Source organism: Collinsella sp. HCP28S3_G2, from assembly GCF_052065125.1.
In the GTDB taxonomy this organism is placed as follows: Bacteria; Actinomycetota; Coriobacteriia; order Coriobacteriales; family Coriobacteriaceae; genus Collinsella.
On the sequence record NZ_JBQHUO010000006.1, the window covers coordinates 1 to 113079 of the forward strand.

Genomic DNA, 113079 nt, shown 5'->3' on the forward strand with positions numbered 1-113079 from the left:
CACGAGGCGAAGGCAGGTTAAACTGAAGGGGCTGACCCCGGAGGAGTTCCGGAACCAGCCCCTTGCGGCGTAGTTCTTATTTAAGCCGTCCAAGTTTTGGGGTGCAGTTCAACACGGGACGGCCGCCGCTTGCGTTTTATCAAATGGTGCAATGGGGTCAGGTTCACATGCACCAAGTTGGTGCAAAGCAACCTGTCCCCATGCAACAAGGGGTTGACTAGAGCTCGCAGGCGACCTTGTAGCCATCGCCGATGGCGTCGCGAATGTTGCCGCACTTGTTGGCATCGCCCAGCACGTGAGTGGTAACGCCGGCTGCCGCCAGGTCGTCGGCCAGCTTGGTATTGGGACGATAGCCCATAGCAAGCACCAGCGTATCGGCACCGGCGATGGTGTGGACCTCGCCGTCCTTCTCGTAGCTGATAGTGTCCTCGGTAATCTCGGTCACCTTGGCCTCGGTCAGCACGTGAACGCCCTTTGAGAGCATGCGCGTGATGAGCACCGCGCGACCGGCACCACCCTCGTTGGCGGCGAGCGTCTTGGTCATCTCGATGACGGTGACGTCGCGGTTGGCCGGCGACAGGTCGTTGACCAACGGGGCCAGGTAATCGGCCGTCTCGCAGCCAACGGTGCCGCCGCCCACGATGACGATCTTCTTGCCCGGGAAAGCCTTGCCGCCCAACAGGTCGTCAGCCGTCATAACCTGCTTAAAGCCCTGCATGAAGGCCGGGGCGATAGGCTCGGCGCCATAGGCCAGGACGACCTCGTAGTCGGCGTAGTCACGCTGAATGTCCTCGGCAGTAAGCTCGGTGCCAAAGACGCACTTTACGCCGGCCTCGGCCAGGCGACGGTACTGATACTTGATCACGCGGGTGAGTTCCTGCTTTGCCGGCGGAACGGCTGCGATGCGCATCTCGCCGCCCGGCTCGTCCTGCTTATCCACGAGCACCACGTTATGACCGCGTTTGGCGGCAATGTAGGCTGCCTCCATGCCCGCGGGACCGGCGCCCACAACCAGTACGTTCTTGGCCTCGGCGGCAGGCTCGTAGCCTGCCTCGTCGCGCTCAACATCGGGGTTGACGGTGCAGGAGATGCGCTTGCCAAACATAATGCCGTTCAGGCAACGCAGGCAACCGATGCAGGGACGGATCTCGTCGGCGTTGCCAGCGGCTGCCTTGTTGCAGAACTCGGCATCGCACAGATTGGCGCGGCCCATCATACAGATGTCGGCAGCGCCGTCCTCAATCAGCTCCTCGGCGATCCAGGCCTCGTTAATGCGTCCGACGGTGGCGACGGGAATGTTGACGTGCTTTTTGATCTCGCGCGAGCAGGCGGCATGCGAGGCCTGCTGCGTACCGGCGGCGGGAATCGCGGAGCCGCGCTTGATGGTGGTACCGCCCGACACGTGAATCATGTCGACGCCGGCCTTCTCCAGGCGACGCGAGACGTAGATCATGTCGTTGAGGGTCAGGCCGCCATCGGTGTACTCATCGCCCGAGATGCGGACGTCGATGATAAAGTCCTTGCCGCAGCGCTCGCGAATCTCGGCGATGACCTCGAGCAGGAAGCGCATGCGGGCGTCGAGCGAGCCGCCGTACTCGTCGGTACGCTTGTTGTAGAGCGGGGTCAAAAAGCCGCCGAGCATGCCGTGGGCATGTGCCGCGTGGACCTCGACGCCATCGACACCGGCCTTCTGCATACGCACGGCAGCGTCACCAAACTGATGCGTGAGCTCGTGAATCTCATCGACCGTGATAGGACGCGGTGCCTCGCGGGCATAGGACGGGCCCACAAAGGACGGAGCGATCAGGCGCGGCGTGCCCGGAATGTTAAAGGCCATGTAGGCGGGGTGGAAGAGCTGCGGCATGATCTTACAGCCATACTCGTGGACGGCTGCGGCGAGCTTTTCCCAGCCGGGGATAAACGTGTCGTCGTAGCAGCACATGTCACCCGGCAGATAGGTATAGGTGGGCTCAACCGTCACGACCTCGGTAATGATGAGGCCAACGCCGCCCTTGGCACGGGCACGGTAATGATCGACCAAGTCGTCGGTCACATAGCCGTGATCGGCCAAGTTGGTGGACACCGGCGGCATAAAGACGCGGTTCTTAACCTCGGTCGTACCGACCTTGATCGGGCTAAAGAGCATCGGGTAGGCACAGGACTCCATACAGGGTTCCTTTCGTTTGAGCCGCTCGGCGGCAGTTGCTAACACACCTATCGTATCAGCAACTGCCGTATCCGCAGTCATACATGCCCAAGCGCCGTTCGGCTAATGAATACCGCGGCCCAAGTCTTCGGCGATTTTGTCCACGCCCTTAAGTGCGGCGCACGTCTTTTTGTTGGAGCAATGCCCTGTGCAAACGCCACCCTGAGCACAGTCGGCGCAGGTGCCCTTGCGATAGATGCGCACGCATACCGCGACAAACGCAATACCGATAACAGCCAGAACAACAATATCGATAGGTGCCATAGCAAGCCTCCTCTAGTTAACCTCCACTTACTTTACCCCATTTCCACCTGCCAAAAAGGGACAGGTTTATTTTGGTCGGTTTTATCTGCGGAAACGCCACATCTCCCCCACCACCAAAAAGCCCGAGTGTCGCTGGGACACCCGGGCTCGTGGAAAGGGGCTAATCCTTATTCGGACTTAAGCGGAAACTGCGGCGGAAGCAGTGTTGGTCTCGTCCTCGTCGGTCCATGCATGCGCAGGGATAGGACGGAAGATCTGGAAGAGCATCGCAACCAGCAGAACGATGGCCACAATCGTCCAGATACCAAACTGTCCCAACACAAACAGGTTGTAGAACTGGTTGATGAACAGGCCGATCACCCAAGCGAAGGCGCACTCGTAACCGATGGCAATCGCAGTCCATTTGCCCGAGTCCATCTGGTTGCGGATAGTGCCCATGGCGGCAAAGCACGGGGCGCACAGCAGGTTGAAGGCACCGAAGGCAACGCAAGCGCCCATGGTGGGGAACATGCCGGCAAACGCAGTCCACAGGCTCGGGTCGGTCTCGGCGGCGTCGGCAACCGACAGCAGCGAGCCGGCGGTGGCGACGACGTTCTCCTTGGCGACAAGGCCAGAGACAGTCAGCGCGGTGGCCTGCCAGGTGCTAAAGCCGAGCGGGGCGAAGATCCAAGCGACCAGGTTGCCGAGCATGGCAAGCACGGAGTAATCCATGAACTCCTCGGGGATGCCGTCCATTGCAGGCAGGAAGCCAAAGGAACCGTTGTAGCTTCCAAAGTTGGAGAGGAACCAAACCACGACGGTGGATGCGAAGATGACCGTGCCGGCCTTCTTGATAAAGGCCCAGCAGCGCTCCCACACGTGCAGTGCCCAAGAGCGGATCGCCGGGAAGTGGTAGGCAGGAAGCTCCATAACGAACGGCGTCGGGCGGCCGGCGAAGAGCTTGGTCTTCTTGAGCATAAGGCCCGAGGCGATGACGGCGAAGACGCCCAGGAAGTAGAAGAGCGGGCTGATCCACGCCGCGGTGGTGGAAGAATCACCGATGATGGAACCCATGAGCAGGGCGATGATCGGCAGCTTAGCGCCACAGGGAATAAACGTGGTGGTCATGACCGTCATGCGGCGGTCCTTCTCGTTCTCGATGGTCTTGGTGGCCATGACGCCGGGGACGCCGCAGCCCGAGGAAACGAGCATGGGGATGAACGACTTACCGGACAGGCCAAAGCGGCGGAACACGCGGTCCATGATGAAGGCAACGCGAGCCATATAGCCGCAGTCCTCCAGGAAGGACAGCATCACAAAGAGCAGGAACATCTGCGGGACGAAGCCGAAGATAGCGCCCAAACCGCCGACGATGCCGTCACAAACCAGCGAATCGACCAGGCCGCCGTCCTCGGTGCCACCCGCCACAAGGGCGTCGTGCACCACGGTGGTGATACCCGGGACATAGGGGCCGTACTGCGCCGGGTCAACCGAGTCGGCATCGTCGCCCGCAGCCTCGACGGCTGCATCGTAGGCGTCGCGGCCCTGACCGAGCACATACCAACCGTCGGTACCGAAGAGCTGGTCGTTGGTGAAGTCGGTCACCGTGCCACCTAAGGTGGAAACGGCGATGTAGTACACGCAGAACATGATGACCACAAAGATCGGCAGGCCCAGGATACGGTTGGTAACCACACGGTCGATCTTCTCGGAGGTGCTCATCTTGGCCGGAGCCTTGGTGAGGCACTCGTCGATGATGTGCGCGATGACGCCATAGCGCTCACCGGTGATGATGGACTCGGCGTCGTCATCACAGTCCTGCTCGCACTGGGCGACCAGCTCTTCCACGCGAGCGGCCTTCTCCTTGGTGAGGTTGATGAGCTTGCAGGCGTCCGCATCACGCTCGAACAGCTTGACGGCGTAATAGCGACGCTTGTTGGCGGGAACGCTCGCCGGAAGGTTGTTCTCGATGTGGTCCAGAACGTCCTCGATGGAGGAATCGAACTTGTGCTCCGACACCTGGCCCTTGGAAGCAGCGGACTTCTTAACCTGCTCGAACAGCTCCTTAATACCCTTGTTCTTAAGGGCCGAAATCATCATGACCGGACAGCCGAGCTTCTTGGAGAGCTTGTCCGTGTCGATCTTGTCGCCGTTCTTCTCGACCAAGTCGGCCATGTTAAGGGCAACGACCACGGGTAGGCCGATCTCGATAACCTGAAGCGCCAGGTACAGGTTGCGCTCGAGGTTGGTGGCGTCGACCACCTGAACGACGACATCGGGCTCGCCGCTCATGAGGTAATCGCGTGAGCATTGCTCCTCGGGGCTGTAGGGGGAAAGCGAGTAGATGCCGGGGAGGTCCGTGATGGTAACGTTCTTGTCGCTTAGGAGCTTGGCCTCCTTTTTCTCAACCGTGACGCCGGGCCAGTTGCCAACGTAGCCGTTGGCGCCGGTGATCAGGTTGAAAAGCGTGGTCTTGCCGCAGTTGGGGTTACCCGCCAGCGCGACATGGATCTGAGAATCCGCCATTCAATCCTTCTTCCTTGTGAGCCCGCATTGCTTTCTCCGCGCAGGCTGGATAATGTGCTTCAAAGTTGCTGCATTAAGTTAGAAACGTCTAACTTAATCTGCAGAAATATACGCCGTGGGCCCTTACTGGACCTCGACGACGGCCGCCTCCTCCTTGCGGATGGAAAGCTCGTAGCCGCGCACGTTGATCTCGACCGGATCACCGAGCGGTGCAACCTTCACGACCTTGAACGAAGTGCCCTTGATGAGCCCCAGGTCCATAAGGTGGCGGCGAAGTGCGCCCTCACCGTGAAGCTTGACGATGGTAGAGCTCTCGCCCACCTTAACGTCACCCAACGTCTTCATCCTCTTATCCCCCTTTCGGTTTTTATGAAATGCTGCAGATTAACCGACGGTCATGATGTGCATGGCAACCTTGGAATCGATGCCAAAGCGTGAGCCCAGCACCGTGACGATGATATTGGCGCCACTCGAGCTCACCACGTGGATCTCGCTGCCCTCGACAAAGCCGAGGTCCTTGAGACGGTGCTTTATGTCCTCATTGCCCTTTACACGAGACACGTGCACGGTTTCGCCCGCCTTTACCATAGAAAGCGGCATGGCCGGCATCTGCGGTCCGCAAGACATGAGTGAGCTCCTAACATCGGTTCGTCCTCAACATCGACGCGATAAAAGTTAACCGCGCCTATGTTCGAACTAGTAAACTAACACGTGGTTAACTTTTTGGAAAGAATCTCTATTCAGTTTTCGAAAAAGTTTCCCATATTAAACAAAGACACCGCAAAGACGGTCTCTTTGCGGTGCCTTGTCATACCAATGTATGCAACAGAGGGGACTCTCCTTTTTCACATTGTTACGCTTAGAGCGAGAGGTTTCTGATCGACGTGACGCAGGAGGCCTCATCCACGCCCGAAACATGAAAGACGACGCTCTCGCCGCACTCACCATAGAGGGCCATGAGTCCCATGATATCGCGGCCATCCGTGTGGCGATCGCCGATGCTGACCGACACGTCACTACGATGCTTGGCGATAATGTCATAGAGAAGCGCAACCGGGCGGGCATGTAGTCCCAACGGATCTTTAATCGTCTTTGTAAACTCGACCATGTCCCCTCCCGCAGCATCGCACATTTGGCCGGCCAAACCCAGCCACGTGGTAGTTATTGTAGCGTTAGATGCTTGTCGAGAGCGGGACGGAAACCACATCCCACTTCGAGTGTCAACGATGGGACACAGTTTCCGCCAGAAGGCTCAACCGGAAACTGTGCCCCATTATTTTGCCGAATTCTGGGCCGCGCTTTCCCAGAGGACCCCCTTTGGGAAAGCGCGGCCCATTCTGGACGCAGATTCCGGGACGCACTTTCCGCGACGTCCGGTCACCCTATGCCCTCGCAACGCCCGCGCATAAAAAACGAGGGAAGGCACGCGTCCTTCCCTCGTTAGAGACAATATGTAGCCGCTCGCCTACATCAAGCGCAGGCTGACGTCCTTGAGCTGGGCGCCGGAAACGGCACTCGGGGCGCCCGACATAAGGTCGGAGCCGCTGGCCGTCTTGGGGAACGCCATGACGTCGCGGATAGAATCGGAGCCGGTAAGCAGCATGCACACGCGGTCCAGACCCAGGGCAAAACCGCCCATCGGGGGCGCACCAAACTTGAGCGCCTCCATGAGGAAGCCAAACTGCGACTCGGCGCGCTCCTCGGTAAAGCCCAGGAGCTTGAGCATGGACATCTGCATCTCGGCGTTATGGATGCGCATGCCACCGCCGCCGGCCTCAAAACCGTCCATGACAAAGTCGTAGGTGCAGGAACCGGCAGCCAACGGGTCGGCCTCGATCTTGGCGATGTCGGTCTCGGTCGGCAGAGTGAACGGCTGGTGCTCGGCTGCATAGGCCTTGCGGTCCTCATCCCAGTGGAACAGCGGGAAGTTGACGACCCACAGGAAGTCGTGCCCCTCGCGTTTGATCTCGAGTGCGTTGGCCATGTGAGAGCGCATGCCGCCCAGGATCTCGTCAGAGAGCAGGCGCGGGCCGGCGGCGAACATCACGAGGTCGCCAGGCTCGACGTTCATGCGCTCGCGCAGAGCCGCCATCTCCTCGTCCGAGAAGAACTTGACGATGGGGCTGTTGATGGAGCCGTCCTCGCGGAAAGCGATCCAGGCCAGACCCTTGGCGCCAAACGTGGAGGCCACGCCGGCGAGCTTATCGATCTTGGCACGTGCCCAGGCACCGGCACCCTTGGCGTTGATGGCCTTGACGACAGAGCCCTCCTCGTTTGCGGCAGTCGCAAAGACCTTGAACTTGGAGTTAGCAAAGATGTCGGTCAGATCGACCAGATGCATGCCATAGCGGGTATCGGGCTTGTCGGAGCCATAGGTGTCCATGGCCTCCCAGTAGTCCATGCGACGCAGCGGCGTGGGCATCTCGACACCCATGCGACCGAAAGCATCGGCCAGGACCTCTTCGAGTGCGCTCATGACGTCGTTCTGGTCCACGAAGGACATCTCGATATCGACCTGGGTGAACTCGGGCTGACGGTCGGCACGCAAGTCCTCGTCGCGGAAGCACTTGGCAACCTGGTAGTAGCGCTCGACGCCACCGACCATGAGCAGCTGCTTTAGGAGCTGCGGGGACTGCGGCAGGGCGTAGAAGTTGCCCGGCTGAATACGGCTGGGAACGATGAAGTCGCGGGCGCCCTCGGGCGTAGACTTGAACAGGGAGGGCGTCTCGACCTCCATGAACTCACGGTTGTGAAGCGCCTCGCGAATGGCAAAGGTGAAGTCGGAGCGCAGCTTGAGGTTGGCCATCATCTCGGGACGACGGAGGTCCAGATAGCGATAGCGCAGACGGGTGTCCTCGCTGGTCTCGATGCCGTCCTCGATCTGGAACGGCGGAGTAACGGAGGTGTTGAGCACCTCGGCGTGGTCGGTCAGGACCTCGATCTCGCCGGTCGCGAGCTTGGCGTTGGTGGTTTCCTCGCCACGGGCGCGCACGACGCCGTGAATCTTGATGGGCCACTCGGGACGCATGGTCTCGGCGATCTTAAAGGCATCGCCGTCGGAGTGCTCGGGGTCGAAGGTAAGCTGCGTGATGCCCTCGCGGTCGCGAAGGTCGCAGAAAATAAGGCCGCCGTGGTCGCGGCGACGGCTCACCCAACCGGTGAGGGTGACCTCTTCGCCCACGTTCTCGCGGCGAAGCTCGCCGCAGGTATGGGTGTGCATGGAATGCTCGTCGATGGGACGGGTCTGGCTCATACCAGTGATCCTCCTTTATGGATCTGTGCCGCCCCGTGTCGTTCCGGGCGGCGTCGTACAGATTTGCCCAGCCTGCGTAAACCGCGCAGCCGGACATGGCGTTCTATCTTATCGCACCCGCGCCGATGTACCGCGAAAAAGTGGCTCCCGCTCAAAGACTTGACGGAGACGAAACAATTGGCGCACCGCACTGCCCGCCCGCGCTTGTCACGTGCGACAATGTGCCTACAATACAACCGCACTCGGAAAGGCCCACCATGACTTCACGCCTCATCGTTATGGATATCGATTCCACGCTCATCAACCAGGAGGTCATCGACCTGTTGGGCGAGGAGGCAGGCGTGGGCGGGCAAGTTGCGCGGATCACCGAACGCGCCATGCGCGGTGAGCTCGACTTTAAGCAGGCGCTCGAGGAGCGCGTGGGCCTGCTTGCCGGCCTGGACGAGAGCGTTTTCGAGCGCACCTTTGAGCGCGTGACGTTTACCCCCGGCGCACTGGAGCTTGTGCGCTCGGCGCACAGCAAGGGCTGGAAGGTCGGCGTGGTAAGCGGCGGCTTCCACGAGGTCGCCGACAAGATCGTAGCTGCCGCGGGCATCGATTTTTGCCTGGCCAACCGCCTGGAGGTCGTAGACGGCAAGCTCACGGGCAAGCTGGCGGCAGACATTGTGACCAAGGAATCCAAGCTCATCCAGCTACTGGATTGGGCTGTTGAGTGCGGTGTCGATATGGCCCATACCGTGGCGATCGGCGACGGCGCCAACGACATCCCCATGATTCAGGCCGCGGGCACGGGCATCGCATTTTGCGCCAAGCCCAAGACGCGCGAAGCCGCCCCGTTTGCCATCGACGAGCGCAACCTGATGCTCGCCATGGATATCATCCTGCGTGACTAGCCGATCCATCTAACAACAGAATCAAATCCCCTATATCTAGTTTCCGAACAATTTTGTCTTAGTGTTCGGAAACATACCCTTTGAGTGCTAGACTTTGCGCCGTCGAAGGGAAGATATATGGATAAGCGAGATCTTGAGCAGTTACTGAGCGATGTTGCCGGCGGATCAGTCACCCCCGCCGACGCCCTTACGCGCATCCAAACGGCGCCAACCGCCGATCTGGGTTTTGCGCAGCTCGATCTTTCGCGCGGGGTGCGCCAGGGGGCCGGTGAGGTTGTCTACGGCGCCGGCAAAACCGCCGAGCAGATTGCAGCCATTATCAAAGCGCTGCGCGATGCCGGTCAGGAGCGCACCCTGGTTACGCGCCTGGATGCCGAAAAAGCAGCCCGTACCTCGGAGCTCCTCGACAACGGTATCGACCTGGGATATGTCCCGGACGCCCAGCTCGCCCTCGTGGGCGGCAAGCCCTCCCCTACCGGTAACGGACGCATCGTTGTCGCCTGCGCCGGCACGAGCGACTTGCCCGTCGCCGAGGAAGCCGCGTTGACGGCCGAGTTCTACGGCAACGAGGTCGACCGCCTCTACGACGTAGGCGTCGCCGGCCTGCACCGCTTGCTCGCGCATGCCGAGGAACTTGCCCAGGCACAGGTGGTCATCGCCATCGCCGGCATGGAGGGCGCGCTGGCGAGCGTTATCGGCGGTCTGGTAAGCTGTCCGGTCATCGCCGTTCCCACCAGCGTGGGCTACGGCGCGAGCTTTGGTGGCGTAGCCGCGCTGCTCGCCATGCTCAACTCCTGCGCCAGCGGCGTTTCGGTCGTCAATATCGACAATGGCTTTGGTGCCGCCTACCAGGCAAGTCTTATCAATCATCTGAGCGCCGGAACACCCTGCGCCCGTTAAGGAGCATTCCATGTCCAACCATCAGCATACGCTTATCATCGACGGCACCTCGGGCATCAGCGGCGATATGACCGTCGCGGCCCTGCTCGACCTGGGCGCCAGCGAGGAGCACCTGCGCGAACAGCTCGCCACACTTCCGGTCGGCGGCTTTGAGGTTGCCGTTACACGTGCAAACAAGCATGGCATCGACGCCTGCGACTTTGACGTTCAGCTGGCAGAGGAGCTCGAGAACCACGACCACGACATGGCCTGGCTCTTTGGCAACGAAGCAGCTGCCGAGCACACGCACGAGCATGAGCACCACCATCATGATCATGGCGAACACGAACACGAGCACCGCCACGAGCATGACCATGAGGCTCACGGCCATGGCCACGAGGACCATCACCACGCCCACCACCATCACCACCGTTCTTTGGCGGACGTCACCGCCATCATCGACGGCTCACAGCTAAGCGATGGTGCCAAGCGTCGCGCGCTCGCCATCTTTACCGCGCTCGCCGCCGCCGAGGCCAAAGCCCACGGCAAAACGCCCGACACCGTCATGTTCCACGAGGTGGGCGCCATCGACTCCATCGTTGACATTTGCTCGGTCGCCATCTGCCTCGACGACCTGGGCATTGAGGATGTTGTGGTCGAGTCGCTCTCCGAGGGCCACGGAACCATCCGCTGCGCCCACGGCCTCATGCCCATTCCCGTCCCCGCTGTCGTCAACCTGTGCCAGGCAGGCAATATCGCCCTCACGCCTGCACCGGTCGCCGGCGAGCTCGTGACGCCAACGGGCGCCGCCATCGTCACCGCGCTGCGCACGTCCGACCAACTGCCCTCACGCTACCACATCGAAGCCGTCGGCTACGGCGCCGGCAAACGCCCCTACGAGGGTTGCTCCGGCACGCTCCGCTGTCTGCTCGTTCACGCGGACGCATAGCCATGGATGCCCGCAAGGCAAAAAGCCGCGCTACCATCGTTGCGGCGTTCTCCGAGCTCCTGCGCGAAGAGGACTACGGCAAGATTACCGTCGGCGACATCATCGCTCGCGCCCATGTAGGTCGGGCAACGTTCTACGGCCTCTTTAAGAGCAAAGATGACCTGCTCGCTGAGTTCGTGTGCGATATCTGCACCCATGCCCTCGACGATGACGGTACACCCCTCAATGACCCGCTCGTACAGGTCGAGCATATCCTCAACAACCTCTGGGATCGTCGTCAGGGCGTACGCGCCCTCGTAGCCGGCGCCGGCTCGCGCGTCTTCGCCGACTGTCTCCGCAAGACCATCATGTCGCGCGCAGCCGAAACCGTCCCTGTCGACCCCGCAGGCCCCGCCAGCACCATGGATCGCAACTTCCTCCTCCACCACATAGCCTCAAGCTTCGTAGCCACCGTCCAATGGTGGGCCTGGCACAACTTTCAAGCAGATAAGGCCGACGTAGCCAAAGACTACCTCTCAGCCATAAAACCCCTCTTCACCTAAGTAAGAGGCTCATCCCAAAGCATCGCCCCAACCCAAGGCGCCACGCATCCCAACGTGTCACTCGCACTTCAACGCCCCCCCCAACAGCGACAAGCCCCTCCCATCCAAATTCAGATATATATGTTGGGTTGCTTGTACGAATGCAACAAAGACCCCGCAGCTGTCCGCATGGGGTAACTTCCCAGCGCATTCCGCAGGACGAAAGAACCCCCGCCGCACGAAGTGCGCAGCGGGGGTTCTTTCATGTCCGAGGACGCGCTGGGAAGTTACCCCATGCGGCCAGCGGACAACTATGTGGCCTTGGACTAGAACATGCCCAAGAAACCGTGCACAAACAGCGCGGCCAGAGCGGCACCGATATACGGAGCGATGCCAGGAACGAGCAGGCCGTACTTCCAGTTGTTGTCAGCCTTGTTCTTGATCGGCAGCACCTGATAGGCCATGCGAGGACCAAGGTCGCGTGCCTGGTTCATGGCGAAGCCGGTGATGCCACCCATGCCCATGCCAACGGCCCAAACGATCAGGCCGACGCAGATAGCGAGCATCAGAACGTTCTCGCCGGCGCGGCTAGCGACAGCAAGGATGGCGCTGATGAACACAAAGGTGCAGATAGCCTCACAGAAGAAGTTGCGGGCATAGTTCGTGCCCTCGGTGGTGGGGTTGGTCGAGAAGATGTTGCGCTGGGCAATGGGGTCGACGACGCCCTCGGAAGCCTTGAACTCATCGGTATACATAAACCAAGCGATTACGGCGCCCACAAAGCCGCCGAGCATATCGGCAATCATGAAGGGGATGCAGCTGCTCCACGGCACCAGACCGACGATGCACTGGGCAAGCACCATAGCCGGGTTCATGCACACGGCGCCGCCAAAGACAAACAGGCAGACCGAGATGCCAAAAGACCAGGTGGTGATGGCAAACATGTGGCCGGAGCCCTGATACTTGGTGCCCTTAAGCACGGTATCGCAGTGTACGCCCACGCCAAAGATGATCATGAGGGCCGTTGCGCCGAATTCGCAGAGGAGTTTGGTAAGCATAAAACCTTATCTTTCTTGTCGGTTACAAACGATTCGTTTAGGCCGCGCGCTAGTGCTGAGCGACGACAACGCCCAGGCCATCGGGAATGACGGCTACCTTGGCATCGGCACCCTTCATTTCAAAGGCGAGCTTGAGCGCCTCCTCGAGGGTGTTGACCGGCGTCATATGCATATCCTTGAGCATCTGGTGATCGCACAGGTCGGTGACCATGATCACAGGGTGATGCGCCAAGATGCGGGCAAAAATCTGGCTCGTCCACTGGTCGGGCAGGGTCTCGTCCTTAGGACGGTCGATGCAGGCGCGCTCAAACTCTGCCGGATCGTTGTCGGCGATGTTGTGATAGAAGCCCTCGCCACCGTGACCATCGGCGCAACCGGCGACATCGATGATCACGCCGCCCTCGGGAAGTGTGGCCTCGGCAGCGCACATGCCCTTCACGGCCTGATAGACGTTCTGATCGAGCGGATAGCCACCGTTGGTGGTGATGGCAATCTCGCACTCGACGGGCTCAACGCCGGCAAGACTCTTCACGAACTCGCAGCCGGCCTCGTGCGCCTTGTGAATGTCGCCGGCAAAGGAGCCGATGACCTCGTGCTTGCCGTTGAGCACCACGTTGAGCACAAAGGCAAGGTGAGCCATCTCGGCAGCGGCAAACATGTCCTCGCTCACGTGGTTGTGGCACAGGTTGCCGGCGCGCGAATGGGAATCGTTCACAAACTGGCCGTTGTGGTTGTACATGATGGTCTTGTAGCTGGCGATGCCGGGCAGCACGGACTTGCGGCTGCCAGAAAAACCGGCAAAGAAGTGCGGCTCAATGAAGCCCTCGGCAAGCAGTAGATCGCAATCGGCGGCAATCTTGTTGATGATGCACTCGCCACCAGAAGGCAGGGTGCCAATCTTTTCCATCATGCTGTCGTCGGTCGCGACGTGCATGACAATTTCCTCGTTGGCAACGATCTCCTCGCCATACTTGTTGACGAGTTCCTCGTGCGTCGATGGACGATGCATACCCGTAGCAACCAGAATGCGAACGCGCGCCTCAGGCGCAGCGGAGTGGATGTGATGCAGCAGAATAGGCATCGTCACACGCGAGGGAACGGGGCGCGTATGGTCGGAGCTAATGATGACAATATCCTTCTTGCCAGCGCAAAGCTCCTCGAGCGAAGGCGATCCATAAGGGTTGGCAAGCGACTCCTCTACCAGCTCTTCCTGCGATTTTGCAGTCTTAAACTCGTTTTGGTGACCTTCCATCACACCCGCGAAGTTCTTATCCTCGAGCTCCAGATGCAATGTCTTGTGGTCAAACGGCAGTTCACATTCAAACAATGACGAGCGCCCTCTTCCTTTCAGCTGACACACTAGATAAACCGTTGGAAGGATACGCCGCTCACCGAAAAACGCCACCGTCCACCGAGTCGTTAACACAACGTTCATATTTGACCCACAACAAAACGGCCGCGATCCCAAGAGGGACCGCGGCCTCCTGTCAAAGAAGCTATGGGCAGGGTGGATTACGCAGCGCCGAGGCAAACATCAATCCTGTGGCATGCGCGTGTAAGCTATCTTGCATAAAAAGGTCAATATACTGCATAGAATGACGCATTGGGTTTCGAACCGCAACATGGTAGCCCCCTCCGGAGCGTGCATTTTTGCGAATATTCAGCATCGCAAGATAAGATTTTGGTGTCAAAAGTCTTTCAAAAGGTAGATCGTCCTCATGACTCGTCCCATCTGGATAACATGCGGCGAGAAACCAGCCATATATGAGCATCGCCAAGGCCCAATTGTCTTGCAAAATCATCAACAAAGGCAGCGAGGGCCGGCTATGGCCTTATGCATCGATCTTTGGCTGCTGAAAACTCCGTTTTTTGCACGTCGCCCCAGGCACCACCCTCACCCAGCGGCCTTCCGCCGAAGCTGGACATCGCAGGGCCCGCCATCAGTTTACTTTTAGGCACACTCCGCAGGACGCAAGAAGCCCTCGCCGCACGAAGTGCGCAGCGAGGGCTTCTTGCATGTCCGAGGACGTGCCTAAAAGTAAACATATGGCAGGCCCGGACGACTACAGGGCTATCGATTACCCCGTGTTCTGCAGACCTGCCGAGACGCCGGTCACAGTCGAAAGAATCAGGCTCATGTACTCTGCCTTCTTCTCCTCGGCCATCTCGTCCTGGTTCATACGCACCTCGCGAAGGGCGCGGACCTGGGCGATGGACAGGGCGTCGACGTAGGGGTTACGCACGCGAACGGCACAGCCGAGCACGCGACGACGCTGCAGCGGCCACTCGTCACCGACGATGGCAAGGACCCACTTACGGGTGAGTTGCATCTCGGTAAAGACCTTCTTGGACAGATCATCGCGGTCGCCCAGATGCAGATACATCTTGGCAATGCGCTGATCGGTCTTAGCAATCGACATCTCGATGTTATCGATAAAGGTGCGGAAGAACGGCCACTCCTGGTAGGCAGCCTTGAGCTGGTCAAGATCGCCCAGCTGCTCGCAGGCGGTGCCCAGGCCGTACCAAGCGGCCAGGTTAATGCGTGCCTGGCTCCAGCTGAAAATCCACGGAATGGTACGCAGGTCGTCGAGCGACTTGGCACCCAAGCCGCGCTTGGCGGGACGCGAGCCAATCGGCAGCAGACCGACCTCGGTCAGCGGCGTCACAGTCGAGAACCACGGTGCAAAGTCCTCGGTGTTCAGCAGGTCCAGATAGCGCTCGTGGCTTGCGGCGTTGAGTTTCTCGGCCATATCCCAGAACTTCTGCGTGGTCTCGGTGTTGGTCTTCTCGACGCTCGGGGCCGACTGCAAAAGCGTTGCGGCGGCAACGGACTCAACATGGCGCTGAGCCAGCGTGCGGTTGCCGTAACGGGCAAAGATGACCTCACCCTGCTCGGTGAGCTTAAAGAAGCAGTTGACCGAACCCTTGGGCTGCGCCAGTACGGCCTTGTTGGCCGGGCCGCCACCACGGCCCACGGCGCCGCCGCGACCGTGCATGAGCACCAGGTCGATATCGTTCTTCTCGGCCCACTTGGCGATGCGCTCCTGCGCGGAGTGCAGCGCAAGCATGGCCGTGGTAGGACCGGCATCCTTGGAGGAGTCGGAGTAGCCCAGCATAACCTCCATGCGGCGGTTGGTCTGGGCAAGACGCTTCTGCACCACGGGCAGCGTAAGCATCTGGTCGAGCACGTCGACGCAGCCCTCGAGGTCCTCGAGCTGCTCGAACAGCGGGATCACGTCGAGCTCGGGAACGTCCTCCTCGTGTGCGAAGGACAGGTGGGCCAGCTCAAAGACGTCGGCCACATGCTGGGCACTCTTGGTAAACGAGATGATGTAGCGGTGTGCCATCTTCTTACCGTAGCGCTTTTGGATGGAGCCGATAGCGCGGAAGGTGTCGATGACCTCGCGCGTCATGGGCTGCAGGTCGCCATGGATACCGTTTTCGTGGATATCCTTGAGGGCGCGGGCATGCACCACGGAGTGCTGACGGAACTCCATCTCGACCATATGGAAGCCGAAGGACTCGACCTGCCAGATGATGGTCTGCACCGGGCCGTAGGCGGCACGGACGGCACCGCAGGCAGCCAGCGAACGCTGAACGACGCGCAGGTCATCCAGGAACTCGTCGGCGCTGTGATACATGGTGTCGGTGATACGGCGTACGGTGGCGTTCAGACGGTCGGCCATGACGAGCATGACGGCGCGATGCGGCTCGTGCTCGGAGATAATCTCGGCGCGGGCCGTGTAATGGGCACTCATCTCGACCTGATGGTTCCACAGGTTGATAAGCTCGGCAGACGGCTTGCTGTAGGTGGCCTCGAGCGTGAGGTTGCGGCCGATGCGGCGGCACTTGTCCTCGAGCTTGAGCACCATGTGGGTGAAGTACTTGGCGGCGACCTCACGGCTCACCTTGGCGGTAACGTTGGGGTTACCGTCGCGGTCGGAACCGATCCAGCTGCCGGGATGGAAGAACGCCGGGCACAGCGGCGGCACGGTACCGGCCTTGTCACCCAGCACCCAGTCGTCAAAGCGACGATAGATGACGGGGATGACGTCGAACAGCGTGTTATCGAAGATGTCGATGATGGTATCGGCTTCCTCGACCGGCGTGGGCTTCTTGAGCGCGATGGGGCTCGTACGCACCAGGGCGTCGATCTCCTGCAGCATATGGCGCTCGTTCTCCACCAGGTCGGAGCCGCCCAGACGCGGACGCTCCTCCAGCAGGTTAGAGATACGGCGAATCTTGCCCTCGACGGCCTTGCGACGGGCCTCGGTGGGATGCGCGGTAAAGACGGGATGGAACTCAAGCTTGCCGAGCAGCTCGTTGGCGCCCTCGACACCCATCTCATCCACCAGCTGGTGATAGGCGACGGTGAGTTCGTTGGCGGGATCGACCTCGGTATCGGTCGATGCGCCGGCCTCACGCTCGCGCAGCTGCTTCACACGGTAGTTCTCCTCCGACAGGTTTGCCAGATGGAAGAAGCTCGTAAAGGCGCGGACGATAACCTGCTGCTTATCGAGCGGTAGGCTGTCGATCAAATCGACGACCTCGCGAAACGCCACAGCAGTGGGCTCGTCGGCGGTGGGCACGCCCTGCTCGTCGACGGCCTCGTCGGCGGCACGGCTACCGGGGTTGCCGGCATTGGCCACGATCTCGGCCGACAGAATCTTGTCGAACAGGTCCGCGATCTCGGGATCATACTCGCTAAGCACACGGCGCTCCAGGCGCAGGAACAGCGCAAGGTTGTCGCGCAGCTCCTCGGGAATCTCAATCTCGGCGAGACGCTCCCTGGACTCGGCATTCGAGCCGATTCGGTTAACGAGGCGGTTGACCACGGCAGCGACGCGCGCCGCGGCTTCGGGTACAGACTGGTTGCTCAGGTTCTCAGCCACGTTTCCTCCCATTCCTCCTTCTATGCACGTAACATGCGGTATTCATTATAGGCACTTGAGAAATACTTTCGACATTGATTGCGCTTTACCACACAAAAGTATTTTCTGCATTGCAAGGCTTTTTGCCCCAAATGGTCGTATTTCTCGGTGGACGGCATATGCAAACGGGGACATTCCGCATAAAAGCGAAACACCCCCGTAACAATCGTTCGCCGCGAGCGGGACGCGTTAGCGGACCCGCAGCTCAAAATGATGCCCTACAGGCGCTCTCGAACCGCCTCGACAACGTTGGCCAGATCGACCAGCACCTCGTCATGGCTCTGCATGTCGCGCACCTTGACCTTGCCGGCGGCAAGCTCGTCGCCGCCCAAGACCAAAATGAGCTTGGCGCCCACCTTGTCGGCCTGCTTAAACTGAGCCTTGAGCGAACGACCCTGATAGTCTGCCTCGGTCACGATGCCTGCGGCGCGAAGCTTCTGCGTAATGGCAAAAACGTTCTGACGCAGTTCCTTGCCGGCGTTGGCAACGTAGACACACGGAGCCTCATCGGCGCCCAGGTCGCTGCCAAAGGCCTGCAGGGCCAGCAGGGCGCGCTCAAAACCGACGGCGAAGCCGACACCGGCCGTGGGCTTGCCGCCCTCGAGCTCGACCAGGCCGTCGTAGCGGCCGCCGCCACCGATGGAGCCGACGCCGGCGCCGGGGGCCTCGACCTCAAAGACGGTACGGGTGTAGTAGTCCAGGCCGCGCACCAGGGTGGGATCCTCGACATACTCGATGCCGGCGGCATCCAGATAGCGCTTGACCTGCTCGTAGTGCTCGCGGCACTCGTCGCACAGGTTGTCGCCCATCAGCGGGGCCTCGGCCATGATCTCGCGGCAATGGTCGTTCTTGCAGTCGAAGGCGCGCAGCGGGTTGAGCTCGGCGCGCTCGCGGCACTCATCGCACATCTCGTCGGCGTGATCGAGAATGAACTGCTTGACCTGCTCGCGATAGGCCGGACGGCACTGGGCATCACCCATCGAGTTAATGAGCAGACGGAGCTTGGAAAGATCGAAGCCCAGACGCTTGTAGAACTCCATGAGCATAATGATGCACTCGGCGTCCGCAGCCGGATCGGGAGCACCGAGCCACTCGATGCCCACCTGATGGAACTGACGCAGGCGGCCCTTCTGGGGGCGCTCGCCGCGGAACATGGCCTCGGCATAGTAGGCCTTAAACGGCGTGGAGCCCTGGGGCACCAGGTTGTTCTCCACGACGGCGCGCACCACGCCGGCAGTGCCCTCGGGACGAAGCGCCAAGCGCTGTTTGGGCTTGAGCTTGGCATCGGTGCCCTCGGTAAAGACACGCTCCAGATTGGCGCCGCTAAACACGCGGAACATCTCCTTGCGCACGACATCGGTCGACTGGCCGATGCCGTGGACAAACACGTCCACCTGCTCGATCGCGGGCGTCTCGATGGGCTTAAAGCCAAACGGCTCGAACACGCCGGCAGCGATCCGCTGCATCTTTTGCCAGGCGCGCATCTCGGCGCCGATAAGGTCGCGGGTTCCCTCCGCCTTCTGTGCCTGCATGGGCAAACACCTTTCTTTTAGTATCGCGTCATAGGTAGTGGTCATTATACGGCACAAAAACAAAACGCGGCGACGCGTCTGACCGAACGAGGGTATGGGGGCTCGTTCGGCCAGACGTGCCGCCGCTGCAGCCGATCCGCTTTCCTCCGCCCCCCCTCGAATCACACAATCTGTTGGGGACAGAGGAAAACGGATCATTTTGTATGCCCGTGGCCGCCTTGGAAACCGAATGATGGTACGAGCATCCATTCGGCTTCCAAGGCGGCCACGGACAGAACACGGGGCGAACAGAAAAGAGCGACGGACGTCTACTCCCCCGCCACGCTCGCACGCAGCTTAGCGGCGATGGGCTCGGATGCCAGCAGGAATACGAACATGACCACAGAACACACCAGGCACACGATCCAGGTGCTCGCAAAGGAGCCCGTGGCATCGAACAGCACGCCCGAGACAATGGCACCCACGGTGCCGCCGACCATCTCGAGCGAGGTAATGGTGCCCGTGACCTTGCCCAGATCGGCCATGCCAAACTGCTTGGACGCGGCGATAGTGGGCGTGATGGTGCCCATGCACGTTCCGACACCAAAGCTCACGGCAGCCACGATGGGACCAAGATCGGTCGCGGGGAAGCACAGGGCGACGCAGGCGATAATGCACGCAACGGATCCCAACACGTTGCCAAAACGTAGGCCAAAGCGATCGTAAATGACGCCGAGCGAAATCTTGGCGATAACGACGGTGACCATATAGGCCGAAAGCACAGTGCCCGCCCACACGGGGTCGTGACCGCCCGTGACGATCTTGGCGCCGTTGACGGTAACGCTCGTCATGTTGGTGACCTGGTTGGGCAAGATGGCACCGTTAACGAGGCCCATAAAGAGAAAGGCGACGACAAGCAGCCAAAACGCCGGGCTCTTCTTGATGCGAGACCAACCGACGTTAACCTCGGGAGCCGTGTGCTCGTCCTTGTCGCCAGCTGTCGAGACGGACGGATCGCCCGGGTTCTCGCCGAGCGGCTTAAGGCCTATCTCAGAAGGCTTGGTGCGGAAGGAATAGGCCGTGATGGGCAGCGCCGCCACCATGCAGATGGCCGCGAGCACCAGGAAGGCGGAACGCCAGCCAACGCTCACGATAAGCGAGCTCACGGTGGGAGAAAGAACAGCGCCTCCAAAGCCCGAGCCCGAAAGTGCTATGGAAATCGCAAGACCTCGCTTGGCCGTAAACCAGTTGGCGGTAACAAGACTAATGAGCAGGCGGGTCGAGGCGACGGCAAAGCAGCCCGAGACGGCAAAGAGCACGTAGACCTGCCACAACTCACCGACAAAGCTCATCCCGGCAAGAACGGCAGAGGTGGCGATAACGGTAAGGGAACCCAAGATGCGACCGCTCACTTTGTCGGCAACATGGCCAATGACAAGCGAGCCGACAACGCTCACCACGGTTGAGATGGCGTTGGAGATGTTGTACTGAGCAAGGGAAATGCCCAAGTCGCTCACGATAAGCGGCTGAAACAGGCTCATGCAGTTAACGAAAATCGTGTAACACGTGGCCATGATGACAAAGCCGGAGGCCACGACGAGCCAGCCGGGGAAGAATTTATGCTGCTGGGACATGGATTACTCCTTGTGGTCGGCGATATAGCCCAGGGCGACCGCCGCATAAGCCGCGGCGCCGAGCGGCAACTCGGCATCGCTAAAGCGTGCCTTGGGATGGTGCTGGGCAAAGTGCTCGTCCGTATCGGTCACAGCCGCACCGAACGTAAAGTACGCGCTCGGTATCTCGCTCGAGATAAGCGCAAAGTCCTCGCTCGCCATGGCATGGAACAGAGGCAGGAAGGCGGCCTTGGGCAACGTCGCACCCACATAGCCAAGCGAAGCCTGGGTCATATCGTCATCGAGCACGAGCGGGGGAACATCCGAGAGCGTCTCGATAGTCGCCGGCGTACGATAAGTCGTGGCAACGCCTTTGACCACCTCCGCGATGCGGGTCTTGAGGTGCTCCATGAGCTCAACGTCAAAGCCGCGCAATGTTCCCTCGAGCACGCAGGTGTCGGGAATCACATTGGCCGCTTGGCCACCGGCAAACTTACCCACGGTGAGCGCGACCTCCTTGGCCGCCGGCACCTCGCGAGCGATAAGCTCCTGGAGCGCCAGGTGCACATGCACGCCTGCCGTGATGGGGTCGATGCAGATCTCGGGACTCGAACCGTGGCCGCCCTTGCCCTGCAGCGTGATGCGGAAACCGTACACACCCGAAAGCGCCGGGCTGCCGTAGAGCACCAGACCAAGCGGCGACTGGCTGTTGACATGCATGGCAAAAGCCGCCTGAGGACGCGGGTTCTCGAGCAAGCCGTCGGCGATGGCAGCACGTGCCCCCTCAAAGGTCTCCTCGCCCGGCTGGAACAACAGCTTGACGGTGGCATTGGCGTCGACAAGCGCAGCCTCGCGAGCCTTGAGCAGGCGCGCCGCACCAAGCAGCGCCGTCGCGTGCATATCATGACCGCAAGCATGCATGCAGCCATTGGTAGATGCAAAGGGCTCGCCGGATTCCTCGACAACGGGCAGGGCATCCATGTCGCCGCGCAGCATAACGACCGTACCGGCCTGTTCGTCCGTACAGACGCCATTGCCCTGGGCCGCGGCGGCACCGGCACCGACAAGGCCCACAACGCAGGAACCATCGACGAGCGTGGAAAATGGGATGTCCATCTCGTTCAGGCGCGCTTGGATATACGCAGAGGTCTGTGGGAGGTCGTTACCGAGTTTGGGCATCCGATGCAGATCGTGACGCCATGCGGCAAGCTCATCGGCAAAAGCCTGAGCCTCTTTGACCAGACCGTCGCCAATGGCGGCTTGCGCCGCCGCTGAGGTCTGAAGCGCTGGTTGTGGTTGGAAATCGGACAGAGCTGGTGCCATAGATGCCCTCCAGTAAAGTTTTAGCAGCAAGCACTTTCATACTCTAAAGTGCAAGGCACAACTTTAAAGGCGACGCATAAAAAACGCCGCCCCAGAGGGACGGCGCAACAGATTGTTTACAAACGCGCTCGCGGCTTTTTACGCAAAAAGTCAAAGTGCGTCTCGCTCAAGATAATCGACAGGAAGATGAGCGCAAAGCCGGCAAGCAAACGCGAGGTGAGCACCTCCCCCATCAGCAGCACCGAGAACAGCACGCCCGATGGCGACTCCATCGAAAGCAGTAGTGAGCCCGTCGAGGCCGGGACATGCGCCAAACCCACGTTTTGGATGAGCAAACCCACGCATGTGCAGCCCACCGAGAGAAATGCCATCACGCCAATAAAGCTCGGCGTCCACACGGATAAAGGCGCCTGGGTCTCGAACGGCAGCGAAGAGATCAGGCACAGCACACCGTTGCCCGCAAACATCCAAAACGTGATGACGTTGATGTCCATCTTGCGACCGTACTTAGCGGCCACCGCCATCTGGATGGCAAAGAAGACCGCGCCGCCCAGCGTAATAACATCGCCGACATTGAACTCGACGCTATCAAGCGCCACCAAGCCAATGCCCGCCAGACACAGCAACGCGGCACCCAAGTTGTAACGGGTAAGTTTTTCGCCGCTTAGGACATAGCTCGCAAACGGAACCAAGATGCAGTACGTGCCCGTCAAAAACGCGCTTTTGCCTGCCGTGGTCTGCGCCAGGCCAATCGTCTGCAAACCGTAGGCACCCCACATGAGCGCGCCCATGCCAAGTCCAACAATCAGATTTCGAGCGTTGAAATGGGCAACAATGCGCTTGTGGAAGACGGCAAGCATGACCAGCGACGCCGGAAGAAAGCGAATGTAGAGCAGCTCGAACACCGGAATGGTATCGAGCGCGTCCTTCATGGTGGTAAAGGAATAGCCCCAGATGACCGCTATCGAAAGCAGCAATACCTTCCAGAACAGCGGCGAGCGCGCACCGGCACCGCGAGAGGCGCCGCCGGCACCCAGGTCTTCGCGGGCTACAGGGCTATCGGGCATATTATCGATTTCAATAACGGCATGATGGGCCATAGGGCATCCTCGCGCTCGGTCTGGGCGTGGTGTCCGCACGCGCGCGACCGCATGCCGCCTCATGGTCAAATAAAAACGGGACGCGCCGGACCCCCGGCACGCCCCGCAACTGTAGCAACAATCAAGCAGCCCACGCAATTCAGCCCACTAAAGCGTTTTGTTCCGCCGTTCTACCCACCGGCGGACCGGCCGACGCTGCGCGAGCCGCATTCACGCCAATCTGACGTTCAATTTCAAGGGCGCGACCAGAAGGTCAGCGCCCTTTCATTTCACGTCACCTTGGCGCAAATGCGGCTCGCTCGCTGGCATTAGTGCTACATCAGCGTTAACGTTGCCGCACTAAATTAGCTTTGTCGACTCCAGCTTTTCGATAATCCAGTCGTTGGCTTTGATGACCGGACGACGGAAGACCACACCCAGGGCCAGCGACGGAATCAGATAGCTCGCCAGAATACCCAGCTCAACCCAGTACTCCATATGGTAGGCGCCAGCCATGGCGGCATGCATGGCATTGATGCCATGGGTAAACGGCAGGAACGGATAGATCGCCTGGAACACGGGGCCGGTCATCTCGATGGGGAATGTACCGCCCGAACCACCGACCTGCATGACCAACAGCACGACAGCGAGCGCCTTGCCGATATCGCCAAACGAAACCGTAAGCGTGTAGACGATATTGGAGAACACGAGACTCGCGATCCAGCCCGCCAACACAAACTGCAGCGGGTTGTCGCACTGGATTCCAAAGAACAAGATATCGCCGGCGCACACGAGCGTCGCCTGCAGCAAGGCCAAGCCGCCAAAGAACAAGTAGCGGCCCAAATAGATCTCGTGCAGGCGTACGGGGATGAGCTCGTTGATAAGCTCATCGTCGACCGAGACCTTCATCATGGCTGCCAGCACAATCGAACCCACCCACAGCGACAGAATCGTATAGAACGGCGCCATGGCCGAACCGTAGTTGCGGATCGGATAGACCGGCTTGCGGTCGAGCGCGACGGGGCCGGAAAGCGACACGGCCAAACCCTCGGGATCGTTGCCGATCATCGTCTTAATCGTCGCAAGATCATCCGACATCAAGGCACCGTCGAGCTCGTCCTTAAACGCGCCGATCTTGTCCGACGCCTCGCCCAGCTGATCGGAAACCTTGTTGACCAGCTTTGCAGCCTTGGAGAGGCCCTTTGCCAGCGAACCGGATGCATCGGTCAGGCCGTCTACGGCGCTATCCAAATCGCCCGAGATACCATCGAGCGAGTCTAGAATGCCCGAGACGGTCTTCTTGAGCTCCTTGGCCTTAACCGAGAACGTGGAATCGTAATCGGATTTGGCGCCCGCAATGCCGGCCTTGGCATCGGCGATGGCCTGATCGACCTCGGCACGCGTGCTGTTGACCTCTGCCATGCTGTCAGAAAGGGACTTAGCAGTTGCCGTCAGGTCCTTGGCGTTGTTGCGATACTCCACCGCGATCCTGCCCAGCGATGTTGCTACAGACTTAAGGCTCTCCTGGAGCTTTTCGTCACTGACCTGCTCGGCAAAGCCGCGGAGCTGGTCGGCCGTGGCGTCGATATCGTCGGCACGTGTATTGAGCGCCGCCGCGGCATCGTTGAGCTGGGACACCGTAAGGTCCACATGCTGGTTTGCGGTGTCGAACGCCTTCGCGAGCTCGGCAGACACATTGTCGAACGAGCCCGCGCTTCCGTCAATCGCCGCGTCAACGGCATCGTTGGCGGCCTTGAGCGCTTCCTTGGAATCATTGATGCCGCTCTTGGCGTGTTCCATCAACTGCTTGGTCGACTCATCGACGGTACCCGTCTGCTGGAGCATACCGCTCGCCGACGTCAGCGAATCGGACGTGGAGCTCAAAATGCCCGCAAGCGACGTTGCGCTGGCCTGAACGCCCTGCAGGTCCTGGACCGAATCGCCGAGCGTCGAGGACAGGTTGGCGATAAAGTTGCTGACCTGGTCGGTGCTCATGTAATCGAGCAGGCTGGACACCGTCTTAAGACCGATGCTCGTAATGGTCTCGGTAAAAGTTTCGTTAACCTGGCTTTGAACGGCGTTCGAACCCTTCTCGGTCACGATCTGCGCGATGGCGTTGGCCTTCTGGTTCTCGTAAAACTCGATATCGGCGTGCTTCACCTCAGTCGAGAAAAGCGTCATCATGTCGGCGCTAAACGTTTTAGGGATAACGACGGCAGCGTAGTACGCGCCCGACTTAACGCCCTCGATCGCCTTATCGCGGTCGTTGAGGACAACCCAGTCGAAGTTCTCGTTGCCGCGCAGGGTGGCGGTTACGTTTTCGCCCACGTTGACCTCGACGGGAATCAGATCGCTCTCGTAGCCCTCGTCGGTGTTGACCACGGCAATCTTAAGATTGCCGGTGTTGCCGTACGGATCCCAGCTGCCGGCGATGTTAAACCACGCGTACAGACACGGCACGATAATGAGGCCCATCACGACAATCAGGCCGATCACGGAGCGAGACACGTTTTGGACATCGCGCTTAAACAGATGCAGGATGTTCTTCATTTATGCCTCACCTCCTTTGGAGTGCTTGCCAAGCGCGGTGGTATCTCCATCATTTGTGGCTGTGCTGTCGCTGCCCTGAGATTTATGGTGCGATCCTATATGCGGCAAGCGGCCCGTGGACTGATCGCCGCCCTTGGCGCCACGCTCGCTGGCGTTGAGGCCAAACATGTGGCGGGCGGCAGGAATGGCGGCCGTGTGTTCGCGCATCTCGCGACGCAAGTCCTCATCCGAAAGCGCCGAGATGCGCATCTGGGTATTGAGGCTCGCGCGGATATATTCGATATTGATAAGCCAGCCGCAGATGGCAATAACCGAGATGATCCAAATGACAAGCAGGATGATCTTGCCGTTATTGTCGATATCGAGAACCGTCGACAGGACAAAGAGCAGGACCTGAACGCCCACCACGGCGGCAAAACCGCCCTTGATGTAGTACGGGTAGCGATGTTCAAAGGCGACCGCATGATCGAGCAGTTCGCGACGGTACGAATCGGAATCGAGCATGACACGCATGGCCGTGCGCAGCGAGTAGCGCTGGCGCGGCAGGTCGTTGGACTCGCAAATCATCATACCGGTCGTGGAAAGCTGTTTATCAAAGAGCAGGTTAAGGTTGAGCAGCAGCGGACGCAGCTGCAGGCCGATAAAGAGCGCCACGATCAAGAACACGCCCAGAATGCACAGGTTAAACAGGTAGTTGAACGAATACATGCCGCCGACCGTCTCGCGCAGCAGATTGATGCCGTAGGTAAAGGGCAGCAGCGGATGCAACCACTGGAAGAAGCCGGGCATCATCTCGATGGGGTACATGCCCGAAGAGCCCGGAATCTGCACGATAACCAGAATGACGCCGATCGCCTTGCCGATATGCTTAAACGTGGTGGACAGCGCATAGATGATATTGACGTAGGTGAACGAAATGGCGATGCCGCCCAGCACGAACAGCAGCGGGCTGACGCACTGCACGCCAATCACCAGATCGCCTACCGTAACGATAATGGCCTGGAACGCGCCCAGGATCACCAGTAGCAGCCAGCGGCCAAAGTAGCCCTGACGCGCGGTAAAGCTGCCGATGCCTTCGCGGTCGACCTCGAGCTTGTAGATAGCGATAAGCACGTAGCCGCCCACCCAAAGCGCCAGATTGGTATAGAAGGGAGCGATGCCCGAGCCAAAGCTCTTGACCGGGAAAATTGACTTGGAAGTCAGCTCTACGGGAGATGCCATAAAGTCTGCCACGTCATTGACGTCGACACCCATCAGTTCAGCCAGCTCGCCCATGGACTCGGAGGTCTGCATCGCCGCAATGTCGTTGGCGGCGGTTGCGAGCTTGTCCTGGACCTTGGCAAGCGAGGCATCGGTCTGGGACAACGTGGTCTTGGCCTGACCGAGCGTAGCGTTGAGTTGCGAAAGTGTACCGCGCGCACTTGCAATAGCAGGCGTGAGGCCAGACACGATTCCCGTCAGATCACCCGAGACGGCGGCAAATGAATCAAGCGCGCTCGAGGCCTTCGGCAGCGCGTTTTGACCCAGGTCCGTCTGGGCCTGGCCAAGGTTAGTCGCACCGGTCTGGATTGCGTTATTGATAGCGTCGCTGGCACCCGAGACAGCCGCGGCGTCATTCGCCATGGCGCTCGACTGCGCAGACAGACTATCCTTGATGCTCTGAAGCTTTTCATTCTGCTCGCGGAGCAAATCGATGGTCGATACAATGCGCGCGTCAATTTCCTCGGAACCTGTCGACATGTCATTAACGAGAATTTCCAAGTGCCCGATAACGGCCTTATTGTGGTCGATCGTCGCCTGGAGAGACTCAAGCGAGTTGTCGATACGGGTGGTCGTAGATGTGACCGTGCCCGTCAGCTTGCCAATCGCAGCGTTCGCGGAGGCTGACGTCTTGGTGAGCGCAAGGCTGCCTTCCGAGAGCGCCTTGGAGAGCGAGGTGATGGAATTACCCGCCGTGGCGCGCGCCTCGCCCAGCAGGTCGTTGCCCTGGGAGATCGCCTGCGTCAGCGACGGCGCCTGACCCTGTAGACCGTCAAGTGCTGCATCTGCCGAGGCAATGGAACCACTCGTCTTATCGATGGCGGCATTCATGTCGCCAATCGAACCACGCACCTCGCCCAAGGTATCGGATGCTTCGGACACCGAACTTGCCAGCGAATCCTGGGTCTGGGTTGCCTTGTCCTTTAAATCGACTCCGGCATCCTTGGCGATACCGGCAACAGTCTCGCCCGCCGTGGAGACAAATTCCGAGTTGATCTGCTCCTCGATGGTGCTTGCACCGGTGTCGGTAACCTTGGGCGCAATAGCGCTCTTCTTCTCATTGACGTAGTACGTAAGCTTGGGCTGATGGTAGTTGCCGTCGAGCATCGAAACCAGGTTATCCGAGAAGTTCTTGGGGATTACGATGGCCGCATAGTACTCACCGCTCTCGACGCCCTCTTTAGCATCGGCCGCCGAATCGACGAAGGTCCAGCCCAGCCGATCGTTCTCCTTGAGCTGATCGACGACCTTATCGCCCGCGTTGAGCTCGCCCACCAAGTCGTTTTGGGTGCCCTGATCGTTGTTGGCGATGGCAATCTTGATACCCTGGGTGTTTCCGTACGGATCCCAGTTTGCCACGATGTTGTACCAGGCATACAGCGAGGGAATAACGCACACGCCGATGGTAACCACCAAGGCGACGGGATTCACAAGCAGTCGCTTAATGTCGCGCTTAAATATCGCAAAGGAGACCTTTGCATCGGATAGTTTGCTGCCGAGACTCACGCTTGGACCATCCATCCTGTCGTTGAATCGAATCGTACTATCGATAACCATTGTACGAAGGCGTTTTAACGTCTCGATGCACAATGGTATTGAGTTTTGCGGGTAGCAATATACTACGAAGATGAGTTAACGTACAGTTGTACAGTATCTTAAATTCCCGCAGCTCCCAAAACCACAACCCGCACAAATTAGCAACCCAACTAGTCATCGGGGACGTTCTTTAGTCATTAGGAACGTTCTTAAACGACCAGTCAAACAAGAACGCCCCCAATGACTACTTAGGATCACGAAAGCGTCGCTGGTTGAGCATAAGTCAGCGAAAACGCCCCTAAGCGAGCAAGGTGACGTGAAAGAGGAGGGAAGCGTACTTCGGTACGCGACCGACGATTGAACGTCAGATTGCCGCTTAGGGGCGTTTGCAGCGTCGACCGGTCTGCCGTTCGTTAGAACGGCAGAACCAATAGGTTCGTTAGAACGGCGGAACTGAGGGCAGCGTCGAGCCGTTCCGCCGTTCGGCAGAACGGCGGAACCAATTACATAAGCTCGCAGACAGCCGCCGCGAAGGCAACGGGGTCCTCGGGAAAAATACCCTCGACGAGCAGGGCCTGGTCATAGAGCAGGCCGGAGTACTGCTTGATCTTGTCGGCGTCGCCCGCCTTCTGAGCAGCGACGAGCTTGGCAAAGACCGGGTGCTTGGCGTTGAGCTCGAGCACACGCTGGCTCTTGGGCATACCGTCGGGCGCACCCTCGGGACCCTTCTGAAGCACCTTCTCCATCTCGAGCGAAAGCGGACCCTCGGTGGTGATGCACGCGGGAGCATCGGTCAGGCGCGCAGAGACAGCGACCTTCTCGACCTTGTCATCGAGTGCCTCCTTCATGGCGCTAAAGAGGTCCTCGTTCTCCTTAGTGGCGTCCTCGGCCTCCTTCTTCTCGTCCTCGGTCGCCAGGTCAAGATCGCCGGTAGCGACATTCTTGAGCTCCAGGTGACGATCTTCGACCTCGGGCTCGGCACCATCGGCAACGGCCTTCTCGGCAGCCTCGCGGGCAGCATCGTCCTCGTAGATCTTGGGCATATCGACGGCAACGTACTCACGCATAGCCTGGAACGTGAACTCATCCACATCCTGCGTCAGCAGCAGCACGTCATAGCCGCGGTCGAGTACGCCCTTTACCACGGGCATCTTGGTCAAGCGCTCACGCGAGTCGCCGGCGGCGTAGTAGATGGCCTTCTGATCTTCGGGCATGCCCTTGGCATACTCGGCCAGGGTAATCATCTTCTGCTCCTTGGCAGACCAGAACAGCAGCAGGTCGGCGAGCTCATCGGCCTTCATGCCATAGCTCGAATAGATGCCGTACTTAAGGCCACGGCCAAAGTTTTCAAAGAACTTCTCGTAGGCCTCGCGGTCGTTGTCACGCATATCCTCAAGGTCGGCGGTAATCTTCTTTTCCACACGCTTGGCGATAGCCTTAAGCTGACGGTTCTGCTGCAGCGTCTCGCGCGAGATGTTGAGCGACACGTCGGCGGAATCCACGACGCCGCGGACAAAGTTATAGTAGTCGGGAAGCAGGTCGTCGCACTTCTCCATGATCAGGACGTTGGAGCTGTAGAGCGCCAGGCCCTTCTCGTAGTCCTTGCTGTACAAATCGAACGGCGCGCGGCCCGGCACAAACAGCAGGGCGTCGTACTCGAGCGTACCCTCGGCGTGGAAGCTGATGGTGCGCGCAGGATCGTCAAAGTCGTGGAACGTAGACTTGTAGAACTCGTCATAGTCCTTCTGCTCAACATCGGAGCTGCGCTTCTTCCAGATCGGCGTCATGGAGTTAACGGTCTCGAGCTCCTGGTAGTCCTCGTACTCGGGCTTGTAATCCTCCGGCGCGTCCTCGGGCTTGGGTTTCTGGCGGCTCTTGGAGACCATCATTTGGATCGGGTAGCGCACATAGTTGCTGTACTGCTGAATCAGGCTCTTGAGGCCCCACTCGGTCAGGAAGCGATCGTAGGTCTCGGCCTCGCCATCGGCGTCGAGCTTCTCGTTCTCGCGCAGCGTCAGGATGACATCGGTGCCGTGCTCGGCGCGCTCGCCGTCCTCGATGGTATAGCCCTCAAGACCGTCGGATTCCCACACATGGGCGACATCCTCGCCATAAGCGCGGCTGACCACCTTCACGTGGCTGGCGACCATAAAGGCCGAGTAGAAGCCCACGCCAAACTGACCGATGATGTCGACATCCGAACCCTGCTGCTCGGCGTTCTCGGTCTTAAACTCCTCGGAGCCGGAATGGGCGATGGTGCCCAGGTTGCGCTCGAGCTCCTCGGCGGTCATGCCAATGCCGTTATCCGAGATGGTAATGGTGCGGGCGTCTTTATCAAAGGAGACGCGAATAGCCAGGTCGCCCTGGTCGAGCTTGACGCTCGGATCCTGCAGGCTCTTAAAGTTGAGCTTGTCGACGGCGTCGCTCGCGTTAGAAATAAGCTCGCGCAGGAAGATTTCCTTGTTGGTGTAGATGGAGTTGATCATGAGGTCGAGCAACTTTTTGCTCTCGGTCTTAAATTGACGCATGTGCAGTCCTTTCGCGCTACCCCCGTCCGCAAAAACAGCCCGGTTACCCGAGCCGTATCGCAGACCTGCTATGTTCAGACTTAGATTTTATAACCCATTAGCGCGCATATATACATGCGGAATCGAAAAACTGTATGTCCGAGCACTCCGATGCGCCAATTGCCGAGGAGTGTCCCCAACTGTCGACAGAAAAGGAACGTCCCTATCTGCCATCTACGCGCTTGGCCATCCAGGCATGGGGCTGGCCCTCGTCTTCGTAGTCAACCGGGGCAATTTGTGTGTAGCCAGCCTTTTCATAGAGCGGCAACACGTATTCCTGCGCGTGCAGCTTAATTAGTCTAGCGCCAGCATCGCGTGCGCATGTATCGCTGGCCTCGACGATCGCGCTTGCCAATCCGCGACGACGCATAGCCGGCAGCACGGCGACGCGCCCCATAATGTAGGTCTCCCCCGCGGCGACGCCTTCGTCCAAGTCGCACGCCGGTGGCACCGGAGCCTCCGCATCTGCCGCGCGCTCCAGCTCCTCGGGAAACACGCGCGAGCAGCCGGTGAGTTGGCCATCCACATACAGCGTCACATGGATGCAGCCCGGGTCCTCGTCAATCTGGTCAAACTCGTTTTCATAGCCTTGTTCGTCCATAAAAACGGCGCGGCGCACCAGCGCCGCGTCCTCAAAGCAACCTGTCTTAAGTTGGATATCCAAGGCGGCCCCTTTATCGGTGTTCTTCGCCTTAGCCATGCCTATTTACCACCTTTCATAGCCGGAATTCGGCCAACAACGGGAATACCCAGGAGCTCTTCTGCCTCTTCGGCACCGCGGATACGCATGTTGAGTATATCTGCCAAAACAACGTAGGCAATTGCGATAAAGACGCCGGCAAGGAACGCAACGGCAACATACAGCAAGCGCTTGGGGCCGCTCGGAGACTCAGGGGTCTTGGCTTCATCGACCACGTTAATGCTCTGGGCGGCGCCAACATTCTGGGCGACCGTGCTTACCGAGTTGGCCATTGCCCTTGCAACCTTGGCCGTCTCCTTGGCATCGGTACCCGTCACCGAAAGCGTAATGACGCGCGTCGTAGTCTCGGACGAAACGGCAATCTTGTAATCATCCAAATCGGAAAGGCCCAGATCCTTGGCGGCACCGCTCTTAACGCTATCGCTGTCGAGCAGCGTGGCGATATCGTTGGAAAGCATCTGGCTCGCCGAAAGGTCGTTATAGCTCATCTGACCGCCGTCGGTCTTAGCGAGAATGTACATGCTCGTCGTGGCGGTGTAGGTATTGTCCATCATGGCAAAGGACGCGATACCCATGACGATCGCACAGACCACCGGAAGGGTAATGACCAGCTTGAGATGCTTTTTAAGCAGCTGGAACAATTCGAGAAGGGCCATGCAGCGTGCCTTTCAGTTCCCGAGTTCGTATTGACAAAACTGTCCATTTGTTATCGCATCTTTTTCCCATGTCCAAACTCTATACATAAGCTACAGCGCTTATAACAATCTTGCGCAACAATAACGCCGCACCGGCAACCCCGATGCGGCGTTTACATCAAGGCCAGCGGCCAAGCGCTATGCAAACGGCTCTTTCTGCTGTGCGGGAAACGTCACCGTGATGGTTGTCCCCACTCCCGGCTCACTCGACAGGTCAATCGCGGCGTGATGGTACAGAGCGGCGTGTTTGACGATCGCCAAACCCAGGCCGGTTCCGCCACGCGCCTTAGAACGACTCTTGTCCACGCGATAAAAACGCTCGAACACTTTACCCTGCTCCTCGGGCGCAATACCGATACCCGTATCGGCAACAGACAGGTACGGATGACCCTCGTCATTGGTCCCGCAGCGCAGCGTGACCGTACCGCCAGGTCGGTTGTAGCGAATGGCGTTGCTTGCAAGGTTGTAGATCAGCTCGTCAATCAGGCGCGGCACGCCTTCGATCACCATGGGCTTCGTCTCATGCCCAATGGTCACATTCGACTGCCGGGCAACTTGCTCAAGACGCTGTTCCACCGTCAACATGGCGCGAGAGAGCTCGATGGGTTCTGTGGACCCAATGGGCACCGCCTCGCCCTCGGATGCTCGCTCCGCCTCGTCCAAGTTGGAAAGCGTAAGAATGTCGTTGACGAGCGCTGCCAGGCGGCCCGCCTCGCGATAGATGCGGCCACCAAAGTTGCGCAAGTCGTCCTCGCCCTCAACCATGCCGTTTGCAATAAGCTCGGCATAGCCCGAAATCGCGGTAAGCGGGGTCTTGAGCTCATGGGTGATATTGGCCGTGAACTCGCGGCGCATTCGGTCGTTGTCCGCTAGCACCGCCATTTGGCGCTTGAGTTCCTGGCGCTGCGACTCGATACGCTCAAGCATGGGGACCATCTCGGCATAGGCGTGCTCATAGCTACGGCGTGGGTGGTCCAAATCCACCTCTTGCAACGGCGCGATGATTGCACGGGACTCGCGGCGCGCCATAAAAAACGAGAGTATTGCACCCGCTGCTGCGATAAGCAGCATCGGCGCCACCATCGACAGCAAAATCGCCGCAACGCCAGGCTGGGCTTGCGCCAAGCGGACAACCTGGCCGTTATCAAGGGCGACGGCGCGATACAGCATAATCTCGTCGAGCGTAGAGCTTGCGCGCTCCGCGGAACCCAAACCACTCTCAAAGGCCTCGATGACCTCGGGGCGATCGCCATGGTTGGGCAGTGAGGAAGGCGACGCCTCGTTGTCGTAGGCAACCGATCCATCCTTGTTAATCAGCGTAATGCGCAAGTCCTCGCGATCGAGGCTACGCAAGAACGGGATGGGCTCCTGCTGTTCGTCGAGGGCGGCAGCAATGAGCTCGGTTTCCTGCGCCAGATTGGCACTCGTGGCATCCGCCAAGGTGTTTTGCACAAAGAACGCACCCAGCACCGTAAACGCCACGATAACCGCCATGGCGCAAACAAAGATCGTCACAAAAACGCGGTGCGACAGCGTATGTTTTCCCTGGGGGGCGAAGACCACGGGTTACTCCTCCGATGCGGTGGCCGCGGTGTCGTCACCTTCGGCACCGTCACCGGCAGAAGGCTCGGCCAAGCGGTAGCCCACGCCGCGCACGGTCTCGATGGCGCTGGCATGCTCGCCCAGTTTTTGGCGAAGCGTCTGCACGTGCACGTCAACGGTGCGCGAACCGCCGTCGAAATCCCAACCCCACACGCTCTGCAGCAACGACTCGCGGGTAAAGACCACGCCGGGCTTGCGCATGAGGTACTCGAGCAGGTCGAACTCGCGCAGGGTGAGCTTAAGCGGCTCGCCGGCAACGGTCACCTCGCGATGGCTGGGCGAAAGCACGATATCGCCCACGCTGAGCACATCGCTCGCCTGCTTGACCATGCCGCCGCGACGCAGCAGTGCGCGGCAGCGGCTCGCAAGCTCCATGAGCGAAAACGGCTTAGTCAGATAATCGTCGGCACCGCCATCGAGCGCCATCACCTTGTCGAGCTCGGTATCCTTGGCGGTAAGCATCATGATGGGCACCGTCTCCGTCAGGCGATCGGCACGCAGGCGACGCATAATCGCCAAGCCATCGGTATCGGGCAGCATGATATCGAGCAGCACAGCATCGGGCACCCGTCGCGCCACGGCAGCCTTAAACTCACCGTCGCACGAAAAGCCTTCGGCCTCGATCCCCTGCTTGCGCAGTGCATAGACCGTCAAATCCCTGATGTTGTCATCGTCCTCGACGTAATAGATCATGTTGAACCCCTTTGCGGCCGGCATGACCGCATCTTAATCCTAAAGGTACCTTTACTAGATGGTATCAGCCAAAACGCCCCGTCAAATAATCCGCCGTACGCGGGTCAGTAGGATTTTTGAAAAGCTGAGCGGTGGGCGCGTGCTCCACCAACTCACCTAGCAAGAAAAACGCGACGGAATCGGATATGCGCGCCGCCTGCTGCATATTGTGTGTAACGACCACGAGCGTGCAGGTCTCTTTGAGCTCGCAGGCCAGCTGCTCCACCACGAGCGTCGACACGGGGTCGAGCGCCGAGGTCGGCTCGTCCATCAGCAGAACATCGGGCCGCACGGCAAGTGCGCGGGCGATGCACAGGCGCTGCTGCTGTCCACCCGAAAGACCCAGGCCCGACTTTTTGAGCTTGTCCTTGACTTCGTCCCACAGGGCAGCGCGGCGCAGGGAGTCCTCGACCAGCTCATCCAGCACAGCGCGATCGCGCACACCCATACCGCGAGGACCGTAGGCGACGTTGTCGTAGATGCTCATGGGAAACGGGTTGGGGCGCTGGAACACCATGCCCACGCGCTGGCGAAGGCGGCAGATGTCGTAATCGCCCAGGATATCTTGTCCATCGAGCGCAATCTTGCCCTCGATGCGGCAGTCCTTGATTCCATCGTTCATGCGGTTAAAGCAACGCAGCAACGTCGACTTGCCGCAGCCCGAAGGACCGATAAACGAGGTAATCTGCTTGTCGCGGATCTTGATGGACACATCCTTAAGCGCGTGGTGATCGCCATAGAACAGGTCGAGGCCCTCGACATCGATGCGCGTCGGCGAGGTGGCAAGGTCCTCTGCCGTGGGGCGAGTCGCATCCCCAACTTCGCGCTCATGCGCGGCCTCGGCCTGCGCTTCCATTAGCTCCTCGAGCTCCGTGGGCCCCACAGCCGCAGCAGCCGTCATACCGCATACCTCCACATCGATGTCAAATCAGCAGTATCGATAGTAAAAATCGCAGCTCATATATGCGTGAGGGTATTGTCAAGTATTTGTAAGGACCTCCTCGATACGCGACGGGCAATCATATCGACCGTGCACACCCAAGCGTCCGCTCAGACACGAAGATAAACCGCACGCGCCAAACCCCAAGCGGCACAGCCGGTAAACGATATACTCTAGAGCCAAAAGAGACCATCCCGTCGAAAGCGAAATCAGTGAAGCATCTCGCCCCTCTTGTAAAGCGTTCCGCGCAGCTGGCCGTTGGCCTTGCCTGCGCCGTCGCCCTTGTCGCCGGCATTCCGTCCGTCGCCGGCGCCCAAGTGCTCACGACCGATAACATCTGCGGCAAAGCCGCCGATGCACGCGGCATTGCAGCCGAAGACCTGCCCGATATCGATGCCTCCAATGCGTTTGTCATGGGTAAAAACGGCACCGTCTATTATGCCCGTAGCGCCGACGAGCAAGTCAAAATCGCCTCGATCACCAAGGTCATGACTGCAATCCTCGCGGTCGAGAACTGCAAAATGGACGAGAAAATCACCGTGAGCAACGCGGCGGCAACCGTAGGCAACTCGACCGCGGGACTCCTCGAAGGCGACGAGTTCACCGTCGAGCAAGCGCTGCGCGGCCTGATGATCCCCTCGGGCAACGACGCCGCCATCGCGCTTGCCGAACACGTGGGCAAAAAACTTGACCCCAAGACCAAAGATGCCGTCGCTACGTTTGTAAAAGCCATGAACGAGCGGGCCAAGAAGCTCGGCTGCACGGGAACGCTCTTCGAGAACCCGCACGGGCTGGATTTTGACGAATGGGCCGGCGATATGCATTCAACCGCACACGATGTGGCATTGATGATGCAAGAGGCCATGAAGGACGACACGATTCGCGAAGTCATGGCGAGCAAAGATCCCTGGATCGAAGTGACGGGCGCCGACGGCTCCGATCATTCGCATTCCATGGATACGCACAATGTTTTATTGGGCCAAGACGGCAATATCGGCGGTAAGACCGGCACCACCGACGATGCCGGATACTGCTTTGCAAGCGCCTACAATCGCGATGGCGACGAGATCTATACCGTTGTCTTGAACTCCAGCACCACCGACCAGCGTTTTGCCGATACGGCCACACTTGCTAGTTGGTATTACGACCACAAGGTAACGGTCGAAATCGCCAATACGCAAAAGAAGACCGCCAACGGAAACCCGTTGATGGCACGTGTCAGTCAAACCGACTGGACAGACAAAACGATCGACGCCACGCTTGCCGACCCCACCGCGCAGGCAACGGTGTTCTCACTCGCCGGCGAAGTGACCGAAAAGGTTAGCTACGATGACCTTTCGGGCACGGTGCATGTTGGCGATAAGGTGGGCAGCGTTACGCTTAAGCAGGACGGCACCAAGATTGCCGTCATGGACCTGGTTGCCGACGAGGAAGGAACGGGGCCCAATCCCATCGAGTGGCTGCTCGTGAAGCTCGACCGCCTGGGCCGCCGCATCGACAACCGCCCGCTCACAGCCGAGAGCGAGACCGTAGCCAAGGCTCCTGAGGTGTAGGGCCAAAGCGATATCACATCGAACCAAATGAGGCGTCCAACGGGGCGCCTCATTTTTTGAGGGTTCGAATCCCCAGCTAACGTTCTCCATACCAAAAAGGGCCCCCTACGGAGCCCTTCTTCAAATTCGTACTGGCGGAGAGCTGGGGATTCGAACCCCAGTACAACAAGCCTTCTACCTGCGGAAACGCAGATTCCTACTGCCAACGATTGCCAACGTCCCCGCCGTCCATGGCGTCGACCGCCACCTTGAGGTCGTCGAGCTTCTGGCGCACGTAGTAGCGCATCGTGGTCTTGATGTCGGCGTGCCCCATGATGCGCGAGAGCTTCGAGACCTCCATGCCCTCGTTGACGCACGCCGTGGCGAAGCTGTGGCGCAGGCTCGCCATGGTGACGCGCGGCAGCGGCGTCCCGTCGGGGTAGCTCCCCGCGGTGAAGCGGCGCATGCGCTCGCCCGCGGTCACGGGGCTCAGCAGCCCGCCGCCAACGCCCTCGACGATCGGCCCCTCGCCGGGGCCCCATGCCGCCATGCGCTCCGCCGCGTAGGCGCGCAGCGGGATGGTGCGCCGCGCGTTGCGGTTCTTCGGGTCGGTCTCGTGGGCGCCGCCCAGGCCCTGCGTGTAGGTCCCGCGCACCGTCAGCTCGCGCCGCGCGAGGTCGACGTCCTCCCACCGCAGCGCCAGGACCTCGCCCTTGCGCAGCCCCTCGCACAGCCCGATCACGCAGATGCGCTCGACGCAGGACCCAGGCCGCGTCTCCCTCAGGTACCCGAGCAGCCGCTCATGGTCCCCGAAGGCGGTCAGCCACTCCCCTCCGCGCTCGGGGTCGGCGCCGCCCCCGGAGTACGTGTAGCGGAACGAGGCGGGGTTCACGGGCAGCATGCCCATCTCCACAGCGTAACCGAGCACCGAGGAGAGCGTCTCGCGGGCGTTGGTCGCCGTCTTGCGCGTGGGGCAGGCCGAGACCATGCGCTGTATGTTCAGCTTGTTTATCTGCTCGAGCTCCATGTTGCCGAGCGCGGGGAGGATGCGCCTCCTGAGGTCGCGCTCGTAGCCCTGCCGCGTGTTCGCGCGCAGCCCCGCCTTCTGGGGCCAGTACACCTCGTCGACGAACTCCGCCAGCGTGATGCGCGCCGTCACGCGCCCGCGCAGGCGCTCCTTCTCCATGAGCAGGCGGGTCTCCGCCTTGCGGGCGTGCCCCTTCGTCTGGCACGTCTCGACGCGCCTGTCGCGCGAGCCGTCCCACTTCACGCCGACCGTGACGTCGGCGACCCACTTGCCGCTCTTCAGCTTCTGGACCGACATGATGTACAATCACCTTGCCTTCCGTGTATTCGGTTGGTTTGACTCACGGCCTCGCACAGGGTTGCAGCCCGTATGCGCGGGGCCTATTTTTCGTCTGCCTAGGCCCTCTCGACCCCATCGGGCACCTTGACGCCCGGCCCGGCGATGAGCAGCTCCCTCCCCACCTTCGCGGACGCCGCGCTGTAGCCCACGTCGATGAGGTACCTGTCGAAGCCGCAGTAGATCTCGGAGATGAGCGGCACGTTGTCGTAGGTGACCATCCAGGGGAACCCGCAGCCGGTTATCTTCCCGGCGACCTCCCTGTGGTCGTCCTCGGTGTACGAGTTCTCGTACAGGCCCGGCCCCTTCACGACGTACGGCGGGTCGAAGTTGGCGAACAGCCCGTCCTCGCGCGCGAGGACGGACGAGATGAACTCGCAGGCATCCATGTTGTACAGGTCGATATCCGCCGAGCGGGCAGCGATCGCGCGCACCTTGTCGCAGAGCGGTCCCTTGTTGAAGCGCGCCGAGATGCCGAACTTCCCCTTCTGGGACATGCCTCCGATCGGGCCGCCGCGCAGTATGCCCGACCTATTCGCCCTGTTCAGGTAGAAGGCCGCCTTGCCGAGCTCGAGCGACGGGTCGCTGGAGGAAAGGTAGACCTCGCGCTGGGCCTTCCACTCGGGAATGCTGAGTTCCGCGCCGTCGATGAACGCGCACAGCTCGTCCGTGTGGTTCACTATCGCGTCCCACATGCTGTACACGGCAGGGTCGACGTCGTTCAGGATCACCCTGGAGACGCGCCCGAGCAGCAGCAGCTTCATGGCCAGGCCCGCGCCGCCGCAGTACGCCTCCGCGTAGGTGCAGCCCCCGAGGCCGCTCTCGGCGATGATGGAATCGACCAGTGGGAATATCTTCGACTTGCCGCCGGGGTACCTGATCGGCGTGTATGTCGTCGGCATCGGCGCACCTCCTCTCGCTGTGCAGCTCCTAGGTTACTCGCTGTCGGCCCTCTTGGCCATAGCCTCGACCCTTCTGATTATCCGCTCCACTTCAGACGCAAAACCAGCGGCGAACTCCTCGCATTCGCCCTGGTGCAGCTCCCTCCATTTAGCGAACCCGTCGGACCAGTTCTCTCCCAGCCCTCCCTTGGCCTTCTCATCCCTAAACCATTTTTTATCTGCGCGACGCCTGGCCTTTTTATCCGCGTAGTGCTCCTTATGAGACTCTTCAAAGGAACGGACGAACATCTGCCTGCTGTAGTGGTTTTCCGATTCCATAGAGGTCCAGAACTCCCCGTTGTCCGGCAGCTTTGACAAGGTGTCGTAGATTGCCGTCTCTGGATTCATGTCTCCAGTCGGCAGGATGCGCGTACGCGGGCTGTTCTTCACTTTCGAGCACGCGTCCCCAATCGCATCGCCATCGACAACGTACAGGACGTCCTTGAGGGACGGTATTTCTCGAATAGAAAGCTCAGCGAGCTCGCCGCAGCTGAGACCGGCCGGGATCACGTTGCATTTTGAGTAGACGCTGGCGGGTAGCACCTTCTTCAAGAACCATTTCGTCTCCTCGTCTTCACACAGGACTTCAACCTTCTTCTTCCGACGCCTCTTGGGCATCCTGACGGAAAGGTCGGCCTTTATATCAAGCTCTTCCGGGTGATCAATCTGCTCGATACCGGTATCGCGCCTCCGAAGGTAAACGACCTCGATATCATCCTTTTTCCCGCGTTTTGAAATCGCACGCTCAATCAGTTGGAAAGAGTGCGTCGTGAACACCACCTGGATTTCCAACTCCATCGCCTTCTCGAGCAACAGGTCGAACAGCGCCTCCTGAGATGCCGGAAACAGGGTTGCGTCCAGTTCGTCAATCAACAGCAGGCCGCCGCGATAGGAATCGCCGAGCGACGCCTTCGCCCTGCCAAACGAAAGAAGTGCAGCGAGGATCTGTCCGAGATTATCTTGTCCCGCCGAGTTCGCCAGGTAATCATAGCTTGAGGCATTGACCAGTATCGTCGCTTTCTTTGCGGTTGACGCAGTAAGCTCAACAGGCTCCAAGTCATCCTGGTTCCAGGCGAGAAACACCGAATTGTACCAACCGCTAAGCTCAGCGACCTCACTTTCGGTTAGCGTCGGCGTCGTCGATGCTGCGTTCGGTATCTCTCCGACCGGATATGTCCTGCGAAGCCCCAGATAGATGACGGGATAGTCGATATTCCCGTCTCCCTTTCCTCGCCGGGCACCGGTCACAAGGCGGATGGGCAGTTTATAGCCTTCCCTCTTATATGACTTGACCTGCACGTGCGAACCGCTTGGATACAAATTCTGGTCGCGCAGGTTTACGTAATAGACGTGCTCTCCGGGTATGTCATGATCCGGGGACAGCTTGAACATGTCCGTGAATTTCGCACGCATTCCCCTCCCGAACACGTCCTTCATCTCAGCCATTCCAAAAGGTTGCCCGAGCATTCCGAGAAGCGTCGACTTTCCTGTGCCATTCTGCCCAGATATGACCGTGACGTAGCGGCCGAGCTTTATCGTCATCGGCGTGAAGTTGCGAAATCTGTCGATCTCTATCGATTCAATTCCGAAATTCCTCGCAGGTTTTCTTCTAGCCATATCCTCTATCTCGTCTCTTCCGATTCCGCCGGACAACAGCTGAACGGTTAGTAGATTCTCTCGACCTCTTTGTTCAGGGCCTCGAGCAGGTCCCCCGCCGAGGGGTCGGCTCCGGGGCAAAGGGACTGCCAGGCGCCCGTCTCACCGACGGTGCCCGCACTTGTCATGACGAGGTCGTCGCCGCGCCTGCGAATGGAGACGTTGACAGAGCGCGTCTTATGAAACCCGCGGACGTCGAACTTGTTTATGCGTCCGTCGGAGAGGTAGCTGATCTTGACGCTGATACTGTCGCCGTACTGCTGCCATTCGAACCCGTGGGAGTCCCTCACCGTCTTTTCGTCCTGGTGGTAGATATGTGCCTCGACGACGTTCTTCGGAAGCTTTCCGGTCTTCGTGGGGGAGCAGAAGCTGATCCTCGGCTCCTCGCGGCCCATGCCGCGGTCAAACTTGAGCATGCACGGGCACATCGACTCGATGGTCCGCAGGGCGTCCGCCATGACCTTCTCCTCGTTGAACATGCCGGTGTCGACACCGTTCTCCTCCATGTAGGCGCGGTTCTTGCGCTGGAGCTCGAGTCGGGCCGCAGCCTCCTCCTCCGTGCGCCGCCCCCAGTCGTCGGAATCAAGAGCGTCTTGGCCGAAGACGGAATCGACGGGGCGCGGCTCCTCCTGCAGGGTCGGCGCAATGCCGCCTAGACGCCTCAGCTCCAAGCGCCTCATGATCAGGGTCACGAGGTCGAACAGCCAGCCGAAGCCGAAGAGCCCGAAGGTGAACAAATATAGGAGGAAGCTGCCCCACATCCGCGCGTACGCCCTGTGAGCTCCGGTCCATCCGAGGAAGAGGCACAGCGGGAGCGCCCGGTCCAGCTGGCGGAGCGAGGTCATCGACTGGACGAGCGTCCTGCTCGCCGTCGCGCGCGGGGCGGCGGGCGCGGCAGAGCGCGCCGCCGATGCGGACTTCCCCCTGCTCGGCTTGGCGATAGCGCGGGCCATATCGCCCACGCCGACCGTCGTCCTGCGGTACACGGCGTTGTAGGCGGCCTTTCTCGGGTTCTTGACCCAGCCCATGCCCTTCTTGCCGTAACCGGGAATTATCGCCCTCTTCACGGCGCGCTTCGCCCTGCCGGTCGTCCTCGCCTTGAACGAAGACTTCAGATTGGGTTTGCGCATTCCGATCTTAACCATATCCCTCTACTCCATCTCCGCCGGGGCCTGCCACCACACCACCGTGCCGACCACGCGCACGGGGCCGTCCTCCGGCCCGAAGACCATGTCCTCCTGCTCGGCGTGGCTGTCGGCCGTGAGCATCAGCGTGCTGCTCCCCCGGTACCAGCGGCGCATCACGGCCCGGTACGCCTCGGTCTCGACCACCGCGATGGAGCCGTTGCCCGGCTCGCGGTCCGGGTCGACCAGCACGTGGCTGCCCTCCGGTATGACGCGGTCCATGCAGTCCCCCTCGACCTCCAGCGCGAAGGCGCGCGGGTGGTTCTCGCACACCGAGGCGGGGACCTCGACGCGGTGCGCGACCTCCTCCTCGTCCGTCATGGCCCCGGCGTGGACGCGGCTGATGGTGAGCAGCGGGACGGTCGCGGAGGACGGGACCACGGGCATGGCGCCGTCGGGGAGGTCGGTTGGCTCATCATCTATGATTTCGCCCTTATTCAAACCGAAATGGTCAGCGATAGCTTGGACCGCGCCCATGCGTGGCACAGCTCGATCGTTCTCCCACTGAGATACTGCCATCGCCGAGACGCCAGCAATCTTGCCAAACTCCTCCTGAGTCAAGTCGCGAGCAACCCTGATGCGTCTTATGTTTGAACCGATGCTCATCTTGGGAACCTCTCAGTTGTTAAACTTTTTCTACATTATAAGAAAAAGTTTCTTTACATACACTATATGTTTGACTATAGTTCTAGACATCGAGAGGAGGTGCAGATGAAGTTAATCGAAGCGCGAAAGAAAGAGCGTTATACACAGCAGAACGTAGCTGATTACCTTGGCGTTTCTCGAATCACATATGCAAAGATGGAGAAAAACCCTGGTGACATCACGCTTGATGATGCTCGTCGGCTTGCCGCTCTTTTCAAGGTTGATGTGCGCGATATTTTTTCCCTTTGAGCAATAGTTAAACCTATAGTCAGCAAGGAGGAACCCATGAAGCAGGAGCTGCCAGCCGGATCCAAGGGCGCCATCAGCGAGCCGACCGTGTATGACGCCTTCGAGTCGTGCAAGAGCCTCAGGCGCAACTACGAGGCGCTCGACTTCAAGCTCGACCACCTGACCAAGGAGGTCATCCGCATCAAGCGCCGAGAGGGCGTGCCGAGATGGCCGTTCTTCGTCGGACTCGCCACGCCCATCTTGCTCACGGCAGCATGGAAATTGCTGCATCTACTGCTCGGCTGACGAGCGCGCCCATGGCCAAAAATCACCTCCCCTTACGGGAAGCCTAACACGCCAAAAGGAGGAACCCATGTCAGACCAGGAGCCCGCGTCGGGCATCCAGCCGGACGCATGGCCCGTCCCGCTCGACCTGCCGCTCTACGTGAGCGTTGAGCAGGCCGCCAAGCTCGCGGGGATAGCCCGCGACCGCATGTATGAGTACGTGAACAGCCGCGCCGACCCCATCCCGCAGATGAGGGCGGGCAAGGGCAGGACGCTCATAAGGACGTCCGCCATACCGGAGTACCTGAAGAGGAAGGAGAAGGCGTGATGGAGGTCGTCGTCCAGAGGAGGGGCCGCGCCTACGCCGCGCGCGGCGGCGTCCGCCCCGTCACGGTCCACATGAGGACCGTACCCGCGCTCATGGAGGGACAGCGCGAGCGGGTGCGCACCGCGGCGGGGTGCGCCGCGACGTTCGCGCTGATGCTGCTCGCCGGGCTGCTCGAGGGGTCGACATGGCCGAACTAGCGGCGGGCGGGGCGCAAAGCAAAACGGCAAGCGAAGCAACAAGCAAAACGACAAGCAAAACGCGAAACACGCGAACAAACAAAAGTGAGCACTAGTGAAGAACTGGGAGAAATGCGAGGCCGACGTCGACCTCATCCTCGGCAAGCACTTCAGCTCCGGCAGAAGCGGCCGCAAGGTGAAGTTCATCGGCATCCACTACGAGGCGGGCAACCTCACCATCGAGCAGCTCTTCAGCGTGTGGCAGAGCCGACAGGCCTCCGCGCACTACGGCGTCGAGGACGGCGGCCGCATCGGCCAGCTCGTGTGGGACCGCGATACCGCCTGGTCCCTCGGCGACTAGGACGCTAACTGCAAGTCCATCAACATCGAGCACGCGAACCGTCCTGACGGGACCATCTCCGAGGCGTGCCTCGACAACGGCGCCCACCTCGTGGCGGCCCTGTGCAAGTCCTACGGCCTGGGACGACCACAGTGGAGCGTGAACGTGTTCCCGCACAGGCACTTCTCGGCGACCTCCTGCCCCGGCCAGATCTACGGCTCGCAGAAGGACGCCTACATCAAGCGCGCCCAGTACTGGTACGACAAGATGTGCGACGGCAGCCCCGCGGCCCCGCCCTCCTCGGACCCGTCCCCCAGCGCGCCCTCCGGCACCATCGACAGCCTCGCGCGCCGAGTGATCGCGGGAGAGTTCGGCAACGGCGAGGCGCGCAAGAAGGCGCTCGGCTCGAACTACGCAGCCGTGCAGGCGCGCGTTAACCAGCTGCTCGGCGTCTCCTCGAAGCAGGCGCCCAAGCCCGCCGTCGACATCGACGCCCTCGCCCGCGCGGTCATCCGCGGCGAGTACGGCAACGGCGCGGAGCGCAAGCGCCGACTCGGCTCGAACTACGCAGTCGTTCAGGCGCGCGTGAACAAGATCCTGCTCGGCTAGGGCGGGCAGGTACGGCCACCGGCAAACACGAAGCGCCCCTCTGCCGCCGAGATACGGTGGAGGGGCGCTTCGTGTTTCCGGGCGGTCTGGCCCGATTGCCAAAATCTTGCCATTCTTGCCAAAATTTGCCAAAAATACAGGGCGTTTCAGGGCAGTTCAGTAAAATGAAAACGTCCCCTGAGCTGCGAGAACTCAGGGGACGCATCAATTCGACTGGCGGAGAGCTGGGGATTCGAACCCCAGATGCCCTTTTGGGGCATACTCGCTTAGCAGGCGAGCACCTTCGGCCTCTCGGTCAGCTCTCCGTAACAGCCGTTCCATAGTAACCAAACACTCGAATCCGGGCAAGGGGAAATTTTGATAATTGGCCGGCCGGCTTTCCTCCCCCATAAATCAAACCCCTATCCCAACGACCGGCTGAGGGATCCGAGCTCATCGTTTCCCATCGTGCGCCACATTTGGAAGATGCAGACGCGTGCCAGGAAAAAGAAACCGTTATCGACCAGCTGCACAGCAGCGTCTGCCAGCTGGTTGGACACGGCAGGCACCGGCGGCAGTTCGAGCCCGGCCTTACTGATGGTCTCAACCGCTTCCTCGAACGTCGGTGGCTCATTGACACCCATCTCGTTCATAAGGCCCTGCATTTCCTCCAGTGCGTTGCTACCCGACTCCTCGCCGCGCGGTACCAAGCGGTAGCACGCCAACGCCAGCTCGAGCTGATCGCAGTTCCAGTAGGCAAACGCTAGGCGATAGAACAGGTAGCCGATTGCGGAACGGTCACTGGCAATGCGCAGGCCGTGGCGCGCCACCTCAATGACCTCGTCATAGCGCTCCAGACGCGCCAGCACGTTGATGAGTGCAAAGTGTGATTGCATGGATGAGCGCGCCAGATCGTAAAGATGACGCACCTCGGGCAATGCCCGCTCAAAATCCTCCTGATCGGCGTAAAAGCTGCAAATCTCATGCTGGGCAAAGTACAGCGCATCGGGAGCGCGCAAAATACGAACGGAGCGGTCTTCCTCCATTACCGGCAGCACCATACGCACCAGTTGGTTGTCGCAGAACAGCGTCTGGACCGGTCCTGTCGCCAAAAGCTCGGCAACGGCGCACTTGGCCTCCAGCTCCTCAACAAGACGGGAAAAGCCCTCAAACGCACCCGCGCGGTCGACTTTTGCCCGCTCGCGCAACTCAGCGACGCGCGCCACATACGGGTCATCGCCCTCCTCCATAACCTCAAGCTCATCAGCCGTATCGGCAAGCAGCAGGTCGCGCAACGCCGGCGGCAGCGAACGGTGGTCGTCACGCGGGCGAGCATGAACCTCAGCGGGCTCAATCGCATCCGGCGCGTCCGACTCATATGCCTCAAGCATGCGCTTGCACGGCATATCATCCATATCCATGCTTTCAAAATTCTTAGCGGCGGGAACGCAATTGGCCAGATAGGCCGCACGCCCAAAGGAATATGTTGCAATGATGCGCTCGCCCTGCTCGCCATCGGGAGCCGAAATCTGAACGTAGCAGCGCGTAATGCTGGCACCGGCAGCAAAACAAGCCGCTGCTAGCGTGAGCGCCACGCGCGCATCGTGCTCGGTGGCCCAAATCGCACGTACGTCCTCGTCCAACTCACGCCAGACGTCATCCTGGGCGTCGTATTCACGTTGAGGCATGGCATCCACGACCGAGCGCCCAAACCGAACGAGCATAATCCCCTCGGCAACGTTTGCCCGATAGGTATAGTCAAGCCGCGTGACAACGTTGAGGGCTTCGACCGCGCGCGCAAAACGGGTGCGCACGTCCCACTCACCGCCTGGCTGGCAAGCTACCGTACCCGGTTTGCCCCACGGGTTGTCACTCGAGGCCGTATCGAGCAGTCGGGGAACATCGTTGGTCGTCTTGGCGATATGCCACGCGTCAAAGAGCGCGCAGCCCTCAAGGCTCGGCGAGGATGCCGCAGGGGCCAATCCGGCCCCGATGCGCTCAAGGATGCCGGAGAGGCGGTTAAGACGACACTCGATAGCAAGCAGCATGTCAATCTCGTCCTGGTCCAGCAGGCTACGATCAAAATTGAGATAGAACAGCTTTGAGCGGTCGATACGCGCTAGGCCCATCTCGGACTTGGCAGCGATGGTGCGCAGTCGGGGCAAATCGACCTCGCTCATAAGGGCGGCGGCATAACGCTCGATACCGCTCGGATTATCGGCATGGTCAACGCGGTAGAGCAGCGTCTCGATAGCATCGGGGAGCGGTGCCGTGTTAAAGCCCAAAAACACCTCGACCGGCTCGGGCAACTTTACGAGTTTGATCTTGTTGGCGGTGTTTTTTATACCCTCATCGAGCTCGTCGGCAGGTACCGTGTTCGCAAGGGCGTTTTTGGGGTCGGCAAATATCACGTAGCGCAAGAACATCGAGGCCATAAACTCGCCATAAGGGAGAGCACGGCTCGAATTCCATGTCTCGTGGTCGGACTGCTCACGCATGGGCCCTTCGGGAGAGCCGGCCGTTCGCGCGCAAGCGCGCATTGCACCGTTGGCTCCCCGCACCAAAATCTCGCCAACACTGGAATCGGACTCGTCAAGGACCAATTTCATGTCGGGGCTCTTGGGCAATGGCACTTTCTGAACAGGGCCGTCAACCTTATAGACCTCACCTGACACGCTCACGTAGCCCAAAAGCGATATGTGGCTTTTGCCTACGAATTCGACGACGTAGCAAGACTCTTTAGGATCCTCGCCAAAAACTTTCCAGACAACACCATACGAGCGCCCCGCGGGTTGCTCTGGCATCGATGGAAAACGCTTTTTGGGGTCGAGAAACCTGAGCTTGTATGTCGGACGCTCTGCCACGAAATATCACCCTGATCGGTCGTATAGCGAAGGAGTGGTCGCGGACGGACCGCGACATCTACTCGGAATCTTACACGAGTCGATAAGAAATAGTCTCCCGCGGGCGGAGGCGCACGATTCCAGTCGAACGTCTGGGGTCGAATGGCGGCGTAAAAGAAAAGCCCCCGTTGCCGGAGGCTTCAAGTTCGATTGGTGCGGCGTATAGGATTCCGCGCATCCGCTTCGCGGATCCGCACCGGCTTCGCCCGCCTGCCGGCGCGCTCGCCCGCTCGCTAAAAACGCTCCGCGTTTTCTTTACGCTCGCGCCTCGACCGAGGTTCGAATCCATGCATGGCTTCCAAAAAAGAAAAGCCCCCGTTGCCGGGAGCTTAAAAGTCAATTGGTGCGGCGTATAGGATTCGAACCTATGACGTTCTGATTCGTAGTCAGACCCTCTATCCAGCTGAGGTAACGCCGCAACGCACGGATTATTATGCACGCGAGGCCCCGACGGGTCAAGCGACAATTTGAAAAAATTTTACGATGTGGTGATTATGCTGCTCGCGCCTCGACCGAGGTTCGAATCCGTGCATGGCTTCCAAAAAAGAAAAGCCCCCGTTGCCGGAGGCTTCAAGTTCGATTGGTGCGGCGTATAGGATTCCGCGCATCCGCTTCGCGGATCCGCACCGGCTTCGCCCGCCTGCCGGCGCGCTCGCCCGCTCGCTAAAAACGCTCCGCGTTTTCTTTACGCTCGCGCCTCGACCGAGGTTCGAATCCGTGCATGGCTTCCAAAAAAGAAAAGCCCCCGTTGCCGGGAGCTTTAAAGTCAATTGGTGCGGCGTATAGGATTCCGCGCATCCGCTTCGCGGATCCGCACCGGCTTCGCCCGCCTGCCGGCGCGCTCGCCCGCTCGCTAAAAACGCTTCGCGTTTTCTTTACGCTCGCGCCTCGACCGAGGTTCGAATCCGTGCATGGCTTCCAAAAAAGAAAAGCCCCCGTTGCCGGAGGCTTCAAGTTCGATTGGTGCGGCGTATAGGATTCGAACCTATGACGTTCTGATTCGTAGTCAGACCCTCTATCCAGCTGAGGTAACGCCGCAGCGCAAGACATATGAAACCATTTTAGTTAATTGGAGTCAAGCACAATCTTGATTTTTTTCTAGACCATTTTCCTCATGCAGCTCCGCATGTATCACCGTTTCCCATACGATCGATCGGCTTTTCAACCACATCGAACCCAACACCGAGTTCCCTCGATAGCGAGCGCACCCGCTGGGCGCAATCATACTCGGCAAACGAGATACTCAGCATGCGTGCCACCTGGTTAGAAGTCCCGACTCCATAGAACCGTTCGAGTGTTGCAAGCCCTTCGTGCGTCACAAAGGTCTCAACTACATGTGGCGACTCCTCAAAGCACCATTGGGTCAACGGACCCTCACTCGTTTGCCTCACCACCAAGCCACCCATACCCGATGGCTCACACGTAACTAGCAGGTGCTCCCCACCTTCATCGCTCTCAAACAAAACTACCCGCTCATCAAACAGGTCCATCACATCCCCCTTCTCTTGCTTGTATCTAGTGAAAGCATAGCAGGTAGACGAGCGTATACAGAACATTTGTTCGTGTTTTTTGTATTGAGCTGTCCGCACGACATGGTAAGGCTCCGCGCACAAAAAAGGCGCCCCGGATAGGGGCGCCCCCGCAAATCGCTTATGCAGCAAACCTACGCGACCGGCTCGATCTTCTCGAGGCCGCCCATGTAAGGACGCAGAACCTCGGGGATCGTAATGGTACCGTCGGCGTTCTGGTAGTTCTCCAGAATGGCGGCCATAGTGCGGCCAGCCGGCAGACCGGAACCGTTAAGGGTGTGCAGGTAGCGCGAGCCCTTGAAGTTCTCGGGATCGCGATACTTGATGTTGGCGCGGCGGGCCTGGAAGTCGCCGCAGTTGGAGCAGGAGCTAATCTCCTTGTAGGCGTTGTAGCTCGGCAGCCAGACCTCGATGTCGTAGGTCTGACGGGCAGAGAAGCCCAAGTCGCCGGTGCACAGGCTAATCACGCGATACGGAAGACCCAGCTGCTGAAGCAGGAACTCGGCCTCGGCGGTCATGCTCTCGAGCTCCTCGTCGGACTCCTCCGGCTTGGCAAACTTGACCATCTCGACCTTGTCGAACTCGTGCTGGCGGATGATGCCGCGGGTGTCGCGACCAGCAGAGCCGGCCTCCTCGCGGAAGCAGGGGGTGAAGGCGGTGTAGCGGCGCGGCAGGGTGTCGGCATCGAGAACCTCGCCGGCGTGCAGGTTGGTAAGCACGACCTCGGCGGTGGGGATCAGGAAGTTATCGCCCGAGACATGATAGGCGTCGTCCTCGAACTTGGGCAGCTGGCCCGTGCCAAACATGGTCTGGCGCTTGACGACGATGGGCGGCCACCACTCCTTAAAACCACGGCTGGTGTGCGTATCGAGGAAGAAGTTGATGAGGGCGCGCTCCAGACGGGCGCCGGCGCCACCGAGAACGGTGAAGCGGCTACCGGAGAGCTTGTTGCCGCGCTCGAAGTCGAGGATGTCGAGGTCGGTGCCCAGATCCCAGTGCGGTTTAAAGTCGAAGTCGAACTCACGCGGGGTGCCCCAACGACGGCGCTCGATGTTCTCGTCCTCGTCCTTGCCGTACGGGGTGGCCTCGCAGGGAATGTTGGGCAGGTGAGCCATAAAGTCGTACTGCTCCTGCTCGAGAACGGTGCGGCGCTCGGCCAGACCGTCGATCTTCTCGTTGACGGCGCGCACGGCCTCCTTGGCGGCCTCGGCCTCGTCCTTCTTGCCCTCCTTCATCAGGGCGCCGATCTTCTTGGACTCGGCATTACGCGTGGCCTGGAGCTCCTCGACCTCGGTGATGACGGCACGACGCTCATCGTCGAGCTCAAAGAACTTCTCGCGATCCCAAGACGTCTGGCGGTTAGCCATGGCGGTATCGATGGCATCGGGGTTCTCGCGAACAAACTTGATATCAAGCATTAGATCCTCCGGCGATATACATTCCATTTAGGTTGCAACCTTGTACATGTATGGGCAAGTATATACTTATGAGCGTTTACGACCCAACTCAACTACGCAAGAAGGCACCCAATGGACGCAGTTTTTTCCTTTTTGTTTGGCACCCGCACCGGTTTTGCCATCCTTTTCGCCGGCGGCATCCTGCTGTTTGCGATTCTTGCCTTTGTAATGGAGAAGCGCACCCATAAGCTCTACGTCGACCGCGGGCCCAAATCCGAAGAAGATCAAGACAGCTTCTGGGACTAACCTGCCATTTAGGGACAGGTTTATTTTGGTCGGTTTTATCTGGGCAAACGCAAGCGCCCCGCAACCGGTATCAACCCGGTTGCGGGGTGCTTTTCGCTATAGAGATAAAACCGCAGGAAAAACCTGCCAAAATAAACCTGTCCCTAAATGGCAGGTTTACTGAAGGGTGGCGTCGATGGCCTTGACCAGGGCGCTGCGCATGCCGGCGTCCTCGAGCGCGACGACGCCCTTGATGGTTGCGCCGCCGGGCGAGCACACGGCATCCTTCATCGCCGCAGGATGCTGACCAGTTGCAAGCTGCAGTTTCGCCGTACCCAGAACCATCTGGCTCACAATGCGATAGGCGTCGGCGCGCGGAATGCCGTGCTTGACGGCCGCGTCGCCCAGGGCCTCAATCGCCATGGCAACAAATGCCGGGGCGCAACCGCCCACGGTACCGCCCACAAACAGCAAGCTCGTATCGAGCTCAACGACAGTGCCAAGCTTTCCGAGCAGATCGAGCACCACGGCACGCTGCTCGCCGTTGAGCGTAGAGGACTTCTCGCAGGCGATGACGCCCTCGCCCACCGAAACCGGTGTATTGGGGACCGTCGAGATGTGCGCGACACCCGGCAGGACCTGCTCCCACTTGGCGCTGTCCCAAGTCCAGGCGACCGAAAGGACGACCTTATCGGCAAGAGCATCCTTGAGCGGAGCGAAGACCTTCTCGATCATGTACGGCTTGACCGCAGCAACCACGATATCGGATACAGCGACAACCTCCGCCGCATCACGACACGCAAGCATCCCACGCGCCTCACAGCGCTCAACCAGGGCATCGTAGCGGCCCGCGCAGGCACACATGTCGCTCGCAGCCACACCGGCGGCAATCCAGCCATCGGCCATAGCGCTCGCCATATTGCCAAAACCGACAAATCCAATCTTCATATCTCATAGTCCTCTCAGACAGGTTCTTCAAATCGAGAGCTATTGTCCCACGGCATTGGTTCGTGTTGCCGACCTATTTGTGATACGGCTCACCACGGCTAATCTTGCAGGCGCGGTAGACCTGCTCCAGCAGCACCACGCGCGCCAAGTTATGCGGCAAGGTAATGCGTCCAAAGCTGAGCATTTCGTCAGCTCGTGAGCGAACATCGTCGCTCACGCCGTCCGATCCGCCAATCACAAAGGCGATGTCGCTGTTGCCTCGCAACATAAGATCATCGAGCCGCGCCGAGAGTTCCTCACTCGAGCGCTCTTTGCCCTCAATGGCCAGCAGGATCACATGCGCTCGGGGCGGCAGGGCTGCAAGAATCGCCGCTCCCTCCTTGTCGCGCGCGGCATCCACGCCGCCCGCCTTGGCCGGGTCGATATCGGCCACCTCGCGCATATCCACCTTGGCATAGGCGCCCAGGCGCTTGGTGTACTCGGCGCAGGCATCCTTCCAAAAACGCTCTTTGAGCTTACCGACGCATACAACGGTGCACTTCACGCGCGCCTACTCCTTCGAATCGTTTTGAACTTTGCCGGCGGTCAGCATCTGCTCGAACATAGAGGCCGACTGCGAAAAGTCGCTCGGCAGCACGACCGTCGATGTTTTACCCGTGCGAGCGAACTCCGTCATCATCTCGGACCATTGCGTAAACATGAACAGCTGGTTGGCCTCATCGTTGCCGACGCCCGTCTCCTGGATAATCTCGAGCGAATCCTTGATACCCAGCGCGATGGCCTTGCGCTGGTTGGCGATGCCTTCGCCCGCCTTTTCCATTGCCTCGGCCTCGGCGGTCGCCTCGGTAACGCGCTTGATGCGGTCGGCCTCAGCGAGCTCCTGTGCAGCAGCGCGCTTACGCTGGGCGGCGTTGATGTCATTCATAGAGTTCTCGACCTCGGTCGGCAGCGCGATCTTGGTGATGAGCGTCGACACGAGGGTAAAGCCGTAGGCGGCCATCTGCTCGGATACGGTGGCGTTGACGTCCTTGGCGATGTCATCCTTCTTGGCAAAGACCTCATCAAGGGTATAGACAGGGATGGAAGAGCGCAGGGCATCGGTAATGAAGTCGCGCATCTGGTCGACGGGCTCCTGCAGCATGTAGTAGCTCTTGTAGATGCCCGAATCTGCCGGGCCGGCTCCCATGTCATAGCTCACGTGGTACTGAGCAGAGACCTCAAGGCCGATAGTCACGTTATCCTGGGTCTTAACGTCGATCCCAAAACCGTTTTTCATGGTGCGCAGACTCACCGTGGCGGCCTTGCGGTCGATCACGGGCACCTTCATGTGGAAACCCGCGTTGACGATGCGGTTAAACTTGCCCAGGCGCTCGATGATCACAGCATGCTGCTGTTCAACGACATAGCAGGCGTTGGGAAGCAGTAGCAACAAAATGATGATGGGAAGTAGAAGGCTCGTAAGGGCAGCGATAATACCGGATAACAGCATGGTCTCTCCTCCGATGGGCACACGTTGGCACTAGGATACCCGCACAAAGCAGCCATGTGACACCATCAGGAGGCCCATAACAAAAAAGCTCCCATTGCTGGGAGCTCTTTCAATCAATGGTGCGGGCGAAAGGACGTCCGCGTATCCGCTGCGCGGATCCGCACCGGCTTCGCCCGCCCGCCGGCGGACTCGCCAGCTCGCTAAAAACGCTCCGCGTTTTCTTGACGCTCGCTCCTTCGCAGGTTCAAGTCCCTGCGATGGGCCCATAACAAAAAAGCTCCCATTGCTGGGAGCTCTTTCAATCAATGGTGCGGGCGAAAGGACTTGAACCTTCATGGGGTTGCCCCCATACGGACCTGAACCGTACGCGTCTGCCAATTCCGCCACGCCCGCGTGCAGGAATTAGAATAACGGAGCGCCACCGTGAACGCAAGAACTATTTTTGAAAAAGTTTGCAGGCATTGTCCCACGCAGCTTGCGCAATTGCCTCTGCTTTCTCTCCAGTACGATCGACACGGTCGTTGACCAGCGCGTTTGCCGTGATGGAAATCATTGCCGGCTCACACTCAAGACCGCGAATGGGCTCCGGAGCCATATACGGGCAATCCGTCTCGAACAAAATACGGTCGAGCGGGGTCGCCGCAAATGCCTCGCGCACATCATTGTTGCGTTTAAAGGTTGCCGCGCCGCCATAGGCGATATAACAGCCCAAACCCACAAAGCGCTCCATCGTGGCGCGATCCTCGCCAAAGCAGTGCAGCACGCAACCGGCCTGAGGCACACCCACCTCGCGCAGCACGTTGTACGCATCCACATGCGAGGAGCGCTCCCCATCCGCATCCTCGTGGCGCAGATGCAACTCCACCGGCACGTTACGACGCACAGCAACTTCGAGCTGACGTGCCATACAGTCGATCTGCACGCTGTGGGGCGCCGGCGCAATGTCGTCGTCGTAATCCATGTGGTAGTCCAGACCGATCTCGCCGATACCGACGCATAAGGGATCATCAAGCGCAGCAACGACCTGTGCATGAATGTCATCGGTATAGTCCGGCGCGCCATAGGGGTGCACACCGGCGAGATACTTTATCTGCGGAATATCCCGCATCGGCAAAATCTCGCGCACCAGCCAGTCGCTATAGTCCGTCACGCTGCGTTTGTCGGCAATGGGATCAAAGATCGTCACCAACAGGTCGACGCCTGCAGCCTTGGCGCGCACAAGCGTCTCGGGTACTTCCTTGCCCCAAAACGAGAGCAAGTGAGCATGCGTATCGGCAAGCGGCGCCAAGGGCACGGGGCAAGCAACCGTCTTCTTTTTCTTGGTAAACGTCACGCGCTCGTCATTAGGCATCATGGATTAGCTCCTGAGCCAGACGGACAAAATCGGCAACGCCAAGCGTCTCGGCGCGCGTGGTGGGTGCGATGCCGCAAGCCTCAAAGGCGGCATCGAGCACGTCCTTGGCAAAGCCGTTGGCGCTCATGGAATTGCGGATGGTCTTGCGACGCTGAGCAAACGCAGCGTCAATCACGCGGGCCACAAACTCGCGATCAAGCCCCTCGGGCGCTACGCCGTCGACACGGTCGATGCGCACGACGGCCGAATCCACATGCGGCGCCGGCATAAAGCAGCGCGGCGGCACCTCAAAGCGACCCGTCACCTGCGCATACAGGCCGAGCTTTGCCGTATAGCCGCCGTAGGTCTTGTTGCCAGGCGTTGCGGCAATGCGATCGGCAACCTCCTTTTGAACCATGACGACGGCGCGCTTGAGCGCGGGCATCGTCTGGAAGAACTGCAGAATGATCGTCGCTGCCACGTTATAGGGCAAGTTCGCGACAAATACCGTCGGCTCACCGCCCGCGGCCTGCTCAATCTGCTCCGGGCACACCTTGAGCGCGTCGCCCATGATAAAGCGGAAGTTGGCATAGTCGGCGGCATGGGCATCGAGCACCGGCTCGAGCTCGGGATCGGCCTCAATCGACGTGACGCACGCCGCCTCCTGAAGCAGCGCAAGCGTGAGCGTTCCAACGCCCGGACCGACCTCGAGCACGCGCTCATCGCCCGCAAGTTCGGAAAGCTCGCAAATACGCTCGATCACATGGTTGTCGATCAGGAAGTTCTGGCCCAGGCGATGCTTGGTCGCAAGGCCAAACTCCTCCAGCAGCTCCCTTGTTGCCGTGGGGTTTGCCAAAGGCGAAGTTGTCATAGTTGCCTCCTTAGCATGGTGGCGGCGTCTTGAAACAAAAGGGCATGGACCGTTGCGGCCATGCCCTTACACCTAAACAGCAGATTGCCGATATGGCGCGCGGCGTCTTAACCCAGACGCGGGAACAGCGGCTCACCCTTCTCGACGGGCTGACCACCGGCAAGCAGACCCCAAGCGCAAATGCCCTTGAGGTCGTCGCTCGCGGCCTCGTCCTCGCACGACAGGCGGCGCAGGGCCTCGGTAGAAGTCTGGGGCATGAGCGGCATCAGCAGGTGAGCGGCAATGCGGATGGCCTCGAGCAGGTTGTAGATCACAAACGCCAGCTCGTCGGCCTTGGCCTCGTCCTTGGCAAGTGCCCAGGGCTCGGAGTCCTCGATGTAGTGGTTGGCGGCGTGGATGAGCTCCATAACCTCGTCTTTGGCTCCACCGTAATCGAGCACGTCCATCTTGGCCATGTAGCGCTCGGCCAGGCCATCGGCGATCTTTGCCAGCGGGTTATCGAACGAATCGAACGATGCGGGCTTGGCGGGCGCGCAACCATCAAAGTACTTACCGCTCATGTTGAGCGAACGCGAGATGAGGTTGCCCCAGCTGTTAGCGAGATCGGCGTTGTAGACCTGCTCCATGCGATCGAAGCTGATAGCGCCGTCGGTGCCGGGGACCACGTCGGTCATAAAGTAGTAGCGATAACCCTCGACGCCCAGCATGTCGATAACATCCTGCGGGGCAATGGCGTTGCCACGGCTCTTGGACATCTTCTCGGCCTTGCCAGTCTCGGCATTGCGCACGGTCAGGAAGCCGTGGGCAAAGACGTGCTCGGGCAGAGCCTCGCCAATGGCCATGAGCATAGCGGGCCAAATGACGCAGTGGAAGCGAATGATGTCCTTGCCCACAATGTGGAACTGCGCAGGCCAGCGATAGGCCAGCTCGGCACGGGCCTCGTCGGTGTCGACACCGTAGCCGACAGCCGTCATGTAGTTGAGCAGCGCGTCGAACCACACATAGGTCACATGGCCCTCATCGAACGGAACCTGGATGCCCCAGTCAAAGCTCGTACGGCTCACGGAAAGGTCGTTGAGGCCGCCCTCGACAAAGCTACGCACCTCGTTCATGCGGAATGCAGGCTCGACGAAATCGGGATGCTCGTCATAGAGCTTGAGCAGCTTGTCCTGAAAAGCGGAAAGCTTGAAGAAGTAGGACTCCTCCTGCACGCGCTCGAGCGGACGATGACAGTCGGGGCACAGGTGCTGGCCGACGCTGCCGTATTCCTCGTCACCCTTCTGGACCTGCGTGTCGGTAAAGTAAGTCTCGTCGGGCACACAGTACCAACCGTCGTAGCTGCCCTTATACAGGTAGCCAGACTCCTTCATGCGCTCCCACAGATACTGCACCGCATGATGCTGGCGCGGCTCGGTGGTGCGGATGAAGTCGTCGTTGGAGATCTCGAGTTTGCTCCAAAGCTCCTTGAAGTGCGGAGCCTGGCTGTCGGTCCACTCCTGCGGCGTCATGCCATGCTTGGCTGCGGCCTCGGCGACCTTCTCGCCGTGCTCGTCCATGCCGGTCAGGAACTTGACGTTATAGCCGGCGGAGCGGCGATAGCGAGCCTGGACGTCGGCGATGATGGTGGAATAAGCCGTGCCCAGATGCGGATCGGCATTGACGTAGTAGATAGGCGTCGTGATAAAGAACGAAGGCTTGCTTTGATCCATGGGGTTTGTCCTCCAGAAAAACGTTGCATACAGGGGATGATTCTAACGCAAGGGCTGGATATCCTCCATCTATTGCATATTGAGCACCATGGCATAGACATCGCGCTTGCGGCGTGAATACTTCTGAGACAGGCGCTTGGCCACCGCAGAGGCGGGCTCCCCCTCCTCGAGCGCGACACGGATATCCGCGCGCAGGGCCTCATCGGGATCCGCTGCCGCTGCGCCAACCGGCACAATGCCGGTCTCCTCGTCTTCACTCGGTGGCGCAATGACCAGCGCAATCTCGCCCTTTACCTCGCCGCGAGCACGCAGCCCCTCGGCAAGCTGGGCGGCGGGCCCACGCAAGACCTCCTCGTGCAGCTTGGTGAGTTCGCGGCAGACGGCAACCTCACGCTGGGGAAAGACCTCCGCCACGGCCTCGAGCGTCGCCACGATGCGATGTGGAGACTCGTAGAAGATGAGTGCGCCGGGCACCACGGCAAGGCGCTGCAAACGGCGCACGCGGTCGCCGTGCTTTCGGCCCAAAAAGCCCTCGAAAAAAAAATGCTCGCAGGGAATGCCGGACGAAACGAGCGCCGTGACGCAAGCAGAGGGCCCGGGAATAACTTCGACGGGCACATCGGCCTCACGCGCCGCCTCGACCAGCGCTTGGCCGGGATCGGACACGCTCGGCATGCCGGCATCCGAGGCAAAGGCAAGGGTCTCCCCCGCCAGCAAGCGGTCAACCAGACCGGCGGCGCGGCTGGCGATCACATTCTCGTCACAACGGACAAGCGGCTTGGAAATGCCCAGGTGCATCAGTAGCTTTGAGGTCACGCGCGTGTCCTCGCAGCAGATCGCATCGGCGGCGGCAAACGCCTCGCCAACGCGCGGAGACAGGTCGCCCAGGTTGCCGATGGGTGTTCCGACCACATAGAGTTTGCCCGTATGGGCGCTGTTTTGCGTCATATCAACCTATTCAATCATGCCGCGCTCGAGCGTACCGAGCGCCGCGCGGGCGTCCCATGCTGCGATGCGTTTCTCGGTCTTCCACGTTTGGAAGAACCAACCGGCAGCCGGCGCAAACGAAGCCAGCTGATTGGCGATAAACACGCGCTCGTAGGCATTGCGGCCCTCGGGCGTAACCGACGAGTTGGCAAAGATCGCCGCGCCCGACCATTCGCCCACCAGCACGGGGAACCCAGTTGAAATCGCTTCTTTAAGCTCGCGCTTGTTACGCGAAATCGCCGTCGTCAGCCCGCGGGGGCTCGTGATGTCGAGCGCATGCTCGTCGCGGTAATGGTACAGGTGAAGGTCCATGTAGACGTTCTTGTACTTGGCGCCGCGCATAAAATGCTTCCACTCGCCGGGATGTCCCGACGACGAGAAGACGACGATCTTATCCTCGGGCATATACGAACGGACGAGCTCGTAGGCATCGCGATAGAAGTTGCGCAGGTAGTGCGCCGGAATGCCATCCGTCATGGTAAAGAGACTCTTGCGGACACTCATCTGCGGCGTATCCAGCAGCTCAATGCCCAGAAGGCTTTCGGCTTCGCCGTAGCGATCGGCCAAACGCTCCAGCACGTCGAGCGCAACGTGACGACCGTTGGTGGACGAATGCCACTCGGCAACAGCCTCCGGCGTGGTGGGCGAATCGTTGGAATCGCCCTGGCCACCGGGCACAGTCGCTAGATCGAGCAGCACGCGAATGTCGTACTTGGCAGCCCACTCAATTGCACGGTCAATGTAGTCGATAACCGAAATGTAGGACGCATCGGACTCCTGCGAGCCAAAGGCATACCAGGGCACCGGCAAACGCACGGCATTGAGACCAATCTGCGCCATACGGCGAAAATCATCTTCGCTTACGAATGTCTCATAATGGCGACGCATGCGCTCGTTATAGGCAGCAGTGCCCATGGCTTCTTGCAGTTCCGCCGCATTGGACGCACCTGTCGCCGCGTACAGCGACGGGGTCACCCAAGGCTCGGGAATAAACCAGCCAGAGAGATTAACGCCGAGTATCCTCTCCATCACGGCCCCCTTCGAATCGTGCAGGGCGAACCCGCATCGTATTGCATAGGAAAAGTATCGTTTTGAGTATACCCGCGCACACGGACAGCCGATCGAACGGTCTGCAAAGTGGCGCAAAAGTAGGAGTAATATCTGGGCGGGCACACCCGAGATGGTACGCCAAGATGTGCACGCACGCCGAAGGCAGGCGCCGGAAGGAGCATCCCGTTTTTTTTGCTCAATAATGGAATGCATTTTCCGCCAGCAGGCCCAACCGGAAAGCATGTCCCGTAATTTCACGTCATTCCGGGTCGCATTTTCCCAAGCGCCCCTAAAGCGGAAAGCGCATCCCGCTCAGGATTGTAATTCTGGGATGCGTTTTCCGCGGGTCCACATAAAAGAAAAGGACCCCTTTGCAGAGGTCCTAGTCAATTCAAGGTGGCGGGGAAGGGAATCGCGTCCGCGCGCTGCGCGGACGGACCGCTGCGGCGCTTGCGCGCCTTGCGAGCTACGCTGGCAAACGCTATCGCGTTTCCTCAGCTCCGCGCCCTCGCGGGGTTCGATTCCGTGCGGGGGCTACATAAAAGAAAAGGACCTCTTTGCAGAGGTCCTAGTCAATTCAAGGTGGCGGGGAAGGGAATCGAACCCCTGACACGAGGATTTTCAGTCCTCTGCTCTACCAACTGAGCTACCCAGCCATTTGAGGTGTGCCTTGTTTCAAGGCTTGATTAGTATAACCAAGGACGCGCTCCGGTCAACCGAGAATTTGAAAAAAGTTTTTGGACACCACCTCGGTTCTGTAAAGCAGCACGTCAGAGACATCAACCGGCCGCAAGAAGTTTTTCGCCCAGGGCCTTCAAGCCTGCACTCGTTGCAAGACAGTGGGCGATACAAGGATTGAAGGGCGTTCCAGCACCGCCCAAGCACCGGGACAGGAGCACATGCGCCAGGGGCGGACATTTTCGTAGCGTGCAAGGATATTGCCGCTGCAATCAATAAAGGCAATGTCGATGGGATAAGCCATAAAACAGGTGTGGACCGAAGAGCAGGACGGAAACGCCATGACGAGCGGCAGTCCGTCAGCCGTAATCGGCACGCGGCCCAGCATGCCGCGCAAGCGTGCGCCAAACGATTCTGCCACCATAAACTCTGCCGGCGACCAACCGAGCCTATTGAGCGCACGCGCGTAGGCGATATAAGACAAGACGGCGCTCACATGACCACCCCCGGTCGCCACGGATCGACCGTAACCGCGCGCTCGTGCGACAGCTTCGCCGGCGTCCCCAGAGAAACGCCGGCAATGCTAAGCAATCTAGGCCACGGCTCATAGTACATGACGCAGGCATAGGTCCTAAACGTCCCGGACAGAGAGAGCAAGCCGCCGTCAGACGACGCCGAGCTCTGCTCGCTCGAGACCTCGACCTGCAGATTATAGCCCTGCATAGCCGCCTGAATCTCGGACTGGACACGCACCGAGGCATCGACAGAGCTCTTGTCGCCCTCCCCTTCCGGCGCCACAGCGTGCGCCAGCACGATATCGGGCACCACGCGATCGAAGCGCGCAACGGCGCCGGCAAAGACCATGACGTTGTACACAATGAGCGCAAGCACCAGCAAAACGGGAGCGACCACTGCCATCTCGACCGTCGCCTGGGCGCGCTCCTCGTACAAGACTGCACCAACGCCCATTACGACCCACCGCCCAAGGCGCCCGCCAGCGTGGCGACATCGACGGTGAGCGGGATGGAGCCGCCGCCGGGCAGAGGAATCTCCGCAAGTGTGAACACCGTACCGCTAATGGTGCGTTCGACTTGATATTCCAACGCCTCGCAAAGCGCCTTGGGATCGGTCACGCCCAACGGAATACTTCGCAGTTTGTCTTGCGCTTGAGAGAGACCGGCAATGTCAGACCCCGGACTCTTAATGACGTTAGCGGAATCGGTCAGCACCGGCTTTCGCAGGCGCAAGTCGCACGGTTCCAAACCCAGCGCCGCCACGGACGCCGAAACGGTATCGCCGAGCCACGATGCAATGGAGCCCAACGCGCCGCTGCCCCCTCCTAGGTCTTTAATCATCTCGTCCATAAGTTCGTCGGCCGAACCTTGGATGTCTCCGTATCCCACAAGCAGGCGTCCCCAAACATCCATGACGCCATCGAGTACGCCGGCAACGCCGCCCGAGCGCTCTTCCAGTGTCGAGAAAAACCGCGAGAGCACGTTGTTTTGCGCCGTCGCGTTGTCGGGAGCCAAGACCGCGGCAGAGATTGCACCGCGACTGCCGAGCGTAACCGGCTTATTGAATGAAGAGTTGAGCTTACCGGGACTGGTCATATCGCCCGAGACCGCAAAGGCGACCACGCCGTTTCGGCCGGGCGGGGCGATACGCGGCCGCTCGCCCGAAAGCGCCTTGATGGCCTGGTCAAACGCATTACCCGCGCGATCGGCTTCGTCCTCGGTCTGACGCATAAGCTCGAGCTCTTTGTTGCGACATTCGACGTAGTCTTCCAGGGCGTCTTTGAACTTGTCAAAGTGGTATTCGAAGCCGTTTTCGATAAATGATGGAGGCATGAGGGCGCGACCCAGGTCAACGACGTCAAATTGGCACTCCTCGCACACATCGTGGCCATCGTAATCGACGACGGATGCCAACCCACCCGGCGACCCATTCTTATAGTTGGGGCATCCGGTCCCATAGTGCAGGTATGTCTTGCCACCCATATCACTCGTAGGCCACATGGCATCGGTGTAGAGCTGGGTTCCCTTCACCTCATCTGGAGTGCGTGGCAGGAATGGAATCTGGGATAAGATTTTTTCACCATCATCTTTAATATACGAGTGATCGAGTTCTTCGATTGCATAAGCGTAAAACGCTTTGCGCGCGACAGACTCCGCTTCCATCTCTACACCCCCACCAAGCGGCCTTTCATTCGCCAGGCGCCGGCGGTAATAGTTCTTCGCACGATTTAGGGCGATTTGCGGCTCCCAATCGATACTCGAAGTATAGTGGCGGTTTTGTTCACCCGATAGCTTTGCCAAGCTCCCCGCACGCTCCCACATACATGAGTACTTGCCAATCGCATTCTCATCCGATCCGCCACAGTCCGCAAGCCAGGCGCGTTCCTTGGCCTTTGACGTTTTCTCGGACGCTTTCTTCAGTTCCTTGGCAGCATAGTCAAGGTCTTTTGAGGTGCTCTCGATGGCATCGGTCGAGATCTCTGACCCTTTGAGCGCAACAAAGTCCGACTCCGATGTCCTGGGCGCGGCGAGCGCTGTGCCGGTATAGGTCACGTTATCGGTATCCTGCGCCGAAACAGCCTGCGTAGCTCGCGCGGCAACCAGATATGGCAGAGCCGTTTCGACTTTTTGCAAACCCTCCGACGCACTTTTGGCAAACCTATTGCGCGTTTTAATAATCTCAATCCCGGTATCGACCATATCGCTTGCGGCTATTTTCCCACCCGGCACCAGCATGGCAACCAAGCCGGTGCCGATTGTGGCAAACCCCGCCAGGCCCAAGCTCAAAATGCTCGCATCCACCACCGTGGCCGCTGTATGGTAGGACGATATCACGTTGGCACCCGCCAGAGCACCGCTATCGGCCGCCACCTGGGTATCCCCGGCACGCGACATACTCCATATCGCCGCCGTCGACGAAAACAGCAGCGTAAGCACCACAAGTATGACGACCGCCGAAGAAAGCGTAGTGTAGGCACCGTCCTCGATAAACAAGTCGATACCGGAGCGGCCCATGAAGCCGCCCCGCTTGCGGCGGGCATTCGACCGGCAACGGCACACGAGCCCTCGCATCATTCGCAGCAGGCGACGCCTAATCCCACGCGGCAATCCACGAATCATAGTCTCCCTCCAGCCATCCGGGACGCGATCGGTACGAAACGTCGACTTTCAACTCAACATTCCCTCCTCCCCCCACATTGCCCATGGCCTGCGCGAACGCGCCGATCACGGGCAGCGGCTTTACATCACCCGCGATAGATACAGACGAAACGCCCCCTGCGCCCGCCCGGCCAAGCTCGATATCCCACGACAGCGGTCCGCCGGCGTGAAAGATCGAGACATCGGGCACCGCGGCGAGACGGCGGCGGGCAAACTCCTTGAGGTCGTCGTCCTCCGCCGTCGTCGTGGTCATGAGCCGCGCCGTCTCGGCGGCGGCAGACTCCATGACCGCACGCGTATAGAGCAGGCACACCGGCTGCAGCGCAAGCAGGATGAGCGTCAAAAACGTCGGCAGCAAAAAGGCGGCCTCGACCGTGGACTGCGCCCAATCCTCGCGCGCGATATCAATAGAGCGCGATGTCTTTGGCGCCTGCGGCGGCGTCGATAACCGATGTCGAGGCGACGCCATGGGACGCCGCCCGTGCAGCCAACGCCGCCAAGCGTCCGTCGGTGCCGGCGCGCCAAAGCCCCGCAATCGCCAGCACGATGGAAAGCAGCGCCATGGTGACGATGGCGTACTCAACGGTCGATTGGGCAGACTCCTCGCGCAAAACGTCAAGCATTTCACGATCCCTCCTTTGACCCCGATGCTTGCGGAACCAAGCGCACCGCGCGTAAGCGGCACGAGGCGTCGCCGGCATCCGCGGCAACCGTCACCATGTCGACCCAGCCGCGCCCATCGCGCACGATGGCGCCCCATACGTTGCCCTTGATGTCGAGGTAACCGCTTAGGGCGAGCTGGGCTGTGGGCACCTCGCGATAGACACGCAACAGGTCCGCGGCAGCCTCGGTCATCGGTCGCTCCTCGGCCCATGTCAGCCGGGCTGCGACTGCGTTGTCCGCAGATGGACCCGCCGCAGCATCCGCCCGTTCGTCGAGGGCGCGCAGAAAAGTTTGTGCCGTGACGGCGGCATCCCTGTCGGCCGTGTCCCGCGCTTTGTCATCGGGAGGCGCCACCGCGCCCGAGCTCCCATCCGCGACGGCCCCAGAACGCTGCTGTCGCACGGCATTCAGCCCCCAGAGCGTCGCCGCTATCACCACAATCAGGCAAGCGAGCACCAGCAGCACGCCAACAGAATGCCCGCCTTCTACAGGCTGTTGATGCCGTCTTTGATCGCGTTCCATAGCTTTTCGACGTTGCCCTTAAATGCAACGATGGCAATGATCGCGATTACCACGAGCACGCCGACCAAGATGGCGTACTCGGTGGTACCCTGCGCGCTTTCCTCCTGCACCAGCGCCTTGGCACGTTGACAGGAACGCATTGCACGGTAAAGCGTCCGGCTCCAAACCCTACCCATAACGTCAGCCATTTTGTTCATGTATTCCTCCCTACATCATCCCGCCTGCTCCCAGCAGCGGGCCCAATATGGATAACAGCAGTGCCGGCAAGATGAGCGTGCCGGTGGGAATCAGCAGCTTGACGGGCGCTCGTTCAATCTCGCGCTCGACCGCGGCACGATGGGCGGCGCGGATCTCGCGACTTTGGGCAGCAAGGGTCTCGGCAAGCGGGGCACCCAGGGCGAGCGCTTGACCCACCGTAATGGCAAAGGTCTCGAGCGCCCGCACGTCCAGGTCCTGCGCGGCCGCCAACAACTCGTCCTCGCGCGCTCCCACGCCCACCTGCCACGCCATGCATGCCCGTTCAAGCCGAACAGTCAGCGCCGATCGACGATTGGCGCAAAAGATCTCGAGCGCCGCATCGAACGAAAGGCCGGCGGAAAGCCCCAGGCGCACTACATCAATCATCTCGGACACCTCACCGAGCGAAACCTGCGCTGAGTTGTCCACGCCAAATGCGCCCCTCACCCGCGCAATAGCGGCATCGATCACCGAATGGGCCGCAGCAACGACCAGCACCGCCTCGCCCCTGAAAATCTCCATGGTCTTGCGCACATCCGAGCGCTCCAGGCCCGTCGCGACAAATACGCCGAAGGCGCACAGGCAAGCCGCGGCGGCAACCAGGGCGCTCACAGCTCCACCCGCATAATGCGTCGGATAACCATTAGGGCGACGCCGTTAAGGGCAAGCCCCAGAACCACGGCACCGGCGCCTACCGGCGTTGCGAGACCGTAGCGAAAATCTGCCGAAAGCAGGGCCAGCACCGCGCACATACCCGCCGGCATCGCCGCGACCATATGCGCCGACATGCGCGCCTGCGACGTTTTGACATCCAGGCGGCGCTTGAGCTCAATACGCTCCCCCACCATGCTCGACGCCTCGGACAGCAGGTCGGCAAGCGGGGCACCGGTCCGCTGCGACACCTTGAGCGCCAACGTGACAAGCGAAAGCCCGGGGGCGTCGATGCGGACAAGCAGATCGTCGAGCGCATCGGCAGCCGAAATGCCACAGTCGATCGCCGCCGCTACCCGCAGAAACTCGGTATGCACCGGCTCTTGCGCGTGAGCGCCCACAAACCGCATGCCCTGGGCCAGCGAATGTCCCGAGGCAAGCGACATGGAAAGTGCCGTAAAGGCCTCGGGCATGGCTTCCTCCACATCGCGCTGCTCGCGTCGGTGGTCAAAGACGTCGCGTGCGGCGCCCGCGGCAAAGGGCGCAACCGCCCCCAAAACAAAGCCGATGGGCGATAGCGACACCACGGCAAGCACAAGGCAGCAGACGCCACTCGATAGCAACAGGAACGCTAAGCGTGAAGCATCATCCTCAACGACAAGACCGATGCGGCGCACGGGAGCCAACGATGCCCACGAACGGGCGATCTTTTTTAGCAGATCATTTTTCACCAGCTCGCGTGGCAGCTTCTCGGCCACCGATTCAAACATATGGCGCACCAGCTCCGCCGGCGGCACCCTCGGCACATGAGGCTCCACTCCGCATACCGTCGCGACCGAAAACCCGGCAAGGCCCCCTACGACGAGGGGCACAACGACCTCCATTCGTCCACCTCCTCCTGTGTAAGCGTTCCCGAGCGCAAGCCCTCTGCGATAAACGGCGGCTCGCGGTTGAGGGTCCAGGTGCGCTCGGCGGCATCGAAGGTCACGTAGCGCTCGAGTTCCACGCCACCCGACGCGCCGCGTCGCACCCCCGAATAGGAGGACACAAAACGCCGGCCGTCCGCATGGCGCTCGGACATCACGATGCCGTCGAGCGCCATAGCGATTTGTTCCTCGATAAGCTCGCTCGGCAGATCGATGCCATAGCGCGCAAGCAGCGTCAAACGCACCACGGTCTCTTGCTCGGTGCCCGCATGAAGCGTGGTGAGCACAAGTCTTTGTATACGACAGTTTCATGCTAGAATGAAAACTAAGCTGAAAAGGTGGTAGAGAGATGACACGAGATACAACCAGAGCGGCTATTTACCTGCGAATATCTCGCGACTCAACAAAGCGAGGGGAAGCAATAGAACGCCAGCGCGAAGACTGCGAGACAACATGCGCAGTAAAGGGCTGGGAAATTGTCGAGGAATATGTCGACCTCTCTATTTCTGCATACTCAGGCAAAGCCCGACCAAATTACGAACGCATGATCAGCGATTACAAAGCGGGGAGATTCGACGTCATCGTCGCGTGGAAGCTAGACCGTCTTACGCGCTCCACCAAAGGTTTCGCGGACATGCTCGACGAGTTACGAGAGCAGAAGCTCCGTATTTGCACATCCGACCTTGGTGACGTCGACCTGTCGAAATCCGACGCAAGGTTCACGACGAACATCCTTGTGAACGTCGCCCAATTCGAATCGGACAGAAAATCAGAACGAAGCAAGAGAGCGAATCTACAGAGAGCGAAGCACGGCTATATAAAACCCGGAACCAGAGCATTCGGATATGACGGTCATTTCCACGTCATCGAGAAGGAAGCCGAAGTCGTACGCGCTATTTACGCCCAGTACCTCAAGGGTTCCTCGATGAATGCCATCAGCAGAGCAATCGCCGGAGAAACTGGCCCCAATCTGCCAAAGATGCCCTTGAGCGACGCCCCGTCGGTCATATTCGCACGCGAGAAAGGGAAACCCCTCCCCGATTGCACATGGAGCCTCGCAAACACGCAAACGATTCTTAGGAATCCCAAGTACGCGGGCTACGTGGCATACGTTCCAACCATCAACGGAAAGTGCCAAAGCCCCGGGAAAAATTGGACGGAATACATCGTTCGCGATGAGAACGGCAACCCCGTAAAGGCCGCATGGGAAGCAATCGTCGACACCGACACATGGTGGGCGGTCCAAAGGAAACGGGACAAAAACCGCTACAGAAAAGACGGCTCTCCGATAGACAGGGCGGGCAACGTTCGAAAGCATTTCGGAGCCGGAGTGTACCGCTGCGGAATCTGCGGCGGACCGATGCACTCTGGTGACTCGTCCTACCGCTGTGACGGCCACGTCAACAGGATGCGGAGCAAGGTTGACGAATACGTTCTGGCGGTAATAAGGGCGCGACTCGCGAGAGAAGATCTGAGAGACCTTCTTGCAAAGGGCGAGAACCCACGGCTCGGGGAAATATCTGCCGAACTCAGTAAGGCTCGCGGGGAAATCGAGCGTGCGCGCCACGACTATAAGGCGCGGCTCATTGACGGACCCCTTTTCAAGGAGATAAAGGACGAGCAGGACGCCATCATTAGTCGGCTCGAAGCCGAACGGCTATCCCTTCTGCCCGATAACCCGGCAACGGGAATCATCGAGGCCGAAGACCCCGTCGCGGCATTCGATGCAATAACTGACCCGGGCCAGATTGCGGAAGTAATCAACTTCTTCTGCACCGTGACCCTAATGCCGCATGAACAGGGTAAACGGACAACTCCGGAGACCCTCAAGAAAGACGTAATCATCAAGTGGAAATAGCTCGGACCGGCAAAGGTGAAGGACAATGGCTAAGAAAGAAATCAGAACAGACCTCTGGGTCGCGAGCCAGCTAGACGAGTGTGGGATTCCCTACACCCCCCAAGGCAGCGATGTAAAAGAAATCGCGGAGGCGCTAAGCACCGCCTCCAAGAACGGGACAGGTCGTGCCGGATACCCCGAGTATGTAGCGGTCATTAGAGATTTCGTGCTCGTTATCGAGGACAAGGCCGACATCGCAAAGCATGAAAAGCTCACGGAAAATGGAGTGCTCGACACTTCGACCCCGGCAGTGAAAGACTATGCGATCAATGGGGCGTACTTCTACGCGAAACACATCGCAAAACGCAGCAACTTCAGAAAAGTATTTGCCGTTGGGGTTTCCGGCAACGCAAAGCACCACAAGATTACTCCTCTTTGGGTTGACGACCGCGAGGGGTATAAGCGGCTTCCCGATATTGACACCCTTGTGTGGTTCACCGAGCAGAACATTCTTGAATACTACACGCGGTACGTTCTCGAAGAAGAGACAGACGTTGAAAAGACCACCGAACAGATTCTAAAGGACGCCGCGGAACTGCATGAGTATCTGCGCACGTATGGAACACTCAAAGACCAAGACAAACCATTGGTAGTGGCGGGTATCCTTCTTGCCCTAGACGAAATAGAACCGGGAGGATTCTCAATCGCCTCACTAACGGGCGACCAGACCCCGGGAATGCGAGACGGCGACAAGCTGATGAATGCAGTCAGGGGACGCTTGACCCGTTCCAACGTTGGCCCGGATGCGAAGAAGGATAAGCTCTTAGCAGAGTTCGCCATCTTGCAGACCAGCTTCCGGCTGAACGAAGTAAACGAAGCTTTGGGGAAAACTCCCCTACGGTTCTACACGGAATTTCTGTACGAGCACGTCTTCCGCAATATTAAGTACCAGCAAACAAGCGAAGACTTCATTGGTCGCTTCTACGGCGAGTTCATGAGCTATTCAGGCGGCGACGGACAGACGCTCGGCATCATCCTGACGCCTCGACATATCTGCGACTTGATGTGCGAACTGGTGGATATCCAACCAGACGACATCGTGCTCGACCCAACATGCGGGACGGCTGGATTCCTAATTTCCGCCATGCACCGCATGCTAACGATGGCAAGCAGCGAGCAGCAGAGGAAGAACATCAAAAAAGAGCAGCTCCACGGCTTCGAACTCCAAAGCAATATGTTCGCCGTTGCGGCTGCGAACATGATCCTGCGCAAAGACGGCAACAGCAATCTCGAATGCTGCGACTTTCTACGAAAGAACCCCGCGCAGGTTCAGATGAAGGGCGCAACCGTCGGTCTGATGAATCCTCCGTATTCTCAGGGGACAAAAGCAGACCCCGAACAGTATGAGCTCTCATTTATCGAACACCTACTCGACTCCCTAACGGTCGGAGCCCGTGCGGCGGTCATCGTTCCACAGTCCTCCATGACAGGCAAGTCGAAGGCAGAGAAGCAATTCAAAGAGAGCATCATGAGCAAGCACACGCTGGAAGGCGTCATTACATGCAACACGGATACTTTCTATGGCGTAGGAACAAACCCGGTTATTGCCATCTTTACCGCTCATGAACCACACAGCGGCGATAAGATCTGCAAATTCATCGATTTCCGCGATGACGGGTATGAGGTGCGAGCGCATGTCGGACTCATTGAGGGCGACTCCGCCAAAGACAAGAAGCAGCATCTTCTGGATGTCTGGTTTGGACGAGCTGAAGCACCTTCGAAATTTTGCGTCGAATCCACGGTGAAGCCTGATGATGAATGGTTGCACTCGTTCTACTACTTCAATGACGAGATTCCGACTGATTCCGATTTTGAAAAATCAATCGGTGACTATCTAACGTTTGAATTCTCTATGGTTATGCAAAACCGTGAGTATCTATTTGAGCAAGGCGATGGCAATGAAGAGTCTTAGCGAAAAAAGCTGGACCTCCCAATCAATTGAAGAGGTCTTTTCGATTTCGCCGGGCAAACGCCTCGAGTCAAGAAACCGAATCCCCGGAACTCGCCCATTCATTGGCGCGCTTGACAACTCAAACGGAGTTGCAGGCTTCGTCGCAAATAACAATAGCTCAGTCGACCGCAATGTTTTGGGCGTCAACTATAACGGCAATGGTATGGGAATCGGCTTTTACCATCCCTATGAGTGCATCTTTTCTGACGATGTAAAGCGTTTCCACTTGAAAAGCGTCGACGACAGTGCGGAACTTGCATTATTTACAAAAACACTAATAGGCATGCAGAGAAATAAGTTTGGCTACCTGTACAAGTTCAATGCTAAGCGCATGGCGGCCACACATATCCTACTTCCCGCCACAGACTCGGGTGAACCCGATTATGAGTTCATGGCTGAATATGTAAAGAAAAAGCGAGAGGAGCTATTGCAGCGGTATCGCACGTATATTGAGAAGCGCATCAAGGAGCTTGGGGAATCTGTTCCAATCCCACCATTAAATGAAAAATCATGGTCAAAATTCGCCGCATTTGGTGACAGCGGACTATTTGACATCTCCACAACAAACAGCAGCATCGACGGGGTGCGCATCATCAAAGGAAAAGACGATACCATCCCCTATGTCACGAGAACAGATTCCAACAACGGAATCGCTCGCTTTGTAAGCCCTGCCAATCTGCAATTTGGATTCGACCACGCCGGATGCATTACCGTAGGTCTTGATACGCAGACGGCGTATTGGCAGCCCTATCGATTTGTAACTGGCCAAAACATTCTGGTTATCACCGGAGCGGAGCTCGACTTCTATTTAGCTCAATTCCTCATTCCGCTTTTCAAAAGCCAGATGGTGGCGAAGTTCAACTGGGGCGGCAATGGAGCAACGTTAGGACGAATGCAGCGGCTTGAGTTAATGCTACCCGTCTCGGATATCGGTGAGCCAGATCTTGCATATATGCGGCAGTATTCGAGGAATAACCTGCTCAAAAAATATCGACAATATCAACAATATCTCACCTCGCATGAGTAAAAGATGGGGAGGGCCGACAATGGCCCTCCCCTTACTCCTAGAGTTCGATACTGTAATCTCCATCTTCCTTCGCCTTGATAAAGCTTAGGTTCGGAAGACGACGAGGCTTCTTGAGCTGGGAGTCAGGCTCCCCGCCCGTGTCGGAAGAGCACGAAGCGCCCGCCGCACGCATGATATCCCCGAACATTGCCTCTGCCTTACGGGCGCGCAGGTCGAGCACATCCTGTCGATTATTGGCCACAATTACCACCTCCCTTCAATCATCCACCGAGCTGTCTGTCTCTTTGGCGTTTCCTCGTTAGCTCGTATTCAAATTGCTCACCTCTCTCGATTATTCGTCTGGCTTTTCTCATGCGCTCCTCAGCACGGTATTCAGAGATGGCAACCCCGGCCGCATGGGCTCTTTTCTCTGCACCCCACATCTCCGCACGCGCCACATAGGTTCTCGCCTTTGCCGACTCGATGCGCATTAGCCTCACTTGTCGATTTCGCTCCCATGCCCACTCACGTAAATATGCGGAGGCCATTCGCGAGAATGGATCCGCGGAAGATCGGGCGATCATTGAGAAGACCTTGGAGGCAAGAGCCCAAACAGTCGGGCAGGACCTCGCCTGCTGTTCAAGCTCCTTCGATGCCATGAATTCGTTTCGTGCCCGTTCCACTTCGGCGCGGAGCTTTTGAGCCGCGCCTTCCGGATTCTCGACAGCCCTCTCGGAAATCTTAAGAACATCGTCATTCTTGCCGTCCGAGCCGGCGGAGATAAGCTGCCTCTTTCTCTCGGCCCAAATATCTCCCGCAGCCATGGAGGCCATATCCGCGCTAACCCCATAGCCCTCAATCTCCTCCGAATCAACGGGCGCAGAAGGTATTGGAAGCGGGACGCTCGTCTTTTCTGTTCCAAAGGAACAATCCTTGAAGTGTGCCTCTATGCCCTCCTTGGAAAACTCCCCAGCAAGACGGGAGGCCGCCCTTCTCCGAAGTCTCCCGGGGCCTTTCGGCGGGTAGCGCATCCGATACGACCACCCAACCGACACCGAGCCATCAGCCGCAGCCTTTCTCGTCTCCTTTAGCTCGACTCCGAGACGGCAAAGCTCCTCCCGGAACGAGGCCACGTCATGGGAACGAGACCTCGCGAGATATACCCTGTCACCGAGCTCACGCTCAAAATCATTGGCCTTTCCCCTCTTCTCGCGCCAGAACTCAGCCTTGGCGCCGGTGACGGGCAAGCCTTCGTCTTTGCAAATCTCGTCACTCAGCAGCGAGATGCGCCGGTGGTTCATGCCGTGAGCGAGTGCGAGGCCCGTAGCCTCATCAATGTTTGCGATCTCGACGTGAACATGAAGCTTCCCCCCTTCCCCATCCGTGTGCGCGGTGACATCGCAAGGAGAGTTAGGGGCTATCGCCTTCGCAAGTCGATAGCCATGGCCAACTGCAACCGCGATGTCGTCTGGACGATTGGGACTAAGCTCGATGTCGTCAAATGAAACACGAACCTCGAACCCCTCGACCCGGCGTCGTGACCCTGCAACAATCGCCTCGCAATACGCCACAAAATCATCTCGTGACTCGAAGTCTCCGGCGCGATCTACGATGCGGTCAGTCCCAGCTTCTAAGTGCGCGCGCCGCTTCGCTCCCGCACCGAGACGGGTATACTCCATCCGGCTACGCATCGACCGGAGAGGCTGAACGTTAGTCGTTGCCATCCAGCACCTCGTCTCCCCTCTCAAGCTCGTCACGGACGCGAGAAACCTCCCGAGCGACCTCACCAACGGAAATCGAGAGTTCCTTTAGTCGCGATTCAAGCTTTACCTGGCTGAGCATCGAAAGGTCGCGACTGCTGTTCACCTTTCTCGCAACTTGATTTACGTTTATTCCGATTGAGCGCAACTCACTCGCCACGCGCTCCAAATCCGCGTTACGGATGATTACGAGCCGCGGGGGGCATGATGTCGCCACGGAGCGAAGAGCTGCCGAGCGGGTAAGACCCTCTCGCTTGCATAAGACATCTAAGGCGGCAAGCTCCTCTCGGCTGAACCGCACGTCGACTCTCTGCGTGCGCAGAGGCCTCCCCTTCTGTCTGGTGTTCCTTTGTCCATGTGCTCTCTCGCCGGGCATTGTTTCCTCCTCTCGATTACAGGCATTCAGTTCGCAAGCAGGGGCTTCGTCCGGACGTCAGACTGCTGACGACGTATCGAAGCCCGCTTGCGAGGGGTCACCCCTCGACCCCCTCCTTTTCCTCTTCCGAATGAACGACTTCCTTCTCGTTACCGTCTTCCTCCGGCAAGGGCAGGGACTTATAGAAACCTCGCTCCCGGTCCCAAGAGTCGCTGCAACCGAGCTCCTTCCACTCCTCAAAGCTCGCCATGGCTTCCTTGCGCTTCTTCCCTGAGGCGAGTTCGGAAGCAAAGACGCTTTGCCAAAGCGGAGTGAAGATCGTCTCGTAAACGGATCGCATGTTCACCGACTGGGGGACAGACCCATCGGGCGCAGGAAGGGCAGGGAGCTTCCCCACCCGGACAGCGGGTAGCCTGCCGGTGAAAACACAATCCTGCACCGAGGAGAACAGGGCCTCCGCATTCGCCCTGGACTCTATTTGGCCGCCGGAACAAGAATCGACGGCGCGAACGATAAAGTCTGCAAGCCCGAAGGGGGAGAACCATGTATCCTCGACGGCATCGTCGAATCGAAAAGTCAGGTTCGACAGCTTCTTCGGCTCCTCTTCCTCATCCCCAAACGTCACGTCATAAGGCGCACACCTGACCGGTACCTTCACGACGCAGTTGTGCAATCCAAAGTCATAGGGATTCAAAACGGTCACATACCACTGGAGACGACGGAAGAACGTATCCACCATCTCGGAGCGGTCACCGCCCCCGATATTGCGACTGTAATAGAAGAACTCAAGAGGGTCTTTGTTTGCCGAAATGATGATTACCCTCGGGGCGACTCCTGCCTTGTTTTTATATCGAGAAGATGCTGCGTTCGCGTTGTATGGGTCGAGCAATTTAAGCCAGTCCTCCGCAGACATGGCCCCGCCTCTCACATCGTCAAGCAGAATAATCTCCTCACCGGAGTATTCGTCCATAGCGTTTGACGCCGCGAGGCTTGCAGTCTCCCATCCGTTCACACTCTTCCAGTAGCGGCAAATGGACTTGATGAGATTGGACTTACCGGTACCGGGACGCCCGTAGAAGAAGAATATCGACGTGCTGAACTCCCCGGCTTCCATCGCGGCAACCGCCTGCGCCATCCGCCTCTCGGCGTAGGCCTGCAAAGCCGCGTCCACCTGCTTTTTATTCGAGGGAATTGAGTAGATGCTATAGAGCTCATCGCTCAATAGAATCTGCTGCTTGCAAACCTTCCCGTTGCGAGCAAGGTCAACGAGTAGGTCAACGCTCTCAATGGCGTCCTTCTTCGCCTTTACCGAGGAGCCGCGGTCCCACGCTCGTTTGCGTTCCGCCCAAACGTCCATATAGTCAGGACCTCTGACGGTAAGAACCTTCTCGGGAGGGTATTGGAACTTGTCCTTGTCCTTCGCATGAATCAAGTAAGCAAGCATGTTGTCGTAGGAGTATCGGCCAGATTTCGGCTTTTCAATCATGTTCTCCTCGACACCAAGCGCCTTGGCAACATCGGATAGCGTCAGCCCCTTATCCCTCCCTGAAAACTTGCATACCACATGGGCATGGAGAAACTTCGGCTCACGTATATAAGCCTGCTCGGCGGAAGACCAGACCTCGCGCGTATCCTTGTCATGCAAGATCCCGTAAAACTCAGCGACCTCCGATCCGCTATTCTCGAGCCTCGCAACCAAAACCTCGCAAAAGTGGCCTAGGTCGGTAAGGGCGTTGAGCTCGGCGGCGCTCCAACCGGAGAAATGTTCTGCGGCAAGCTCGGTCGCCATCGTGAAGCAGGTCAGCTTGTTATCGCCGCCCCTGCGGCTCTTTCCTTTGCCCTTTTTCGCGCTCTTCTTTTTCCACTCCTCGGCAGCGGCTTTCGCCTCATTCTCCCCGCCATCAATCAGAGCAACCTTGACACCTGCCTTCACATACTCCTGATACTTGTCCCAATGCGCCTCTCTCAAGGCAGGGTCGGCAATATCCTCAACTTTATCCATGAATGCGAGGTTGGGAGAAACCTGCTCATCGAACATAGCGAACCGCCTCCCCAAACCTTTCAATTAGCGCAGCAAGGCTAATTGAGGCGCAAAATGAATCGCAGCCTACCAGCGAAGCGACCCCGAGAGGACCAGACGCAAAACTCGCCAAAAATACGCCTCGACCAGCGAAACGACCGCGGCGGCGGTATCGACAAGCCCACCGCCGCGCGCGCGTTACGCATTCAATAAGGCGAGACATGGGAAAAATCTCGGCAAAGTCGTAAAGAAGATCAAGCGACACAGTAGCCACCCCCTCAGCTACCAAGCAGGACCGTAAGACGGTGCTTGCGCTCGGCGGAGAGCGGAGGGGCTCCGGCGGCAATTTCTTTTGCAAGCGCATCGATGCCTGAAAGACAACGAGTGTTCGCCAGTCCTCCTTCATTCCCAACGGCTTTCGCCTCAATGACGGGAAAGGCGGACGTGAACCCATTCTCATTGTTTGCTTTTGCAGAAGGGGGACTTGCAATCCCAGAAAATGAGGGTTTCTTTCGAGCAAGTACAACAGTTCGAACAGCCATAGTAATCCTAAGTACACGAGGCCTTGGCCTCTTGTGTACCGGCTCGTTTCGAATGCTGTGGACTTGTTCCACCCTACGCGGCGGATTTTGCAAGCCGTGACCTTTTGTAGTTTTTCCGGTGTGCCAGCACGCTCTATGTAAGCTGAGCGCCTGTGGGTGTATTCCGAATCGGGAGGTCTAACCCTATCGGTCGAGGTGTCCCACAAATCAGACTCTACCACATTTTTTAGTTCGTACACACGTTCTATATTTTTTAAACTGTCGTAAGCATAGTGTCGTTAGCGACCCGTCGTGGCCCGTGTTCATGGCCTGCAGCATGTCGCAACATTCCGCACCGCGTACCTCACCCACCACAATACGGTCGGGACGCATACGCAGGGCGTTGGTCACCAGGTCGCGGATTGTCACCGCACCCTCACCCTCAATTGAAGCCTCGCGCGCCTCCAGGCGAACCACATGCGGGTGATGCGCGAACTTGAGCTCGGCGGAATCCTCGATCGTCACGATGCGCTCGCCGGTAGATATCTCGCACGATAGCGCGTTGAGCAGCGTAGTCTTGCCCGACCCCGTACCGCCCGCAACCGCCAAATCTTGGCGCAGCGACACCGCACACGAAAGCAGTTGCGCATACCAAAGCGGCAGCGACCCCAGGCCCACAAGCTCGTCCAACGAACAGATGCGATCCGAGAACTTGCGGATAGTGAGGATCGGCCCATCGATCGCCACGGGCGGAATCACCGCGTTGACGCGATAACCTGTCTTGAGGCGGGCGTTGACGATGGGACTGCGCTCGTCGATACGCCTGCCCAGCGGCGAGATGATGCGGTCGATGAGCACGCGGATCTGCTCGTCATCCTCAAACGCATGCTCGATGGGGTATAAGACCCCGCCGCGCTCAAAGAAAGCCGAGCGGCAACCGTTGACCATAATCTCGGTGACGGTGTCGTCCTCGATGAGCGGCTGCAGCGGGCCCAAGCCCACCACGTCATCCAAGATCTCGTTGATGATGGTCTCACGCTCGGGCGTCGCCAGGTCGGTCGGTTCTTCCACGTTGAGTGCCGCCTCCACCGCAGGACGCAATTCCGAACGGGCAAGAACCGGATCGACGTAGGCACTGATGCGTGCCACCTCGTCGTAGCCCACGCGGTCCATCACGGCCCGCTTGGTGCGGCGTTTGACCGCACGGTGCCGTCCCACATCGACAGGTGCCGTCGCCGCTGCCGCACCGGCTGCTTTAATTCTCGTTTGCAGGCTCATCGGCAATCACCCTCACGCGACCAGGGAAGGCGGATGCGCGGGCGTTCGGTGCGCGTTGCACGGTCGGCGACCATATCGCTCCAAGGGCCGACGGCGCACCCCAGTTCCACGAGCATCTCACGCGTGGCCTCGCGCACGCTGGTCGCAAAAGCGCTGGTCTGCCCCACTGCCTCGTCAGCGCGCCCAAACGCCATGAGCGCGGCGAGATCCTGCCCGCCATCGGCGATACGAATCTTGGAGCTCAACGCACAGGCAATCTCAAAGCGCATGGCGACATCCTCGTCCGCCCCACGCGCGCCAAATCGGTTGAATACGGCGCTCATGCGCGTGCGCGGCACGCCCACACGGCTCGCCAGCTCAATGACGCGCGCTGCAGACGTCGCGGAAGAAACTGCCGCATCACCCACGACAAGGCAACGGTCGCACGCTGCCACCGCAGCCGCCACGGCATCGCCCCAAAAGACCGAGGTATCGATAAGGACCACGTCGGACTCACGACGCAAGATGTCGAGCAGCAGCTCTACCGGACGCGCCATGAGCTCGGCGCGCTCGGGCGCTGCGACAGGCCCCCAAAGCGTAACGCCTGGGGCAACGCGCATCGATGCAGCGACCACGTCTTGCTCCGCAAGTGCGCCCGCGACCGACGGCTCAATAAGTGTCGCCATGTCATGCGGGGCATCGGCGCCCAGCAAGTCGTAGAGATTTCCAAACATTAGGTCCAAATCGAGTACGGCAGCTCGCAGACCCAGCAACGAAGCGGCATGCGCCATCGTGGCGACAATCGTCGATTTGCCACAGCCGCCCGAACCCGAAATGGCGCAGATGACCGGAGCTCGATGCGACGTCGACGCAGTGTCTGCCAGCGGTGCAGGGGCTGACGACGTGGGCGGCAACGTCCCCGTCTCGCCAGCCGCACCCAAGTGCTGCGTCCACGCCGGCACGGCAGGCTGCTCAAACGGTAGGGGCGGAACTGGGGATTCCGCTGTCACGTCGACGTGCGGACCATCACCCGCGACAAGGCCCTCGACCTCATCGAGTCCATCGGCCAGGCTCACGCCGTGCACGTATCCCATATCTACGGCCAGGAGGTCTTCGCCATACGGCACCGACGCTCCGGCGTCATCACATGCAAGGGGGCCCGGGGGGCGCCGAACATGCTCGGCTTCCGCTTTCCCATAGTCATCAACACGCGGGCCTCTTGTAGCGCGAGGCGCCCCGGGTTCCCTATCAACAAAAACATCGGGCTCAGGCGACACGCCCCAATCGGAATCAACCGCTCCCTCGCCCACATGTCCGCTGCCGCATATGCTGTGCGCAGCGATGACCTCGGTCGCCCCCGCGCGAAACAGCCCCTCGATATCCGACGGATCGAGCGCCTCTATCAACACGACGACGCGGCTCACGCGTCCTTCGGCAGTCAGGCGCGCGACGGCCTCTCGCACATCTTTAGTATCAAACAGGGATGCCGCGATAATGGCAGCGCCACGGCGCGAAGGAAACGCCCGAGCCATAGACACCAACCCGTCTAGGTCGCCCACGCGAAGCACCTGCGCGCCCGCATCGCGGCCCTCGACTTCCTGCTGCAGCAGTCCGTAATCTCCACACGCGCAGCACGCAAGCCAGATCGCCTTCATCACTCGTCGCCTCCGCTCTTTTTGCCGCGTGCCGTGGCGGGAATCGTCAAGCTGACCGTTCCCTTGCCTGAGGCTCCCAGCAATTCCTTGACGTCTTTGGGGTCGGCCGCCAGCGTCACCCACTCGACCTTGCCTTCGCGCGTGGCACCGGCCTCGTCGCTGGTATCGATCACATACGCGCCGCACAGCCGATCGGTCACGCCGTCTTTTTGCACGTACACATCCACGTAGCTGCCCACGCCTGCGGCTCCGCCCACCGAATGCTCGGCATCGACCGCCACCGAAACGGCAACCTTGCCCTTGGGCACCTCGAGCGTATGGCTCTCGGCTTTGGTGTAGACATCGCAGACCACGGCATTTTTGGGAATACGCGAGGTCGTCACGTCGCCACGCACCTGGCGCAGTTCGGTCGCCGCATCGCGCGGCAGCAGGCTCGCGAGCCACTCTTGGGTTACGACATTGGTCTCGTCGAGGGTCTCACCCACATCGATATCACGTGCGGCAACGCAAACTTCGACGCGATCGCCGCCGTATTTGGCCAAGGTTTTGGCCTGGGCCTGCTCGGCCCGCGAACGAACCGATGACCCGTAAACCATGCAGAGTGCCGCGGCGAGCACGCCCGCTGCCAGACTGATGGCGATGCGCTTGCTCTTGTTCACGGCAGCTCCTCTCAAGACAGCACTGGGCGGATGGGATGCCCGTACCACTATTGTCCGAGCGGCCAAGCAACAAAACAGCGCGATCACCATCTTGGTTTTAAGTGTCAAACCAATTACCAGCCAAGAGCTGACCAACCCGTCAAGCCCGCGGCAAGGTTTTGGTCAGCGCGTCGGCAAAACGCTCATTTAAGGGCGCATCGCCAGTAAAAAAGCCGCCTCCCGCACAGTTGGAAGACGGCTGTCATAGATAAATTCAATTACAGATGGACATCGGGATCGAGCATTTGGGCACTCACACGCATGGATGACGCCAAGTTTTGGAACGTTTCCAGGCGCAGGCCATCGATCTGCCCGGCATCGGCGGCCTCGCGAACGGCGCAGCCCGGTTCGTGGGTATGCGTGCAGTCGCCAAACCGACACGCACGCGACGCCTCGACGATCTCGGGGAAGGCACGCGCTAGGCCCCGCTCGTGACCAACGAGTGGCAAACTGCGCAGGCCCGGAGCGTCGGCAATGACGCCGGCATCGCCCGGCAGCGCCACCATCACGCGCGCGACCGTGGTATGGCGGCCTTGGTCGTCGCGCTCGCGCACACCACCGGTAGCCAGCGCATCGTGGCCCAGCAGCGCATTGAGCAGCGTCGACTTTCCGGCCCCCGACTCACCCAGGATCATGGCGCACGTTCCCGCCGGAACACAGGCGCGCACCTCATCCAAACCACGGCCTTCGGCAGAGGACGTCACGATCACGCGCACGTCCGGGCCCACCAGACGGCGCACGCGATCCAGATCGCGCTCGAGTTCCGCGGCCTCGCAGCGGTCGGCCTTGGTAAGCACCACCACCGGCTCGGCATCGCAGTCGAGCGCCAAAACCAGCGAGCGCGCCACGCGGTCGAGCAGCACCTCGCCGGCGCCAAGTGCCTGCACGATCAGCACGCTATCCACGTTGGAACAAAGCACCTGACGCTCGCCGCGGGCGCGGCCACGCCAACGCTCAAAACTCGTGCGTCGCGGCAGGACGCATTCGATTACGCCCATGTCGTGCCCGGGTGCACGACGCACCGCCACACGGTCGCCCACAGCCGGCAGCAGTACCTCGTCCTCGCCGCGCGACTTGGCAAACCCCACGGCATGCTCGGCACGAAAGGTATCGTCGGCCGTCACCACCAGCGGAAACCCGCGATCTAAGCGCACCACGGCGCCCAGTTGCATCTGCTCGGGCTCCTCGGCTTGGGCGCAAAAATCGTCAAATGCTGCCTGCTGAGCCGCGGCGACCGGCAGATCGCCAAACGCCGGAACATCCTGCAGCGCATCGAGTCCCGGCACGCTCGCCAGCAGCTCCTCAGCAGACGCGGGGGCTTCGGTCGCAAGCTTCCGACGACGATCACGCTTGGCCCGCGCCCCCGTCGTCTTTTTCTTCGCCTTAGCCCTAGCCTTGCCCACAAGCGCCTCCCAGCACCACAAATCACAACTGAGCAGGTATTTTAAATCAAAAAGAGCTGGCCGGGCAAAGCCCGACCAGCTCACATACTTTCCCTCAGCCAATGGTCCCGAGAGGCCATCCGAAGGCCCGACCGCCGAGAGGGGTTTCTTCTGAGCGATCCCGCAGCGCGAAGCGCGAGGACCAGTGAGGGAGAAAGGGCGTGGGGCGGACCCGGACAGGTACGTTACTCCTTCTCGACTGCGCGCATGATCGCCTTGTAGATCTCCATCAGCGGAATGATCAGGAAGGCAAGGCCCAGCGCGGCGATAACGCCCTTGAGCTCAAGCGTCACGGGGCCAAAGAACATCTCGGCAAGCGTCGGCTGCACGGTTACGATCACCGTCAGCACCAGCGCCAGCGCGGCAGAGGCCCACAGCCACTTGTTCTGCTTCTTCATCTTAAACAGCGACGTGCGGCGGCTGCGCATGTTAAAGCAGTGGAAGATCTCGACCATGTTGAGCGTGATGAAGGCCATCATCACGCCTTCCTCGTCGGCGACGCCGGCGATCATATCGGAGATGTGGATGTAGCCCATGTCAAAGTACACGCCCACAAAGAAGCTCGCCAGCACCAGCGCGGCAATGATCAAGCCCTGGACCACGCAGTCCAGACCCATATTGCCGGCAAAGACGCCGTCCTTGGCGTTGCGCGGCTTGCGCTTCATGATGTCGCCCTCGGCATCCTCCATGCCCAGCGCGAGCGCGGGGAAGCAGTCGGTGACCAGGTTCACCCACAGCAGCTGCACCGGCTGGAAGATGGTAAAGCCGATGAGCGTGGCGATAAACACCGAGAACACCTCGGCAAGGTTGGCCGAAAGCAGGAACTGGATGACCTTGCGGATGTTGTCGTAGATGCGGCGACCCTCTTCGCAGGCACCGATGATGGTGGCGAAGTTGTCGTCGGCAAGCACCATGTCGGCGACGTTCTTGGTAACGTCGGTACCGGTGATGCCCATGCCAACGCCGATGTCGGCGCGCTTGATGGACGGGGCGTCGTTGACGCCGTCGCCCGTCATGGCCACGATCTGGTCGCGCGACTTCCAAGCCTCGACGATACGGGTCTTGTGCTCGGGCTGGACGCGGGCGTACACGCCGTAGTCCTCGATGTGCGCGTCGAGTTCCTCGTCGCTCATGCGATCGAGGTCGGCACCGGTGATGGCATGGCTGCGATCGGTGACGATACCCAGCTGCTTGGCAATGGCCACGGCGGTGTCGATGTGGTCGCCCGTGATCATAACGGTGCGGATACCGGCATCGTGGGCCTCGCGGATGGCGTCGGCGACCTCGGGGCGGACCGGGTCAATCATGCCAGACAGGCCGCAGAAGACCAGGTCGTGCTCGAGCGCGGCGGGGCTGCAGTCGCTCGGGACCTCGGTGTAGGTGCGGCTTGCCAGCGCCAGCACGCGCAGAGCCTCGTCGGCCATGGCCTTGTTGGCGGCCACGAGCTCGGCACGACGCTCCTCGGTCAGGGGGACGACCTTATCGCCCTCGTAGATGTGGGTGCACAGGCCGATCACCACGTCGGGCGCGCCCTTGGTGTATTGCTCGTACTCGCCGTCCAGGGTCTCAACGACCACGGACATCATCTTGCGGCCCGAGTCAAACGGGGCCTCGCCCACGCGCGGGTGCTCGGCAGTCAGACCAGTGAGGCCCGCCTTTCCGGCATCGTTGACGAGCGCGCACTCGGTCGGCTCGCCCACGGCCTCACCCAGTTCCTCGTCCCACTGGGCATCGGAGCACAGCGCCATACCTGCTAGGAACTTCTCCTTAGGCGCAGCGAGCTCGTGTTTGACGACGGTCATCTTGTTTTGGGTAAGGGTACCGGTCTTGTCGGAGCAGATGGTCTGCGTGCAGCCGAGAGTCTCGACGGCAGAGAGCTTGCGGATAATTGCCTGGCGCTTGGCCATCTTGGTCACGCCAAGCGACAGCACGATGGTCACGACGGCGACCAGGCCCTCGGGGATGGCAGCGACGGCGAGCGAGACGGCGACCATAAAGGTGTCGAGCAGGGCAGTCGGGTCGGTAAGGACGTTGCCCACGCCGTGGCGGACGATGTCGACGCCAAAGATCACGACGCAGATGACGATCACCATAATGGTGAGGATACGGCTGAGCTCGGCGAGCTTCACCTGCAGCGGTGTGAGCTCTTCCTTGGCCTCGGCCAGGGCACCGGCGATCTTGCCCATCTCGGTATCCATGCCGGTGCCGACCACGACGGCGCGGCCACGGCCGTACACAACGGTGGAGCCCATGTAGCACATGTTCTTGCGGTCGCCGAGCGGCACGTCATCGGTGCCCGCGGCAAGCTCGATCACGTTGGCGTGCTTCTCGACCGGCACGGACTCGCCGGTGAGCGCGGCCTCTTCGATTTTCATCGTGGCGCTCTCGAGCACGCGGCAGTCGGCCGGGACGGAGTCGCCCGCCTCGAGCATGATCACGTCGCCGGGTACGAGCTCGGCGCTCGGCAGGTGCACGAGTTTGCCGTCGCGTAGAACCTTGGACTGCGCGGCGCTCATCTCCTGAAGGGCCTCGAGGGCCTCCTCGCTCTTGGCTTCCTGGACCACGCCCAGCACCGAGTTGACGATAACGACGAACATGATGATGGCAACATCGGCAAAGTCCGCCTCGCCCTTAACCATGCCCGTGAGCGCGCTGATAACGGCGGCAACGATCAACATGATGACCATGGGGTCGGCCATCTGCTCAAAGAAACGCTTCCACAGCGGCGTCTTCTCGGCTTCCTCAAGCTTGTTAGGGCCTGTCTTGGCGAGGCGCGACGACGCCTCGTCGTTGCTCAGGCCGAGGTTCTCATCGACACCTTGGTCGCTGAGCACCTCCGCCGCGGCGGACAGGTATTCCTTTTGCATATAGAGTCCCCTCCTGGGATTCGGGCCACTCAGCAGATTGATGCCCGATCATAATTCCCAGGAGAAGGGCAAGGGCTCATCAAGGCTGCCGTGCTGAGCGGCAGTTGATAGTGGAGCTATGGTACCCCAAAGCGACGCGTCTAGCCAAAACAATCCATTTGGAAATATGGTCCGTATGTAACGATGCGGACCGTGTGATGCTCAATACTGATAAAACGTTTTTTCTTAGGCGCGTCGCCAAACTAAAATATCACCCAGATAGCAGCGGTTAGAGCGGTTGGTAAAGTTTTTTCATATACCGTTTTTCCCGTAAAAAATGAACTTCTAATTCGGCATACGGTCGATTTTTTGGGGTATTCGGTCGGTATTTCGTTATAATCAACTCAGTTTTATTTCTTATGGTTTATCTATCAGCGCAAGACGATGTCAGATGGAGGTCTGAATGTACAAGCGCACTAAGATTGTATGCACCATGGGTCCCGCCTGCGATAGCGACGAGACCATCCGCGAGATGATCAAGGCGGGCATGAACGTCGCCCGTTTTAACTTCTCGCACGGCTCCTACGACGAGCACCACGGTCGCATCGAGCGCGTCCGTCGTATTTCCAAGGAGCTCGGTATGCCCGTCGGCATCCTGCTCGACACCAAGGGCCCCGAGGTCCGCACCGGTCTTCTGGTCGACGGCAAAAAGGTTGCCGTCAAGACCGGCGACAAGATCGTCGTTACCGCTCAGCCCACGTCCGAGGATTTCCACGGCACCGCTGAGCACATCTCCCTCGACTACCTGGCTCTGCCCTCCGAGGTCGAGAAGGGCTCCCTCATCCTGATCGATGACGGCCTGGTTGCTCTCGAGGTCGAGTCCGTCGACGGCCAGGACATGACCTGCGTCGTCAAGAACGACGGCCTGATCGGCGAGCGCAAGGGCGTCAACATGCCCAACGTCAACATCTCGCTGCCCGCCATCACCGAGCGCGATCGTCAGGACATCCTCTTTGGCCTGACCGAGAACATCGACTACATCGCCGCTTCCTTCATCCGTGACGGCGAGTCTGTCCGCGGCATCCGTGAGCTTTGCCGCGAGAACGGCGGCGAGCACGTGACGATCTTCCCGAAGATCGAGTGCGCCCTGGGCGTCGAGAACTTTGATGAGATCCTCGAGGCTTCCGACGGCATCATGGTCGCCCGTGGCGACCTGGGCATCGAGATCAAGCCCGAGCTCGTTCCGCACATCCAGAAGGAGATCATCGCCAAGTGCAACGCGGCCTACAAGCCCGTTATCACCGCTACGCAGATGCTCGACTCCATGCAGCAGAACCCGCGCCCGACGCGCGCCGAGGTTGCCGACGTTGCTAACGCCATTTACGACGGTACCGACGCCGTCATGCTGTCCGGCGAGTCCGCTGCCGGTAAGTACCCGGTCGAGGCCGTCAAGATGCAGGCCAGCATCGCTCTCGAGACCGAGAAGTACCTCCCGGCCCACGCTCCGCTCGAGGTTCCGACCGATGCTCACGGCACCCGCGTCGTCAACAACGTTGTGGGTATGTCCGCTGTGAACATGGCCACCACCGTTGGCGCCAAGTGCATCACCGTGCCGACGACCACCGGCCGTACCGCTCGCCTGATCTCGCACTTCCGTCCCAACATGCCGATCTGCGCGTTCTCCCGCCACGACTGGGCCGTCCAGCAGATGATCATGTACTGGGGCGTTATCCCGCACAAGGCCGAGATTACCCAGGGCACCGTCAACGGCACGATCGTCAAGGCGATCGAGACCGCTAAGGAGCTCGGCTACGTCGAGACCGGCGATTTGACCGTCGCTACCGCCGGCGATCCCCGTATGAGCGTCCAGCTTGAGGACAAGGTCTCCTCGACCAACGTCGCCTACGTCGCTCAGGTGCGCTAAATCGCACTTGCAAGCACGCTTGCATTGCAAAGGGCCCGGAAGGCTTCGCCTTCCGGGCCCTTTTCTTTGCGCCAATGCCGGCGCACGGCAAAACACGCACTCATTTCTTTACCAAAAGTGCGAAATCAACCCTTCGAGGCCCAAACATAAAGTCCCAAGCGCTAGAAGTGTTCACCCGGTAGCAAACCCACACCTCACACAGGGCTGATAAATCGTTTTAGCAAGGTCTAAATCGACCACGTTTTCGGAAGTGCGGGGAAAAATTTCCTACCCCCGAGCACAAGCCCTTTTATTTCAACAAAACCCCTGATAAAGTTGGCTTAAATACCGCTTGTGGTTGACCTGTTTGTCTTTTTCCCCGCACTTCCGAAACCGATAGCTTTTCTAGCCCAAACTACGCTCAAACGATCGGATCGCTATGTCATTTCTTGCCTGCGGACCCACGGCTTTTCAGTACTATCGCATACCGCCCCAGATACTGGGACTCTATCCGGCAATCCTGCCGCCCGACCATGACCATCGCTTGGTGCATTACTCAAAACAACCAGTATTTAAAGACTTGCTCGGCACACCAGTCTGGAGATTCGTGGGCGAAAGAAAACAGCGCGCGAACGGAAAGCTATTTCATAGCCGTCTGCTAACCCAAGAGCCGCCTCCTGGGTCGTTTAGGCAGACTGAGCATGGATTTGATGTCACGTCGCCCGAGTTTACGCTGCTCAACCTTGCTACGCAGGTCTCACGCAACCAGTTACTCATGGCTTGCTACGAGATGTGCGGCTCCTTTGCAGTGTTCACGCCTTGTAAACGGGCGCAGCAGCAGCTCGATGAAGCAATTTCGCTTAAGCTCATTCCGCCCGACTGTGGTTGGAAACGTGTTGTCGACACCAAGGGCAATGACACCAACTTGTGGAAGCGCACGCCGCTTCTTTCCGCAGCGGATATCGCCGCGTTCGCCAAGCAGGCCGCAGGCCTGCGCGGCGTTAAACAACTGGGCTGGGCGGCCGAGCACATGACGGGACAGACCGCCTCGCCCTTCGAAGTACAGACCTCCATGCTTGTCTCGCTCCCCCGCAACGACGGCGGCATGGGCATCAATATCGCAAACAACGTGCGCATCCCACTCAGCGACGCCGCACGCTCACTGTATGACAAAACCTGCTGCTACGCCGATATCCTCATAGAGAGCAGCACCGACAGCATGGGCGTCATTCTGGAATGCCAAGGCCGCTCCGCCCATGACAGCGAAGCCGCGAGCCTCTCCGATGCCGAGCGCACCACCGCCCTCACAAGCATGGGCTATGACGCTATCCAGATAACCTATGATCAAATCAAGGACACGAAGAGCTTTAACAGCATCGCCGAGCTAATTCATAAAAAGGCGGGACTCCCTTACGTTCCAAAATCTAAGCTGGAACTCACTGCCGCAGAAACCCTTCGGCGGGAGCTGTTGGTCAATTGGGATGAACTGTTCACCGCGAAGTCAGCCGGCTAGCAGCTAGCGATCAGAGGGACTGCGGGGACGTCAGAAGCGGCAACGCGGGCGGCAAAACCCGCCTCGGTTAGCTCGACGACCTCGGTAAACGTTGCGTCAAAGAACTCTTCGGTCAGCAGACGGTACGGCGGATGATCCGGATCGCCGGGGTTTTCGCGCACAATCTCGTGCATAACGCCAATGGTCTTGAGCACATACTCTTGTGGAATCGAATACTGACCAAACTGGGCCGCCGCGGTATAGAGGCGATCGGTCGCACGCGGGATAGAAACGATGCCGAGCGTCTTGCCAAACCAGTCAAAGTCTCCCTGCTTCTTAATGCGGAACTCCTCGCACGGCTTGCCGCCTCGCGCCTCGAGATATTGGTTCACGCGCGTGTTCCACACGGTATCGGCCACCAGATGCGACCAAACGCCCAGCGTCAAATCGAGCAGCGACTGCGCCACGTTATCGGGCGCGAGCGAAAACTCGGCGGCGCCGGGGCCGTCAACCGGCTCGGCGTCTTTGTAGCGCTGCGGATAGTGCACCCGATTGAGCCTTTCACGCTCTTCGACAATCGAGGTCGCTGCAGCCGGCGCACCCGCCGGCGCACCTTTAAGCAACGGCGCCACATAGGTGTCCCAAAACTCATGCTCGCGTGGCTTAGGAATGGGCTCGGGCTTGGCAAAGTGCGTGATGCGATACGGGATGGGGTCGGCAATACCGGGAACCATGTACCCCACAAAAATGTCCGGAACCACGCTGCCAAACAAAAAGGCATTGCGGTCGCGCACGTTATCGGCAAGCGCGCCGGCACGCGCCAGAAGTCGTTCCGTCTGAGCGATATGAATATTCCAGCTTGGCATAGCTACCCCCGTAAAAACCCGGATAACTATACCATTCGCAGCAAGTCACGTGCGCGGCCGCAACCCCACTATGCGGCAACTATTCTGCTGCACCGTTTTCGGTTCCATATGATGGCACGGGAGCCTCGACCACGTGGTGATATCGATCGATATAAATCGCACGGGCCCCAAGACGTCGTACTAAATCCTGATGATGCGTGCTCATCAAGACCGTCTTACCGGCAGCAACATAAGCCAGTAGAAAGTTGACCACGATGTCGCAAGAGTCCTCGTCAAGTCCGTTGGTAGGCTCGTCGAGCACCAGAATATCGGGGTTCATCGACACGACGGCAGCCAGCGCCACACGCTTCTTTTGCCCGCCCGAAAGCTGATAGGGCGAAGCATCGACCAGATCGGCAACCTGAAACAGCTCCATGGCATCACGGACGCGGCGCCCGAGCTCGTCCGCCGAAAGCCTCATTTGAGCCGGGCCAAACGCGACCTCCTCGCCGACCGTGGCGCAAAAGAGCTGTGCATCGGCGTTTTGGAACACGAAGCCCACGCGCTGATGGAACCGCTGGGCCGTCGCGGAATCCTTGAGATATGCCGCATCGACCACATGTCCATCAAACAGGTACGTACCCGCATCCGCAAGCTCAAGGCCGTTGATAAGCCGCATGATCGTCGTCTTGCCGCAGCCGTTGGGTCCAAGCAGCGCAACCAGCTCACCGCGATTAACCTGCAGCGACACGCTATCGACCACCGTATGGCCCGCATAGGAAAACACCACGTCACGAAACTCGATGAGCGGCGTGGCCTTGGCGCCGGCAGCACCGCTCGCACCCATCGCACCATTTGTATCGTTTGCCAAAACGTCGCCCTTCCCTGTTCACATCGACGGCTTGACCGCCCCCGCTACAGCACCGCGCACAACACGGCGAGCAGCACCACAACGGCCGCATAGACCGCGTCGCGCCAGCCAAAGCCGTTCCGTGTAGGCGCCGGATATGCGCCGGCAAAACCGCGGCAAAGCATAGCCTCGTCCATCGCGCGGCTGCATTCCATCGCTTTGATAAAGGTCATGCCCATGATACCCGCGATCGAATCGGTACGCGAAAATCCTGCAGGCGCGCGGCCCACACTGCGAAGCATGACCGATTCGCACAGGTCGTGCGCCGTGCGACCCAGCACCTCGATGTGTTTGAGCGCCATATCAAACGTAAAGATAACCTCGTCGGGCAGGTGCAGCATCTTAAGCGCCGCCGACATGCGACTCCAGGTAAGCGTCCACGAAACACCCAGCACCAGCGTCACGTTAATGAATGTCTTGAGCGCAATCTTGAGCATGGCGCCCGTGGCAGAAGCACCCAGCAGCAGGGCCGGCAGCGCCAAAACCACGGCAAACCCCGCGGCAGCCAACGCCGGCACAAAGGTCGCGCGCAGCCCGCGTACGGGGCGCACCGCAACGAGCACCAACGCGATCGCTGTCATCAGCATCAAGTACAGCGGGCTCTGCGTCAGGCATACGCACAGGACGCAGACGAACATCCCCACCAAACGCACTGGCGCCGAAACGGCAGAAAGGGCGCGGTCGATAATCGACCCGCCCTTATGCACGCCGCCACCTAGGCGAACCCGCTCAAGCAGGCTCGCCAGGTGCAGGACATTCTTTTGCATCACACGATGCCGAGCCCGCGGGGGCTCGTATCGCTGCTCGACCGCAAGCCAGCTAGGCAGCTCGACCGTCGCCATGGGCTCCGCTTTCCTTAACCGTCAGCGAGATCAGGCGAAAGGCGATGGTGAGCACCGCCACGCCAATCACGCCCGAAAGAATATACATCGCGGCCTGGCCGGCAAAGCCAAGGCCCTGCTCCTCGGAATAGGCCTGCAGATAATCGCCCGTGGGCAGGGCATCGGCAAAGGTCGGGGTATCGAGACCGACCGAAGTCTGCAGACTGTCGTCACCAGCCTCCTGAACGGCGGTCGCGGCGCCCTCAGCGTCCCACTCGCCCCATGCGTCACCGGTGGCCAGCAAGCCGAGCGGCGTGGCCACGACAAGCACGGCGACCAGGATGAGCGTGGGGACCAGCGAGGTCTTCTTGGCAGCAGCACCCTCGGCAGCAAGCTGGCCATCGGCGGCCTCGGGCCCGACGATAACGCTCGGCGCCGTCTTCTTAATGAAACCGTAGATGGCGGCCGTCGCCACGCCCTCGACCACGCCGGCTACCAACATGTGCGGGATCATCATGGCCGGAATGGCAATAGAGAGCGGGAAGGGGCAGTACAGCGGAGCGCCCGAAGCGTTGGTAAAGAACATCGGCTGAATACCAAACTCGATCGCCGTGCACAGGGCCGCCAGGCACAGGCCGACCCAACCGCTTACGACGGCCGAAACCGAGGTGCCCCAACTCTTGTCGTGCAAACGGCTGTTGAGCGCACGGAACACGATAGCGGCGGCAAACGGCAGCACGAAGGCCATGTTAAAGCAGTTGGCGCCAAAGGACAGGATGCCGCCGTCGCCAAACAGCAGCGCCTGCAGCGCCAGCGCGACCGAAACCGCGATGGCCGCGGCCTCCGGGCCCAGCAGCAGCGCGATGAGCGCACCGCCGACGGCGTGACCCGTGGTACCGCCGGGCAGCGGCACGTTGAACATCATGAGCAAAAAGGAGAACGCGGCGCAGATACCCAGAAACGCCATATGCTCGCGATCGAGCGTGGCGCGCACCTTTTTGATGCAGTGAACCCACACAGGGACCATCGCCACTGCCATGACGGCATCGGTCTGCGGGGACAGATAATTATCTGGAATGTGCATGTACGCCTCCCGGTTATCGGCGCACAGAATTACAACGCCGCTTAAATCACCTTGCCAGTGTTACGTATTGTCAGATTCGTAACACGCCACGGGCTATCATAGCAAAACGGCGCACTGCCGACAAAGCAGCACGCCGTTATGCAATGCGCGTGTCATATATGCAGGCTCAGCAGTGCCTTATACCGAGGATAGCAGTCACGTAAGGCTCGGCAGCAGCCACCGCTGACCCATACCCCAGTGCAGGACCTAGCCGCGGACCTCGCCGTTTACGCCCTTGCACACCTTGGTGACGATCTTCTGGTGCGCTTTTTCGACCTCTTCGCTGGTAAGCGTGTGGTCGTCGGAGCGATACGTAAGCGCAAAGGCCATGGACTTCTTGCCCACGCCCACGCGGACCGGATCGCGGTAGACGTCGAACAGACGCACACCCTCGAGCAGCTTGCCGCCGGCACTGGTAATGCGGCGCTCAAGGTCCTCGCAAGTCACGGAGTTGTCGACCACGATAGCAAGATCGTGCTCAACAGCCGGGTACTGCGAGAACTCGCGGTAGTTCTCCTGGTTGCGGGCGCCCTTGATCAGCTTGTCCAGGTCGAGCTCAAAGGCAACGACGACCTCGTCGATGCCCACGGCTTCGCGCGCCTCGGGGTGGATCTCGCCGACCCAGCCCAGCACGGTGCCGCCAGACAGAACCTCGGCGGCACGGCCCGGCTGCAAGAAGGCATAGCCCTCGCCCTCGACGGGACGGAAGCGAACCTTCTCGATGCGCAGCTGGGCGAGCAGCTCCTCGACAATGCCCTTGCCAAAGAAGAAACGCAGCTTGCGGTACTTCATGTTCCAAGACTGCTCGCTCCACTGGCCCGAGAGCACGCCCGCCACGGACTTAGTCTCCTTGGGCAGGCTGGCGTTCTCGCGGCCGTGGAACAGGCTGCCGACCTCGTACAGGTGCACGTTGGGCGTGCCATGGGCCTCGTTATAGGCCACAGACTGCAGCAGGCCCGGCAGCAGCGAGCGGCGCATCTCGGTCTGCTCGGCCACCAGCGGGTTCATAAGTACCACGGGGCAGCCGCGGCCCTCGGTGGACATGCCGATCTTCTCCAGGTCGCCCGGCGCGGCAAAGCCAAAGGTCGTGGTCTCGTTGAGGCCGCAGGCGCGCAGGATCTCGCCGACCTTGCGGGTAAGCTTTTGCTCGCGGGTCAGACCACCGATGTGGTTCTTGGCAGCCGGGATGGTCGCCGTCACGCGGCCCATGCCCCACAGGCGCAGGACCTCCTCGATCAGGTCGATCTCGCGCGGCAGGTCGGGGCGGAAACTCGGCGGGGTAACCATAAAGTCCTCGCCGTCGCGCTCGACGGTGCAGCCCAGGCGGGTGAGCGAGCGCTCGATAAAATCGGGCTCGATGTCGGCGCCGCAGATGGCGTGCACGCGGGCCAGGCGCAGCTTGATGCTGTCGATGGTCTTGGGCGCGGGGAACACATCCACGTAGCCGGGAGCGACCTCGCCGCCGGCGATCTCCTCGATGAGCGCGCAGGCGACATTGGCCACATCCACGCAGCCGGTCTCATCGACCTGGCGCTCAAAGCGGATGGAGGCGTCGGAGATCAACGACAGGTCGCGGCTGGTGTGCGAGGTACGGCCGGCGTCGAAGCAGGCGCTCTCGACCATCACGTCGACGGTGTCGTCCTCGATCTCGGAATCCATGCCGCCCATAACGCCGGCCAGCGCCACGGGGCGCTCGCCGTCGGTAATGAGGCCCATGCCGGCGTCGAGCGTGCGCTCCTCGCCGTCGAGGGTCGTGAACTTCTCGTCCTGCTGGGCGGCGCGAACCACCACGCGGCGCCTGCCCTCGCGCTCGGCAAAGGTGTCCAGGTCAAAAGCGTGCAGCGGCTGACCGGTGAGCATCATCACGTAGTTGGTGATGTCGACGATGTTGTTGTGCGGACGCACGCCCAGGGCGTTAAGGCGCTTGACCATCCAGTCGGGCGAGGGGCCGACCTTCACGTTGCGCACGATGCGGGCGACATAGCGGTCGCACAGGCCCTCGTCGGCAATCTCGACCGAAAGCTCGTCGTCGGTCGCGCGGCCGGTCTCCGCCTTGATGGCGGGCAGCTCAACGTGGAAATCGCGGTCGAAGATGGCACCGGTCTCACGGGCCATGCCGATCATGGACAGGCAGTCGGGGCGGTTGGGCGTGATCTCGCAGTCGAGCACGGTATCACTCGAGCCCACATACTCGGCAAACGGCATGCCGCAGGGCGTATCCTCGGGCAGGATCATGATGCCGGAGTGGTCGCCACCCAGGCCGAGCTCGCGCGCGGAGCAGTTCATGCCCATGGACACGACGCCGCGAAGCTTGCTCTTCTTGATCTTGACGTCACCGGGAAGCACGGCGCCGATCATGGCCGTGACGATGTGGTCGCCGGCCTCAAAGTTCTGCGCGCCGCAGACGATCTGCAGCGGAGCGGGGTTGCCGTCGGCGTCGAGGTTCTTGTCACCCACGTCGACCGAGCACACATACATATGGTCGCTATCGGGGTGCGGGGTCTTGGTAAGCACCTTGGCAGTCACCACGTGGTCGAAGGACTCGCCCACGGTGTCGATCGCCTCGACCTCGGTGCCGGTACGGATATATTCGTCCGAAAGGGTCTTGGGATCCTCCGGAATATCGATCATGGTCTTGAGCCAGTCGTAAGAAACGCGCATCTAACTGGTCTCCTTTCATCTGTAACGTCTGCAATAAACAGACGGAAAACTCCAGCTACGGAGACGGGTTTCCGAGGTGCCGCAGATTGCCCCGAAAGAGGAGCGCCGCGTACTTGGGTACGCAAGCGACGGTTTGAGGGGCAAGGTGCGGTGGCTCGGGAAGCCGCCGGGACAGGTCAACTTAAAACTGATTCAGGAAACGCATATCGCCTGTCATGAGCGTTCTGAGGTCGGGCAGGTCGTAGCGCAGGGCAGCGACGCGCTCGGCGCCAATGCCAAAGGCGAAGCCGGTGTACTTCTCGGGGTCGATGCCGCAGTTGATCAGGACGTTGGGGTCGACCATGCCGCAGCCCAAGATCTCGATCCAGCCGCTGTGCTTGCAGAAGTTGCAGCCCTTGCCGCCGCAGACGTGGCAGCTCACGTCCACCTCGCAGGAAGGCTCGGTGAAGGGGAAGAAATGCGGGCGGTAACGCGTCTTGCGGTCCTCGCCAAACATGCACTTAACAAAGTAGTCGAGCGTGCCCTTAAGATCGCCAAAGGTGATGCCCTCGTCGACGACCAGGCCCTCGATCTGGTTGAACTGCGGCAGGTGACAGGCGTCGGCCGTGTCGGGACGGTAGACGGTGCCCGGGCAGATCATGTAGATGGGCGGCTTCTGCGACTCCATGGTGTGAATCTGCACACCCGAGGTCTGGGTGCGCAGCAGCACGTCGGACTCGCCGTGGGCATGCGCCTCGGGGTGCGCGACGCTGCCGGGATTGTTGTCGACCACATAGAAGGTGTCGCGGGCCGAGCGGCTCGGGTGGTCCATGGGGGCGTTGAGCGCGGTGAAGTTGTAGTAGGAGGTGTCGACCATGGGACCGGACTCGACGGTGTAGCCGATACCGCTAAAGATATCCTCGGCCTCCTCGATAATCTGCTTGATCAGGTGCTGGTGGCCGATCTGCGGACGGATACCCGGCAGCGTGATGTCGACGGCCTCGTGCTCCAGTGCGTGCTTGAGGGCGGCAGCCTTCATCTCGGTGGTGCGCTCGTCGAGCATGCCCTCGATCAGCTGGCGCATCTCGTTGGCGCGCTTGCCCATCACGGGGCGATCCTCGGGGGCGAGCTTGCCCATCATGCGCATCAGGCCGGTAATACGACCCTTGCGGCCGAGCAGCTCAACGCGCGCAGCCTCGAGCTTGGCGGCGTCGTCGGCGCCTGCGACGAGCTCCTTGGCCTCTTCCTCGAGTTTGACCAGATCATCAATCAGACTCATGTCTTCCCTTTCGTCTCTCGCGTTCCCCGCTCGCCAGGACGACTGCCGCCGTCTGGCGTTGCAAAAACGCGGCCCGATTCGGTAACAAAAAACCGTCCTCGGGCATGTGCATTGCCCAAGGACGGTTGAATTCCGCGGTACCACCTTGTTTGACCCGGCGGATGTCTGGCCCGCCGTGCCCACTCTGTACCCCTTATCGCGAGGCTCACGGCTTCCCTACTGGGGCTTCGCCGCCGCTGGCCGCGCGCCCGTTGAGGTTGCTGCTCGGGAGTGAACGCTTGGCCCTTGCCACCGCAGGAAGGCTTGCAGCCCATGACCTTCCCTCTCTTGCCGGCGACGCGGCGGGCAAAACCCTCTCCGTCAACGCATTGGGCTATAGGATAACACATTCTGCGAGCATATCGCCGCGTTCCGTTTTGTTCGCACTGGGTACAAGGCAGGTAGCTGTGCAAACTGGCCGCACGCCCACCCGTGGCGTCCGGTCTGCGAGATCAAGGATATAGGTATGGGAAAGAAACTCGATAAGAAAGCCAAGGACTCTAAGAACGCCAAGGCGGGCAAGGGCATCAAGAAGCTCCGCAAGCTCGAAGGCAAACTATGGACCCGCGAGTACCTGCTCAAGATTGCCGAGTTCGATGGCGCGACGATTGCCCCCGCCAACGGCGCTGCGGCCCGCGCCGATGCTATGGGCACCCTTGCCGGCGAACATCACAAGCTCCTGACCAGCAAAAAGTCCATCGAGCTTGTAAGCTCGCTGGCACACGAGACCGTCGCCGGCGGCAAGATCGACGACCCGCAGCTGCTCGACGAGATCCGTGTGCTCGGCCGCGACCAGCGCGAGGCAAGCGTTATCCCTACTGAGGAGGCCGAGGCCTGGACCAGGCTTACCTGCGAGGCCGACGCCGTGTGGCACAAGGCCAAGACGGCCAACGACTGGGCGAGCTTTGAGCCCTACGTGGATAGAATCGTCGCCCAACTTAAGCATCAGGCCCAGCTCATGGACCCCAAGCGCGACCCATACGATGTTTGGCTCGACCAGTACGAACGCGGCCTTTCCGCCAAGAGCTTCGATGCGTTTTGTGACGAGGTCAAGGCCACCGTCGTGCCGCTCGTGCACGCCATCGGCGAGCGCGGGCAGCAGCCTACTGCCGACTTTTTGCATGCCCGCGTGCCCGAGGCCGCCCAGCGCGCCATGAGCTTCGACCTGATGAAGCTCGTCGGCCTTAACCTGGACGACACCACGCTCGCCTTTACCGAGCACCCGTTTAGCGAGGGCTTCTCGGTGGGCGATGCGCGCATCCCCACGCACATCTACGAGAACGACTGCATCTCCAACGTCTATAGCATCATCCACGAGGCGGGGCACGCCATGTACGAGCTGGGCGTGAACCCCGCTTACGCGCGTACGTGTCTGGAGGGCGGCACCTCCATGGGCATTCACGAGAGCCAGAGCCGCTTTTTCGAAAACACCGTAGGCCGCAGTCGCGCTTTTATGGGCCCGCTGCTCGAAGTGCTGCGCCGTCACGCGCCCGAGGTCTACGTCAACGTGGACGAGGACACGCTCTACCACGCCGTGAACATCGCTCAACCGTCGCTGATCCGTACCGAGGCAGACGAGCTCACCTACCCGCTGCATATTATGGTGCGCTACGAGATTGAGCGCATGCTGTTTGCCGGCGAAGCCACGGCCAAGGACATCCCCGCGCTTTGGAATCGCTTTATGGACGAGTACCTGGGCATTCCTGTTCCCGACGACACGCGCGGCTGCCTGCAGGATACGCACTGGAGCGGCGGCTCGTTTGGCTACTTCCCCACGTATGCGCTGGGCAGCGCCTACGATGCCATGTTTGTGCCGGCCATGTGCCGCGACGGCGTCGACCTTAACGGCGCCTGTGCGAGCGGCGACCTGACACCCGTCCGCGCTTGGCTGGGCGAGCACATTTGGCAGTGGGGCCGCGCCAAGGACGCGCCGGAGCTCATCAAGGGCGCGTGCGGTATGGCATTCGATGCCCGCTACTACTGCAGCTACCTGCAGGACAAGTTCACCACGCTGTACCAGCTGTAAGGATTGACCAGCATGTCATCGCCAACGCCAACCATGTTGACGTCGATGTCTTGGCAACGTCAGCGAAAACGGCCCCAAGCGAGCAAGGTGACGTGAAATGAAAGGGCGCTGACCTTCTGGTCGCGCCCTTGAAATTGAACGCCAGATTGCCGCTTGGGGCCGTTTGTAGCGTCGAGCGGTTACGCGGTTTGGTAAAACCGCGTAACTACAGAGCCTCCAGCGCGGCGGCGATGCGCTTCATGGCGGCGTCGGCGGCGTCTTGGTCGGGGGCCTCGGCCAAAACGCGAATCACCGACTCGGTTCCGCTCTTGCGCACCAGCACGCGGCCCTCGCCCGCCAGCGACGCCTCGGCCTCGGCAATGGCGGCCTGCACGCCCATGTTGCCCAGCGCAGCATCCTTGTCCGCCACGCGTACGGCAACCTGCGCCTGCGGCAGCAGCTTGCACGGCACCGCGAGCTGCGAAAGCGTCTCGCGTTCGGCACGAATCACTTCCATCACACGCAGCGAGGTCATTATGCCGTCGCCCGTACGCTCGATATCGCCAAAGATCGTATGGCCCGTCTGCTCGCCACCCAGGCTGTAGCCGCCCTCGCGCATCTTGGCATACACGTGGCGGTCGCCCACGCCGCTGGTCACGGCGCTCAGGCCGGCAAGCTCCAGCGACTTAATCAGGCCAAAGTTGCTGGCGATCGTCGGCACCACGGTACCGCCCGAGAGGCGCCCGTGCTTGTTAAGATACACGCCGCACACGTACAGAATCTGGTCGCCGTCGACCACGCGGCCGCGCTCGTCCACGGCCAGGCAGCGGTCGGCATCGCCGTCGTAGGCAAAGCCCACGTCCAGGCCCTGCTCCACCACGTGGCGCTGCAGGCGCTCCATATGCGTGGAGCCACAGTCCACATTGATGTTAAAGCCATCGGGCGCGGCGTTAATCACGCGCACATCGGCGCCGAGTGCATCGAACACCGGCTTGGCGACAGAGGACGCCGAGCCGTTGGCGCAGTCGATGCCAATCTTGACGCCCTGCAGCGAAAAGTTCGCGCTTGCAATGAGCGAGGCAATGTAGCGGTTGCGACCCTGCATGTAGTCAACCGTGGCGCCAATGTGGTTGCCCGTGGCCAGCGGCACCTCGCTCTTGCCATCGATGTAGTCCTCGATGAGCTCCAGCACGTCCTCGTCCATCTTAAAGCCGTCGCTGTTGACCAGCTTAATGCCGTTATCGCAAAACGGGTTGTGGCTCGCACTGATCATGATGCCGCAATCGAAGCAGCCCTCCACGGTCTGGTGCGCCACGCCCGGCGTAGGAATCACATGCAGCATATAGGCGTCTGCACCGCTCGCAACCAGACCGCTCACCAGCGCCGCCTCGAACATATAGCTCGAGCGACGCGTGTCCTTGCCCACGATCACGCGCGCCTTGGCCCCGCGCCTGGCGCCGTAATACCAGCCCACAAAGCGGCCGATCTTGTACGCGTGCTCCACGGTCAGCCCAACGTTGGCCTCGCCGCGAAATCCGTCGGTGCCAAAGTACTTCATAAGAGGTCCTCTCTATAGACAAAGGCGCGCCGCCAAAGCAACGCGCCGCCAGCCCATTATCCTTTAATAGCAATCGCGGGGGCTACACCGTTAAAAACATCATTACGATAATCATGGCAAAGCCGATAAGGTCGGTCGGCAAAAATACCGTGCCCAGCATAACGGCGCTGGTAATGGTTGCCGAGACCGGCTCCACGGTCCCGATGAGGCTCGCGCGCACCGAGCCGATGTCCTTGACGCCCTGCATATAGAGCATGTACGCCAAAAACGAGCCCACGACCACAAACACCGCGAGCGCCTCGACGCCGGCGGCATCGAGCGCCGGCATATGGGCCCACGGCTGTACGAAAACGCACGAGACCACGCCTGCCGTGAGCATGGCAGAGCCTGTAACGATGGGGCTGCCGTATTCGGGCAGGATCTTGGCGGGAATCACCGCCATGCAGGTGGCGCTGACCGCACACATAAGGCCCGAAACCAGACCGAGCGGCGAGATGCTCAGGCTGGTGGGATCACCGCCGGTAGCGATTAAAAAGGTGCCGCCCAGGGCCAGGCCAATACCGATAACCTCGCGCATGCGCGGTTTGCGGCGATCGGTGATGCAGGTATATCCCATGATGATGACCAGCTGCAGGCACTGAAGGACCGTCGCGGTTCCGGCGTTGGTCAGGCGCACGGCCGAAAGATAGCAAAACTGGTTGAACAGCAGGCCAAAGGCGGTAAAGAGCAACAGCTGCTTGCGGTCGGCCGGCGTCGTCCAAAGCTTAACCAGGCGTGCGCGGTCGCGCGTGACAACCACAGCCATAAAGAGCAGGCCGGCGAGAATCTGTCGTATGCTCATAAGCCACAGCGTATCGACATGGTAGGTATCGAACAAAAAACTCGCGCTGGTGCCCGAGAAGCCCCAAAACGAGCCGCCCACGAGCGTAGCCAACATGCCCACGATCATCTTACGCGTCTGGGCGTCGTTGAGGCGGTCGCGCCATGCACGGCGGGTGCTGCGGCTGAGCTCATCGGTGCCCTCGGGCACATCAATGTTCGATATATCGGTCATCGGCACCGAAGTCCCTGCGCCTTCGACCTGCTCGACACGCTCTTTGCTCATCCCGCTCCCCCGAAACAGCCTGGAAACAATTCGGCTTACCTTACCACGGCGAAGGCACCAGCTGGGGGCTTGTCCGCTTATCGGTAGGACAATTCCGCAGACGTCTCTTCCATGGTTCGGCATCGCAACGGCTTTGCATTATGCGACAGCCAAATCACGGCAGCGAGCTCTTTTAAAATGGGCGCGACAAAGCCCTTTGATTCCACAACGTTAGCGATTTTAAAAAATATTCTTGCCACCGAGTTCAAGCTCCGTTATATTATCCCTTGCGCACTTGCGCACCCTTGATCGGGCGTTTAGCTCAGGGGGAGAGCGCTTCCCTGACACGGAAGAGGTCAGAAGTTCAAATCTTCTAACGCCCACCAAATGTTCGCAGCCCAGAGGCTATGCCTCTGGGCTGTTTTGTTTTATCTGATAAGCCAAAAGGGCGCCGTGGCACCCAAAACCGCTTCGGCAGCTCCAATAACCATCCCAATCGAGGCTGATACCGCCTCTACATAACCGGCAATCATCCCGGCAGACCCCAAGTTGCTTCGGTATCGCCGGCAATTACCCCTGCCACACCCAAAGTCGCCCAGACAACCCCGGCGATCGCCCCAATCAGCCCCAAAATCACCCAAACAGCCTTGGCGACTGCCCCGATCTGGCCTTCGCAAGCCTCGCGGCCACATCCGGACAGCCTTCCCATAATCAGGTCTAATACTTTTCCCGAGAAGTGAACGACCTTATTTGGACCCCCGAAGCATCCACACTTTTTACAGCCAAAACCGCAGGATTCCAATGATAAAACCGCAGGAAATAAGCCACCAAAAGTGTCGATGTTTCGGGGGTCCGTTTTGACTCGTTCACTTCTCGGGAAAGTATTAGACCTGACACTGAGACCCTTGGTCCCATGCCCAGCAACCGCCCCTACCAATGTTGACGCGCCTCGATTACGGCCTGCCAAAGCTTAAACCGCTTCGCTTCGACGCGCTTGAGGGCAAAGTATCGCTGCTCCTCGCTCATGGGCTTGTTAAAAATGGGTCGCTTGTTCCGGTGCAGCTTCCGTCGGATGCGTTCGCACAGCCGGATGAGCTTGTCGTAGTCATTTGCCTGCTCAGTCGTCACGGTGAAGTGTGCCACGCCGCTCAACAGCTCCAACTCGTTGCGGCGCTCGGCATCCTTGTAAATCTTCTCGCGTCCGTCATGAATGGCATCGCTATCGTAATCGACCATCGCGGTCAGCACCTCTGGCAGCAGCCCGGCCTTTACTTTATCCATGCCCACCTCGACTTTAGCCGTAAGCGTTATGTCGGGTGTGCGCTCCAACACGCGAAGCTTGTGATCACGTCCGTCATTGTATCCATCGCGAATGAAGACCTTCTTGTTAAGTTCGGCCTTGCCCAATGCATACCCGCCGTAGCGCGCAGGCAGCGACATAAACATGCAGAGCCCCGACTCCCTCGGAGAGCGCGACCCCTCGATCACATATGCAAGCAGCGCCTTTGCCTTCGCGATACCCCTCACCTTGGGTGACTTCTCGATATACGCCTCGATGAGCTCCTTAGTCGTGAGCCTGCTATCGCGCATGCCCGTATCCCTGCCTGTTACCCCACCGGGAGCAAGGTTATCCAGCCGGTAATCCGATGTCATCGCATAGCCGGCATAGACGGCCGCTGCCACATCGCCATCGTGCACAGCCTGCAAAAACGCCAGCACGGGAGAGCACACGTACGCATCAAGGTCGCCCATCCAGTGGCCCAGCGAGATAAACGAACCCGCCGGGAGCTCGTTGGTGCACAGATGCGTCTTAACATGCTTGCTCTGCCGACGGCCGGCGCGCGACGGCACCAGCAAATCCAGCGTTTCGATCCCCAGGTCATAGCGATCGATAACCTCCTGCGCTTCTTGGTCCAAGAGCGCACAGGCACCTGCAATCGACACGACCTCTGGCTCCGAATCCCCAAAGCGAGGGTTCGGCATGTGCGCCAACAGCGCCAATGCGGCGTTATGTGAAACGATAAAGTACCTCATGGCTCGAAGATAGCACGCACGCCGGCGGCGGCTGGCGGTTCTGTTAAGTTTCCGACAAACGACCGGCGGTTTTTTCGCCGAGGTGCGCCAAAGTGTTCATTCGACGATGCCCAAACCGCAATCCGTCAAGCTTTTGGCAAGGTTGCCGCCCAACTGGCCAAAAGCCGACCATCTACTTGCCAGTTTATCCAAGGCGTAACCAACCAGTCCGCACCGCGGCTTCTCGGCAAAACGCCACAACGTCCACACCCTGCGGTATCCTTGAGCCACTTACACCTGTAGCACCAAGGAGCCACCATGCGCACCGAGCTCGATGTTCCCTTTTCGCGCAAAGAAGAAGCCAAGGCGCTGGGCGCCAAATGGGACCGGACCAAGAAGATCTGGTATGTACCCAGCGGCGTCAACCCCGAGCCCTTTGCCGAATGGCTGCCCGGTGTTGACCGATCCGACCCCTCTGCGCCGTATATATATCTAGTACTGGGCAAGCGCGAGTGCTGGAAGTGTCACAAAGAGACCTCGGTCGCGGCCTTCGGCATTCCCTATCGAGCCGATGACAGCGAGGGCATCGCCATCGCGCACGCACCCAACAAGGCCGGGCACATTGCCATCGACACGACCAATGCCAACGCGCTCGCCATTGTTCCCGCTCTTGGCTGCGTCCCGGGCGAGATCCGCGACTATCTTTCTAAGCGCTGTGGCTACAAGCCCGTAGGCGCGCGAGCCTCCAAAGCCCCATCGCTCGGCAACACGTGCACCAGTTGCGACGCGCTGCAAGGCAGCCGCTATCTGTTCGAGGAGCCCTCGTCCCCGTTTGCCCTCACTGCCATCAACAAGCTGCCGGCACTGGAGTTTGTGCGCGTCGAAGTTGCCGGCGTCTTTGGCGTCCCGGCCACGCGTACCAATTTTGACCAGGCACTCTTTACCTGGGCACGCGACCATCACACCAAGTTCCACAAGCAGCTCGGTGAGGGGGTTTATTTGTAGAGACGGAGAGGCCTTCACAGCCAGCTCCTCCGCATCGCCTATCCCTCGTCGCAAACGTCATACACGATATCGAGGCCGCAAACAGGGCATTTCTCCGGATACACCGGCATATGAACGCCCGTCCGTTTTCTCACTTCGTCGCTGAGTCTGTCGCGCGCATCGATGAACCGAATATCGAGACACGATATTTGCGAGCCGCAACAAGGACAGGCGACAGCAAACGACCCGCAATCAACCTCTACGCCCGGAAACATATTGTTGTCGATAAGGGCACACGGCAGTTTTCCGTACTTCCCCATCGCAATATCGCCTCGCCAGCTCACACGCGCTCCTCTCTCGCTATCCAAATCAGGAAGAGCATGCACCGGCGGGCGTGCACGAGATTGCATCGCCACGCGATCCGATCAAACAACACGATCGTAAAAGACCGCCGAAGCCAAATACGCTAATACGGCAGAAGCCCCGCCTTTTCACGCTTCTTTTCCGAGCGATCAAACTCAATGCGATGGGCCTCGAGAAACACCGCATTGGGTCGCCACTGACGCTCATTCGGCTGCCTTAGCGTCGCACCTGCAAAGGAAGCGTAGTCGGTCTTATCCAGCAGGTACGATCCGCACAGCCGATATTCGCCGCAAACAGGCTCAAACGAAATCAGATGAGCATCGAATAGAGCATGAAAGTCGCGCCGAAGTAGAATGCCGTTGCTGGCAACCTGCGATTTGGGTCCCGAGTAATTCTCGATATGTGCAGCCTCCAGTGCCTCGTTAACCCCACAACCCGACACCGCGCAGCGACCATCATAGGCGGCAATGAGCTGCTTGCGGAACCATTGCTGCCCCAATCGCTCGCGTCTCAACGCATAGCGAACTTTTTCGTCATCGGTCGCACTCTGTCCGGCAAACTCAATGTCGGCTGGCATGTGCTTCAGATAGCTCATGTCGGACGCAAAACGAGGGTCCGGTCCGCCTTTATGAACGGGACCATGCAGAACAAACCAGCCGTTTTCGGGCTCAAACCGTTCAACAAACGCAAGGCCGAGCACCTTATAGCCCACCTCGGTTGCAAATATGACTCCAACTGGAACGCCATATTCCATGCAGTTGAGCATTTTACGGTTGTAATTCTGGTCTCGAGAACCAACGACACCTGGCGCTTGAACCGAATACTTAATGACCCACGTACCGTCATCCAAATAGAGCGGAGGAACATCGGTGTAGAAGCTCTTTTTAGAGTTATGGACCGAAAGCGCAAAGATCTTATTGGGATCTTGCTTCACCCGATCCTGGCCCGGCCAGAAGATCCCTGAATCCCGCGTTACGGGAAAGAAGTCCGCGCCAATTCTCAAACGATACTGATACTGAGGGCTATCTTCCTTGGTGCGGTGCGGAAGGTTGGTCCAAACGCCGCCGCGCTGCTCCTCACCCAGAAACCACTCCCATGCCTCAACGTATTCGGAAGGCACGAGACTGCAGGCACGGTCATAGCTTGGTCCATCCATCAACGGAACAGCAAGGTCAATGTCGTTCATCGCCAGCACCTACAACCATACGAACGCGAGTCATGCCCCTCAATAATATGGCCGAGAGTCAATTATTACGAGATCTCATTCCGCGATCGGCACATCGTTGATGCTCTCGGTTTGCCGCTGGCGCGCTCATACCCCGCTATCCCACTCCCCTGTATACTGATGTAGCACGTGTTTCATCCGGGCTTGTTGGGCCGGATTGTTCATGGGAGGGTCTTATGGCTGCTTCGAATCCGCCTAAGGGAAGCGTTTCTTCTTCGTCCATCAGGCCGGTGACGCGCAAGGCCGTGCGCTGCCAGCGCGAGGTCGCTTGGCTTGTCACGCAGGCGGCGGGCAGGCTTGTGGCGACCACTCAGGACGTCAATGCGCCTACGCCGAGCTTTGTGTTAGCGGCGGCGCTGGATTCTGTGCGCCAATTGGAGCTTGCCGAACAGGATGCCAGCGGCCACCTCGACTACCAGAATGTTATGGCGCCCGACCTGCAGACGTTCTGCCACATGGCCAAGTTGCCCGCCGCGCCCAATGCGCTTTCGGACGCGGGCTACATGTTTACGCTTTCGGGCGCGGACCTTATCCGCGATATCTACGCATACTGCAGCGAGCTCGCCGAGCGCCACGTCTTTGGCGCGGCAGAAATCAAACCGGGATATGCCATCAAGCTGGTTCTTAGGCTGTTCTTGATGGATGGGTTCGGGACTATGCCAGCGTAAGCCGGATTTTTAACTTCGCCGTCGACTGGGCAACAACCGCCTTACCTTAGCGGGCGCCAATCGAGAGTCGATTATTGGGTCACCTCGTCCGCTGGCGCATTTATTCCGCACGCTCCGACAGTCGATACTTGCGGTTGCGACTCGTCGCCGGCGCTGTAGGCTCAAGCTCGCCTTGAGCAATGAGTGTGTTGACGCGCGACCTAACCTGGGAAATTGTGAGCCCTGTGTGCTCCGCCAACTCGCGCGTACCCAGCTCACCGCAACGCTTAAGTGCCGCCACAATTAAGTCACCGCCGTGGTCGACCGGCTCGACCTTTGAGCGATAGAGAACCACTTTGAACCGATCGAATCCCGGGCAGAACAGGGGCTCGGCCAAACCATGAGCACACATGGCGTCGATCATCATCGGAATGCCCGAGCCATTGCCCTCAGCCGGCGAACCTGCGCCATCCGGCAGCGGAACAATCGACATGAGTTTCATGAGCGTCGCGTTGCGGCACCGGGAGCTGCCGTCAAACAAGTTCTCGCGAGTCTTTCCTCCGTATAGGCCGCCGGGGTTCGTCACTTCGATACGGTCATCAAAGACGTCAACAGCGACCGACTGCCCACAGAACCGATCTCCGTATTCTCGGTGGATTACGGCGTTGGCGATTGCCTCGCGTAGGACCTCCTCGGGAATCTCCAGCGAGTCGACACGCGAGACGCCTTGGATCGTCGAGGTTCGCCGCAAATTCTTGGCGACTGCCGCGACGGCATCCGAGATCATTTCGCCCAACGTTCCCTCGCAGATCGTACGGTCCATGAACCTCAACGACCCCGCCGCGCCCTTCTGCGTTCCGGCATAGACCGCCACATCGATAAAGAGCTTAGGATAGAACTGCTGAGGATAGGCACCCGCAGCCAGGAGCCCGGCCTTAGTAACTTTGCCCTGGGAGTCGAGGAAATTCAGGCGCTCCAGCTTCGTTTTCTTGTCCGGCGCGCCGCGCATTGCCCGAGGTGTCAGCGAGAAAGCACGCTCTATCGTGCGATCGACCAGTGCCTCGTCAAGATCGCCTGCAACCGCGCCGGGCACTGCATCGCGATCGCTAGGACTCGTCCGCTCGTATGACGACAGTGCCAAAACCTCGGTCGATGAAAGTGGCACGTCTTTGTCATCAATGCGCTTGTAGCTGCCGCCCTGGGCGCCGCGTTCTATTACATAGCAGGGCTTGCTCGACGGGTCGAGCTCCTCAATCGTGATAACGAGAACCACGGTGCCCCGAAGCTCCACGCGCTCAATAGTGTATTTGGGCGGATTGGCCAGTTTTCCGCGACCGCCGGCATCACCCATGCCTGCGACAAATTGGTTGAGCACCTTCTCGGTCTCAAAGTCCTCAACCGGGACAAAGCCCGCGCGCTCGCTCACGCCGAGCACGATAATTCCGCCGGCGGTATTCGCGAATGCGCTAACCGTTTCCCATACGTCGCGAGAAAGCGTCGTGGCGCTCTCCTTGACCTCGACGCTAAGATCGTCCGAGCCCATGCGCCTTAAAGACTCGAGCAGACCGATCAGTTCGTTCTCGTTCATCTGCACGTCCTTTCGCTCGGTCCGGCGGAGAATGCCGCGAATAGATTTTCTTCGTCTCTCAGTTATCTCTCGTAATTATCTCTTGTCTCTCTGTTATCTCTCGTATTAGAGATGAGTGAAAGATGAGAGATAAGATATCTACCATCTGTTTCATTTAAACATGTTTTTGCTGGTAGAACAATCAGTATTGAGACAATACCGTGATTTCTTGTCTCTTTGCTGCTCAGTTATCTCTCATATTCATCTCTCGTCTTTCTGTTATCTCTCGTATTAGTGACGAATGAGATATGAGAGATGTGCGGGCGGCGGATGAGCGTGGATTTTGAACGGTCGGGAAACGAGGGTGGATATTTGGACGGTTTTTGGGCGTTTTGAGGCTGATTCCGTCCGAAAATCAACTCTCATTCGATAGGCGTCCAAGTTTCCACACTCGTGCGGTGAACGAGCAAGGCCTTCGCCCAATCCGCCGGCATCGTCTCCAGTTCGCCGCAGAGCCGCGGCCCCATATGGGTATACTCACGAGGATTCGACTCGATTCGCCCCCGCTGGGGCGTCAAAGGAGACTGCATATGTCCACCACCTCAACCGACCCGCGCGCCGCTGCCGCCGCGCTGCTGGTGCCCGGCACCACCTGTCACAGCTTTGCCGTCGAGCGCTGCGAGACCGTGCCCGAGCTCGACTCGGACGCCTACGTGCTGCGCCACACCGCCTCGGGCGCTCGCCTGCTGTACCTGGCGTGCGACGACGAAAACAAGGCTTTTGCCATTGGCTTTAAGACGCCGCCGGCCGATTCCACCGGCGTGTTCCATATCCTCGAGCACTCGGTGCTGTGCGGATCGGCCAAGTTTCCCGTCAAGGAGCCGTTCGTCGACCTCATCAAGAGCTCCATGCAGACGTTCCTCAACGCCATGACCTACCCCGACAAAACCATCTACCCCGTCGCCACCACCAACGAGCAGGATCTGTACAACCTGATGGACGTGTACCTGGACGCGGTGTTCAACCCGGCCATCTATACCAAGCCCACCATTTTTGAGCAGGAGGGCTGGCACTACGAGCTGGACCTGCCGAAGGGCGCCGAGGGCGAGGGCAACGGCAGTTCCGCAAGCCTGCGCGAGGGCACGCTGCGCTATAACGGCGTGGTTTTCAATGAGATGAAGGGCGCGCTGTCCGACCCCATGAGCGTGCTGGATGACGCCGTCAACGCCGCGCTTTATCCCGACACCGCCTATGCGCACGAGAGCGGCGGCGACCCGCGCGCGATCCCTGTGCTCACCTACGAGCAGTTCCTGGACACGCACGCGCGCCACTACAATCCTTCCAACTCCTACATCACGCTCTACGGCGACCTAGACGTGGACCGCGCGCTGGCGTTTTTGGACGAGCGCTATCTGTCGCAGCCGAGTGCCGCGAGCCGCCGCATGGACGCTGCCGTTGCAGCCGGCGAGGACCCGTCCACGCTGGCGCCCAATCCGCTAGTCGTGCAGGCGCCCGTGACCTGCGAGTACAAGCGCGTCGAGATGGCCACCACACCCGAGAACGCCCTGGTGGGCCTGGGTCTTGTGCTGGGCAGCGCGCTCGACCGCAAGCGCACGATCGCGGCGGACATCCTGTTCGAGGCACTGCTGGGTTCCAACGAGGCACCGGTTAAGAAGGCCATTCTGGCCGCCGGCCTGGGCGGCAACGTGGTGAGCTACACCGCGGCCGAGAGCCTGCAGCCCTACGAGCTCATCATGCTGCAAAACGCGCAGCCCGGCGTGGCGCGCGAGCTGCGCCGCGTGTTCCAGGACGCCTGCCGCGACCTGTGCGAGCACGGCGTTCCGCGCGAGCGCCTGGAGGCCATCATCAGCAGCAACGAATACGACCTGCGCCAGCGAGACTACGGTATCGCCGACGGCGTGGCCATTGCGTGCGACGCGCTGAGCACCTGGCTCTACGATGACGACGCCGCGACGCTGGCGCTCAAGTACGGCCCGGTGTACGAGGAGCTGCGCGGCGAGCTGGACGGCAGCTACTTTGAGGACCTGCTGCGCGAGCTGGTGCTGGAAAACGACCACATGGCGCTGGTCGAGCTGGTTCCGGTAGACGCTGCCGAGGGTGCGGAGAGCGCCGAAGCCGCCGAGCTGGCAGCCAAGCGCGATGCCATGACCGATGCCGAGCTGGCCGATGTGGTCGAGCGCACGGCTGCGCTGCGCGCCGCGCAGGAGGCGGATGACGCGCCCGAGGCCAAGGCCACGCTGCCACGCCTGCGCGTGTCCGACATTGGCGAGGCGCGCCCCGAGCCGCCGCTGGTCGTGGACACGACCGCGCCCATCCCCTGCCTGCGCCACGGCATCCCCACCAACCGCCTGGCCTACGCCATGCAGTATTTCGACCTGAGCTGCGTCGCGTTTGAAGACCTGCCCTATGTGACCCTGCTCTGCCGCCTGCTCAAACAGCTACCCACGAGCGAACACTCGGCCGAGGAGCTCGACAACCTTATCGCCGGCAAGCTGGGCTTTTTGAGCTTTACGACCGAGGTCATGACCCAGCCCGACGTGGACGGCGTGCGCCCCTACCTGCTGGTGAGCGCCGGCGCCCTGTCTGAAAAGATCGATGCGCTGGCGAGCCTGCCGCGCGAGGTGTGGTCGAGCACGCTGTTGCTCGATGCCGAAGCCGACCGCGTGCGCGACGTGCTCACGCAGATTCGCATTGGGCTTGAGCAGGGCTTCATTAACAACGGTCACTCGGCGGCGCTTGGTCGCGCGATGAGCTACAGCTCGCCTTCGGCCGTGGTGCGCGAGCAGCTTTCGGGCGTGGACTTCTACTTGTTCCTGCGCGATCTGCTCGACCACTTTGATGAGCGTCTGGACGATCTGCGCGCCAAGCTTGCCGAGCTGGCAGGCCGCATCTTTGTGTCCGATGGCTGTCTGGCGAGCTTTACCGGCAGCGATGAGGACTTTGACGCGTACTGGACCGCCGCGGGCGACCTGGGGTTGGGCGCGGGCGACGGTGCTGTTGCCGGCCGCGACACGCTCGTGGTGCCGACGCCGTGCGACCGCCACGAGGCTTTTGTCATCCCCAGCGACATCTGCTTTGCGGCAAGCGCATGCGACCCGCGTCGCTTAGGGCTCGACGTGACGGGCGCCTGGGCGGTTGCCGCCAACGCGCTCTCCTACGACTACCTGTGGAACGAGATCCGCGTGAAAGGCGGGGCGTACGGCTGTGGATTCCGCGCGGCAGGCGAGCGTCAGGCCGCGTTCTACACCTACCGCGACCCGGCAATCGACCCCTCGATTGAGCGCGTGGCGCGCGCAGGCGAATGGCTCGGCGGTTTTGAGCCCGACGAGGCAGCCTTTGAGGGCTTTATCGTGAGCTGCGTGAGCGGCATGGACGCGCCGGTGAAGCCGTACGCGCTCACCAAACGCCGCAACACGACCTACTTGGCCGGACTCGATCCGCATGCACGCGAGGAGCGCCGCGCCCAGATGCTCGCCGCCACGCCCGGTGAGCTACGCTCGCTCGGCGCCGACGTGACGTGCATCGCAGCCGTCTCGCCCACCTGCGTCTTTGGCGGCCGAGACGTCATCGCCAAGAGCAACGCCGGCTTCAACGTCATCGACCTGCTGGGCTAACGCACAGCAAAGGTAGATTTTTGGGACATGCCTGAAAATCTACCTTTTCTTTTGCCGCTGCCTGGGCGGGGCAGCTCAGCCCGTCACACCAGTTTGTCTAAATCTGTAACATCTAGGCGGCAATATTGGCTCCAGATGTTACAAATCGAGACGTTTTCTGATGACGCCGGCCCTTTGTCTAAATCTGTAACATCTAGGCCCGATTTTGCCGAGTTACTGTTACAGATCGAGACACACCGCCGCGAACACCCACTCTTCGTCAAAACCCACGAAGGTGTCCATGAACTGCTCCCCTTGCGATGGTTTGCGTGGTGGTTTCGACATTTGACCAGATAAAACCTACCAAAATAAACCTGTCCCTTTTTGGTAGGTTTGAGAGAGGGGCCGGGATGGATAAGACCGAGTTGCGGCGGGCGGTAATTGCCCGGCGCGATGCTCTAGATTTGGATATGCGGGCGGCAAAGTCTGCTGCTGTATGCGCGCGGCTCGTTGAGTTGCTGGGCGGCTCGGGTCCCGCGGCCCCGCGCACCGTTGCCGTCTATGCCGCCATGGGTTCCGAGGTCGACCCCGCCGCGTTTGCCGCTGCGGCCGCAAAACACGGCTGGCGCGTGGCCTATCCGTGCATGTTCTCGGCAGCTGACACCGTGGCTTGTGGCCAGCGCATGTGCATGCGGGCAGTTGCTGCCGGCGATGCGTCCGAGGCCCCGTTTATCGCCCACCCTACGCGGGCCTTCGCAGCCACGGACGTCGACAGCAGCCGCTTTCCTATCGTGCCTGCCGAGGCGCTCGATATGATCGTCGTGCCGCTCGTAGCCTTCGACCACACCGGCGCGCGCCTGGGCTATGGCGGCGGCTGCTACGACCGCTACCTGCCCACGCTCTCGCCCGCATGCCAAATCATCGGCATCGCCTTTGACGAGCAGCGTGTCGACCACGTTCCCACCGACACCCACGACCTGCCGCTACCCCACATCATCAGCGCCTAACTGCCGTTGTATCGCACCCGCAAGATGGGCATCCGAAAATCCACGCTCGTCACGCCGCAGCCGCAGCCGTAGCCGCAGCCGTAGCCTAGTGCTCCTCGCCGGCGCGGGCCAGGTCGTAGGGCGTGGTCTGGTAGACGTAGTAGTTGAGCCAGTTGGTGTAGAACAGCTGAGCCTGGCTGCGCCAGACGTTGCGCGGCTCGGCGGTGGGGTCGTCACCTGGGAAGTAATGCGCCGGCACCTGGGGGTTGAGCCCGCGCTTCACGTCGCGCTCGTACTCCAGGCGCAGCGTGTCGGTATCGTACTCGGGATGGCCAAAGACAAAGAAGCGGCGGCTGTCGGTCGACTTGACGATGTACAGGCCCACCTCGTCTGATACGGCCACGACCTCAAGCTGCGGCTCGGCCTCCACGTCCTCGCGGCGCACATCGGTATTGCGTGAATGCACGGCATAGAAGCGGTCGTCAAAGCCGCGGACCAGCGGGCTTTGCGGCTTCACCAGATAATGCTCAAACACGCCGCTCGCCTTGGCCGGCAGGTCGCACTTCTGGATACCGTAATGATGGTAGAGCCCTGCCTGTGCACCCCAGCAAATATGCAGCGTAGAGTGCACGTGCGTGGTGGACCAATCCATGATCTGGCAGAGCTCGGGCCAGTAGTCGACCTCCTCGAACGGCATCTGCTCCACCGGCGCGCCCGTGATGATCAGGCCGTCGTAGTGGATATCGCGGATGTCGTCGAACGTACGGTAGAACGTCTCCAGGTGGCCGGCACTCACGTGCGTGGCCTCGTGCGTCTTGGTACGTAGCAGGTCCACCTCTACCTGCAGCGGCGTGTTGGAGAGCTTGCGCATGATCTGCGTCTCGGTGGCGATCTTGGTTGGCATGAGGTTGAGGATGAGCACGCGCAGCGGACGGATGTCCTGGTGCAGCGCGCGGTACTCGGTCATGACAAAGATGTTCTCGCTCTCGAGCTGCGCGGCGGCAGGGAGGGCGTCGGGAATGCGAATGGGCATGGATGCTCCTTACGAGTCAGTTGCAGCTATGGTACAACGAGCGGCCCCATCCGCGCGAGTGCATCGCCCCGAGACACCGTCAGCGGCCCAAATCACTCCAAAAGTAGAGATTAAGGCATGTCCCAAAAATCTACGGCGCTTTAGCCTAGCAAAGTGGCAGCAGGACGCTACAATGGTTCGATGCGAAATACTCGGCCGAAAGGATATGAATATGTACCAGACGCGTAAGATCGGTGTGGTCGGCCAGGGCCACGTAGGAGCACATGTCGCCAACAGCCTGCTCATGCAGGGCATTGCCGATGAGCTGTACCTCTGCGATATCAACGAGGCAAAGGTGACGTCCGAGGTCCAGGACCTGCGCGACTCCCTTTCGTTTGTTCCGTACAACACCAAGATCGTCAACTGCTACGACCACTACGAGGAGCTGGCCTGCTGCGACGTCATCGTCAACGCCGCCGGCAAGGTCGCACTGGCCGCCGGCAACCGCGACGGCGAGCTGTTCTTTACCACCGACGCCGCCCGCACCTTTGCCAAGCGCATCGTCGACGCCGGCTTCGACGGCATCTTCGTGAGCATCTCCAACCCCTGCGACGTCGTGTGCACCGAGCTGTGGCACCTGACCGGCTACGATCCCAAGAAGATCATCGGCTCGGGCTGTGGCCTGGACTCTGCCCGCCTGCGCACCGAGATCTCCAAGAAGGTCGGGGTGAGCCCCAAGTCCATCGACGCCTACATGATCGGCGAGCATGGCTTTAGCCAGCTGGCCGCCTTTAAGGCCGCAACTATCGCCGGCAAGAGCCTCAACGAGCTTCAGGCCGAGAACCCCGACAAGTACGACTTCGACCACATGGAAGTCGAGGAGCTCGCACGCAAGGGCGGTTATGTGACTTACGCCGGCAAGCAGTGCACCGAGTACGCCGTTGCCAACTCCGCCGCGCGCGTCTGCGCCGCCGTGCTGCACAACGAGCACGCCGTGCTTTCGGCCTCTACGCTTATGACCGGCCAGTATGGCGAGGAGGGCATCTTTACCTCCCTGCCGTGCGTGATCGGCGCCGAGGGCGTCGAGGAGGTCTACACACTCGACCTTTCCGAGCACGAGCTCGAGGGCTTCCACAAGAGCTGTCAGCACATCCGCGACAACATCGCCCAGCTCGACTGGTGGGACGCCGAGGCCTACGACGCCAAGTAGTCCGCCGGTTGATGCGACAACTCACTCATACGGACACAATGTAAAGCGGGGCGCGCCCGCAACCCACCCGCGGGGGCCCCTTTTTGTCACACCCGACACCCTTGCACAATTATGTCAAAAAATTTTTCCCAAAAATGAAAGCTCAA

At 59.9% G+C, this 113079-nt stretch carries 92 protein-coding genes, 6 tRNA genes and 2 pseudogenes; 26 read left to right on the forward strand and 74 right to left on the reverse strand.

Annotation, left to right across the window (positions count from 1 at the left end):
• Nucleotides 1-73: IS3 family transposase (locus tag ACTNB2_RS04830; RefSeq protein WP_441038702.1), on the forward strand; the 73-nt coding region annotated here is incomplete at its 5' end.
• Between the two features lie 144 nt (nt 74-217).
• Here the strand turns inward: ACTNB2_RS04830 and ACTNB2_RS04835 are convergent.
• From ACTNB2_RS04835 to aspS, 7 genes are all read right to left on the reverse strand, one after another.
• Nucleotides 218-2167, reverse strand: coding sequence for an NAD(P)/FAD-dependent oxidoreductase (locus ACTNB2_RS04835; RefSeq protein ID WP_441042498.1), 1950 nt, complete (start codon nt 2165-2167; stop codon nt 218-220).
• 102 nt (nt 2168-2269) lie between these two features.
• The gene (locus ACTNB2_RS04840) at nt 2270-2470 is read right to left on the reverse strand and encodes a hypothetical protein (protein ID WP_117634210.1); all 201 of its coding nucleotides are present in this window, start codon (nt 2468-2470) and stop codon (nt 2270-2272) included.
• Nucleotides 2471-2647: 177 nt separating this feature from the next.
• Nucleotides 2648-4975, reverse strand: coding sequence for a ferrous iron transporter B (gene feoB, locus ACTNB2_RS04845; protein ID WP_441042499.1), 2328 nt, complete (start codon nt 4973-4975; stop codon nt 2648-2650).
• 123 nt (nt 4976-5098) lie between these two features.
• Nucleotides 5099-5320 carry a FeoA family protein gene (locus ACTNB2_RS04850; RefSeq protein ID WP_006234774.1) on the reverse strand — a complete coding sequence of 74 codons (222 nt, stop codon included), beginning with the start codon at nt 5318-5320 and terminating at the stop codon, nt 5099-5101.
• A 39-nt stretch (nt 5321-5359) separates the two neighbouring features.
• Complete coding sequence (locus tag ACTNB2_RS04855; protein WP_427747574.1) at nt 5360-5602, reverse strand: FeoA family protein; 243 nt, start codon at nt 5600-5602, stop codon at nt 5360-5362.
• A 232-nt stretch (nt 5603-5834) separates the two neighbouring features.
• Nucleotides 5835-6083: an HPr family phosphocarrier protein gene (locus ACTNB2_RS04860; RefSeq protein WP_441042500.1), complete on the reverse strand. Its 249-nt coding sequence runs from the start codon at nt 6081-6083 to the stop codon at nt 5835-5837.
• A gap of 357 nt (nt 6084-6440) precedes the next feature.
• A complete protein-coding gene (gene aspS / locus ACTNB2_RS04865; RefSeq protein WP_427719815.1) occupies nt 6441-8228 on the reverse strand; it encodes an aspartate--tRNA ligase in 1788 nt (595 codons plus the stop codon).
• A gap of 257 nt (nt 8229-8485) precedes the next feature.
• On the opposite strand from aspS, the gene serB reads away from it, so the two are divergent.
• From serB to ACTNB2_RS04885, 4 genes are all read left to right on the forward strand, one after another.
• A complete protein-coding gene (serB, locus tag ACTNB2_RS04870; protein ID WP_427795050.1) occupies nt 8486-9121 on the forward strand; it encodes a phosphoserine phosphatase SerB in 636 nt (211 codons plus the stop codon).
• A gap of 117 nt (nt 9122-9238) precedes the next feature.
• The gene (larB, locus tag ACTNB2_RS04875) at nt 9239-10021 is read left to right on the forward strand and encodes a nickel pincer cofactor biosynthesis protein LarB (RefSeq protein WP_441042501.1); all 783 of its coding nucleotides are present in this window, start codon (nt 9239-9241) and stop codon (nt 10019-10021) included.
• A gap of 10 nt (nt 10022-10031) precedes the next feature.
• Nucleotides 10032-10949, forward strand: a complete 918-nt coding sequence (locus tag ACTNB2_RS04880; RefSeq protein ID WP_441042502.1) for a LarC family nickel insertion protein — start codon at nt 10032-10034, stop codon at nt 10947-10949.
• A gap of 2 nt (nt 10950-10951) precedes the next feature.
• Complete coding sequence (locus ACTNB2_RS04885) at nt 10952-11491, forward strand: TetR/AcrR family transcriptional regulator (RefSeq protein WP_441042503.1); 540 nt, start codon at nt 10952-10954, stop codon at nt 11489-11491.
• 305 nt (nt 11492-11796) lie between these two features.
• Here the strand turns inward: ACTNB2_RS04885 and larD are convergent, their stop codons facing one another.
• From larD to pstB, 15 genes are all read right to left on the reverse strand, one after another.
• Nucleotides 11797-12528, reverse strand: coding sequence for a D/L-lactic acid transporter LarD (gene larD, locus ACTNB2_RS04890; protein WP_441042504.1), 732 nt, complete (start codon nt 12526-12528; stop codon nt 11797-11799).
• 49 nt (nt 12529-12577) lie between these two features.
• The gene (gene larA / locus ACTNB2_RS04895; protein ID WP_427748316.1) at nt 12578-13855 is read right to left on the reverse strand and encodes a nickel-dependent lactate racemase; all 1278 of its coding nucleotides are present in this window, start codon (nt 13853-13855) and stop codon (nt 12578-12580) included.
• A 751-nt stretch (nt 13856-14606) separates the two neighbouring features.
• Nucleotides 14607-17420 carry a phosphoenolpyruvate carboxylase gene (locus ACTNB2_RS04900; protein ID WP_441042505.1) on the reverse strand — a complete coding sequence of 938 codons (2814 nt, stop codon included), beginning with the start codon at nt 17418-17420 and terminating at the stop codon, nt 14607-14609.
• 257 nt (nt 17421-17677) lie between these two features.
• On the reverse strand, nt 17678-18991 hold the full coding sequence (gene hisS, locus ACTNB2_RS04905; protein ID WP_427729192.1) for a histidine--tRNA ligase: 1314 nt from the start codon (nt 18989-18991) through the stop codon (nt 17678-17680).
• A 308-nt stretch (nt 18992-19299) separates the two neighbouring features.
• Nucleotides 19300-20604: an MFS transporter gene (locus ACTNB2_RS04910; RefSeq protein WP_441042506.1), complete on the reverse strand. Its 1305-nt coding sequence runs from the start codon at nt 20602-20604 to the stop codon at nt 19300-19302.
• A 3-nt stretch (nt 20605-20607) separates the two neighbouring features.
• On the reverse strand, nt 20608-21906 hold the full coding sequence (locus tag ACTNB2_RS04915) for a M20 family metallopeptidase (protein ID WP_441044832.1): 1299 nt from the start codon (nt 21904-21906) through the stop codon (nt 20608-20610).
• Between the two features lie 116 nt (nt 21907-22022).
• Nucleotides 22023-23006 carry a DMT family transporter gene (locus ACTNB2_RS04920; RefSeq protein ID WP_441042486.1) on the reverse strand — a complete coding sequence of 328 codons (984 nt, stop codon included), beginning with the start codon at nt 23004-23006 and terminating at the stop codon, nt 22023-22025.
• A 339-nt stretch (nt 23007-23345) separates the two neighbouring features.
• The gene (locus ACTNB2_RS04925) at nt 23346-25535 is read right to left on the reverse strand and encodes a YhgE/Pip family protein (RefSeq protein ID WP_441042485.1); all 2190 of its coding nucleotides are present in this window, start codon (nt 25533-25535) and stop codon (nt 23346-23348) included.
• Complete coding sequence (locus ACTNB2_RS04930) at nt 25536-28352, reverse strand: YhgE/Pip family protein (protein ID WP_441045722.1); 2817 nt, start codon at nt 28350-28352, stop codon at nt 25536-25538. It lies immediately after the preceding gene.
• 482 nt (nt 28353-28834) lie between these two features.
• Entirely contained in the window at nt 28835-30859 is a 2025-nt protein-coding gene (gene htpG, locus ACTNB2_RS04935) for a molecular chaperone HtpG (protein ID WP_441042483.1), read from the reverse strand.
• Between the two features lie 202 nt (nt 30860-31061).
• Nucleotides 31062-31598 (reverse strand): GNAT family N-acetyltransferase, encoded by a 537-nt coding sequence (locus ACTNB2_RS04940; RefSeq protein WP_427794314.1) that lies wholly within the window; start codon nt 31596-31598, stop codon nt 31062-31064.
• Between the two features lie 2 nt (nt 31599-31600).
• A complete protein-coding gene (locus tag ACTNB2_RS04945; protein ID WP_441042482.1) occupies nt 31601-32254 on the reverse strand; it encodes a YveK family protein in 654 nt (217 codons plus the stop codon).
• Between the two features lie 177 nt (nt 32255-32431).
• Nucleotides 32432-33856 carry a sensor histidine kinase gene (locus ACTNB2_RS04950; RefSeq protein WP_441042481.1) on the reverse strand — a complete coding sequence of 475 codons (1425 nt, stop codon included), beginning with the start codon at nt 33854-33856 and terminating at the stop codon, nt 32432-32434.
• A gap of 3 nt (nt 33857-33859) precedes the next feature.
• On the reverse strand, nt 33860-34588 hold the full coding sequence (locus tag ACTNB2_RS04955) for a response regulator transcription factor (RefSeq protein WP_154517679.1): 729 nt from the start codon (nt 34586-34588) through the stop codon (nt 33860-33862).
• 64 nt (nt 34589-34652) lie between these two features.
• Nucleotides 34653-35528, reverse strand: coding sequence for a phosphate ABC transporter ATP-binding protein PstB (gene pstB, locus ACTNB2_RS04960; protein ID WP_441042480.1), 876 nt, complete (start codon nt 35526-35528; stop codon nt 34653-34655).
• Between the two features lie 251 nt (nt 35529-35779).
• Here pstB and ACTNB2_RS04965 point away from each other — a divergent pair, with 251 nt between their 5' ends.
• The gene (locus ACTNB2_RS04965) at nt 35780-37120 is read left to right on the forward strand and encodes a D-alanyl-D-alanine carboxypeptidase family protein (protein ID WP_441042479.1); all 1341 of its coding nucleotides are present in this window, start codon (nt 35780-35782) and stop codon (nt 37118-37120) included.
• 196 nt (nt 37121-37316) lie between these two features.
• Here ACTNB2_RS04965 and ACTNB2_RS04970 read toward each other — a convergent pair whose 3' ends face one another.
• The 5 genes from ACTNB2_RS04970 to ACTNB2_RS04990 all read right to left on the reverse strand — a co-directional run bounded on the left by ACTNB2_RS04970 (nt 37317) and on the right by ACTNB2_RS04990 (nt 42849).
• Complete coding sequence (locus ACTNB2_RS04970; RefSeq protein WP_441042478.1) at nt 37317-38423, reverse strand: tyrosine-type recombinase/integrase; 1107 nt, start codon at nt 38421-38423, stop codon at nt 37317-37319.
• 98 nt (nt 38424-38521) lie between these two features.
• Nucleotides 38522-39364 carry a DNA adenine methylase gene (locus tag ACTNB2_RS04975; RefSeq protein ID WP_441042477.1) on the reverse strand — a complete coding sequence of 281 codons (843 nt, stop codon included), beginning with the start codon at nt 39362-39364 and terminating at the stop codon, nt 38522-38524.
• Between the two features lie 33 nt (nt 39365-39397).
• Nucleotides 39398-41056, reverse strand: coding sequence for an AAA family ATPase (locus ACTNB2_RS04980; protein ID WP_441044831.1), 1659 nt, complete (start codon nt 41054-41056; stop codon nt 39398-39400).
• Between the two features lie 11 nt (nt 41057-41067).
• Nucleotides 41068-42204 (reverse strand): TM2 domain-containing protein, encoded by a 1137-nt coding sequence (locus ACTNB2_RS04985; protein WP_441042475.1) that lies wholly within the window; start codon nt 42202-42204, stop codon nt 41068-41070.
• Between the two features lie 6 nt (nt 42205-42210).
• Nucleotides 42211-42849, reverse strand: a complete 639-nt coding sequence (locus tag ACTNB2_RS04990) for a LexA family protein (RefSeq protein ID WP_441042474.1) — start codon at nt 42847-42849, stop codon at nt 42211-42213.
• 105 nt (nt 42850-42954) lie between these two features.
• Between ACTNB2_RS04990 and ACTNB2_RS04995 the strand changes: the two genes are divergently transcribed.
• From ACTNB2_RS04995 to ACTNB2_RS05020, 6 genes and pseudogenes are all read left to right on the forward strand, one after another.
• Entirely contained in the window at nt 42955-43137 is a 183-nt protein-coding gene (locus ACTNB2_RS04995) for a helix-turn-helix transcriptional regulator (RefSeq protein WP_441042473.1), read from the forward strand.
• Nucleotides 43138-43173: 36 nt separating this feature from the next.
• Nucleotides 43174-43422 (forward strand): hypothetical protein, encoded by a 249-nt coding sequence (locus ACTNB2_RS05000; RefSeq protein ID WP_441042472.1) that lies wholly within the window; start codon nt 43174-43176, stop codon nt 43420-43422.
• Nucleotides 43423-43489: 67 nt separating this feature from the next.
• On the forward strand, nt 43490-43729 hold the full coding sequence (locus tag ACTNB2_RS05005; protein ID WP_441042471.1) for a helix-turn-helix domain-containing protein: 240 nt from the start codon (nt 43490-43492) through the stop codon (nt 43727-43729).
• Nucleotides 43729-43926 (forward strand): hypothetical protein, encoded by a 198-nt coding sequence (locus ACTNB2_RS05010; protein WP_441042470.1) that lies wholly within the window; start codon nt 43729-43731, stop codon nt 43924-43926. The genes ACTNB2_RS05005 and ACTNB2_RS05010 overlap by 1 nt, the downstream gene beginning before the upstream one ends.
• A gap of 175 nt (nt 43927-44101) precedes the next feature.
• Nucleotides 44102-44443 (forward strand): annotated as a pseudogene (locus ACTNB2_RS05015) (peptidoglycan recognition protein family protein); the annotation flags it as partial.
• Nucleotides 44444-44512: 69 nt separating this feature from the next.
• Nucleotides 44513-44854 (forward strand): hypothetical protein, encoded by a 342-nt coding sequence (locus tag ACTNB2_RS05020; RefSeq protein ID WP_441042488.1) that lies wholly within the window; start codon nt 44513-44515, stop codon nt 44852-44854.
• Nucleotides 44855-45068: 214 nt separating this feature from the next.
• Here ACTNB2_RS05020 and ACTNB2_RS05025 read toward each other — a convergent pair.
• The 6 genes from ACTNB2_RS05025 to serS all read right to left on the reverse strand — a co-directional run bounded on the left by ACTNB2_RS05025 (nt 45069) and on the right by serS (nt 50683).
• Nucleotides 45069-45159, reverse strand: a tRNA-Ser gene (locus ACTNB2_RS05025).
• A 96-nt stretch (nt 45160-45255) separates the two neighbouring features.
• Nucleotides 45256-47442, reverse strand: coding sequence for a tetratricopeptide repeat protein (locus ACTNB2_RS05030; protein ID WP_441042469.1), 2187 nt, complete (start codon nt 47440-47442; stop codon nt 45256-45258).
• A gap of 635 nt (nt 47443-48077) precedes the next feature.
• Nucleotides 48078-48154, reverse strand: a tRNA-Arg gene (locus tag ACTNB2_RS05035).
• A 543-nt stretch (nt 48155-48697) separates the two neighbouring features.
• Nucleotides 48698-48774, reverse strand: a tRNA-Arg gene (locus ACTNB2_RS05040).
• A 74-nt stretch (nt 48775-48848) separates the two neighbouring features.
• The gene (locus tag ACTNB2_RS05045; protein WP_441042467.1) at nt 48849-49226 is read right to left on the reverse strand and encodes a hypothetical protein; all 378 of its coding nucleotides are present in this window, start codon (nt 49224-49226) and stop codon (nt 48849-48851) included.
• A gap of 173 nt (nt 49227-49399) precedes the next feature.
• Entirely contained in the window at nt 49400-50683 is a 1284-nt protein-coding gene (serS, locus tag ACTNB2_RS05050; RefSeq protein ID WP_441044830.1) for a serine--tRNA ligase, read from the reverse strand.
• A gap of 111 nt (nt 50684-50794) precedes the next feature.
• Between serS and ACTNB2_RS05055 the strand changes: the two genes are divergently transcribed.
• Nucleotides 50795-50968 carry a DUF6724 family protein gene (locus ACTNB2_RS05055; RefSeq protein WP_195838594.1) on the forward strand — a complete coding sequence of 58 codons (174 nt, stop codon included), beginning with the start codon at nt 50795-50797 and terminating at the stop codon, nt 50966-50968.
• A 156-nt stretch (nt 50969-51124) separates the two neighbouring features.
• Here ACTNB2_RS05055 and proC read toward each other — a convergent pair whose 3' ends face one another.
• The 20 genes from proC to ACTNB2_RS05155 form a co-directional block, all read right to left on the reverse strand.
• The gene (proC, locus tag ACTNB2_RS05060) at nt 51125-51895 is read right to left on the reverse strand and encodes a pyrroline-5-carboxylate reductase (protein WP_441044829.1); all 771 of its coding nucleotides are present in this window, start codon (nt 51893-51895) and stop codon (nt 51125-51127) included.
• A 73-nt stretch (nt 51896-51968) separates the two neighbouring features.
• Nucleotides 51969-52439 carry a 23S rRNA (pseudouridine(1915)-N(3))-methyltransferase RlmH gene (rlmH, locus tag ACTNB2_RS05065; protein ID WP_370450649.1) on the reverse strand — a complete coding sequence of 157 codons (471 nt, stop codon included), beginning with the start codon at nt 52437-52439 and terminating at the stop codon, nt 51969-51971.
• A gap of 6 nt (nt 52440-52445) precedes the next feature.
• A complete protein-coding gene (locus tag ACTNB2_RS05070) occupies nt 52446-53384 on the reverse strand; it encodes an SPFH domain-containing protein (protein ID WP_117848150.1) in 939 nt (312 codons plus the stop codon).
• A 306-nt stretch (nt 53385-53690) separates the two neighbouring features.
• Nucleotides 53691-53777: transfer RNA gene (locus ACTNB2_RS05075), tRNA-Leu, on the reverse strand.
• Nucleotides 53778-53820: 43 nt separating this feature from the next.
• On the reverse strand, nt 53821-54738 hold the full coding sequence (locus ACTNB2_RS05080) for a TatD family hydrolase (protein ID WP_441044828.1): 918 nt from the start codon (nt 54736-54738) through the stop codon (nt 53821-53823).
• The gene (gene rsmA, locus ACTNB2_RS05085) at nt 54728-55588 is read right to left on the reverse strand and encodes a 16S rRNA (adenine(1518)-N(6)/adenine(1519)-N(6))-dimethyltransferase RsmA (protein ID WP_441031685.1); all 861 of its coding nucleotides are present in this window, start codon (nt 55586-55588) and stop codon (nt 54728-54730) included. Before rsmA ends, ACTNB2_RS05080 begins: the two co-directional genes overlap by 11 nt.
• A 107-nt stretch (nt 55589-55695) precedes the next feature.
• On the reverse strand, nt 55696-57297 hold the full coding sequence (gene metG, locus ACTNB2_RS05090) for a methionine--tRNA ligase (RefSeq protein ID WP_427728405.1): 1602 nt from the start codon (nt 57295-57297) through the stop codon (nt 55696-55698).
• A 69-nt stretch (nt 57298-57366) separates the two neighbouring features.
• A complete protein-coding gene (rsmI, locus tag ACTNB2_RS05095) occupies nt 57367-58245 on the reverse strand; it encodes a 16S rRNA (cytidine(1402)-2'-O)-methyltransferase (protein ID WP_441044827.1) in 879 nt (292 codons plus the stop codon).
• A 6-nt stretch (nt 58246-58251) separates the two neighbouring features.
• On the reverse strand, nt 58252-59313 hold the full coding sequence (locus ACTNB2_RS05100) for a glycoside hydrolase family 5 protein (protein ID WP_427728410.1): 1062 nt from the start codon (nt 59311-59313) through the stop codon (nt 58252-58254).
• A 604-nt stretch (nt 59314-59917) separates the two neighbouring features.
• Nucleotides 59918-59990, reverse strand: a tRNA-Phe gene (locus ACTNB2_RS05105).
• Nucleotides 59991-60148: 158 nt separating this feature from the next.
• Nucleotides 60149-60508, reverse strand: a complete 360-nt coding sequence (locus tag ACTNB2_RS05110) for a DUF192 domain-containing protein (RefSeq protein WP_441044826.1) — start codon at nt 60506-60508, stop codon at nt 60149-60151.
• Nucleotides 60505-60981 carry a hypothetical protein gene (locus ACTNB2_RS05115; RefSeq protein WP_441044825.1) on the reverse strand — a complete coding sequence of 159 codons (477 nt, stop codon included), beginning with the start codon at nt 60979-60981 and terminating at the stop codon, nt 60505-60507. Before ACTNB2_RS05115 ends, ACTNB2_RS05110 begins: the two co-directional genes overlap by 4 nt.
• Nucleotides 60981-63041 carry a hypothetical protein gene (locus ACTNB2_RS05120; protein ID WP_441044824.1) on the reverse strand — a complete coding sequence of 687 codons (2061 nt, stop codon included), beginning with the start codon at nt 63039-63041 and terminating at the stop codon, nt 60981-60983. Before ACTNB2_RS05120 ends, ACTNB2_RS05115 begins: the two co-directional genes overlap by 1 nt.
• Nucleotides 63042-63117: 76 nt before the next feature.
• Complete coding sequence (locus ACTNB2_RS05125) at nt 63118-63654, reverse strand: TadE/TadG family type IV pilus assembly protein (protein WP_441015643.1); 537 nt, start codon at nt 63652-63654, stop codon at nt 63118-63120.
• Nucleotides 63590-63808: a hypothetical protein gene (locus ACTNB2_RS05130; protein WP_154517649.1), complete on the reverse strand. Its 219-nt coding sequence runs from the start codon at nt 63806-63808 to the stop codon at nt 63590-63592. The genes ACTNB2_RS05125 and ACTNB2_RS05130 overlap by 65 nt, the downstream gene beginning before the upstream one ends.
• 1 nt (nt 63809) lies before the next feature.
• Nucleotides 63810-64040, reverse strand: coding sequence for a hypothetical protein (locus ACTNB2_RS05135; RefSeq protein ID WP_154517646.1), 231 nt, complete (start codon nt 64038-64040; stop codon nt 63810-63812).
• Nucleotides 64041-64333: 293 nt separating this feature from the next.
• Entirely contained in the window at nt 64334-64510 is a 177-nt protein-coding gene (locus ACTNB2_RS05140; protein WP_441044823.1) for a hypothetical protein, read from the reverse strand.
• Between the two features lie 67 nt (nt 64511-64577).
• On the reverse strand, nt 64578-65219 hold the full coding sequence (locus tag ACTNB2_RS05145) for a type II secretion system F family protein (RefSeq protein WP_427719087.1): 642 nt from the start codon (nt 65217-65219) through the stop codon (nt 64578-64580).
• Nucleotides 65216-66142: a type II secretion system F family protein gene (locus ACTNB2_RS05150; RefSeq protein ID WP_441044822.1), complete on the reverse strand. Its 927-nt coding sequence runs from the start codon at nt 66140-66142 to the stop codon at nt 65216-65218. The genes ACTNB2_RS05145 and ACTNB2_RS05150 overlap by 4 nt, the downstream gene beginning before the upstream one ends.
• Nucleotides 66115-66471 carry a hypothetical protein gene (locus ACTNB2_RS05155; protein WP_441044821.1) on the reverse strand — a complete coding sequence of 119 codons (357 nt, stop codon included), beginning with the start codon at nt 66469-66471 and terminating at the stop codon, nt 66115-66117. The genes ACTNB2_RS05150 and ACTNB2_RS05155 overlap by 28 nt, the downstream gene beginning before the upstream one ends.
• Nucleotides 66472-66533: 62 nt before the next feature.
• Between ACTNB2_RS05155 and ACTNB2_RS05160 the strand changes: the two genes are divergently transcribed.
• Genes ACTNB2_RS05160 through ACTNB2_RS05170 form a run of 3 tightly spaced genes read left to right on the forward strand, consistent with a single transcriptional unit; the run spans nt 66534 to nt 71059 of the window.
• On the forward strand, nt 66534-68042 hold the full coding sequence (locus tag ACTNB2_RS05160) for a recombinase family protein (RefSeq protein ID WP_441044820.1): 1509 nt from the start codon (nt 66534-66536) through the stop codon (nt 68040-68042).
• A 25-nt stretch (nt 68043-68067) separates the two neighbouring features.
• Nucleotides 68068-69993 carry an HsdM family class I SAM-dependent methyltransferase gene (locus ACTNB2_RS05165; RefSeq protein ID WP_441044819.1) on the forward strand — a complete coding sequence of 642 codons (1926 nt, stop codon included), beginning with the start codon at nt 68068-68070 and terminating at the stop codon, nt 69991-69993.
• Nucleotides 69980-71059: a restriction endonuclease subunit S gene (locus ACTNB2_RS05170; RefSeq protein WP_441044818.1), complete on the forward strand. Its 1080-nt coding sequence runs from the start codon at nt 69980-69982 to the stop codon at nt 71057-71059. The genes ACTNB2_RS05165 and ACTNB2_RS05170 overlap by 14 nt, the downstream gene beginning before the upstream one ends.
• 37 nt (nt 71060-71096) lie before the next feature.
• On the opposite strand, the gene ACTNB2_RS05175 is transcribed toward ACTNB2_RS05170, so the two are convergent.
• The 7 genes and pseudogenes from ACTNB2_RS05175 to cpaB all read right to left on the reverse strand — a co-directional run bounded on the left by ACTNB2_RS05175 (nt 71097) and on the right by cpaB (nt 79286).
• Entirely contained in the window at nt 71097-71300 is a 204-nt protein-coding gene (locus tag ACTNB2_RS05175) for a hypothetical protein (protein WP_441044816.1), read from the reverse strand.
• 19 nt (nt 71301-71319) lie between these two features.
• A complete protein-coding gene (locus ACTNB2_RS05180; protein WP_441044815.1) occupies nt 71320-72762 on the reverse strand; it encodes a relaxase/mobilization nuclease domain-containing protein in 1443 nt (480 codons plus the stop codon).
• Nucleotides 72749-73174, reverse strand: a complete 426-nt coding sequence (locus tag ACTNB2_RS05185) for a plasmid mobilization protein (protein ID WP_441044814.1) — start codon at nt 73172-73174, stop codon at nt 72749-72751. The genes ACTNB2_RS05180 and ACTNB2_RS05185 overlap by 14 nt, the downstream gene beginning before the upstream one ends.
• Before the next feature lie 97 nt (nt 73175-73271).
• Nucleotides 73272-75212, reverse strand: a complete 1941-nt coding sequence (locus tag ACTNB2_RS05190) for a Rep family protein (protein ID WP_441044813.1) — start codon at nt 75210-75212, stop codon at nt 73272-73274.
• A 794-nt stretch (nt 75213-76006) separates the two neighbouring features.
• Nucleotides 76007-76993 (reverse strand): annotated as a pseudogene (locus ACTNB2_RS05195) (CpaF family protein); the annotation flags it as partial.
• Nucleotides 76990-78627 carry an AAA family ATPase gene (locus tag ACTNB2_RS05200; protein WP_441044812.1) on the reverse strand — a complete coding sequence of 546 codons (1638 nt, stop codon included), beginning with the start codon at nt 78625-78627 and terminating at the stop codon, nt 76990-76992. The pseudogene ACTNB2_RS05195 and the gene ACTNB2_RS05200, both read right to left, overlap by 4 nt.
• On the reverse strand, nt 78627-79286 hold the full coding sequence (gene cpaB / locus ACTNB2_RS05205; protein WP_370450646.1) for a Flp pilus assembly protein CpaB: 660 nt from the start codon (nt 79284-79286) through the stop codon (nt 78627-78629). The genes ACTNB2_RS05200 and cpaB overlap by 1 nt, the downstream gene beginning before the upstream one ends.
• Here cpaB and ACTNB2_RS05210 point away from each other — a divergent pair.
• On the forward strand, nt 79279-79476 hold the full coding sequence (locus tag ACTNB2_RS05210) for a hypothetical protein (protein WP_441038661.1): 198 nt from the start codon (nt 79279-79281) through the stop codon (nt 79474-79476). The two genes, cpaB and ACTNB2_RS05210, sit on opposite strands and share 8 nt — an antisense overlap.
• 67 nt (nt 79477-79543) lie before the next feature.
• Here ACTNB2_RS05210 and rsgA read toward each other — a convergent pair whose 3' ends face one another.
• Together rsgA and ACTNB2_RS05220 are read right to left on the reverse strand one after the other, a co-directional pair.
• A complete protein-coding gene (gene rsgA, locus ACTNB2_RS05215) occupies nt 79544-80497 on the reverse strand; it encodes a ribosome small subunit-dependent GTPase A (protein ID WP_427748315.1) in 954 nt (317 codons plus the stop codon).
• 455 nt (nt 80498-80952) lie between these two features.
• Nucleotides 80953-83634, reverse strand: a complete 2682-nt coding sequence (locus ACTNB2_RS05220) for a cation-translocating P-type ATPase (RefSeq protein ID WP_427728430.1) — start codon at nt 83632-83634, stop codon at nt 80953-80955.
• A gap of 442 nt (nt 83635-84076) precedes the next feature.
• Between ACTNB2_RS05220 and pyk the strand changes: the two genes are divergently transcribed.
• Complete coding sequence (gene pyk, locus ACTNB2_RS05225) at nt 84077-85537, forward strand: pyruvate kinase (protein WP_441044811.1); 1461 nt, start codon at nt 84077-84079, stop codon at nt 85535-85537.
• Between the two features lie 418 nt (nt 85538-85955).
• Nucleotides 85956-87029 carry a hypothetical protein gene (locus ACTNB2_RS05230; RefSeq protein ID WP_441044809.1) on the forward strand — a complete coding sequence of 358 codons (1074 nt, stop codon included), beginning with the start codon at nt 85956-85958 and terminating at the stop codon, nt 87027-87029.
• Here the strand turns inward: ACTNB2_RS05230 and ACTNB2_RS05235 are convergent.
• The 6 genes from ACTNB2_RS05235 to pheS form a co-directional block, all read right to left on the reverse strand.
• A complete protein-coding gene (locus tag ACTNB2_RS05235; RefSeq protein ID WP_441044808.1) occupies nt 87026-87874 on the reverse strand; it encodes a hypothetical protein in 849 nt (282 codons plus the stop codon). The two genes, ACTNB2_RS05230 and ACTNB2_RS05235, sit on opposite strands and share 4 nt — an antisense overlap.
• 79 nt (nt 87875-87953) lie before the next feature.
• Nucleotides 87954-88724 carry an energy-coupling factor ABC transporter ATP-binding protein gene (locus ACTNB2_RS05240; RefSeq protein WP_441044806.1) on the reverse strand — a complete coding sequence of 257 codons (771 nt, stop codon included), beginning with the start codon at nt 88722-88724 and terminating at the stop codon, nt 87954-87956.
• Nucleotides 88725-88768: 44 nt separating this feature from the next.
• Nucleotides 88769-89605, reverse strand: coding sequence for an energy-coupling factor transporter transmembrane component T (locus ACTNB2_RS05245; protein WP_441045725.1), 837 nt, complete (start codon nt 89603-89605; stop codon nt 88769-88771).
• Complete coding sequence (cbiM, locus tag ACTNB2_RS05250) at nt 89583-90668, reverse strand: cobalt transporter CbiM (protein ID WP_441015616.1); 1086 nt, start codon at nt 90666-90668, stop codon at nt 89583-89585. Before cbiM ends, ACTNB2_RS05245 begins: the two co-directional genes overlap by 23 nt.
• 246 nt (nt 90669-90914) lie before the next feature.
• Entirely contained in the window at nt 90915-93368 is a 2454-nt protein-coding gene (pheT, locus tag ACTNB2_RS05255; protein WP_441044803.1) for a phenylalanine--tRNA ligase subunit beta, read from the reverse strand.
• Nucleotides 93369-93549: 181 nt separating this feature from the next.
• Nucleotides 93550-94626, reverse strand: coding sequence for a phenylalanine--tRNA ligase subunit alpha (gene pheS / locus ACTNB2_RS05260; RefSeq protein WP_154517607.1), 1077 nt, complete (start codon nt 94624-94626; stop codon nt 93550-93552).
• A 505-nt stretch (nt 94627-95131) separates the two neighbouring features.
• On the opposite strand from pheS, the gene ACTNB2_RS05265 reads away from it, so the two are divergent.
• Nucleotides 95132-96691, forward strand: a complete 1560-nt coding sequence (locus tag ACTNB2_RS05265; protein WP_441045726.1) for a carboxypeptidase M32 — start codon at nt 95132-95134, stop codon at nt 96689-96691.
• A 205-nt stretch (nt 96692-96896) separates the two neighbouring features.
• Here the strand turns inward: ACTNB2_RS05265 and glmM are convergent, their stop codons facing one another.
• Both glmM and ACTNB2_RS05275 read right to left on the reverse strand, forming a co-directional pair.
• Nucleotides 96897-98228 carry a phosphoglucosamine mutase gene (gene glmM / locus ACTNB2_RS05270; RefSeq protein ID WP_154517601.1) on the reverse strand — a complete coding sequence of 444 codons (1332 nt, stop codon included), beginning with the start codon at nt 98226-98228 and terminating at the stop codon, nt 96897-96899.
• Between the two features lie 82 nt (nt 98229-98310).
• Entirely contained in the window at nt 98311-99333 is a 1023-nt protein-coding gene (locus ACTNB2_RS05275) for a DMT family transporter (RefSeq protein WP_441044800.1), read from the reverse strand.
• Between the two features lie 290 nt (nt 99334-99623).
• Here ACTNB2_RS05275 and ACTNB2_RS05280 point away from each other — a divergent pair.
• Nucleotides 99624-99698 (forward strand) — tRNA-Val (locus ACTNB2_RS05280).
• Nucleotides 99699-100242: 544 nt separating this feature from the next.
• Here ACTNB2_RS05280 and ACTNB2_RS05285 read toward each other — a convergent pair.
• A complete protein-coding gene (locus ACTNB2_RS05285) occupies nt 100243-101295 on the reverse strand; it encodes a hypothetical protein (protein ID WP_441045728.1) in 1053 nt (350 codons plus the stop codon).
• A 348-nt stretch (nt 101296-101643) separates the two neighbouring features.
• On the opposite strand from ACTNB2_RS05285, the gene ACTNB2_RS05290 reads away from it, so the two are divergent.
• On the forward strand, nt 101644-102330 hold the full coding sequence (locus tag ACTNB2_RS05290; RefSeq protein ID WP_441042262.1) for a DUF5710 domain-containing protein: 687 nt from the start codon (nt 101644-101646) through the stop codon (nt 102328-102330).
• Nucleotides 102331-102775: 445 nt separating this feature from the next.
• Here ACTNB2_RS05290 and ACTNB2_RS05295 read toward each other — a convergent pair whose 3' ends face one another.
• Complete coding sequence (locus ACTNB2_RS05295; protein ID WP_441042264.1) at nt 102776-103858, reverse strand: HNH endonuclease; 1083 nt, start codon at nt 103856-103858, stop codon at nt 102776-102778.
• 215 nt (nt 103859-104073) lie between these two features.
• Between ACTNB2_RS05295 and ACTNB2_RS05300 the strand changes: the two genes are divergently transcribed.
• Nucleotides 104074-104565, forward strand: a complete 492-nt coding sequence (locus ACTNB2_RS05300; protein ID WP_441044797.1) for a hypothetical protein — start codon at nt 104074-104076, stop codon at nt 104563-104565.
• Between the two features lie 100 nt (nt 104566-104665).
• Here ACTNB2_RS05300 and ACTNB2_RS05305 read toward each other — a convergent pair whose 3' ends face one another.
• Complete coding sequence (locus ACTNB2_RS05305; protein WP_152067326.1) at nt 104666-106132, reverse strand: ATP-binding protein; 1467 nt, start codon at nt 106130-106132, stop codon at nt 104666-104668.
• A 569-nt stretch (nt 106133-106701) separates the two neighbouring features.
• On the opposite strand from ACTNB2_RS05305, the gene ACTNB2_RS05310 reads away from it, so the two are divergent.
• Both ACTNB2_RS05310 and ACTNB2_RS05315 read left to right on the forward strand, forming a co-directional pair.
• The gene (locus tag ACTNB2_RS05310; RefSeq protein ID WP_441044795.1) at nt 106702-109746 is read left to right on the forward strand and encodes an insulinase family protein; all 3045 of its coding nucleotides are present in this window, start codon (nt 106702-106704) and stop codon (nt 109744-109746) included.
• A 389-nt stretch (nt 109747-110135) separates the two neighbouring features.
• Nucleotides 110136-110732 carry a 5-formyltetrahydrofolate cyclo-ligase gene (locus ACTNB2_RS05315; RefSeq protein ID WP_441042270.1) on the forward strand — a complete coding sequence of 199 codons (597 nt, stop codon included), beginning with the start codon at nt 110136-110138 and terminating at the stop codon, nt 110730-110732.
• A gap of 85 nt (nt 110733-110817) precedes the next feature.
• Here the strand turns inward: ACTNB2_RS05315 and metA are convergent, their stop codons facing one another.
• Nucleotides 110818-111744 carry a homoserine O-acetyltransferase MetA gene (metA, locus tag ACTNB2_RS05320; protein ID WP_427795205.1) on the reverse strand — a complete coding sequence of 309 codons (927 nt, stop codon included), beginning with the start codon at nt 111742-111744 and terminating at the stop codon, nt 110818-110820.
• Between the two features lie 211 nt (nt 111745-111955).
• On the opposite strand from metA, the gene ACTNB2_RS05325 reads away from it, so the two are divergent.
• The gene (locus ACTNB2_RS05325) at nt 111956-112933 is read left to right on the forward strand and encodes an L-lactate dehydrogenase (RefSeq protein WP_441042272.1); all 978 of its coding nucleotides are present in this window, start codon (nt 111956-111958) and stop codon (nt 112931-112933) included.
• The last annotated feature ends 146 nt before the right edge of the window (nt 112934-113079 follow it).

Coding starts and splice junctions, on each gene's coding strand:
- ACTNB2_RS04930 (WP_441045722.1), bottom strand. CDS start 28,352: ATGGTTATCGATAGTACGATTCGATTCAACGACAGGATGGATGGTCCA.
- pyk (WP_441044811.1), top strand. CDS start 84,077: ATGTACAAGCGCACTAAGATTGTATGCACCATGGGTCCCGCCTGCGAT.
- ACTNB2_RS04910 (WP_441042506.1), bottom strand. CDS start 20,604: ATGTCCCAGCAGCATAAATTCTTCCCCGGCTGGCTCGTCGTGGCCTCC.
- ACTNB2_RS05200 (WP_441044812.1), bottom strand. CDS start 78,627: ATGAAGGCGATCTGGCTTGCGTGCTGCGCGTGTGGAGATTACGGACTG.
- ACTNB2_RS04860 (WP_441042500.1), bottom strand. CDS start 6,083: ATGGTCGAGTTTACAAAGACGATTAAAGATCCGTTGGGACTACATGCC.
- ACTNB2_RS04985 (WP_441042475.1), bottom strand. CDS start 42,204: ATGGTTAAGATCGGAATGCGCAAACCCAATCTGAAGTCTTCGTTCAAG.
- ACTNB2_RS05220 (WP_427728430.1), bottom strand. CDS start 83,634: ATGCAAAAGGAATACCTGTCCGCCGCGGCGGAGGTGCTCAGCGACCAA.
- ACTNB2_RS04880 (WP_441042502.1), top strand. CDS start 10,032: ATGTCCAACCATCAGCATACGCTTATCATCGACGGCACCTCGGGCATC.
- serB (WP_427795050.1), top strand. CDS start 8,486: ATGACTTCACGCCTCATCGTTATGGATATCGATTCCACGCTCATCAAC.
- rsmA (WP_441031685.1), bottom strand. CDS start 55,588: ATGACAACTTCGCCTTTGGCAAACCCCACGGCAACAAGGGAGCTGCTG.
- ACTNB2_RS05120 (WP_441044824.1), bottom strand. CDS start 63,041: ATGGGCCGCTCCGGTATCGACTTGTTTATCGAGGACGGTGCCTACACT.
- ACTNB2_RS04920 (WP_441042486.1), bottom strand. CDS start 23,006: ATGGCCCATCATGCCGTTATTGAAATCGATAATATGCCCGATAGCCCT.
- ACTNB2_RS04990 (WP_441042474.1), bottom strand. CDS start 42,849: ATGAGCATCGGTTCAAACATAAGACGCATCAGGGTTGCTCGCGACTTG.
- ACTNB2_RS05030 (WP_441042469.1), bottom strand. CDS start 47,442: ATGAAATTGGTCCTTGACGAGTCCGATTCCAGTGTTGGCGAGATTTTG.
- ACTNB2_RS04840 (WP_117634210.1), bottom strand. CDS start 2,470: ATGGCACCTATCGATATTGTTGTTCTGGCTGTTATCGGTATTGCGTTT.
- ACTNB2_RS05150 (WP_441044822.1), bottom strand. CDS start 66,142: ATGGAGGTCGTTGTGCCCCTCGTCGTAGGGGGCCTTGCCGGGTTTTCG.
- ACTNB2_RS05300 (WP_441044797.1), top strand. CDS start 104,074: ATGGCTGCTTCGAATCCGCCTAAGGGAAGCGTTTCTTCTTCGTCCATC.
- ACTNB2_RS05230 (WP_441044809.1), top strand. CDS start 85,956: ATGTCATTTCTTGCCTGCGGACCCACGGCTTTTCAGTACTATCGCATA.
- ACTNB2_RS05180 (WP_441044815.1), bottom strand. CDS start 72,762: ATGGCAACGACTAACGTTCAGCCTCTCCGGTCGATGCGTAGCCGGATG.
- ACTNB2_RS04940 (WP_427794314.1), bottom strand. CDS start 31,598: ATGGCTAAGGCGAAGAACACCGATAAAGGGGCCGCCTTGGATATCCAA.
- ACTNB2_RS05275 (WP_441044800.1), bottom strand. CDS start 99,333: ATGAGCAAAGAGCGTGTCGAGCAGGTCGAAGGCGCAGGGACTTCGGTG.
- ACTNB2_RS04970 (WP_441042478.1), bottom strand. CDS start 38,423: ATGTCGGTCCAGAAGCTGAAGAGCGGCAAGTGGGTCGCCGACGTCACG.
- ACTNB2_RS05245 (WP_441045725.1), bottom strand. CDS start 89,605: ATGGCGACGGTCGAGCTGCCTAGCTGGCTTGCGGTCGAGCAGCGATAC.
- larD (WP_441042504.1), bottom strand. CDS start 12,528: ATGCTTACCAAACTCCTCTGCGAATTCGGCGCAACGGCCCTCATGATC.
- ACTNB2_RS05160 (WP_441044820.1), top strand. CDS start 66,534: ATGACACGAGATACAACCAGAGCGGCTATTTACCTGCGAATATCTCGC.
- ACTNB2_RS05290 (WP_441042262.1), top strand. CDS start 101,644: ATGCGCACCGAGCTCGATGTTCCCTTTTCGCGCAAAGAAGAAGCCAAG.
- ACTNB2_RS05000 (WP_441042472.1), top strand. CDS start 43,174: ATGAAGCAGGAGCTGCCAGCCGGATCCAAGGGCGCCATCAGCGAGCCG.
- rsmI (WP_441044827.1), bottom strand. CDS start 58,245: ATGACGCAAAACAGCGCCCATACGGGCAAACTCTATGTGGTCGGAACA.
- ACTNB2_RS05100 (WP_427728410.1), bottom strand. CDS start 59,313: ATGGAGAGGATACTCGGCGTTAATCTCTCTGGCTGGTTTATTCCCGAG.
- ACTNB2_RS05115 (WP_441044825.1), bottom strand. CDS start 60,981: ATGGGCGTTGGTGCAGTCTTGTACGAGGAGCGCGCCCAGGCGACGGTC.
- ACTNB2_RS05125 (WP_441015643.1), bottom strand. CDS start 63,654: ATGGCGTCGCCTCGACATCGGTTATCGACGCCGCCGCAGGCGCCAAAG.
- ACTNB2_RS05295 (WP_441042264.1), bottom strand. CDS start 103,858: ATGAACGACATTGACCTTGCTGTTCCGTTGATGGATGGACCAAGCTAT.
- htpG (WP_441042483.1), bottom strand. CDS start 30,859: ATGCGTCAATTTAAGACCGAGAGCAAAAAGTTGCTCGACCTCATGATC.
- ACTNB2_RS05130 (WP_154517649.1), bottom strand. CDS start 63,808: ATGCTTGACGTTTTGCGCGAGGAGTCTGCCCAATCGACCGTTGAGTAC.
- ACTNB2_RS05045 (WP_441042467.1), bottom strand. CDS start 49,226: ATGGACCTGTTTGATGAGCGGGTAGTTTTGTTTGAGAGCGATGAAGGT.
- ACTNB2_RS05305 (WP_152067326.1), bottom strand. CDS start 106,132: ATGAACGAGAACGAACTGATCGGTCTGCTCGAGTCTTTAAGGCGCATG.
- ACTNB2_RS05005 (WP_441042471.1), top strand. CDS start 43,490: ATGTCAGACCAGGAGCCCGCGTCGGGCATCCAGCCGGACGCATGGCCC.
- hisS (WP_427729192.1), bottom strand. CDS start 18,991: ATGCAGGCACAGAAGGCGGAGGGAACCCGCGACCTTATCGGCGCCGAG.
- ACTNB2_RS05310 (WP_441044795.1), top strand. CDS start 106,702: ATGTCCACCACCTCAACCGACCCGCGCGCCGCTGCCGCCGCGCTGCTG.
- metG (WP_427728405.1), bottom strand. CDS start 57,297: ATGGATCAAAGCAAGCCTTCGTTCTTTATCACGACGCCTATCTACTAC.
- ACTNB2_RS04925 (WP_441042485.1), bottom strand. CDS start 25,535: ATGAAGAACATCCTGCATCTGTTTAAGCGCGATGTCCAAAACGTGTCT.
- ACTNB2_RS04995 (WP_441042473.1), top strand. CDS start 42,955: ATGAAGTTAATCGAAGCGCGAAAGAAAGAGCGTTATACACAGCAGAAC.
- ACTNB2_RS05010 (WP_441042470.1), top strand. CDS start 43,729: ATGGAGGTCGTCGTCCAGAGGAGGGGCCGCGCCTACGCCGCGCGCGGC.
- ACTNB2_RS05285 (WP_441045728.1), bottom strand. CDS start 101,295: ATGCCGAACCCTCGCTTTGGGGATTCGGAGCCAGAGGTCGTGTCGATT.
- ACTNB2_RS05170 (WP_441044818.1), top strand. CDS start 69,980: ATGAAGAGTCTTAGCGAAAAAAGCTGGACCTCCCAATCAATTGAAGAG.
- ACTNB2_RS05140 (WP_441044823.1), bottom strand. CDS start 64,510: ATGCGTTCCTGTCAACGTGCCAAGGCGCTGGTGCAGGAGGAAAGCGCG.
- ACTNB2_RS05315 (WP_441042270.1), top strand. CDS start 110,136: ATGGATAAGACCGAGTTGCGGCGGGCGGTAATTGCCCGGCGCGATGCT.
- ACTNB2_RS05185 (WP_441044814.1), bottom strand. CDS start 73,174: ATGCCCGGCGAGAGAGCACATGGACAAAGGAACACCAGACAGAAGGGG.
- proC (WP_441044829.1), bottom strand. CDS start 51,895: ATGAAGATTGGATTTGTCGGTTTTGGCAATATGGCGAGCGCTATGGCC.
- ACTNB2_RS05135 (WP_154517646.1), bottom strand. CDS start 64,040: ATGACCGAGGCTGCCGCGGACCTGTTGCGTGTCTATCGCGAGGTGCCC.
- rsgA (WP_427748315.1), bottom strand. CDS start 80,497: ATGCAACTGGGCGCCGTGGTGCGCTTAGATCGCGGGTTTCCGCTGGTG.
- ACTNB2_RS05265 (WP_441045726.1), top strand. CDS start 95,132: ATGGGAAAGAAACTCGATAAGAAAGCCAAGGACTCTAAGAACGCCAAG.
- ACTNB2_RS04955 (WP_154517679.1), bottom strand. CDS start 34,588: ATGATCTATTACGTCGAGGACGATGACAACATCAGGGATTTGACGGTC.
- ACTNB2_RS05325 (WP_441042272.1), top strand. CDS start 111,956: ATGTACCAGACGCGTAAGATCGGTGTGGTCGGCCAGGGCCACGTAGGA.
- cbiM (WP_441015616.1), bottom strand. CDS start 90,668: ATGCACATTCCAGATAATTATCTGTCCCCGCAGACCGATGCCGTCATG.
- pstB (WP_441042480.1), bottom strand. CDS start 35,528: ATGACGGCTGCTGCGGCTGTGGGGCCCACGGAGCTCGAGGAGCTAATG.
- larB (WP_441042501.1), top strand. CDS start 9,239: ATGGATAAGCGAGATCTTGAGCAGTTACTGAGCGATGTTGCCGGCGGA.
- ACTNB2_RS05020 (WP_441042488.1), top strand. CDS start 44,513: ATGTGCGACGGCAGCCCCGCGGCCCCGCCCTCCTCGGACCCGTCCCCC.
- ACTNB2_RS04945 (WP_441042482.1), bottom strand. CDS start 32,254: ATGGCCCTTCTCGAATTGTTCCAGCTGCTTAAAAAGCATCTCAAGCTG.
- ACTNB2_RS04885 (WP_441042503.1), top strand. CDS start 10,952: ATGGATGCCCGCAAGGCAAAAAGCCGCGCTACCATCGTTGCGGCGTTC.
- ACTNB2_RS04835 (WP_441042498.1), bottom strand. CDS start 2,167: ATGGAGTCCTGTGCCTACCCGATGCTCTTTAGCCCGATCAAGGTCGGT.
- metA (WP_427795205.1), bottom strand. CDS start 111,744: ATGCCCATTCGCATTCCCGACGCCCTCCCTGCCGCCGCGCAGCTCGAG.
- ACTNB2_RS05235 (WP_441044808.1), bottom strand. CDS start 87,874: ATGCCAAGCTGGAATATTCATATCGCTCAGACGGAACGACTTCTGGCG.
- ACTNB2_RS05055 (WP_195838594.1), top strand. CDS start 50,795: ATGGACGCAGTTTTTTCCTTTTTGTTTGGCACCCGCACCGGTTTTGCC.
- pheS (WP_154517607.1), bottom strand. CDS start 94,626: ATGAGTCTGATTGATGATCTGGTCAAACTCGAGGAAGAGGCCAAGGAG.
- aspS (WP_427719815.1), bottom strand. CDS start 8,228: ATGAGCCAGACCCGTCCCATCGACGAGCATTCCATGCACACCCATACC.
- pheT (WP_441044803.1), bottom strand. CDS start 93,368: ATGCGCGTTTCTTACGACTGGCTCAAGACCATGATCGATATTCCGGAG.
- feoB (WP_441042499.1), bottom strand. CDS start 4,975: ATGGCGGATTCTCAGATCCATGTCGCGCTGGCGGGTAACCCCAACTGC.
- ACTNB2_RS04855 (WP_427747574.1), bottom strand. CDS start 5,602: ATGTCTTGCGGACCGCAGATGCCGGCCATGCCGCTTTCTATGGTAAAG.
- ACTNB2_RS05165 (WP_441044819.1), top strand. CDS start 68,068: ATGGCTAAGAAAGAAATCAGAACAGACCTCTGGGTCGCGAGCCAGCTA.
- ACTNB2_RS04915 (WP_441044832.1), bottom strand. CDS start 21,906: ATGGCACCAGCTCTGTCCGATTTCCAACCACAACCAGCGCTTCAGACC.
- ACTNB2_RS05190 (WP_441044813.1), bottom strand. CDS start 75,212: ATGTTCGATGAGCAGGTTTCTCCCAACCTCGCATTCATGGATAAAGTT.
- ACTNB2_RS05070 (WP_117848150.1), bottom strand. CDS start 53,384: ATGCTGTTATCCGGTATTATCGCTGCCCTTACGAGCCTTCTACTTCCC.
- serS (WP_441044830.1), bottom strand. CDS start 50,683: ATGCTTGATATCAAGTTTGTTCGCGAGAACCCCGATGCCATCGATACC.
- ACTNB2_RS05080 (WP_441044828.1), bottom strand. CDS start 54,738: ATGATGCCTAATGACGAGCGCGTGACGTTTACCAAGAAAAAGAAGACG.
- glmM (WP_154517601.1), bottom strand. CDS start 98,228: ATGAAGTACTTTGGCACCGACGGATTTCGCGGCGAGGCCAACGTTGGG.
- ACTNB2_RS04850 (WP_006234774.1), bottom strand. CDS start 5,320: ATGAAGACGTTGGGTGACGTTAAGGTGGGCGAGAGCTCTACCATCGTC.
- ACTNB2_RS04975 (WP_441042477.1), bottom strand. CDS start 39,364: ATGCCGACGACATACACGCCGATCAGGTACCCCGGCGGCAAGTCGAAG.